This window comes from Mesorhizobium sp. ES1-6, from assembly GCF_020164775.1.
Taxonomy (GTDB): domain Bacteria; phylum Pseudomonadota; class Alphaproteobacteria; order Rhizobiales; family Rhizobiaceae; genus Mesorhizobium.
Window position 1 is genome coordinate 56,913 of the sequence record NZ_JAIUGU010000012.1, and the last position, 114,169, is coordinate 171,081.

The following is a 114,169-nucleotide window of genomic DNA, read 5'->3' on the forward strand; positions in this document are numbered from 1 at the left end:
CTAATGTTTTCGTTAATGGGCAGCCTCATTTACCCGCCGCCCCATTCACGGCAGCGGCGGGCTTCCCTAGGGATGAAGCAAGGGAGGATGCCGGGGCAATCGCGATGCTGGGCGGAGAACAGGATTCAATTCGGTGCCGCGTAACTGTGCGTGGTCTAAACATCGAAACAGAAAGCCCGCCGCGTGGCCTCGCGACGGGCCTCCGCTATGGGCGTAGCAACATCCAGTGGCATCGAAACCGCCTCATCGACGCTGCCGGTCTCCTCCTTGATCTCGGTACTGCTGAGCCCGATGACCTTTGCGTCGACAAGAAGCTTCTGAATCGCCTCGGCAACCCATCGCGATCGCAAAATTGAGCCCCACTGCCGACATCAGGCGCACAGCTGACACTGCGCCCTGCGCTGGCGAAGGTGAGATCCAGCAGCTTCATGACCGCCATCCCTCGGGACAGGGATTTGCGTCGAGTTCATGCTTGCCGCGCCTTGTTTCGGTTAGCGATAGACACAAAGTGCCGCGTGGACAAAGTGGATCCTCGGGTAGCTTTATGCGAGCAAAGCACTATGTAGCTCAGATGCCTGACAACAACCACCAAAACCCACAGCTCTCACAGACCGCTGCCGAGCAGCTGGTTCAAAGTGTCGTCGACTACGCAATATTCATGCTCGACACGGAGGGAACGATTCAGAGTTGGAACCCAGGTGCAGAGCGCATCAAAGGGTACACCGCTGGCGAGATCATCGGCGAACATTTCTCGCGTTTCTATACGGATGAGGATCGCGCCGCCGGAGTACCGGAAGCGGCGCTGAAGCAGGCGGCAACCGAGGGCAGATTTCACGCTGAAGGCTGGCGTGTGCGCAAGGATGGCAGGCGCTTCTGGGCACTGGTGGTGATCGATCCTATTTTTGACAACGGAAAACTGGTTGGCTTCGCCAAGGTCACCCGCGATATCACGCACCATCATGAGATGCAGCGAGCGGCGTTGGAGAGCGAACGGCGCTTTCGGTTGCTGGTGCAAGGGGTGACGGACTACGCCATCTACATGATTGATCCAGAAGGGAAGATCACGAACTGGAACACCGGCGCCGAGCGGATTAAAGGCTACGGTGCCGCTGAGATTCTAGGCAAGCATTTTTCGATCTTCTATACGCCTGAGGATCAAGAGGCCGCGGTGCCGCTTCGCGTCCTTGAAACGGCGCGAAAGGAGGGCCGTTACGAGGCCGAAGGATGGAGAGTCCGCAAGGACGGGGCCATGTTCTGGGCAAACGTCATCGTCGACGCGATTCATGACGATGGCGGCGAATTGATCGGCTTTGCAAAAATCACGCGCGATCTCACGGAACGACTAGAATCTCAGCGGCAGCTGGAACAGTCCCGAGAGCAGTTGTTCCAGTCGCAGAAGATGGAAGCCATTGGACAACTGACGGGCGGCCTCGCGCATGACTTCAACAACTTGTTGACTGGAATCTCCGGAAGCCTGGACCTCCTGAAAACACGTTTGGCCCAAGGGCGGACTGATGAGCTTTCCCGCTACATCACGTCCGCTCAGGGCGCAGCGAAACGGGCCGCCTCCCTTACCCATCGGCTCCTGGCCTTTGCCCGAAGGCAAACGCTTGACCCGAAGCCAACCAATGCAAATGATCTGATCACCGGCATGGAGGAAATGATCCGCCGCACGATCGGCCCGACGGTCGAAATGGAAACGGCACTTGCGATTGGCCTCTGGACCACGATCTGCGATCCCAACCAGCTCGAAAACGCGATCCTCAACCTGTGCATCAACGCCAAGGACGCAATGCCGGACGGAGGGCGGCTTACGATTGAGACGGCGAACAAGTGGGTGGACGACCAAATCGCAAAGGAGCGCGACATGCGCCCTGGGCAATACGTTCAGGTTAGCGTGAGCGACACCGGGACCGGTATGCCGCCGGATGTTGTGGCTCGTGCATTCGACCCATTCTTTACCACCAAGCCGACCGGAGAAGGCACGGGACTTGGACTTTCCATGATTTACGGTTTTGTCCGCCAGTCCAACGGCCAAGTGCGCATTTACACCGAAGTCGAGAAGGGCACCACCGTAGCGCTTTATCTCCCGCGCCATTGGCTCAGTGGCAAGACAGGCGAAGACGAAAATATTATGGCAGATGATCCTATGCCTCGGGGACTTGGCGGCACGGTGTTAGTCGTGGATGACGAGCCACTCATTCGAATGCTCATTAGCGAAGTGCTGGAAGATTCCGGTTATCGCATCATCGAAGCCGCTGATGGGGCATCCGGTCTAAAGGCTTTTCGTTCCGGGGAAAAGATCGATCTGCTGGTCACCGACGTGGGCCTGCCAGGAGGCATGAATGGGCGGCAACTTGCGGACGCCGCCCGAGAACTCCATACCGGTTTGAAGATACTCTTCATCACTGGCTACGCAGAGAATGCCGCTGTTGGAAACGGGCATCTCGCTCCAGGCATGCACGTTCTCACCAAGCCGTTCGCAATGGAAAAGCTGGCGGCCAAGGTTACCGACATGCTAAAAATCGACTAGAGGCCGTCGGCTACCTGGACCATCGTGTGCCGTATGGGGTGTCAGGCATCGTGGGCGCGATGTTGCCGATGTTCGTCCGCTGTCGCCCGCCCCGGACCGTTGGTCGATCAACCCAGTTGAGCGCGATCGGACTTGACAACGAAGTCGATCGCAGGCCCGAGCGACCAAACCGACGGGCGTCGCCGACTTCAACGCAACAGAGCGACGCAGGCGAAATGCTGGCCAAGTTCCTCGCGATCTCTTTGCTGATATGCCCGCCTCACTGCCGTCATTTGTTGACTCGGCTTCAGCCAAAGCGTAAGTCCAGCCTTATCGTCCACGTCCAGGGCGCATTGCTTGACCATAAGGCTTGAAAAATGGACGACAAATACGCCAATGCGCGCGAGCATTTTTTCGCAGCAGTTCGCACGCTGGCGGCCTCTTCCGACCCCATACAAACGAGATTAATTGATGCAAACCTAAACGTGTTGCACGTGACTCTCGATGAGTTCGACGGTGACCGGGAGCTTAAGTTCAAGTTTGCCAAGATATTGGACTTACTGGCCGCCGACCAGGACAATATGGAAGCGGTCGCCATGGAGACGACCGCTCACATGACGGACTTTGAAGCTGTGAAGGTCGCGGATCTGATCTGCGATTTTTACTACGAACTGACATAGTCCGAACGGGTTTTCCCGGGCGAAGAGATTGGTAGGATCGTGGCGGGCGACCGCCGGGGGAGCCGCGCCAGCAACTCGGTGTTCAACCGACAGCCACGGACCCGACCCTTCCGACAACTTGGATGGCCAGCGGCAGTGCGTCAGGCCTCATCCGCGCGCGGCTAGATACAGATGCAGCGGAACCCGAAATTTCGCGCTGCGGGGAGATCGAGATGCGGCTAGCACAAATGTGCATGACATCCGCGCGGCCAATGCCAAGCGCATCATGTGCGAAGTCGAATATTTGTTGGACAGGCTTGTACACCCCTGCCTGTTCGGCGGTGATCACCCTCGATGTCACTGGATGAATAGGATAGACGCAACTCTTCCATAGCCACCCTCAAGCCCTTCGCCGGCGACAGCGCTAAAAATTCACATCGACACGACCGAGAGCGTGGGGCATCGCCACGAGATGGGCCACGGTGTGTGTGGCCGCTGCACCTACGGTGTGTTCGTATTTGTCATAGACTCGGATGAGCCTGCTTGCTTCGACATCGCAGCTTGGGCGCCTCTCCAAGATAGCGTTGACTGCCTTGAGCAACCCTTCGTCCCACTGGACACTGGATAAGCGTGCTGTAGCAGTGCCATCCCGTTGGCATCCCTCATCGATCACGACAACCGAGTGGCCATGCCACGGGCGCTCGGATAGGGTTCAGAACCGCGGCACTACGAAAGTCCTCGCTGAACGCGTTTTGCGACGATCCACCTCTTTAAATGGATTTCGGATCAGCAGAGCGAGCCCTTACGTAACCGCATCACCGATCTCTGGATGTGCTCTGGCCCCTCATGTCGCCGAGAGACGCCTGTTTTGTGGAAACAAGTGTCCACGAGCCTCTTGGTCCCTCCCGATGTTTGAGCGCTTGGTCTATCGATCGAAGCTCACGCATCCAGCGCCACGATTGGGATTCGCCACGGCGGCGCTTAAATCGGCGGCCGGATACCGCGCCTCACGGGTCATGCTGCATAAGCTATTTCGTACGGCCCGCAATCGGGCTATGAACCGCCTCCCGGTACAAGCATCCCAGCCGCATGGCGAGCTGCGCGACCGATTCCAAGGCCTTCAGGCGCTTGGCGTCCGACACGTCCATCCCGCCATACTTCGCCTTCCAGTCATACAGCGTCGTCTTGGAGACCCCGTGCTTGTGGGCCAGACCGCCCGCCTTTGCACCCGCCTCGTGCTCGCGCAGACCGCGATGATCTGCTCTTCCGTAAACCGCTTTCTCTTCATCAGTCCGTCCTTCAATCAAGGCCCGGACTCTAATCTCAGATGGAGGAAATTCTCAGTGGCAGGTCAGCTCGACAACAATATGCTCGGATGCAAAGCCCGCCGCGTCGATCGCCATGCAACTGGGCGACGTCGCTCATCGATTAGCGCTCGCCGATCGAGCAGAATCGGCAAAATAGATCTCGGTGACGCGGAAGCGACCGCCGATACGTTTGCACTGGACGATGACGTCGATCGAGATCCTCAGGAGATTTCGGACATCGTCGCGGTCGAGGTCCTGTCCGCCTTCGGATTCCTTGACGAGCAGCGTGAGCTGTTCAAAGGCGAGAGCGGGCGAATCCGCGTGCACCGTTGTTATCGAGCCGGGGTGTCCGGAGTTTATGTTGCGGATGTAATAGAATGCGGTGCCGTCACGCAATTCTTGCAGCAGCACGCGGTCGGGCCGCATGCGCAGACACGATTCGAGCAAGTCTTTAGCGCCGAGCTTTGCCAGTCCCTGACCGCCTTTGGAATAGAAGAGCCGGACATGGTTCGGCTGCGGAATCGCGAGCTCTGGCGTGTCCTCGATGCTGATGAGCCGTTCGTCCTTCGGGATGTGCTGGATCAGGGCCTTGGAGAGCGTGGTCTTGCCGGAACCCGTGGCGCCGGAAATGATGATGTTCTTGCGCGCTAGAACCGCACCTTCGAGAAAGGCGCGATAGTGGCCGCTGCGATAAGTCGCCAGCAGCGGATCCTCGCCAGCCTTCTGATCGGTGCCGGCCACGACGGCTTCGAACAGGCCGCCAACCTCCATATCCGCCATCGACAGCGAAACCGATGATGGCTTGCGGATGGTGATGGAAACGGTGTTTCGTGTCGTCGCCGGCGGGATAACAATCTGAATGCGTTCGTCATCCGGGAGGGTGGCGGACAGGAGCGGGCGGGTCTCATCGATGCCCTGGTTCGAGAAGCTGGCGACCGCCCTGGCAAGGCGCATCAGCTTGTCGAATGACAGGTCCGGCAGCTCATGGCGGTGCCAGCCTCCCGTTCCTTCCGTCAGCAACTCACCCGGGTGATTGATGACGACCTCATAGAGGCTCTTGTCCTTCAGGAAGCGATCGAGCGGAAGAAGCAGTTGGCGGACGACGCCGGCATCGGAGTTTTCTGCCATCCCCTACTCTATTTCCTAACCAGATCGGACTTCGGATAGAAGTCGCCCATCACCGCCCGATCGTAGATCGTGTTGCGCGGTTCAGTCACACGCAGCCGGTAGATCGTCGAGAAATCGAGATCGCGCGCCACGAAGATAGAAACTAGCGAACCCTGATGTTTCATCAGAGTCGGCGGAATGTTGATCGACTGTTCGACGGCGATCGCGGCCGCTTCCTTGCCGGCGCTTGTCGTGCCCTGCGCCTGGACATCGCTGCGCTGCAATTCCTGACCGGCGTAGGTCGCGACGTCGCCGACCACGGACAGGAGCAGCGCGCTCCCGAAGCGCTCCCACCAATGCGTATCGACGTAACCATCAAAACCTGCACGGCCAATCGCGTCGGTTGCTGGCGACGCCAGCGTGATGATGACGCCGGTCGGGGTTTTTGCGCGATTCCACAAAACCAACAGGCGGCCTTGCCCACGGCGCAGACCGCCGCGATACTCTCCGACGACCTGGGTGCCCTTCTCCATGAGCACCACACGGCCATTGTCGGAGAGTACGTCACGGGTAATCACGCAGCTTGTAAAGCCCGGCTGGTCCGACGACAGCGCGGTTTCCAGCGCGCAGGGGATTGATGTGCCCATGGCAACGATGAAGTTGCGATTACCAAGATGGCCCGCTTTCGAACCCTCAAGGATCGTCGGCTTCAGCATGCGGTTGAAGCGCTGATCCTCGTTTTCGCCCTGCCCTCCTCCCCCAAGCAGGCCATCCACCGCAAGAAAGTTGGGGTCGGCGCTCGTTTCGGAAGCGCTCGACTGCCTGGCGCTGTTGCCGGTCCGGCCTCCACCAAACGCCATCACCGGCGCGCGTCTGGCGGCTTCGAGAAGTTTATCGGCTGCAGGCGCCTCAGCCGTCTCCAGGGCCGGCGTCGGCAGCTTGATCTCAGGTACGGGGAGCGCCACCGGTTCGGGCTCCGCCCGCGCCGGTTCGAACTCCGTCGTCTGGCGGATCACCCCCGATCCCGGCTGCTCGGCTTCGTTCTTCGGCGTCTGCCGCATCGACCAAATGGCAAAACCCATGAAGGAGACAACCGCCAAGACGACCACCCCACGTTTGAGCAACGGATTGGTGTTGACCTTGCGGGCACCTGAGGTCTGGCCGCGTTCGCCGGGGATGTTCGTTTCGGTGGTTTCTGCCATCTTGCCCTCCCCTACTGGCCAGCCGCCGGAACCTTCACCACGCGCTCCACCGACGGCGATGTGGTATTGGTGCCGGGATCCACACCGACCGGCGAATAGGCCTCGTTGAAAATGCACAGCGTGTCGGAGCCGCGCCGCAGGATGAACTTACGGCTGATCGCATGAACAAGAACGAGATCGCCCTGCACCGTCTTCGGCACTAGGCTCTCGGTTCCATCCGAATTCTCTATGTAAATTGCCGGCGTTTCCTGATTTCCGCTGAACGAGAACGTCGTGACCTTGCCGTTGTCGTAAGCCGCTTGCGGTTCGATGGCTGAACTGCCCTGCGCGGAATAGCGCCAGTTGCGCGGTCCATATTGTTCATGGATGCCAAGCACCTTGTCGGCATAACCAGCCTCTGCCGTTCGCTTGCGCGCCTCTTCCTTGAGCCGGCGCCGCTCGGCTTCATCGGCCGGATAGCGATATTTCACGTAGAAATAGGTGTTCTGCCCGGCGTCCACCGAGCCGTCGCGCACCACCAGTTCCATCTGATAGCTGCGCTTGGAGCCGTCCCGCCGCGTCGTCACCACGGAGATGTTCGTTGCCGGCTGGTTCTCGCGTGGTTTCAGAAACAGGATGTTCCCGGCCGGGGCGACTTCCCAAGCGACCGTGTTGCCGAGCGCGACATGAGCGATTTCTTCGTCGGTGGCGAACTCCACCTGGACGGACGAACGGATCGTGCCGACGATCCGGGTGATATTGTAAGGCTGATAACTGACGAAGCGCACGCGATTGTCCTGCTGTGCGCTGGCAGGAATTTCGAGTGCCGTAGCGGGTGGCATCGTCAGCACCACGACGACAGCCGCGGCGAAGAGAGTTCGTATGTTCAATTCAAAGCCTCCGGATCGGCTCGGTACTCGCTCACTACGAACCCAAGCGGGTTCACCAACCGGTCGCTGGAGGAAATCGGGGCATTGGCATAGGAATAGGTGATCGTTGCAACCCAATGCGTGGTGCGAACATCTTCACCGCGCGTGATCGTGCGCGTGTAGCGAACGGAAACGACATTGGTGTTGATGAGCGAGATCGACTTGATCCCGATGCGGGACGTCGCTGATCGGCCGTAAATGTTTTGCGGCGATTCCGGATTGCTGCCGCGATAGGCGGCCGCGAAACGTTGCTGCTCGGCGGTATTCGACATCAGCGATGCCGTGCGGAAATTCTCCTCCGCTTCCGACCAGGCGTAGCCCTCCCGCGCACGAACGTATCGCGCCGCGAAATATTTGGTGACTTCCTCATCGTAGCTTCCGGCCGCTGACGACAGGGCCGACACCACGTCGACGATGCCCGTCGAGTTATCGACGCGAACGACGAATGGCTCGACGGTCTTCAGCGGCGTCAGCGCCACCACGGCCGTCACTGACATGCAAGCGAGTACACTGGCAACCCCTGCCACGAACCAGGCAAGCCGACGGGAGCGTTCGGCCGAGGCCATCCGGTCCTGATCGAAGCGCCGCGCCTTGTCGAAATAATCCTTGAGACTGTCCGTCGTCACCATGCCCCCTACCCTGCCCGGCAGGCGGTGTGGGATCCGTCTTCATCGAACGAGGCGAAAGCCGCCGTCTCTATGGTAGGTTCAGCAGGCCGCTCGGCGAACGCGAGCGCGGCCTCACTGCCATCGGCAAGCGAGAATTGCTGCTTGTCCACCCCCGCCTTGCTCGCCTCCCAATCCCACATCGAGCGATTGAGGGGCCGTTTGGCATAACCGTCGCATTTGGGTAGTGGGTGGCTGAGTGTGGCGCAGCCGGAGACGGCAGATAGCAGGCCAATCAGTGTGACAATTCGTACTGCACTCAATCTTTAACTCTCCTCGTGGCCTTGCGTCAGGCCTTCTTCCCGGTCAGTTTGCTCCAGCCCCAGCCGATGCTGCGGACCACGCTGTTGTTGTGCCCGTCGCGCGCCGCGGTATAGCCATAGGTCAGCGAAGCGCCACCGGACGCGAGCGAAGAGGCGATGCCGGGCAGCTGATAAAAGACGTAGAGGGAAGCCAGGCCGATGGCGCCGACAGCGATCGGACGCATCAGGACGTCGCTATAGGCCTCGACGGTGGTGAACATGGTCGCGAAGCTGGTGACCAGCAGCGAGCCGACCGCGACGACGAGAACCTGCAGAATGACAAAGTTGGCGAGCTGCGAAATCCACTGCTCGGTGAACCGCCGTGTGCTCTGGAACATGGCGAGTGCGATGAAGATCGGCCCGATCGCGAGCATGATTGCAAGTGCGACGCGTGCGTAGAGCGACACCACATATCCGATCGAGGCGACGATGAACGTCACAACGATGATCACCAGGCCTGCAAAACCGGTCAGCGGATCGACCGGCCAAGCGGCCTGCGCCCAGATATCGTTGGCGGACTTCTGACCCTTGTCGAGCAGGCTGTCAAAAGTCGTAGCGCTTGGAGCGCCTCCTGCGTTGAGCGCCTCCGAGATCTCCTTGGGGAGCGTCTCGAAGAAGATATTCGCCACATAGGTCTGGTACTCGCCGGCGTTCCTGACCAGCATCAGGATGATGGCGAGCTTTATCGCGCGGAACGCGAACTCCATGATCGGCTCCTGCACCGATCCGCGAAGGATCAGAAATCCGTACAGGATCACGTAGAGCGTCAGCGCCGCCGTCAACGGCCCCGTCACCCACGCGCTTATACCACTCGTGCCGGAACTGATGAAGTTCTGCAGCGGCGTCGTGAATTGCCGATCGAGGAAGTCGAAGACGGTATACATGACGCTATCCTCCCAGCGCCTTGTTCATGCGTTCCAGCCGGGCTTTGCCCTCCGCCTCTTCAGCGTTTCGGCAATTGAGCGTCTGTCTCAGCTCTCCGGGGTTCTCACGGCATTCTCCGATATGGTCAGTGCGCAGGCTCTCGTCGGCGAGGAACCCGCTGACGGTGATGACCGTTGCCGGCGGTGGTTCGGAACACGCCGCGAGCAACGCCGTCATGACAAGGGCAGCGGCGTGCTTCATTGCGCGAGCGCCGAGTTCATGGTGTCGATGCGTTTTCGCCAGTCTTCGGCCTTTCGCTGCTCCTCGACCTGGGCCTGCGCCTGCTGCACCATTTGAAGCCCCTGCATGCGCAGGAGATCGGTCTGCAAGAAGGCGCTTTCCGCCTGGATGCGGGCCTGAAGATCAGCGATGTCCTTTGCGTCGCCGGCCGAGGATATTTGCTGCCGCAACTGATCGATCCCGTCGATCCGCTTGGTGGCGGCATCGTAAATCTGCTGGCCAAGGCTCATCTGACCGGCATTGCGGTGCTGGATGCGGGCAAGTTCCCGGGCGTAGAAGTCGTTGGCCGAGGTTTGATAGGTGGAATTGCCTTCGAGAAATTTCGAGGCGGAGTCGCCAAACACGCCCGAGCCGTTTCCGTTGAGCAGGCCTTCGATGGCAGCAAAGCCCTGCGGCAAGGCCTTTCGGATTTCCGGCTGGTTCAACAGCGAGGCGACATCGGCCATTTTGGTGAGCTTGTTCAGCGATTCATGAAGCTGTTCTGCTTGCGCGATCTGCTTATTGAGCGCGTCGAACTGCTCCTTCATGGCTTCGAGCTGGCTCGCCCATTGCAGGATCGCCGTTTTGTCGATTACCGGAATCCCTTGCGCGCCGGCGGCTCCAGCGGACACGGCAAGTATGGCGACGGCGGCCATCACGGAATTGCGCATACGCATCAGCCTGCACTCCTTTGCTGCTGGAAGAGAGGAAGCCAGGCGTCCGGATCGTCCCCGGTCTGGGCCCGGATCGTGTCGGCAAGCTCGACATTGCCGGTGCGGCCCGAAAGAACGGCAAGTTCATCGTCGAAACCGCCGAGATTGAGTTCGGCGACGATGCTGTTGTGGCCTTGCTTGACGACGAAGCGGCGGCTCTCGTTGGAGAGCTCGCGCGCGATCAGCTCATATTCGCGCTCGGTCAGCTTGAAGCCGTCGACATAGTCGGTGCGGCTGCCGCGGGAGTTCGGCATGAACACCTGCGTCGGGCACTGCTCGATGATGGTGTGCGCGATCGGCGAATTGATCGCGTCGCGCGGGCTCTGCGTGGCAAACAGCATAAGTCCGTTCTGCTTTCGGATGGTCTTGAGCTTGTTTTGGGCCAGATCGCGAAAACCCTCGTCAGCAAGCGCCTTCCAGAACTCATCGATGACGATGATGATGCGACGACCGTCGATCAGCTGCTCGACCCGGTGGAAGAGATAAGCCATCAGCGGCGTTCGGATTTCCTCATTGTCGAGAAAGTCGGTCATGTCATAGCCGACGAACTTGCGGCCCACACCAAATTCACCGAGCCCAATATCCTCGATGACGTGATCGAACACCCAGCCAAGCGGCCCTCCCCTCTCCCAGCGGCGCAGCCGAGCTGCAATGCCTTCCGGATCGGTGTTGTTGAGAAATGTGCGCAGTGCCCCGATCGTGCGCCGTTCGACTGGCAGGTCCGCGAGTCCGTCGATGGCATTGGCGATGTCGCGAACTTCCGAGACGGATAGCTCGCGGGTTTTCGAGCCCACCAGCTTCGCCACCCACTGCGCCAGGAACACCTTGTTCTCCGGCGTCAGTTCCATTCCCTTCAAAGGCGCGCAACCTGTCGGACGACCATTCTTCAGCGGCAGGTAGGTTCCGCCGGCGGCGCGCACGAATAGGTCGGCGCCACGATCCTTGTCGAAGAAGACGATTTGCGCGTCGAACTTTTCCCCCTGCGAGAGCAGGAAGTTGAGCAGGACGGTCTTGCCGGATCCGGAGGGCCCGCCGATGAATGTATTGCCGAGATCGCCATAGTGCAGATTGAAATAGAGAGGCGAACCCGATGCGGTCTTCAGCATGGCGACCGCAGGACCCCATTCATTGCCGTCGCGCTGTCCGGTCGGATAGGAATGAAATGGAGAAAAGGCGGCGAAGTTCTTCGAAGTTATGGCGCCGGACCGTACGCGATAGCGGAAGTTGCCCGGCAACTGCGCCCACCAGGCGGCCTCCAACCCGAGATCCTCGCGAGCCACGACAGCACCGCCATTGGTCAGATGCGTCCGGCTCTTCGCGAGATTGTCTGTGAGTTCCTCCACCGATCCGGCGAAGACCGTCAGTGTCAGGTGATGGTCGCCCAACACGAAGCGGTTCGATTCCAGATCGTCCAGCGCATCATCGAGTTCCTCAAGCTGCGACCCGGCCTTGTCGCCGGCGCTGACCATCTGGTTCTGCTTGCGGCCCATCACTGTTTTGGCGTCGGACTTCGACAGGAAGGAAAAGCTCTGGGTGAGGATCAGTTCGTACGGAACGGTCAGCAGGCCATCGAACATGCCCGGCCGGGTGCGGGCTGGATATTCCTTGAAGCCGAACATGCCGGCATAACGGCTCGAGCCCTCATGCCGGATTTCGACCGTCTCACGTCCGACGATCACGCGATCGGAATAGACGGCCGATGAAATCCGGCCCTCGGTCAACGGAATGGACTCGCGACGCCCTCCCACCAGCTGGTGAAGGACTTCGCTCGGTTCTGAGAAGATCAGCCCGTCGCGCTCCTGCAACGACAACACCCGTGGGCCAAACCGTTTCAAGCCGGCTGTGACGTCGACGATCGCATCATCGAGATGCTTGACCGCGGCCTCGTCGAGTTCGACCCCCCGCCGCCGCGCCTTGCGCAACTTCGACAGGAACGCCACCACGCGTTCCGCCGCATCGCGCCCTGGATGCCAGACAAGGCTGAGATAGAGGTCGTTGCGAAACAGATCCTCGCCAATCATCCTGGCTCGGTATTTTTCGTTCAGCGTCCGCGAGAAGGTATTGGTGAATTCGCCGTCTGGATATTCGTTGTCGCGGCGGCGGATGACATGTGTCCACAGCGCCAGCCGTTCATCGGCGATATTGCGATAGAGCGTGTTCAGGTCGCGATGCAGCGCGTTGAGGTCGAGTGTGTCGGCCGTCTCGAAAGATACGCCTTCGAGAGCAATGATCACGATCAGGGCACGCGAATCGAGCGCGATGATCCGTTCATCGACGTGGCGGAGATAGGGAATGAAGGTCTCTGGTTCGAGCTCACGGCTCTTGACGATCGCGGTACTAGGCAAAGCCGAGATCCCTTTCATCATAGCGCCGGACGAGCTTCATCGGGGTGAGGCTCGATCCACCCCACAGCCCGGTATTGCGCGCCCTGCCTCGGGTATCGATCCAGCCGAGAAGCACGCGGAACATGTTGTGATCGTGCTTGACGACCGCCTTGAAGATGAAATGGACAACGACGCCCACCAAGGCATAGGCGACTGAACCGGCGACGATGAAGAGAATGGTTGTGGAGATCATATTGACCCCCATAGCCTCCATCGTGACGCCGCCGATCATTGCTGGCCTCGTACACGCCAGGAACAACGTGTCTTCCTCAAGGTTGGTCTTCTCGCTCATGAGCCGCCACCGGAGATCGTGTTGACGATTTCGGTTGCACCAAAGATGATGCCGATGCCCAGCACACAGAACGCCGCCTTGCGCAGGTCTAGGTAGCCGAACATCCAGGCGATGCCGACGATGATCACGGCAATGATCGACAGCAGCCGCGCCACATTGCCGGTCAGCATATTGACGATGTTCTGCAGGACGCTTTCGATACCACCCGCCTGGGCGAAGCTCGGCTCGATCAGGGCCAGCGAAAACACAGTTGCCATTGTCGCGATTGTCGCGAGAGGCCTGATGCGCGCCAATAGGGCCATATGTTCATCACTCCTTTTGCTCGTTGGAAAAGACGAGGACGGAGGACTGCCGCCCCGGATTGAAAACGTCCCATCGCGGCACTGAGGTCTGGGATGGCTGCTGATCCCTTTTACTCGGGCTGCTGTCGGGTGCGGCGACCGTCGCCTCCCCTGCCCGCTCGCGTGCCGGTAACGCCTGCGCCTGCGCTTCCGCGATCTCGATACTTTCGAGACGGCCAGACAGTCGCGCGCGCTCGGCCAGGATGCGGCTCTCGTAGCCGACCATCTCGCCGACCGACGCGTCGCCATTGCCAAAATAGCTCCGCAGCATGATCGTCTCAGCCTGCGCGGTCGTCGCACCGCGCTGCAGGGCAACACGGTAATAGCCGTCAAGGAGTATGGCGCTGGCCTTGAGGTTGAGGCAGAAGTCGAACGCGTCGCTGACGGACAATCCGAGCCGGCCGAGATTGCCCGAATTTATGCCGCCAAGGCCAAGATCGATATTGTGCCTCTCGGCGATCAGGACCGTTGCCGTCTCAATCGCCTCGGCTCTGGTCTTCGGCTGCTTGGCGAGCGGACGATCGGAATTGATGCGGATGGCGAAGGGTTGGAAGCCGCTCTCGACGCTTACGACGGCGGCTATTGTTTCCCTGGCGATTTGCGGGGCGCATTGCTGGGCGAGATCGAGGAACGCTACCGGCATGAGCTAGAACCACACACGCTGCTGGCCTGCGCCGTCGATCGTCAGGTCGATATAGCGGGGTTGTTCGCGGACATGCGGCCGTTCCTTCACGTAGGCCTTGCAGACGCGTTTCCCGTCGGATAGATCCCAACGAGCGGATCCAAGGGTGCCAGAACGGCCGCCATTGTCATTGTTCCTGCACAGATCCGCGCTGACCGTCTGGAGTTCGGTGGAAACGCATCCCATTTCGCTGCGGCCGCGATCACTCGATCTGGTGACGAGGCGGAATCCGGCATCGCAGTAATACGGTTCGTAACGCGGCTTCGTCGCAGTGAAGCCGGCGCCGCGGCAAATCGGAAAGGATCGCCCTCGCGCCAAATGTTTCCACAACCGCTCGATTGGCGGACGACATTCACCGTACTCTGTGGCGCCGCCGGGATTCGAGAGGCATAGGAGAACCTGACATCCCCAGTCATCGCTACGCGCCATAGAGCTCGAAAAAGTGTATATTGGGACGCAGAGTAAAACGGCGGAAAGCGCCTGAATGACTGCATCTTTCATGCTACTCCCCGTTTGTCTCTTCACTAGCCCGCCAGCCCGGAGGCTTCACCACCTTGTCATACTGCACGATAACGCATAGTTAAGAAGATGCCAAGCCCATTAAACCAGCGCTGGCACAACACGGTATTTGCGACCTTGGCTACGCACGAGATCATGTCAAAGCTCCTGCCGGACGAGACGCCCAATTCGCGTCTACGCCAGCTGGGCATGATAAATCTCCTGTACACGCTGCAAAAAGCGGACACCGCCTTGACCATAAGCAATGTCACCGAAGTGACTGGAATGACTAGGAAAGCGGCTCAGGAAGTAATTGACCCGCTGGTCGTGCGCGGGCTCCTGAAGGAGTCTTGGGGACGGACGTCCATCGGCCGTGGCAAGGCCCGGCAGTATGAGATCGCGCCGGAAATTTTCGAGAAGCTTCAAGGCGTCTACGGCGCCTGATCAGGCCAATCCAGTGTGCTGAAGACACGAAAACTCTTGCGTCACATGGGAAAAAACGTCCAGTATGCTTGCGCCAAACGGCGCAAGCATACTTTGGCGCAGCGACTCCGTGAAGACTAGCCGGTGTGCGACGGGTTAGGCCTGAGGGCTTGGCTGCACAGCGTCGTGCGACGCTACGTGGGCTATCGAACGTTGGCCGCCGAGGCGCGCATCGAGGCTTTGCAATTGGCAAAGAGCGCGGCTGCGGCCATGGGACTCAAACGGCCAAGATTGCGATGATAGATAAAGGTGTTCGGCTGTTCGCCGTGACCTTGCCCCTCTGACCTAATCCGGTTTGAAGTTCGTTCTGGCCCATCGAGAGGACCAGGACATGAAACGTAGCCGCTTCTCTGAAGAGCAGATCATCGGAATTTTGAAGGAACACGAGGCCGGGGTGGAGGGCTTGGTCGTGAACCACAAGAAGCTGTTCCGGCTCTATCGGGAGGAGAAGCTCGCCGTTCGCCGCCGTGGCGGCCGCAAGCGGGCGATCGGGACCCGACGAGCGATGGTCGCTCGACTTCGTATCGGACCAGCTCACCGACGGGCGCCGCTTCCGCATCCTGGCCGTCGTCGACGACGAGAGAGTGCCTAGCACTCATCGTTGATACGTCTCTCTCGGGCATGCGGGTTGCCCACGAATTGGACCGGCTTATCACCGAGCGCGGCCGGCCGCGGATGATCGTCAGCGACAATGGCAGCGAGTTCACCTCTGCGCTATGCCAAAGGCTCCGCGCCAGCGCCCGTCGCTTCATCCACCCAGCAGGGCACAACCTACGCCGGAAACGAACTCAAAACTGGATAGAAATTGGGGCAAGGTCAGCCAAGAGCCCCTATTCGGCGGCCTAGGCGCACCGTGCGCCGACACACAAGCTGGTCTTCATTCACCCGTTGCCAACGGCAACGGGCGTCACGCCCGTAAATGGCCGACGCCGTCCTCGACAAGGTATACGGGAATGCGCGTCAAGGTAGTGTTCGCGGCCAGCCATTGCGATTGGTCGTCATTCGCTGAGTTTGCAGTCTCCACCCGGGATAGTTTCCAGCAATATGTCTCCACCCCAGGGAGATTTCACGCCTAGGTACTGGCGGCTGGTTTGCACAATCGGTTCAAGCTTTCCTGGATCGTCGATCGGCAACAGCATGATCATCGCATGCGCCGTAACCGGCACTTGAACCGATGGGACTTTGCCGGCGCACTTCAGAAACGCGTTGGCCTGAGCATCGGTATCGGTCTGCTGCTGCGGTTTGAGCTCACCTGCAATGCATGTATTCAATGCGGCGGGTTCCGGCATATTGGAGGTGGTCTGAGCTGTGCCCAGCATCGTGATCCGTTCCACTTTCGTGCCCTGCAGATCAGTCTGATCCTTGGTCAGATGCGCGGGAACGGTGAAATTCACGTGGTCAGATGTGACTGAGAGTTCGCCGGTGTCGCCACCAGTGTAGGTTAGCGTGATAGGACTTTTCCAGCCTTCGATGAAGGTGTCTTCGGTTTCACATTTTACGACGGTCGCGGCCTGGGCCGACGCCAGCGATTCCACCACCACCGTTGTGACGATGAGTGTTTTGAAACCGTGGATCATTGCACCACCAGCTCGACCCGGCGATTCTTGGCCCGGCCGTCGTCGGAATCGTTGGAGGCGATGGGTTTTGTAAGGCCTGCACCCTCATAGCTCAGACGCGAGGGATCAATGCCATATCCTCCCACCAGGGCCGCTGAGACATTGGCCGCTCGCCGGCTTGAAAGATCCAAATTGTAATCGGCTGTGCCGTGGTTGTCGGTATGCCCAATGATCTTGAGGCGCATTGAGGGGTTTGAACTCAACGCCTTGGCGATTTCGTCAAGGGCCGGTTTTGATTCCGATTTCACCACATCCTTGTCAAAATCAAAGAGTATGCCATAGACATTGACGCTGCCCTGCTGCTGCAATGTGGCCGAGAGATCCTTGGGCGACTCGACCTTGCCGCCATCCATCGGCTTTTCCTCGAGGATGCGTATGAAGGCTGTGGATCTGTCCTGATCATCGCCCACAAGCACGCTGGCATAGATGTCGCCTTCCGGCCTGCTCAGCTCCGCCAGCAAATAACGCGCATGATCGGCATAAGATGTGGAGACGACGTTGCCCGGATCCAGTTGCTCGCCCAGAACATAGGTGTCGCGCACACTGCCGGTGAGGCACTCCTGATCCGTGCAGGAAAAGGTGATCGAGAACCCTTTCGACTTGAGCGCCGCCTCGTAGTTTGTCGCAACCTCGAGCGTCGAACTGCCGGGTGCCAGATCATAACGAACTTCGCTGGACCGGCCCTGTTTTTTAAGCCATTCGACGCCCGAATGATCCTGCACTGCATTGCGGTCCAGCAATGCACCATAGTCATGCGGTGCGTCTATGAATTGCAGCTCATCAAAATCCTTGAACCGGCACCAGGCAATCGAGGCGCCCTGATAGCGCCCTAGAAGTGCTGCGTCCTTGCAGCCTTGCGCATCGTCGGCATGCGCCGGAAGGTAGAGTGAAAGGACAACCATCGTCGCCAGGATAATCCTCATCCCGTCCTCTATCATTTCACGGTATGAGTGAAGGTAACCCAAGGCTTGCAGTTGGACCGCGGCGGAAATCCGCCGTAGGCGCAGGCCTGGATCGCATAGCTGAATGTAGGCGGCTTACCTCTGGGAATATACACTTGGAAGCGCGTCTCGTTCTTGCCGAGTTCGATTTGCCCGCCGACAATGCGCTCGGACGATACATTGAAATGATCGACATTCGTATAGGTGGTGCTGAACTCTACGATATGCACGGATCCTTCATCACGGCCGCTGACGCAGAACCCCTGCTTGCAACTTGCCAGCGCCTGCGTGCTCGTCATTGCAATCGCGATACCGGCAATTGCACTCACTATGGATGCGTTGTCTGACATTTGACCCTCCACGTTTCAATTGGCAACACAGCTCTCTCCGCTCACATGGAAGCCTTGCTGGCAGGGCACGCAACGGCCATTTTCGAAATGGTCGTTGTGGGAGCATGAGAAGCAATTGCCGGTGCCCGGGTTCAGGTTCTGGCCTGCCGGGCACTGCTCCACTGGAGGGAGAGCCTGCTGCTGCGTCTTGTTCCGCCTGCCGGCAACAGGCAGGCAGTTGCCGTTGCCATCGGGCATCTCACCATCCGCGCACTGCCATTGTTCGCCACCCGGATAGATCTGCTTCTTGCGGTGATGATGCTTGTGGGAGACCCCTTCGATGAAGGGGGCTTTGCACACGGCATGTGCACACGAGGCGTGGGACAGCGGCATCGCCTGAAGACCTTCTCCGGCAAACAGGAGAAGAACAGTCGAAACCAAGAACCCTGCGAGCACTTTCATCGTGGATTCGCCTCAGCCAACGTTGAGGACGCAACTGCCATTGGGCCCGGCCTGTGGGTCAAAGCGCTTGCCGGGCCCACACCTTGGCTGCGCAGGGGGTGGCGGTGGCGGTGGCGGTGGAGCTGGCGACGGCGTGACCGGGATGATCTCGCAAAAGGCGCCGTATTTGTTCGGCTTCGTGAGCACCTTGTATCCAGGCGGGCAATCATGCACCTGCGGCTGGGTGTGGCGACCAATGCGGCACATGGCGTAGCTTGTCACCACTCTTCCATCCGGGCACGTGATCTGCCGCGGTCCCTGCGGTTGTGGTTGAGTATGCCGGCCAATGCGGCACATGGCGTAGCTCGTCACCACTCTTCCATCCGGGCATGTGATCTGCCGGGGCTGCTGCTGTTGTTCTTGCTCATCGCGCACGCAGCGGCGGCCAACGAAGTGCGTTCCCGTCGGGCAGCAATTGGGATAGGCCCCCACCGGCCTGCCGGCCGGGCAGGCGGCCGGCTGAGAGGGACGCCTCACACACAGGCCCGTATTGGGATCGAAGAATTGATTGCTGCCGCATTCCTGCGTTTGGCGCACGCGGCGGCAGCGCCCATGGCGATCAGGGGGAAGTTCAACCGGGCAGCAATTCGGATAGTTGCCAAGTGGCCGGTCGGACGGACACACTTGCGGCGGCGGAGCACGCCTGACGCAGGAGTCCCCTTGCGCCGTCGTGCCTTTCGGACAGCTTACGCATTTGCCGGTGGACCGATCGTGCACCTTGCCCTGCTTGCACAAAGCGGGAAGGACCACAGCACGCCTGCAGATACCGTTGCGAAATACTGAACCTGAAGGGCAGCAATCGGGATAAGCGCCCACCGGCCGGTCTGCCGGGCAGGCTTTTACCTGTGCCGCAGGCGCCGGCGCGGAGCCGATGGGCCTGCTTAAACCGGCCCCGCCGCCGGGCGTTCCCGTGGGACCGGCAGCGCAGCTTGCGCCATTCCATTTGGATCCCGCAGGGCAGGCGCAAAAGCCATTGCTGTTCAGCGTCATGCCGAATTTGCATTCTGCCGGCTGTGTCGTCGCGATCGGTGCAGGGGTGTCATTGGAGATGCTTGGGGTCGCGCCACCGATTCCTTGCCCGACGCATTGCAGGCCATTCCATTTGGTATTTGCGGGGCAAGCGCAAATGCCGTCGGTCATTGTCATGCCGTTCCTGCACTGCGCGGAAGGTGCCGGCTTCTCCACGGCGATTTGCGCGCAGGATTTGGCTGCCGCCTGCTGCCCCTCAATATTCGCGCAGTTGTTTACGAACCTCGCGTCCCCGAGTGAACCCGGCAACGGCTGCAGCGACAGCAGCAAGGCCACGGATGCGCCTGCACCCAGAGGGCCCGGATGGTTGCACTGCATGCCCGGCGCTGCTGAACCGATGCAGACCCATGGCGCTGCCGGCGGACCGGCGAATTTGTATTGCGTCATCGGCGCAGCGTCGGCCGCCATCAGGTCAAAGATCGAAATGCCGCCAGGGTAGGCTTGGGCGGATTTGTTGGTCACGATGATCTTGAAGTCGCATGGCTTCGCCTCGCCGCATGTTTGCGCGCCGGCAGTCTTGGCGATGACCAAATCGGCCGTCGTCGCGGGCGGGGCTGGCTTGGCCTGCACCGAAACGCAGGATTGGCCGGTCGACGCATTGGCGGTGCCGTCTGTTACATCGGCGCAATTTGAGAACGACCCCTGAGCAGCGTCGGCCGGCAGGCGCACAATCATGTCGAATGTCCTGGGGCCAAACTCGCTGCCATCTGTGGCATCCAGATCAAGCCGGACCGGACCCGGCGAGGTGCAGCTGAACGGAATCTGGGTCGGCTGAGCGGCGCAGGGCAGCGGGGGATTTATGGAGACGATTGGTGCCGAAGCAAGGCCGGTGAGCTTGTCCGAAATCGTCACCGGTGCATTGTGGTCGATGGGGCCGGGGTTGAACAACCTAATCTGGAAGTGGCAGTCCGATCCCACCACGCAGGATTGATCCCCGGTCTTGGTGACTTTCACGGAAAACGGATCGAGCTTGACGCTGGCGCAAGCTTTATCATCGCCCGCATTGGTGCCGGGATCGTTGCCCAGTCCCTTGGCGCCGGCCGGAATGGCCAGCGCGGCGCAATTGGTAAGCGTATTGTTCTTTTTCCAGGTCGCGGCACCCGGTGTCACATCGATCCTCAAGGAGTCGGCCAAGCGCCCTGCCTCCTTGATTGTGACCACCGGGTGATCGCACTTCAGCGAGGTTGAATTATTTACGCCGGTGCAAGACCAGCCCGGGCTTTGGCTTGGCACAAATTCCATGTTTTGCGGCAAGCGCTCCTGGACGACATCCGTCAAGCTGATCGGGCCGGTGAAGGGGGCGTCGCCGACATTCTTGACATGGATGTTGAAACTGCACTTGCCTTCAACCGTGCAGCTCATCGGCTTCCCGCCGCCCGCGGTCGCAACCGTCTTCTCGACCACGAGATTGGGGCGAGCGGGCAGCTTGCACTTGCCCTGATTGGCAGGATCAGGGATCACCCCCTGCATCGTCGCCGTTGCCTTGGCAGGCGCCTGGGCAGGATCGCCTCCTTCCAGCGTTGCAGTATTGTCGAGTTGGCAGGGCAGGCCCTTGGCATCCCGTGGAATGGTGACCGCCAATGGCAGGCTGATGCTGGCCTGCGCATCGATGCTGGCATCACGGTTGTTGCAACTGTTGGCCACGGGATTCAGGGGATCGGGTCCTATGCAAGTCCAAGGCGGAACAGTGGTGACCCCCGCTCCCAAGCCATCGAGGCCTGGCATAGCTTCGTTGATGGTAATCGGACCTTTGAACGGGGCGTCGCCCGCGTTCGTGATCGTGATGCTGAAGTTGCATTCAAACCGGTTCTTGTCGTCGTTGAGCTTGCAATCATCGGCTATCTTTTTAAGCGCCAGCTTGGGTCCGTTTGCCGGCGCAGGTGCAACCGCTGGATTGAGCGTGACCTCGGCGCAGGACGGTTCAGGCGCCAGGTTGCCATCGTTTGGGCCTGGCTTTGTGTCGATCGAGGCGCAGTTCTGGAACGTTTTGGCGGTGGCCTTGGCCCCCGGCGCGAAGCTCAGTTGCAACGTCAGCCCTTCAGGCGGCACCGGCCCAGGATTGGTGCAGGTGATGATGTCGCCGTTGGTGCAAACCCAGGATGGCGGAGCAGCCACGAAGGGTTTGTCGACCGGCAAATTGAGACCCGCCAGATTGTCTGGAACATCCTTGACCACGACGGGGCCAGGCTGGTTTGGTGTCTTGCTCGTGACCTGGATGTTGAACACACAGAGCCGTCCGGCCGTGCAGTCTGCCGCGCCGGCCGATTTCTGAACGGTCAGGCCGTTGCCCTGGTCTTGCGGTGGGCCATTGGCGTTGGCCGCTTCAACGGGTGGTGGGACCTGGTCAACTGGCGGAGGTACCTGTGCATCCGGCTGGGCAGCCTGCTGGTCCGGCTGCACGATGTCCACCATCGCGCATTGCTCGGGGGCCGGATCGCCAGCCGCCGCGTCCGCACCTGGATCTAAAGCTGCGCCGCCGCCAACTTCAGGCGGCAGAACGCCGCCCTTCGCCTTCACTTCGGCGAAGCAGGCTGCAACGATGGCGCGCATCGGCTCCTTGAGCTTGCCCAACTCGTCTTGGGAACCGGGCGGTTTGGCCATGCACTCCTGCTTGATCGCGGCAGCGTCAAGCACCGCAGGGATGCCGGCTTTGGCGGCGCAGTCCATTTGACTGATCATGCCGAAGGTGGCGACTTTTTCCTGGGCAAAATCGTTGCACAGGGCGTCGTTCAATTTCGCCTTGTCGTCTGCTGCCTTCTGACTGTTGGCCTTGCATTGTGCCAGAAGGTCCGAACGCGCCTGCTTTTCCGCATCGAGCGTAGGATTGGCGGCGCTGGCCTGTGCCATGCAGAAATCGATGTGTTTTTGCCGATCCAGCGTCCACCGTTGCGCAGGCCCCGTAGGCTGACAGCCTTCGTGACCCAGGTTCGTCATCGAACGAACCGCCTCGTCCGCATAGGCCTCGCAGAACTTGCTGCTCGTGCATTTGAACCACGGCATGCCGTTATTTTGGAATGCGAGCACATGGCCAGAGCCGTCAGTGGCGCGAGCCCTGATGCGGCCGCTCACCGTGCCATCGTCGTCAATCGCGCCTTGATAGTGGCCGGATGAGCCATTGCTCCAGGCAACGTCGATATCAAATGTACTTCCCGACATCTTGCCGCTGACGTTGCCGCTGACGGCACCCTTGTCTTCGATGAAGGTGGCCGACCCCGTTACATTGCCTCCTACATCCACATTCAGCGGCGCGAAGGCTACCGTCAGATGATCGCTTTGCTGGATATTGAAGCCACTTGATTTGCCGTTTGTCGGCCGCCACACCGTACAATCCTTTGAGACCGCATTGACCCCGCCAATATTGCCGCCTGGATCAGCGATCAGATGCAGCAGGCCGGCTCCGCCGGCGAAAGACTCCGGGCGGAAGCTGGCATAGCTCATCAGCGGATTTTTTCGGGAAGGTTTCGACAGCATGGCCTTCTTCTGGGGTGCCGCTGGCGCGGCTGGCGCCGCGGGTTTCACGGCGCAGTTCTTCAAGCTGGTGGTGCCGTCGGGCAGATCGAGATCGAAGGTGAGCGGCAGGGTTTTCGACTCATGGGGGCCGAGACCCTGGGCGCCGTTGCCGAGGGAGCAATTGAGGGGCGGTCCGCCCTTGGCGCAGCTGAAGGGCGCGGGTATCGGTGCGTCGGAAAGCTTCGCCCCCGGAATATCGAGCGTGTCGGTGAAGGGTATGGGACCCGGCACCGCCGCGTCGGTGGTGTTGGTCAGCGTGATCTCAAACGTGCAGGGGCCAACGAGCGGGCAGCTCGCCGGGCCTTTCTTCGAGATGACCACCGGACCGTGCTGGAAAGGTGCGTTGGGATCCAACGGAATGGACGCGCAAGCTTGTTGGGCTTGCTCGCCGCCTTGCGCGGCCTGCCCACCATTGGGAGCTGCCGGCTCCGGGAGCTTGTTGTTGTCCTCGAATGCCACCGCGGCCTTGGCCTCGCCGGCAAGCGGCCCAAAGCTGACAACAGCGTGGTTTTGTACGAACTGTGCGGCACCACCCTCGACCGTGTCGACCTTGAAACTTGCCTTCACCACGCGGCTCTCTCCAGGAGCGAGGGTCACATTCGGCTCCTGGCAATTCAGCTCCCGGCCGTTCGGCGTGCAGACCATGGCCCCAGGCTTCAGAATTGAACTGGCGTCGTTCTTGGCCTGACTCTGGCTACCCACGGCCAGCGTTTCATTGATTGTAAGTGGGCCGGTGACCGGTACGGGTCCCGAGTTGGTGACGGTCACCGCGAATTCACAAGTACCCTTGGTGGGCGAGCAGCTTTCTCCTGTCGGCGTCGACGTAACCGCGAGACCTCCGGCATTGCTGGCCACCGGCGGTGGCAGCGCCACCGCAGCCGGCTGCTGGTTCTGGCCTTGCTGGACTGGGACCTGGGGCGCAAGCGCGCCTGGCAATGCGGCGCAGTTCCTGATTTCCTTTACGTCCGGCGCGGTGTTTGGCGCGAAGACCACGCGCATCGAAAGCTTGCCGTTGGCGGGAACAGGGCCAGGATGGGTACAGGTAAACGGCGCCGCGTTGGTGCATTGCCAAGGCGCATTGGGCTCCCCCGTGAGGGTGGCTTGGGGGGCCTCAATCAGCTCGTTGATGACGATCGGTCCGGCGACTTCACCGCCATCGTTGTTGACGTCGATATTGAATGCGCAGCCGCCCTTGGGATTACACTTCGCAACGGCAGCGGATTTCGTAATTGAAAGAGTGCCTGGTGCGTTAGTTTGATCCACGGGCGGAAACGTTTGGTTGCCGCCGCTATCGACCGGGGGCATGGGCTGTCCATTGCCGCCCGGCGCCACAGGCGGGAAGGTCTGGCCCTGCTCGGGTGGCATTGCCTGACTTCCGTCGGCAACAGGCGGGAAGCCGCCCCCGGCATCGCAATTCGCGAGAACTGCAACGCCGCCAGCATGGCCACGCATGCCTTCCGCATCTTGATTTGGATCAATTGCGATGAAGCCGGCGTTCAAATCAGGATCAGGCGCCGTACCCCATTGGTCCTCTGGTCCAATCTGGAGGCCATGGATTTTCTTCTGCGGCCCCAATGCGTCGCCCGAAACCACCAGGCTCCCGGAACAGGTGCCCGTGTCCAGCGTGCCGTCGAGCCCGTAGGCGTATTGCAAGGCTGCGCCGCCGCTGGCGTCCACATGGTCCTCGTTCTCGCCAACAGGATAGGTGGCAGCTTCCAGATTCCACTTAGAAGGCGTGTTCGGGTCGTCCGGCGTCTCAAGTACATAACGCAGCACAGGGCTGGCACCCGGCTTGGCGAATGCCGAAAAATCACCGTTGCTCAAAACTTCGTTGCGGAAGGCAACGATGGCGCCCTCGCCATCAAACACGATGGAGCCCACCACATCGGAGGAGGGATCGCCTGCGCCGAATTCGATGCGCGCATCGTCATGGAAAGATCCGTCTGGCCCGAGGCCGATCGACCAGATGCTATGATCCCCGGCCGTGGCATAGAAAAGCCTGCCGCCATGAACAGCGAGAGCTTCAATGCGGCGACCCACCGGGGTCATGCCCCAGGTTTCTGGCTTGCTGGAATCGAAATCGGGAGATTCCAGCGTGATGGTTTTACCATCATCGGGGATGGCATCTTGCCCAGCCATCGGCCGGCCTTTCAGCCCGTGATCGAATTGCGCCACATCCGTGGCCGTGTTGCCGACGAATTGGTGAATGAGACCGGTGTCCAAATCAGACACATAGATCGAGCGGCTAACCGGATCGAAAGCTATGCCGCCAATCCCTTGTCCGGTATTCGTGGCGATTTCCGCGTAGAGTTTGAGGGTTCCGGTTGCGGCGTCGATCTTCCAGATGGCGCCGCCCCCACCGTCAGTTGCGGGGCCAAAGAGTCCGTCCATAAATCTGGCACCCGGCGCGCCGGTCATCAGTCGGTCGGGCTTGCCATCATTATCCCTGTCGGGTCCCACGATTTGGAGGCCGAAGGCGGAAGTTGCAGCCGCATAAAGACCAGGCGAACCGCGCAGGTCCGGTAGCAGATTGTCGAAGGCCAAACCGAAAACGTGGCCAATTTCTTTCGCCTTGAAGGTCTTCCGGGCGGGAAGTGCGATTTGCTGGTCTTTGACCGGTTGCTGAATTTGGGTTGCGTCAAGGATTTGCAACGTGACGCCGTCGGGATCAATCACGGTTTTGGTTGCCGGATCCACACCCGGTGGGAGCCCGGCAGTCTGCAGCGTTACTCCGGCAAATCCAGATGCTGCGATGTCTCCCATGTGCAGGGCATTGTCGTCTGCTCGCGTGCCACCGCCGATGCAGAGCGCAAGCGGCATGAACAGGAGCCACATGAGTGCCTTGGCGTATTGTCGCCGGATCGCGCGGAAAGCAAGACGATAGCAGCCCATCAAGCAGATCCACCCATCTTTTCGGGATATACTGCTAAGATTGCCATGACCTGTCCTCCACCGGCCGTCGCTCCAGGCGAACAACAAAAGAAGCCCACGAGCTGCTTTCATAGCAAACTGACCGCGTGCCGCGATCACCCCTAGGGGTGATGCCGCGCGATTATCTTGGACCGCTCTTGAGCGGGGAGGTCAGAGATGAAATCTTAGCGTGACGTTTTCAGCCTTTGCCGTCCTTGATGCAGCGGCAGCCTTCTCGATCGAACCGACGCCGATTGCACGCTGCCCAAACCAGCTCGGTGGCCTATTCCACCCGGGTGACGCTTGCGTCCGCGTGTGCGGGCCTGGCTTTAGACATCCCACCAATCGCGGCTGTTCCTCAACGCGATTGTAGCGGCGTTGCACACCCGCAGTCATTGACACCGTGCCCACACGAATGCAGCAAATGCGTTGCAACCTGATCGCCGCGGCCATCCACGCCTGCCGACGGTTTACGCGGGCGAATAGTTCGACGCCTTCAAGTCCGCGGCGCTCGCCAGCCAATGGTTATCACCCTGCCGGTGGGAGCTATCACCGGCTTATCGCCGCGCCGGCCCGATCGCCCGAATCCCGTGCGGAAACCAGCCGTCACACCTGATGGACCGGCGAGACTTCCCCATTGTCTATTGGCAGTCTTAGCCCCGCCGATCTATTGTCTGTTCTGGTTCTCAGGGCGGATGACCATGGACAATATAGATGTCACGTTGATTCAGCTGATCGGCGCAATCTACGATGCCGTTATCGAGCCTGAGAAATGGCACGACGCGCTGGACGGGATACGGAGGCACTTTCGCCTGCACAACGTCATGATGGCCCTGAACGACATACGGGCGCAAACGGCGTCGCTTTCTGTGCTGGTCAATATCCCGGACCATTGGGCCGCCGCGATGGCCAAGCCGGAATACAACGCGGAACTCGTCAACTTGCTGGGAGGTCCAGAGAGCGTTGGACGCATGCCGCTCGAGGAGCCAATTACCACCCTGAGCGTGACCAATCAGCAGGCGCTGGAGTCCAACAAGTATTTCATCGACCTCGCCGAGCCAGAGGGATTGATTGACAGCATCGGCATTTTTTTGACCCGAGACCGCTTCCGGATTGGCAACGTCGGCTTGGGTCGGCATCGGGACGAGGGACCCATCACCGAAGACGTACTCGTGGGGCTGCGCATCATCGCCCCGCATCTTCGGCGTGCTGCATTGATCACAGGTATCCTCGATGAGGAACGCAAGCAGCGCACGATGTTCGAGGCGGTCGTCAACGCGGTGCGATCGAGCGTGGTCATTGTCGATGGTCGCGCAAACATCATACACGCCAACGCTGCCGCTCGCGAGGCGATGGCGAATGGGAATCCCCTTGTCGATCGCATGGGCCGCCTGGACATCAAAGGCGAGATCGTGCCCGGCGGGCTCGCCGCGGCCATCCTCGCCGCCGCGGAGGGTGACGGCCCGCTCGGGCGGCGCGGCATCGCGATCCCCGGCACGCGAACGGACAGCGAGCCGTTCGTGGTGCACGTGCTTCCGTTGAACGGTCGCTGCGTGCGCTCCGGAGTTCCTGGCGAAGCAGTCGCGGCGGTGTTCGTCGCCGAGCGGGGCGATGACCCGAAATACGTTCTGGATGCTGCGGCCATGCTCTACAACCTGTCGCCGGCAGAGACGCGAATCTTCGAGCTCACGATCAATGGCCGAGATAGCCAAGAGATCGCCCGGACCCTCTCGATCTCACCGAACACGCTGAAATCCCACACGCGGCACTTGCTTGAAAAGACCGGCCAGCAGCGTCGGGTGGACCTGGTGCGCCTGGCGGCTTCCCTGAGGCCTGCCGTAAAGCACAGTTAGCTCCATGCGTCTTGCTGCTGTGCCCCCAAGCTTAACATGTGGGTCGGTCCTGATTGGGACGAAAACCCTCTCCCTAGCGAGTTGGCCAGACCCGCCGCATGGCTGTTGCCGACGGAGAGGTTCCTAACTGGTCCGCGCCAGCATCGCCTCCAAAGCGCTACGCATGCTCCCGCTGGATATGCTGAAAAATCCGCCATAGGGCTGACTGAGGTCTGCGATAACGAACATTACGCTGCTGAGTGAGATCGCGCTAAAAAGCATGAGGGTCAACGTCAGTTTCGTCCGTGGGGCGATGAGACCGTGGCACGCGAAAATGATCATGAGCCACACGATCAGAACTCCGTAGAAGGGCTGCAGCAATTCACTTCGCGCGGCCTCGATCACGCCGAGGCGAGCCGTAGAGACGCTATCATATCGGGCACGGCACATCGCAGCGATCGCCGTGTGTTGCGGATCGGCCGGCGTTAGTTCGTTTACCTCGAGACCGATCTTGTTCATCAGCTCTTCAAGTCCGGGCGAGGCACCCACAACAGGCATACGCGAAGTATCGGGGTAGGCAACACCCGTGGGCCGAGCTTCGTTCGGCCACGTGCTCGCTATGACGGCAGCGGTGTAACCTTCGACCTCGACGCGAATTCGGGCCGCGTCAGACCCGTAGTCATGCAGGCACGCATCCATCAGGTCAAGCTGAAGCGCATACTGCTGCCGGTCGAGAGCCGAATTGTCGTAGGCCTGCTTCACCGACGCGGTGAGAAGACCCAGAACGACGGCCGCAAAGGTTGCAAGCAAACCGACGGTCAACTGCATCAGCAGCGTAGCTTCGGGAGTCTGGTGCTGCGCGGGAAGCCAGCCCCGAATAAGGATGCCTAAGCCTGCTCCAACGCATAGCAGCAGAAAAACTACTATTGCTGACATGACCTCGATCACGTGCCGCCCTCCATCCACTGTCCGATCCTGCCCCCGATCATGGTAGCTTGATCTTTGCCAGCTTAACTCTAGTCCTGCCACGGAACCAAAGGTGAAACGCAGGCCGGGCTCCCTGAAGTTCTTATCGCTCAGCTATGCGGGGGCGAAGCCGTCAGGGTATGCCGGCCGGTGCCATGCTCGGTTTGCCGGCATTGGACAGCGTGCTGGTCACGGTCAGGTCTCGAGATCGAAGGCGCGGTTCCACTATACTCGACGTCAGTCTCTTGCCGCTATCGGGTGGACCACCTCTCTAGTCGGCGTTATCTCGGTGAGGTACCCTCTTCAAACTGGCTCTTGGGGCGATGTTTAATGACTACAGCACTCTTGATCATCGATGTGCAACAGGGAATCCTCGCCGGTCTGATCGATGCCGGTCGGCAAGTCGCTATCGACCGCGAATTCGAAGCCGTTGCGGCCCGGCTCGGCCGGTTGAAACTCGCGGCGGAGGCGGCCGGCGTACCCGTCATCATCGTTCAGCACGACGGCGACGCAGGGCACCGACTTGAAGTTGGGTCGCGGGGCTGGCAGCTGCGCGAAGAGGTGTCCGCCAACCCCGACACCGTTCTCATTCACAAGCGGAGCTGTGACGCCTTCCACGACACCGATTTAGCTTTCCGGCTTCGGAAGCTCGACGTTGATCGACTGGTTATCGGTGGTTGCATGACGCAATTCTGTGTTGACACCACTACGCGCCGCGCCGTCTCGGAGGGATTCGATGTGACGCTTGTGCGAGATGGCCACGCTACAGCGGATTTCGGATCCCTCTTGGCCGAGCAGATTGTCGATCACCATAATCGCCTTCTTTCGGGGTTCGACGCAGGCCTAAGGAAAGTAGACCTGCTGCCTGCCGATGAGGTCCGGTTCGAGGATGTTGCGCTGGTGTAGTTCGAGCCGTTCGGACGAGGGGCCGAAGGGGTTGAGGCAGGGCGGTTGATTGGCGTTTTGGAGGAGGATGCCGCGTTCCGACGGAACTCTGCATTTATTGCCCAGGTGACGCGATCCACGCCGCACGAAGCATTCGTCGAGCTGGCAAGGGAACTCTGCTTCTAGAGGACATACGCGTCGTCTGGTGGATATACGTTACGCCACAGCTGGCTGTGCGCTCCTGCTTGTTCTACGGTCGCCTTCGCTCCGTGTGCTGGTCCTCTACCGCAGACAGCGCGCGGCGGCGGGCAGGCCCATTGCCCGAAACATTACCTATCCTCAGTTGGTACGTTTCCGACGCTTTCCATCGCTCACCCCGCGGTTAAATAGTCCAATCGAGCGGAGTCAGCATGCCGAGATATTTTTTTCATGTCCGTAACCAGCAGGGCGATCTGAAAGAAGATCCTGAGGGGCAGGAGTTTGCCGATCTGGCCAGCGTCGAGCAAGATGCAATGGCTGCCGCGAAGGAAATCCTTGCCGAGGAACTCCTGCGCGGCAAATCGGTGCTGACCAAGGCTGCCTTCGAGATCGTCGATGAAAACAACGCTCTGGTCCTACGCTTTCCCTTTTCGGAAGCGGCGCAAAAGGTCGGCACGCAGCCTTGATAGTTAATTGATTGGCCCTTGCGGCGGAAAGGGCCTAATGTCGATTCATCGTTTGCACGTTTATACGGGCGCGAACGGCTGGGAGATTGGCAAGCTCTTGCCCTGCTTGGGGAAGAGCAATGTCTGATTCGGTCCCACGTCACTATCAGAACCAATTGTTGCAGCGCCTGAGTGCCCCGGATTTGGCGCTGATCGACCCATACCTGGAGCACGTCGCGTTGCCGCTGCGCACGCCGCTTGAAACTGCCAACTCCATTATCGAGAACGTCTATTTCATTGAGGAGGGGATCGCCTCGATCGTTGCCACAATTCCGAAGGGCGGCGACACGGAAATCGGCTTGATCGGTTCCGAAGGCATGACCGGTGTTATGCTGATACTCGGAGATGACCACTGTGTGCATGACACCTACATGCAGTTAGCGGGGAGCGGGTTCCGTGTCCCGGCCGCAGCCCTGGTGGAGGCTCTGGCCGCGAGCGCAAGCCTCAAGACTTTTCTGCTGCGCTACGTGGCGACCCTCTTTATTCAGACGGGCTTCACGGCGCTGGTCAATGCTCGCTCGAAATTGAACGAGCGCTTGGCGCGCTGGCTGCTCATGTGTCACGACCGCGCTCCTAACGACCATTTTTACATTACCCACGAATTCATGGCGGTAATGCTGGGCGTTCGTCGGCCGGGCGTTACCGTTGCTATCCAGGAATTGGAGGGTAAGGGGCTGATACGGGCAACCCGTGGTGAAATCGTCATCCGAGACCGCAATGGCTTAGTACGGGTCGCCGACGGGACCTACAGCCCGGCTGAGGATGAATACGAACGCCTCATAGGCAAGATGAACTATCGCTATAGTTCGCAGCCTGAGTGAACGCCACGATCGCCATCACAACGCCGGCGTCGTCCACAATCTCAAACGGCTGACAAGGCGGGGAAGGAATGCAGCGCGGGGTCCGCCGCCACCAGTCGTTTCGCCTTTCGAAGGCTGCCCCAGCCGACCGGCTTTCAACCGAGCCGTCTTTGCTTCACGGGCTTTGCGCTCCGCCTCGAATGACGACGCGAGATTCGCGGTCGGTCCGTTCGTGCCTTAGCTTGTCGACCTTGCGTGGAATATCGGCCCCTAAATGGTTTGCCCGCGCCCCTCGGCAGAAGCGCGGGCGGTTGAGATCCGCACCTCAACCAGCGGCGAGCCATCGAGAGCAGGCGCCACGAAGCGCCCAACCAGCAACGGTCATTTAGGTTCCAAGCCAAGCCGCCGCAGTTTCGATCGCAGTGGGCCCGCCTCACTGGCGAGAGAAGCGGGCCCGGCCGGGTCTTGGGGGACCTGACCAGCAGCACGGGAGCTGCCGCCATTCGAACCTGCCTGAGAAAAACAGGTTCCCAATCCGCAGAAAAAGCTCACAACGGACCAGGCAAGCCGTCGATCAGGGTACCTCCGCAATTGAGAGCATGTGCAGCATGATGCTGCAGGGGAACACTCCCGCCAAGTCCAAGTTCGGCTCCGCAAGGGAGACGTACATGGCCGCGACCCAAGGTTTGAACGACAACTGCCTGCCAGTAACGCTGATCGACGCCGCAGAGACATCGCGCAAGAAAGCGGAGGACGAAGTCAGAGCTCGATCCAGGTACAAAATGGCAAGGCGGGCAAGGCTTTCGAAGGCTTGTCCGGCAATGCCTCGGCTGATCCGCAGTGTCATTGCCGGTTCCGGTGCAATCGGGGTCGTGGACTTTTCCTTCCGGCGGACAGTCGCATCGACCTCAAAGATTTAAGCCCGGAGAGGACAATTGCTATTGCCGCACGAATCGCTTCTCCTTCTGGAAGGACCAATCGCAACGTAGTTTGCTGAACCCATGGTCCCTATCCTTGATGCGACCGGCGTTGCCCCGCCGCCCCCGAACCGGCGTCGGTCGCCTCACTCTTCGGGCAGGTCCAACCGTAGCTATGTTTCGAATTCGCCACGCCTGGTGGCGAGCAGAAAGTGACGGAGCACCCAGTTGCGTTAACGCAGGTTAATGCCCGGAGGGTTGACGTGTGGGAAGGTGACATTGGTGCTTCCAACCGACTCGTTGGCTGTACGTCGGATCCCGAGGGAGAAGCCAATGACCCGTGATCGGCCGGTGATTTCCGCCTTTGATTTTGATGTGATCAAAAATGCGCTCAAAGCCATAGTCGTTGAGGGCGCCGTTCCCGAATCCGAGTGGGATCAACAAGCTCGCAATCTCGTGAGAATTTTCTCCGGCACCGGGGCAGACGAGACCATGGTTCGAGTTCTGCTTGAGAGCTGCCGGACTTGCATAGACAACGCGTCCGAAAGGGAGCTTCCCGTCACGCATGATGGCGGTGCTCACTTCGGCAGGCAAAGTCGTAATTTACGGCGTTCAAGGGAGCTGCTTGCGAGAGGCCGGCATGAGAGGCGGAGCATAGAGAACGCTGTTTCTTTAGCGTTGAGCGATGAAAACGCCTCCGATTAGATCATGGGATGTATGGGAAGGACCTCAGGCTTGAGGCTGCCGCTTCGTTGATCGGATTTTGGTCCGGTTGCTTCCGACCGAAGCCCTGCATCCGGAACATTCGATTTGCGTGACGTTTCGGGCCGCGAGCCGGAACTTTATCATGTGTGACGCTGATGGGAGATGGCACTCTCCCGACGATTGCTGATGTGCAAGACGACGCTTGAATGTCCCCATTGCGGTTTCGCCTTGAAGAGAGCAGGCAGCTGGTTTCAGGTCGTCGCCTCGCATCGGTGCGAGCCGTGCCAACGCCAGTTCGGATCACCTATCCTCACAATTCAGACCCTTCGCACAAGCATGAGCAGCCGTCAGCACTTGAAGAGGCGCGGCAGCGCTCAGCCTGGATTCCCGCATGGTGCTCTTAGGCCAGGGGGCTTCAGATCACAACTTCGCCCTCCCACACTGGCATCAATCAAAGGATTATCGAACAATGCTAAATGGAACTGTCACATCCCTTGCCTTGGGGATGCGTATGGCCAGCCTTCGAGCCAGAATGCAGGCGGCCAAGATCGCCCAAGGCAAATTGATGACTTGTCGAGAAAGTCGTCGCGATCATAGGGATGGACTGGCTCGGATCGATGGTGACGAACTTATCGCGGCCTCCTTCGTCAACGATCTATCGCCGGGCAACGTCGCCGACCATGCCGACACTCAGCAGACTTTTTGACTCCCGGGCCGAAGCAGCCAAAGCCGCAGGCGACCTAGTGGCAGCGGGAATTGCCCGCGTGCGGATCGCCGTTATCGGACCTTACCGCGACGAGGTGGCTGGTTTGGGGATCGCTCCGGCTGCAATTCTTACCGCGATTTTCAGCGGGAGTGCTCTTGTGGCGTTTTTGATCAACCCTTACGGCGCGGGGCTCTCGCCGACAGCACTGGCGGCGCTCGCTTGCGCCAGCGTTGCTGGCGGGCTGATCGGATCCGTGGCAGCTGCCGCGGGGAGGCTCGTGGATGTGGATCCGGTCGAAGGGATCGTTTTGGTGACGGCCCATGTCAATGACGCCGAAATTGAGATCGCGCTGGCAGCGCTTGGCGTTCCTGCGAACTCATGCACGGCCCAAGCGGCATGACCCTGGTACCGGCTCTAGCCCGCCCCGGCGTTTGCCGGGCCGGGCGACCCCGGGCTGTGCTGCATTGGTCGACAGATGTCTAACTTCAAGAACACGCTCCGCCGGAACAATTTGCCTCCGCTTATGTTTGGGGCAAAGTTTAGCGGAGCCTAATGTGAGATTCTTGTTCATTCAGGAACCGTGCGAAACGTGGGCGGTGTTCGACGCCGCGACCGACGAGCCGGCGGAGTTTGCAGGTGAGTGCCTCACGGGTCTCACAAAGTCTGCCGCTATTTGGCTCGCCACCAGAGCAAACGAGGACGAACGAAGAAGCCGTTGCCAGGTCCAATCGAGCATCAACGCAAGTGCTACCGTCGGCGTTCTTGAGCAGCAATTGCGTGTCCAGTAATGGGGATGATGAGTGACGAGGCCATGGCTGCTGTATTGGCTTCACGCGAGGACGAAGTGCAGGTGCTCGGTGTATTCGACGCCGTGAACAAGAAAGAAGCTGCCCTTGAGCTTCGCAGTTTAGGGGAGGCAGTCCAGTTCATCGCAAATGCGTCCGTGTTGGGCTACGACGTTCGCGCCGCGATGATCTTCTTTGGGCCGCGGGAGCGCCCAAGCTTGAGGGTGCAGCACTGCGAGCAGCTTTGGGCAAAATACGGCATGCTGCTGCTTGCGCCGGACTGCATGTCTTGACCTGTTGGCCCTGGTTTCTAGCGCAGGCCGACCGACTTGCCCATTTGAACCTTCTGAGCGGACGCAAGCACCGACCAGCTAGGAATGGAGCTGTGGCGCTACGCCGTCGGCCGTCGTTTTATCGAACGCCACAGCCACACCGTGAACGATGGATGCCGCCGCCAACATTTCCTCCAATTGGCGGTCAGAGGCCCTACAGGTCGGCATGAGTGTTCGGATGGCGCGAATTGCCTGTGCAATGGACAGGAACCGAGCTTTGCCTCTGGAAATAACATAGGCCTCTGCGGCTCGTTCAACCGTGATGGAATGAAAAGCGTCGGTCACGAGAATTCCTCCCTGAACGCAGACCAAAATGATTTAGCGCCAACATTAGACAGCCTTCAAGGGCATGTCCCATTCCGAACAATCATCCGGTGGTGATGTCGAACTGAGGTTGCTCCTCCTTCCCATCTGCGCCATGCGTGAGTTGGATCATTCCGGTCGATGATCGTGATCTCGCCGCGCTTGGAATGGCGGTCAGGATTTGTTCAGTGTCGAAATAGCCTTCTCTACACCGGGCTGAACATGAGCCATGACATTGCGGAACGGAACCACGTACAGGATAGCGCCTGACTTGGCGGCAAGCCGATCTAGCAGCTTGCGGGAATCCTCGATTACCCGGCGCGTCTTTTCGGTCCCTGCACGCAGGTCCTCGACATATGCCCGCGCCCGTTGCTGGTAGAGGCGCGCACTCACGGTTCGGAAGTCGTCAGGTTCCCACGGTTCCACGGGCATCAGACCCGTTGCGGATGAGTTCGAACGTGACCTTTACCACAAAAATGGGTTTGCTCGAACCGTCATGCACATACAGTGCCACCTCGCGGAAGGTGCCGTCCGGCATCTTGTCCTTTGCTATTTCTAGGAGCGCCTTTGCCGCCTCGTCTTCAGCCGATTGCAGGCTCGGAAGGTCGGTTCCTTCAGTGTCCGGGTATGCGGTTCCGTTGTCGGTTAGATCAAAATAGTAGAGCGCCATCAGTGCCGAACAGAGCAGCGCGATCTTTGTTCCTGACCCTAAGCTGTGTCGCGGGTTCCGGTTAACGCCGGCTTTAGATCGTCAATGGCGGTCATACCTCCAGTGAACAGGGTGAGAATGCTCCTAGCCAGGGTCTCGCACTCTGGGCTTCCCGCCGGAATGCCCGATCGATTGGCCAGGATGTCCGCCAGCATAGTTAGCTGCTCGGGTTCGACGTGGCCGTCTGCCGAAATCTCGTGGGGCCTTCGCTTCAGGGGAGGCTATTTGTACGCGTTCGGACGGACATTAGCTAAGTCGCGATTGGGGCTGTCAATTATGCAATCGCCTGGACCTGATGGCCGCAGCAGGCTTACGATCATTCTACTCCATCGCGAGCCCAATCAGGCACAATATCCCAGCGCGCCGAGAACAAACCGGCCATGCTGGTCGACAGCTCTTCGCGAACAAGAAGCGGATGCGCGAATTTGAACCGGCGAAGCCGGGGTGGTCCTTTTAACGAAGAAACGGCCGCACAATCTGCGAAGAATAGGAACGGAACCGTGAGAGTCTTGACCGCCCAGGTTCAAGATTTCTCGCGAAAATCCAGCAGCTTCGCATGGCGCAGCTTTTCTTCTCCCTTCAGGAACTTCACAAGCCCGACAAGACCGGGCTTTAGCCATTCGGCCTTGTCGCTCTTTATCCCTTTCGGCACCGGCCCTCCTACCTTCCCCTTAACCCGGTCCCACAGACGCTGGCGCTTGTCGGCCTTGAACGTGACGAAGGCGCCGCCGGCATAGCGGCCCTTGTCGGCCATCAGCACCATGGCAGGTTTGCCCGCCTCGCGCTGGACGCCGATGATATCCATCTCCTTTTCGGCATAGCACTTGATCTTGCGCCAGTTCATCGTCGGGCCGCTGCGATAGACGCCGCCCTTGCGCTTCGACACCATGCCTTCAAGGCCGGCCTGGTCCACCATGTGATAGACAGCGGCGCCAGCGCCCGGCATCGCTTCGCTGAACTGGATATGGCCGGTCGGAAGCAACGCCTGCAGGATCTCACGACGATCTTCTATCGGCATATTGCGCAGATCGTGGCCGTTGAGGTGCAGCAAGTCGAACGCGACCAGATAGAGGTCGCGCGAGGGTTTGCGGCTGGTGACGGCGGATTGCAGCACGTGGACGTCTGTCAGGCCCGCCTCGTTGATCGTAATCGCCTCGCCATCGATGATGAAGCTTGCCGCCTCGATCGCCGTGGCTTCGCCGGCAAGTTGAACATAACGACCCGTCCAGTCGTAACCGTTCTTTGTAAACAGCCGAATTCCGTCTTCGTCCTTGATGAGCTGGGTGCGGTAGCCGTCGAACTTGAATTCATGGATCCACTCGTCGCCCTGAGGCGGTGTATCGACGAGCTCAGGCTCCATGGGCTTGATGAACTTCAGACGCATGCACCGAACTCACGACGGATATGCGGTTCAATCAGCTTTAGCTAAAATAGTTCCGAACCCGCAAACCGTTAGCGCGATGCAACAAAGCTCGCGGAACTACGTTGGCATCCATCGGAGTGGAGGAACAATGATGGCGGATGACAAGAGCAAGCGAGACTCTCGAGATCGAAACCGCGTCTCCGTAGAGGAAGAATAGAGATTCGTTATTTCGACGAGAAGACGGGAATCACGGCCCAACAGGTGCGCGACCTGATAAAGCAACACGGCAATGACCGCGCCACGCTGGAACGCGAGGCGAAAAACCTCAAACGCGGCTGAGACTACCGATGACGAAGTACCAAGTGGAAGAGATCGAAGGCGACGCGGTCTTGTCATCTGCCGTTGTTGTAGTCGACGATCCGATGAAAGCCGCAGAAGCCGCGGCTGGTGGTCAAAAGGTATCGCCAAGGGCTCTACAGGATCATTGGTTCCGGGTTGTCGATGAAGAGCAAGCCGCCGTTTACGAGTACAGCCTGGCCGTGCCTGACGAGCATCCAGATCCAGAATGGACGAGGCAATCTGACCTCGCCGATCCCTGGGAAGTTCCACGGTGAAAAGTCATCCCAGAGGAAGAAAAAATCGTTGGAGCCGAATACGCCGGCGAATGCGATCGAATTCCTCAACACGCCCGAAAGTTTCTCGCGCTTGGTGAGTTCGGGCTTCTTATAAGCCTTCCTAATCATTCGACCCCGCCGGATATCGCGATCACCTGGACAGCTATGTTACCCAGCCGCTCGCGCTTCTTCAGTTCTGGCTTTTCGTAGGATCCCGCCCGAGATCGTCCGCTATCGAGAAACATGCGCGGTCGGGCTCGATGCCTTCGGCCTGATATCGCCAAAGGTGTGTTCCAAGAAGGCCAACAACTGGCGCACGGCGGGCGAATCGCAGGAGTAATATATCCACTGGCTTTCCCGCCGGGTGTTCACCAGTCCGGCCCTACGCAGTTTGGCCAGATTTTGCGAGAGCGGCGCTTGAGTGTGGTTGCTCCCTACCTTCTCCAACAGCTCGTTTACCGACTGCTCCCGATCGAGCAAATGAGCCAAGACCAATAGTCTGGTCGGGTTGCCGACTGCCTCAAGGAATTCACAAGCTTCGACGCACCTGCCCTTGGATGTTTTCGAAACCATATGCGCCAATCTGGTCCATCCGGTCCCTCGCCCAAAGGTGCATGGCATGAAGCTGCCCGACATGGCGGCCCAGATATGGATTGCACGGCATATGAAAAGATACGCTCAGCCTCGGCAGCTTTTTGCCATTCTGGTCCCGGACCTGAATGAATAATTGCTGGCTGTCGAGATCCTTCGGAGATTCTTTCACCAAGTCGATCAAGCCTCCGATGCCTCACGACGTGCTCCTCGAGCCCGTCGAGTCGATGCCTACCTCATCTTTTAATGACCGCATGGCTGTCTCCGGTGTCAAAGAATATCTCGCCCTCCAGCCCCTCTCACAGCATTCTCGCGTTTTTTTGGTGTAGATAGCCGGTATCGAAATCTCCTGCTCGTACGAGACCAGACCAATCGACAGCGTGCAATCGCGAGCCCTTGGTGACGATCAACCTGGCGCCTCGTAGTTCTTGAAGCATTCGGTTCACGTGCACGGTCGATAAGCCCAACGCGTCGGCAAGTTCTGCCTGCGTGATGGGAAGCTCCGCCACATGATCCTTGATGAGCCCCATGGAGTGAAGGCGGACGATGAGCTCGCATAGAATGTGCGCCATGCGAGCATAGGCGTCGCGCCTTCCAACATTTGTGACCCACTCTCGATAGATCGCGGCGTCGATCACGGTCGAGCGCCAAAACACAGTCGCTATGGAAGGATGTTGGTCGCAAATGGCTCGCAACGCATCATGCCGCATGAGGCCCACGGTAACGCGCGTGAGGGGTGAGAACGCGCAATCCAAAATAGAGAGATGCATTCCGTGGAGGTCAGGAATGTCTCCCGGAACAAAGAACGACGTGATCTGCCGTTTGCCCTCGCCCGTGAGCTTGGTGGAGCCCACCAGACCGTCCAAAACCACGAATGAATGGGTGGGCCGATCTCCCTCGCGCACGATGTCCTGGTTGGCCTGATAGTCCCGTTTCTGAAATTGGATGCTCTCTAAAACGGTGATATCCGACTGAGTGAGATCAGAGATGTTCTGGAGCTTACGGGTTAGAACATTCGGAGAAGGAACATGTGCCAAATTTTGTGACCGGGTTGCTTTTAAACGCCGAACTCGGACCAGGCTCTAATGTTCCCGGCGTTAGCGAGCGCGCCTGCTACAACGCGCGAGACGTCTGCTAACTCATTGGCATCCGGTCTACCTCGGCCAACGGATTTCGCCACTAGGCCGATGGCTGAATCTCAGATTGCGGACGCTCCAAAGAGAGGCGGAAGGTGCTTAGTCATGCTGAACCCGGCTCGATCGGATAACCTGATCGTTCGTAGAACTCGGCTACGCCAGCATTGGATTCGACCACTTGCAAATTCACCTTCTTACAGCCAAGTGCTGCTAGACGACTTTCAGCCTCTGTAAGAAGCTTCTGCCCGACCCCTTGTCTTTGCGGGTTTCAACATAGCGATCCGCGAAATCCAACCTCGATGACCCCCGTACCCTGCCATCACTGAGCCGATGCCTCCCAACGGGTGTCGGCCGTTCCACGCAATGTCTCCGTTGCGCAGAGGCGGAGGGAACGAATTCTTCCGTGTTACGTTGAAGCGGGTTGAACTTAAAAGGGGTGGGGATGAGCGAACTGTCGCTGGAAGACGTTATCGCGTTCGATAAGATCGACAATTCCGAGACCGGCCGGGACTTTGATTACAGGGATTTCTTTGAGAACGGTGCTGTTGCGCTTCATCTCGTGAGCGCAGAGGGCGTCATTCTGCACGCCAACAAAGCTGAACTCGATTTGGTTGGCTATCCGGCAGAGGATTATGTGGGGCGCCACATTGGCGAATTCCATCCTGACCGGGACGTGATCGAGGATGTTTTGGATCGCCTGACCCGTGGGGAAAAGATCACGAGGTATCCGGCGCGATTGAGGGCCTTCGACGGGTCGATCAAGCACGTAGAGATCACATCGAGTGGCCATTTCGTCGACGGAAAGCTGATCAACACGAGATGCTTCACCGTCGATTTAACCGACCTGGAGCGAACTCGTAGCGAGTTGCGGCGCAAGGACAGTACCTACCATCAGATTCTGGATGCGCTTCCGGTCGCCATTTACACCACTGACCCGCATGGCACGATCACCTATTACAACCGCGCTGCTGCGGCGCTCGCAGGCCGGGACCCTGAGGTCGGCAAGGACAAATGGTGTGTCACATTCAAGCTGTTCACGCCCGACGGCAAGGAACTGCCGCATGACGAATGCCCGATGGCGATTGCGCTCAAGGAGAACCGGCCAGTTTACGACCAGCAGGCCATAGCTCAACGTCCGGACGGGTCCTTCTTCCCATTTCAGCCTTATCCAACTCCTATACGAGACGAGACGGGCGATCTGGTTGGTGCGGTCAATATGCTGCTTGACCTAACCGATGCCCAACGGGCCGAGGAGGTCCGCCATCATTTGTCAGCCATTGTGGAATCCTCGTTCGATGCCATCGTCAGCAAGGATCTGAACACGAATATCACGAGTTGGAATCACGGCGCCGAACGTCTGTTCGGCTACACTGCCGAGGAGGCCATCGGGCGGTCTGTCACGATGCTCATCCCGGCTCAGCATCAGGACGAGGAACCGCGCATCCTTGAACGCATCCGCCGCGGTGAGCGAGTTGAGAGCTTCGAAACAGAGCGGCAGCGAAAGGATGGCAGCCTCGTTCCAGTCTCGCTGACGATATCACCTGTGCGCAATGCCGTCGGCCAGATCATCGGCGCCTCCAAGATCGCCCGAGACATCTCGATGGCTAAGGAGAGCGAACATCGCATCCGCATGCTCATGCGCGAGGTCAACCATCGGGTTAAAAACCAGTATTCCGTTATTCTCTCTATGATCAGAGAAACAAACAAGCGCGCCGACAACCCCGCAGCGTTCGAGCGGCAGGTTCGTGAGCGGATCATGGCTCTCTCACGCTCGCACGATCTGCTCGTTATGGGCGACTGGAGGGGCGTCACCGTTTTGGAACTCCTGCTATCGCAGGTCAAGCCATTCGGCGACGAGGGCCGAATTTCCTTATCCGGCCCGGCCGTTATCCTCAGTCCCAATGCGGTCCAATATCTTGGCATCGCTTTTCACGAACTCGCCACCAATTCAGCCAAATACGGCGCGCTTTTGGGAGATCAGGGGGCGATTTCGGTCAGATGGAACGTTTCGGGTTCGGGAACTCAGGGGGTCTTTCAGCTTACCTGGGCTGAAAAAGATGGTCCAAAAGTTCAGACCATCGGACAGGGTGGATTTGGAACAGTGGTGCTGAAGCGGGTTGCTCCCGAGGCGCTCGGAGGCAAAGGCAACCTCGACTACGGCGAACATGGCATCGTTTGGAGTTTGGAAGCGCCGGTGGCCTGGGTAGAGGCCACAGTAGCCAGTGAGGCCTAAAGCACGACGACTCAGAGTTGCGGGACGCCAAGTTCTCGTCAGCCTCGCGCAGAACCGTGTACCGAGGAGCGAGCAGTGGCCACACGCGGCCGCCTGCCTTATTCCGCCACGCATGCTGACATCGCCGCGACGTCCGAAGTGTTTCGCTCCTCTCTGCTAAATCGCGCGTGCGACCTTCACCGGCCTTGGAGGATGCTGTCCGGGGTCGCTTCAGGTGGACCGGAATCGTTCCCGCCTGCGACTATCGAGCACGCGTTTCAGGTCGCGCTGCTGGACAAGCGACATCGCCGTGGCCGCTAGGTCAGCCATCTCAGATGGTTTCGGGACCCAGCTTCCTTTGGCGAAAATCTGATGCTCGGGATTGTCGTCGAATTCGTTGTTGCCTGAATGAACGATGAAAGGGATCGAGCGGTCCGCAAGAGTATGCGCAACGCTGTGGCAAACACCGTCCCTTAGCTTCAGGTCGATCACCGCCACATCGGGGTTTTGATCTCCAAGGTAGCGTTCGGCCTCTGCGCACGAGGTGACATGCACGACTTCAAACCCAGCTTCGGCCAAGTGGTGCTCGACGTCCAGAGCAATGAGAACTTCGTCTTCCAAAAGGAGCGCGATCATATCAGCCATGGCGTCTCACCCTATCAGGCGGAAGCTCTGACATCGCTTACCTGCGCCTCCTGCCTTATGCTGGTGACCGTAAAGGTTTGTACCATCCCGTCACCCTAAGCGAGTCAGTTCGATGCGATCAAGTACCCGCGAGGGCGAATATTGATCAGCCAGAGCGCCAAAACGACGATCCCTTCCCCGATCTCTTCCCTATCGGAAGGTCGTCATTCTCGGCGATGTCGCTGAGGAGGCTAACGACCATCGTCGCCTCCTCCGAGGTACAGGAATAGAAACGCCGTTTGCCTTGGGTGCGGGATCGCACAATTCCAAGTTTGGCCATGCCGCTCAAATGCTGTAAAAGCGCGCTCTGCCCACCCGCCAGAGAGAGTAACTCCGACACCGATTTCTCCTTATCCATCAGATGAATCAGGATCAGCAGCCGCTTCCTGAAGCCTAGGGCTGCGAATAGCTGCGAGGCAACGGACAACTGCGTTCGCGAGGGCTTTTCCTCAGAGGGGCGGCTGCGATGGGCTAGTTACGCAGGCCTCAAGTGGTGTTTCGCCACTCGAGACGTGGGCTGAAATACGTCGTCTTCGAGTATCTTCCCCTTAGAACCCCCTCGAACTCGACTGTGCGCTAACTCTTCATCTCGGATCCACGCACCAGTTCCTTTTCCAAAAGCGAAGGCCCCGACGCTCGGCGGTCGGGGCCTGAAACTTTCAAAACCAGTCGGATCTTCGCTATGCCGCCTCGGCGGCAACGTTGACGGCCGACTCGGCGAGCTGCGTAAGGGCTTCGTCGGTGTCCTTCTCCTCGCCGAGGGTAAGCTCGAGAAGCTCTACTGCTTCATCCATGCCGAGTTCGCTGGCCCAGGTGCGCATCGTGCCATAGCGGGAGATCTCATAATGCTCGACTGCCTGAGCTGCGGCCAGCAGACCGGCATCGAGAGCCGGAGAGCCTTTATACTCGTCCATGATTTCGGAGCCTTCCTCCGTGATGCCCATGATGGCCGCGCACGTCTTGCCCTGTGGTTTCTTGCCGAGCGCGCTGAATATCTTCTCCAGGCGTGCGACATGCTCCTGGGTCTGGCCGCGGTGCTTTTCGAACGCTGCCTTGAGATCGGGGCTTTGTGCCGCCTTCGCCATCTTGGGAAGTGTCGCCAGAATCTTTTTCTCGGCAAAATAAATGTCTTTCAATGTATCGATGAAGAGCTCGTTCAGGCCTTTGGTCGAGGCCTTTTTTGTCGTCGCCATGATTGTCTCCCTTCTTGAGCGCCTCACAAACGGGGCGGACGAGAAACAAAGTTGCGGCGATGCAGTTCCATCAAGATTGGGCCAGCATGCCAAATGGGCTTGCGGCTGGTATGTGCAGATGCGAAATTCGCGGATCGCCGAATTTCGACAAGGAGGTTTGGCAAATCGAGGTCGCAATGATGTCCCGAGCAGCCATGCACAATGTCCAAATATCGGGCGCTGGCCCTCCAACAATCGTCTTCGCGCATGGCTTCGGATGCGATCAAAACATGTGGCGCTTTGTTGCGCCCGCGTTCGAGGACCGGTTTCGCGTCGTCACCTTTGATCATATAGGAGCAGGCGGCTCGGATCTCACTGCCTATGATCCGAAGCGATATTCGACCCTGGATGGCTATGCAGATGATGTCGTCGCGCTCTGCCGCGAGCTTAGTATGACTGGCGGCATTTTCGTTGGGCATTCGGTAAGCGCCATGATCGGCATTCTCGCCGCAAGGAAAGCGCCCGAGCTTTTCGGCAAGCTTGTGCTTGTGGGGCCGTCGCCCTGCTACATCAATACGGATGATTACGTCGGCGGCTTTACGGAAGCTCAAATCTCGGAACTGCTGGAATTCCTTGACAGCAATCACATGGGCTGGTCGACCGCGATGGCACCAATCATCATGGGCAATCCCGATCGGCCTGAACTCGCCAAAGAGCTTACGAACAGCTTTTGCAGGACCGATCCGGACATCGCCAAGAGGTTTGCCCGAGCCACCTTTCTATCCGACAATCGCGCTGACCTCGACGGCTTCTCGGTTCCTTCACTAATCCTGCAGTGCTCGGATGATGTGATCGCGCCGCAGGTGGTTGGCCAATACGTGCACCATCGCTTGGAAAACAGCCGGATCGTCAATCTCAGCGCAACCGGGCATTGCCCCAATCTGAGTGCGCCGGCCGAAACGATCGCCGCTATCAACAGCTTTGTTTGAGTGGCATATCGTGGCCTCAGGCGAAGATGCGCGGGCGCTGGAATGGGCCGAACTCAAAGACCTCTTTGAGACGGCTCCGTGCGGCTATATCTCGGCCTCTCGCGACGGCGTGATCCAGCGGGTGAACCAGACCTTCTGTGAATGGCTCGGGATCCAGGGGCACCACCTTGTCGGCAAACGTCTGCCCGATCTGCTGCCGATCGCAGGGAAGATCTACTACGAGACGCATTTTGCTCCTTTGCTGCGCATGCAAGGCGAGTTCAGGGAAGTCGCGCTCGACTTCCTGAAAGCTGATGGCAGCCGGCTGCCCGCGCTTGTCAATGCACAGGAGCGGCGAGACGCTGAGGGCGTGCCGCAATTCGTCAGATTGACCATCTTCGACGCAACGGATCGCCGGCGCTACGAGCAGGAACTCTTGAGCGCCAGGGCTTCGGCAGAGCAGGCAAACGAAGCGCTTCGGCGGCTGAATGCCGAGCAAGAGCGGATCATTGCCGATGAGGTCGCGCAGCGCATGGCGGTCGAGGAGACGCTGCGGCAGTCTCAAAAAATGGAAGCGGTGGGGCAACTGACGGGTGGCATCGCGCACGACTTCAACAACATGCTTGCCGTTATCATCGCCGGCCTCAATCTCATTCAGCGCCGGATCTCACCGGGCAATGACGATATCGGGAAGTTGATCGAAGCGTCCATGGACGGCGCTACCAAGGCAGCCGCGTTGACGCAGCGGTTGCTTGCCTTTTCGCGGCAGCAGCCGCTTGATCCGGAGCCGGTCAATTCGAATGGCATGGTGGCGGAGATGTCCGAGCTTTTGCGAAGCACCCTGGGCGAGACCATCCACATGGAGACAGTGCTGGCGAGTGGGCTTTGGAAAACCGTTGCTGACCGTAATCAGCTGGAAAACGCTATCGTCAATCTGTCTGTCAATGCGCGCGACGCAATGGCAGGTGGCGGCCGGCTCACCATTGAAACTGGAAATGCTGGGATCGACGACGCCTATGCGGTCGAGCATGGCATTGCGCCTGGTCAATATGTGATGATAGCCGTGACCGACACCGGGACAGGCATGACCCCGGAGGTGATCGCGAAGGCGTTCGACCCCTTCTACACAACAAAGGGCGTCGGCAAGGGAACGGGGCTGGGCCTCAGCCAGGTGTTCGGCTTCGTGAAGCAGTCAAGTGGCCATGTGAAGATCTATTCCGAGATCGGCCATGGCACGACGGTGAGGATCTATCTGCCTCGCTATTACGGGACCGGAGAGGCGTCGGCGCGAAAGCTGTCCGGTGACACTCCGGCTGGCGCTGCGCACGAAGTCATCCTCGTCGTGGAAGACGATTACAATGTGCGCGAACTCACGGGTCAGATGCTGCGCGATCTCGGCTATGGTGTCTTGTCGGCGGATGGCGGACAATCGGGCCTGCGCATGCTCCATGAGCACCCCGAAGTGAAGCTGCTTCTAACCGACGTTGTCATGCCCGATATGAACGGCCGACAGCTGGTCGAAGAGGCGCTTCAGCTGCGAACCGACCTCAAGGTGATCTACACCACAGGATATACTCGCAACGCCATCGTGCATAACGGTGTGCTGGACCCAGATGTCCAGCTCCTTCAAAAGCCTGCGACGTTGAAGGCATTGTCTCAGAAGGTTCGCCAGGTGCTCGACAAGTAATCCGGAGAAGAGGTTTCAAGCCCATTTACCCGACGTGCCGAATGGGCGTCGGCTTGAGGGGTTTAGGGTGGCCGCCATCAGCGCCACAGGAAAGATTTAAACAGAAGGACGTCGTGCGGCAACCATTGTCGAGCTAAAGGGCAGCGTATACCGCAGGCGCCAAGGTTGTGAGGTCGCATACGAGCTGTTTCAGAGCAGACTCATCGTACGCGGGTCACGCTCGCCCTCGAAAAACCGGTCTAGCGCCTGGTGGAAGATTGGGCCATCAACGCCGGCGGTTTCGCCAAACAGCGTCATCGATGACCGGAACTTCAAATCGTCTGGAGAGCCGAAGATCTCGTATGCCGAGCGTCCGCTGACATCGAGAGCCGCGGCTGTCGCATGACGCAGGCGTTCGCCAAGAACGGCATCGGCCAGATACGCCCGCGCCTCGTCCTGGCACGAGATCCCATAGTGCTGCGCGGTCGGCGAGTGTCCAAGTCCGCGCAATTGCGGGAAAACGAACCACATCCAGTGGGAGCGCTTGCGCCCAGAGCGCAGCTCGGCCATGGCGGTATCGAAGATCGGCTCCTGTGCGGCACGAAATCGGGCGAGGTCGAATGGATCGTCAACGGCCATGCTTACGCCGCCGCCAGTTCAATCCAGGCCGGGGCGTGATCGCTCGCCTTTTCCCAACCGCGGACGTACCGGTCGACTCCGGCCTCGTGCAGTCGGCCGACGATGGACGGTGACAATAGCAGGTGGTCAATACGCAGGCCGGCGTCTCGCCCCCAGGCGTTCCGGAAATAGTCCCAAAACGTGTAAATGCGTTCGTCGGGGTGAAGTTTACGGAGCGCGTCGGTCCAGCCCTGTTCGGACAGGGAGTGGAATGCCGCCCTGACCTCCGGGCGAAAGAGCGCGTCGTCGCGCCAGCGTTCCGGTTTGTAGACGTCCAAATCCGTCGGCATGACGTTGTAGTCACCAGCAAGTACGATGGGCGTCTTGAGTGCGAGCAACTCTGCAGAGTAGCTTCGTAGGCGTTCGAACCAGCGCAGCTTGTAGTCAAATTTCGGGCCAGGCGCCGGATTGCCGTTCGGCAGATAGAGGCAGCCGACAAGCACACCCTCGATGGCGGCTTCGATGTAGCGACTGTGCGCGTCATCGAGATCGCCCGGCAGCCCCCGGCGGGTTTCGATGGGTTCGCGACCGCGGGCCAGGATCGCCACCCCGTTCCAGCTTTTCTGCCCCTGCCAAATCGCGCCATACCCGGCTTTCTCGATCGCGTCGTGCGGAAACCGCTCATCGGGCGATTTCAATTCCTGAAGGCAAACGACATCCGGCTCCGCCTGATGCAGCCAGCGAAGCAGGACCGGCAAGCGCCCGTTGACGCCGTTCACATTGAAGGTAGCGATCTTCATGGCGCGAGCTCCGCGCTTCCTAGCATTCTATCGGACCGCTTTGCGGATGCGGGCAGTCAGGATTTGTTCAGTTTCGAAATAACCTTCCCAGGCATCGGGCTGCTGCGCCCGCACAGCGGCGCCAAAAACGTCGAAGGCGTTGGCCGCTTTGAAGGTAGGTAACTCGTCCCAGGTGACGGGAACGGCGCAGGGCGCTCCCGCGCGTGCTCTCGTTGACCAGGGGCAGATCGCCGTCGCGCCTTGGCCGTTGCGCAGATAGTCGATGAACATCCGGCCCTTGCGCTTCGCCTTGCTCATGTTGGCTACGAAGCGGGATGGATCTGTTCGGGCCAGCAGCTCAGCGAAATCCTGGCAGAAGCCCTTGACGGCTTCCCAGTTTGCCTTCGCAACGAGTGGAACGACGACGTGAACGCCCTTGCCGCCGGACAGCAAGGGCCACGATTGTAACCCAAGCGCTTCGAGAACGCCTCTTATGTCAAGCGCCGCCTGTTTCACATCACCAAAGTCCAGGCCCTCGTCAGGGTCGATATCGAAGATCATCCGGTGGGGCAGGCTTGGTCGTTGGCGCAAACTGCCCCAGACATGAAACTCGAGCACATTCATCTGCACGCCACCAACCAGCCCCGCCAGATCGTCGACCCAAAGGAAGCGACTTTCCTTGCCGGAGATTTTCTCCAATTGACCATCATGGATGGCTTTGGGCATGCCCGGCAGCTTGTGCTTTTGAAAGAAGGTTTGCTCCAGGTCACCATCGGTGTCGCGCACCAGTGAAAGGGGCCGATCTTGGATATGTGGCAGTATCTTTTCGGCCACCGCAGCGTAATACGCGACGAGCATGGCTTTGGTCACCTTGGTGCCAGGGTACATGACCTTTTCGGGGTGGGTCAGGTTGACGCCAACGGCCACGGCAATCTCTTTACCCATATTGGGATCGAGATACGCGGTGCCGACGGTCGCCGCCGTGGCAAGCACTTCCATCACCACCTGGTCGGCCCGCTTGTCTTCACGCATGGCTTGGATGCCGAAGGCTGCCGTCGGGCGTCACTTCGGAGAACATAACTTCGGCAATTAGGTCCGGCTTCACCCAACTCGCTCGACGCGCGATGTCGCGCGGCACCGACGCAAAAGCTGGTCTGTCCACCGGCCGCTTCTCTAACTGCGCAAGGACGGATTTGCGCATCGCCTCTGAGAATCCGGTGCCGACGCGGCCGCGGTAGACCAGCTTTCCATTCTCATAGGTGCCGAGGATCAGCGAGGCCAGCCCGCGCCCTCTGTCGCTAGGGCGATACCCGCCGACCACGAACTCCTGTCTCTTGGTGCATTTGATCTTCAGCCAGCTTGCCGTGCGATCGCCAACATAAGGGCTGTCCGCGCGCTTGGCTATGACACCCTCGTGCCCCCCGGCGCACATGGCCTCGAAGATCTGGTCTCCATGGTCGGGGATGTGACTGGAAAACTGCAGCCTGTCATCGGGATCCCGTTCGGCCAGGAGCACCTCTAGCCGGTGCTTGCGATCAACGAGGGGTTCGTTCGTGAGGTCCTCGCCGTTGAATTCGAGCAGGTCGAAGGCGTAGAATTTGAGCGGCAGCCCGGCGGCGATGCCGGTCTTAAGGAGGGAGAAGTTGGTACGGCCCTCGCTGTCGATGGCAACGATCTCGCCGTCGATCAGCGCCGATCCCTTGGTGAGTGTTCGTAGCGGGGGAAGAATAACCCGGAACTGGCGGGTCCAGTCATGGCCGTTACGCGTGTAGACCACGGCATCCGGGCCCGAGATAGCGACTTGCGCGCGGTAGCCGTCAAACTTCATTTCGAAGAGCCAGTTGCCGCCGACCGGAATCTCGTCTGTCAGCGTACAAAGCTGGAAGGGACGAAATGTGGGTAGCGGACGTTTCGGGATAGATTCTGAGTCCCTGCGCGGTGCACGCTTTGTTCTGGGAAAGGCCTCTAGGGCTGACATGAGGAGCTCGAATACATGGTCGGATTCAATACGCTGCGAAAGGATCGGTTCCAGCTCGCGTGGAAGAATTGAAACCAGAAGAACTCGGACCGCGTTAGAGTTGCTCAACGCAATTCATGAGGATGATATGGCTACTAACCAGACGACGCGTGGGCGGAACCAGGACCGCGCCAAAGTCGCGGGCGGGCAGGATCATGAAGTGAAGTACGAGTCGGGTAAGACTGGCGCTAGCAAAGCCGAGGTCAGATCGACCGTGCGGTCTGTCGGCAACAGCCGCAAGGCGGTCGAGGACAAGTTAGGCAAAAAATAGCTTGCCCGCGCGGCCCGATCACCCATCGATTGTCTCGCTTCACAAAAGGACGACAAGGGTTGTCGCAGCGATGGCTCGCAATATTGCATTGGTGCTGGCTGGCTTCCATTGGACGTTAGCGGTGGCGCCCACGGCAGGGGCGCTGCAGACGCCCGTGATCGCGAGTGGTAGCGCCCGTCAGCAGGACGACTGATTCGGCTCAACTCCGCTATGGCGATTGCCTTTGACCTTATTGTCGCGAAGCTGGGGCGAACCTGTTAAGCCTGACAGATGCATACCCCACACGCTAAGCAGGAAGGCGGCCCTTTCTTTGTCGCCATCGGCGCATCGGGATCAGATGGCCTCAGCGACATCAAAGACCTCCTTAGCGGACTACCCAAGGGGCTAAAGGCCATCGTCCTCGTGGTCTTGCACCGGCCCAGCGACAAGGTGAGTCACCTGAGCGATATTTTGGGTAAGCGGTCAAAAATGCCTGTGGTGATCGCCGATGAAGATGACGTATTTCGTGTCGGGTGTTGCTACATCGGCCAACCTGACGCGCATCTCTCGTTAGCGGCCAGAAGCAATGTGGCCCTCGTTGAGGGTTCTGGACACATTCATCGCGGGCAGACAGTCGACATCCTCTTCAATTCTGTCGCCGTCCACGCAAAGACGCGCGCCATCGGTATCGTGCTGTCTGGCTCGCTGAGTGACGGATCGCGGGGACTAGCCGCTATATCCCACGCCGGGGGTGCTACAATGGTGCTTACCGAAGCCGGCAAGATCAAAGCTGGGATGCCTATGAACGCCGCGCTGTATGATGGGCCGCTCGACTTCGCCGGTTCAGCTGATCAGATCGCCGATGAGGTTATTCGAAGAGTGCAGCGTGTTCAGCCCCAGCCTTCACTCGTTTAGATCGGAGACGAGGAAGAAGTTCTCCAGTGACGCAATTCGGATTGCCATCTCAATCAGTTCGGTAGCGGTCTCTGATAGGTCAGGACTCTGTTGACTAAAACGCTCAAGAAGCGTTGACAGCGATGACCAGCGAGTGGCCGTCACCTAGGTGGATCATTCTGCGCGCAAAAGCTCACGTGCCGTTCCAGATGCATGTCCGCCCACGCCCCAGAGAGCGCGTTCGATCCTGCCGCCGCGATCCGTAGGAATCCGGAGTTGTGTGGTCGCGCGTGAATGCCCTGCTAATCATTCCTACGGGAACGGCGGGTTGAACCATTTGATGGAGAGGGCGGCTTCCTTTGGGTCGCGAGTTCGTTCGCAACTTCGGCCCTGTCAAGTTTCGTTAACAGAACCATGAAAGCATGAGGAAGTGTCGGCTCGACACGCAAGCCAGGAGAGCTCGGAGCTGTGCTTGAAACTCTTTGGAGCGAATGAGCCGCAACCATGCTATGCGCTGTGTCGTATAAGCAGACATGGAGACGTCCTGGCTTTCCTAACATCCAACCTATTTTGCCCAGAACGGTTCCAGAGGCTGTCGGAATCTTCGACGGCCCAAGAAGGAATGATGCGGTTTCACGAGAGCTACGCTTAGACGCGAGTGTCTGGAAGCGCGGGCGTGTAGGCAAATGTGCCGGCGCGATCTCAACGCTCGCACAAAAACCAGATCGCCCCGCTCATCTGGGACGATGAAGATAGAGGACCGCAGTCCCCGTCGGGCAACCTTTCTCTCGTAATCTCAGCAAGAGCTTTCGTTGCCTCGTGCCCGATGGCAAGACCTTCGCAAGTCGATCCCATCGTCATCAGAGATGATCGTGCCGTTCGCCCCTAGATCGAAATAGTAGATCGCCATGCCCTCGAATAAGGTTTCGTGGCGGTTGTTCCACGGCCTGGTACCTTCTTAGGGATCGATGGGCATCCATGTCAGTGAAGCGATCCTCCTGAGAAACGCGAACCTAGGAGGACCGCACGCCAGGCTTCCTTACCTTGCCGTCGAGTTTGAGGCAGGGTGCCCAGCCGGCAGCCCTGGGCCCCGCTCCTTTGCAAGGCGCTCACGCAGTGCCCGGGCCGCCACATCGTTCAAGCTCAAGATGACGCCCAATGTATTCGCCGACTATGCGAGGCGTGTCGGCATTGTACCGGGGCGGCGGAATCGATGATCGAGGCAAGGTGCAGACCGCACATGGCAAAGCCAATCGGTTGGTTACACTGAGAAATGGCGCTTCACATCCGCTCGCCCATTGGGGCATCTTCACCGCGACTATCTCGGTCCCCGCCGGGGGTGTAAACGCCATCCTGGCTTCGGAAGTCAGAGCCCGCCACCCTGCCCTTGCACCAATTTCGTAGTTCTGGCGTCCGGCGCGAGAATGAAAAATCATTTTCATCGCCACCGTGAAGGGGTTCGTGGAGTTCGAATCCAGCGCCCCTGAACAACCGCTCCATGCAGTGGTCACGGCTGTTTTCGCCGCGGCGCGATCCGACCTCCTGCGCGGGCGCCTGCGCAGGGCCAGACTCTATTCTATCATCGCGCTATCGGGTGCTGGCGCAGCGCTGCGCTGCCTGTAACAGGCGCAGACCAGTCGGTCCCGGCGCGCGCGCCGGCATATTCTTGGTTCCTAATGGAACAAAGAGCGCCACGTCAGATTTGAAAAGGTGGGCTGGCTTTGGAGCCTCGGATGGCTGGCCACCGCCAGGGCCGGCCGGCCTGGGCCCGCGTGGCGCGGGCCACGTGACGGACAGGATTACACCAATGAAACGTCTGCCTCTTATTCTGCTCACCTTAGGCGCCATTATGATCCCCACTTCCCTGCTGGGTGCTGAACAATGGGAGGCCTTTGGGATCAAGCGTCTCGGATTCGTGTTTGACGTTCCCCCGGGGTTTGTGCTTGCCCAGCGCTCCGATCAAGGAGCAGCCTTTGAGGGCAAAAACAAAGCATTTCTTGCCGTCTGGGGGGCGCAGCTCGGCAAGGCCAGCTTTCGCACCGAGATCCAACATCGCATTGCGGTGAACGAGGGGGAGGGCTGGAACGTGACCTACAAGCGAGTGACGCCACAATGGGCCAGCTATTCAGGACTGAAGGACGGTCAGATCCTCTATGTCCGGGCCATCAAGATCTGTGGGGACAGAGCAGCCTTGTTTACCGTCAACTATGCTCGCAACGAGAAGGTCCCATATGATCCGCTTATCGTTCGCATGGTCAAATCACTGAAGGTCCAGGGCTGCTAAGGCCGCCGGGATGGCGCCAGCCGAATTGGCTGCTGGAGATAGGCCGCCCTTTTCGGTGTCGGACCGTGCAGATCACGGCGAACCTCTTGGGCGTATCAACCCGCGCAGCACCGACCCCTACTCTAGGCCGGTACTGACGCTCAACCGGAGGGCAAGCGTTGTGCGGCATGCTAGCGATGACGATCATCTTAGGCTTGGGGATGGCAGTTCTGTGACGCGCCCGGCTGTGTTAGGCAGAGGCGCGCGCTGACACGACCCCGAGAAGCTCTTGAAGCTCCCCCTTCGGCAGTGGCTTGGACAGCAGAAAACCTTGCAGCTGGTCACACCCGAGCTTGCGCAGGTAATCGCATTGGCTTTCAGTCTCGACCCCTTCGGCAGTGGTGCTAAGTCCAGTCGCACGGGCCAGGGTGATAATCGCCTGGACGATGGCCTCGTCACCATTGGAGCGCCCGAAGCCATGCACGAAGCTGCGGTCGATCTTGATCCTGTCCACTTCCAGCGTCTGCAGTCTTCCCAAAGAGGAGAATCCGGTGCCGAAATCGTCGAGTGCAAAGCGCACCCCGATGCCGCGCAAAGCCTCGATGTTGTTTCGGCATTCGCTCTGGCGCTTCGACAGAGTGCTTTCGGTAACTTCGATTTCGAGCCGCCGCGGATCCATGTGCGTCTCCAGCAAGATACTGGTCACTCGCATGGCGAAACTGGAATTGTTCAGCTGCAAGGCCGACACGTTAACCGCAAGGGTCTCGATGGGCCAATCCACCACGTCAAGGCACGCCTGCCTGAGAACCAGTTCGCCAAGCTTTTCAATCAGCCCTGCTTCCTCAGCCAACGGGATGAACAAATCCGGTGCAACCCAGCCCCGCTCCGGATCAGACCAGCGGGCCAGCGCTTCGACGCCTGTCATCCTGTTTGTGTCGGCGGCATATAGCGGCTGATAGTGGACCTGGATCTGGCCGATCGCATCCGACGCGTTGCGCAGGTCCTGTTCTAGGCCTTTGCGCATGGCCAGCGTCAGATCCATCTCGTTCCCAAAGAAGGCGTAGCTGCTGCGGCCCCCGGATTTGGCATGATAGAGCGCCACGTCGGCTTTCCGCACCAATTCGACCGTGTCCAACCCGTCCTTCGGTGCAATCGCGGCGCCGACACTCACACCGACAAAGACTTGCACGCCGGCGACGTCGAACGGACGGCGGGCAGACTCGATCAAATGCTCGCAGAGCGCCTTGACGTCATTTTCGCCGCCAACCGAACGTCGGATGATGACGAATTCATCGCCACCGAGACGCGCCACCGTGTCCGCTTCAGTCGTCAGCCGTCTTAGGCGGTCCGCGAACTCCCTGAGCAGCTCGTCACCCGCCGGATGGCCAAAGCTGTCATTAACTTGCTTGAAGCGGTCAAGGTCGAGGTAAAGAATAGCGAGCTGCTCGCCCGTTGTCGGCAAGCGCGCCAATGCATCTGCCAGACGTTCGTTGAACTGACCGCGATTGGGCAGCGCCGTAAGCAGATCGTTATGAGCGAGGTGATAGATCCGATCCTCCGTCTCGATCAGCTTCAAAGTCCGCCTCCGAAAGCCGATCAGGGCCAGGATGACGCCCCCCAGCACCAGACCGAACAAGGCGACCAGAATCGGTATCAGCTGAAAGAGGACAAATGCGCCGGGCCGGTATGGCTGCCAGACGAAGAAGCCGATAGGTCCCGATCGGTTGACAACAGGATAGGAGGCCTCTCCGGAACCAAGCTTATTGCCCCAGGAGAACCGAGCGCCATCGAGCAGGTAGTCTTGGCGCAACGCGGTAAGGAAACTGCCGTCGAGATAGCGAACCGCCACATGCAGGAATTCCTGACCCGGGACCTGCGTGATATGGCCACTGTCGGACACCACGGGCTTGATGCTGACGACCGCCGGATGGCCGGCAACAACGGCCATGTCTGACGCGCCTATGGTGAGCACCTGTTGCGTGACACCTTCGGTGTCCCCTCGTTTCAACCTTGCTCTCAAAGTCTGCACGAGCGGCGCGGCGGTCGCGTGAATCGCGCGGTAGCTGCCGGGGTCAGCGGTCGACCCATCGGTGAACGCGTAGACAGGGGCATCATCGGCATCGAGAATATAGGCCTGGTCATGGCCGAAATAGGTATGCATCCAGCTGCCGAGATTGCTGTCGAGCCATTTCGCATCGCCGCTGCGCAGCGCGTTGACCGCGTCGTCCCAAACCGTGACGCTCTCCTGATCGTGCGCAACTGCGCTCGCCAGCTTCGACATGATCAGTGCAACCAGGCTCTTCTGCCGCTCCGCGGCAACGCGGTCAGTCTGGATCGTTGACCATAGCAATAAACCTGTCGTGGCGCATGCAATGAGCAGTGTCAGCGCAATGACCGGCAAAGCCGTCCTCACCAGGAAGAGACGACGGGTCGGTTCGGCAAAATGTCGCAGCAGTTTCATGAGATCGCTATTAGACGGTGAAGACTTCTGGACCGTTAAAAAGGTCTCCGCTTCAGGGACCGGTGCGTGCCCTTGGGCAGCCTCGTCTTCGGCATCGCTGCATCGCGCGGAGCCCGCGCCCAGGCCGGCGACGGATAGGGGTAAAAGTCAGCGAGTTCCGGAGGCTGCGGCGGCGCCCAATCGGTGGCATCTGCCACGTCAACGGATTTTCACACCAACCGGTTCGCTTCGCCTTCCCACGATTTGACTCCCGACTCCAAGAGTTCGCGTGCGTATGAGTAAGACCGAAGACCGGCTGTCATTCATCGAGTTCCAATCGCCAAGGTTGGTCGACAAAGCTCCTGACGGCGGCAGCTGGAAAGCCCAAGGCCACATGGGTTAGGCCGGACATTCTGGCCGAGGTGCAGTTCAGCGGCGTCACCTACCGCGGCATCTTGCGCGAAGCAGTATTCAAGGGCCTTCGTGAAGATCTCGTCACGATCCCAGCAAAGCCGCCCATCGAAGCGGCGGAACAGGGCGGACGGACACGCAGCGCCCCGTGAAAACGTTCTTCAGTTGCTGCCGGACGCGGTCTCGCCTTCGAGAGGTGAGCTCAGGAGCTACTGGGAACAGGTCGCCCAGCAAGCGCTGGTCCATCTCCGCCACAGACCACTGAAGCTGGTCCGGCACGCGCATCGGGCCGGTTTCTATCACAAGGGCCCTTGGCCGATATTCCGAGCGCCGTGCATCAGTTGCGCGTCCAGAAGCGCGACGGGAGTGAGAGTGTCCGCGTGTGGGTGCACGATCTCGCTGGTTTGCTCGGGCTGGTCGAGATGGATGCGGTCGAGCTCCATCCTTGGAACGCCACCATTGATGACATCGAGCGGGCCGACCGGGTCGTGCTGGACCTCGATCCTGGCGAGGGCGTCGAGTGGGAGCAGGTGATCGAAGCGGCGCTGGCGCTTCGCGACATGCTGGAGGCTTCGGGTCTGAAGAGATGGCCCAAGGCACCGGCGGCAAGGGCATCCACTTGATGGCCCCTCTTGGGACAAAAATGGGCCACGACAGCGCCCGGCAACTCGCCAAGTCGCTTGCCCGGAGCCTCGCTGACGCTCATCCCGACCGCTACGTCTTGTCTGCTGCGCCGTCGGCGGGAACGGGACGAATCTTCATCGATTACCTTCGCAACGGGAGAGGCAACACAGCCGTGGACGCGTTCTCTCCACGAGCCCGCCCTGGATTTCCGATAGCCACCCCGTGACATGGGGGCCAGGTTGAGCGGGGGTGCGGCCAGACCCCTTCACCATGGATCACCCATTCAAGCCAGCCATCAGGAAAAGCAGCCTGATTTCCAGGTGAGGCCAATGCGGTAGTGAGTGCTGTCCGATCTCTGCCGCCATTGCCACCTCGACAAGCCCGCTCACGCATCGGGGGGCTACAGCACTGGCCGCAGCCGTTTTCTAAAACCAGACGTTATGCCTATCAAAGGGAGAGCACGGCGTCGCAACGCGCGCCAGGGACCGGTGGCCCCGCCCCGGCTGAAACCGAGCCGCCCCGTTAAGAAACGCAGTCGACTCCACGAGCAGCGTGCCATGTCGCTAAAGGTGCTCGCACTGCTGCGCTCTCAAGCTCGGAACTACCGCGCTTCCCTCGCAGAGCGAACGTCGTAGCCCGATACCGGCGGGTGCGGAGCACCAAACTCGTGGCAGACACGCGGCCTGGGACAGTGGCAGAACTCTTCGAGGGCTACGCCGCATCCTCGAGGGCATCTGGAAAAGCAGCTCGACGGGGCGATCGAACGCTGCCCAAGACGCTCGACGTGTTCGCTGATGTGTCAGCGGCGACGTGGGATATCGGGGCTCGTCGCTTCCAAACCAAGACGCTTTCTCACGGTGCGATCGACCGTACAACAGCCTCATGGGCCGCGCCTCATCGACTTCCACCCGACCTGGAGGGGCTCGCGTCCCGTGGCATCATAGCCTCAGGCGGATGAAAACACGACCCGGAGTTGCCAAGCCACCGTTGAAAAGTTCGGCTGGCACTTGGTTCCAACCCGGGCGATGCTGAGCTCAAACTGTGGGTCGTCCGCCCGATGGTCACCGCTCCGGTGAACCTCGGATTCGCCGGACCTCTCCTCCAAGGTCTTGGAAACGATAATCGTCGAACCAGCAGAGCGAGCCACCGCCAACCGCCTTGAGGGGTTCAGCGCTGTCGCCCTCTTGCTGCTCAAACCGAGTGCGGCGGCGGGCGGTCCGGGTGATAGATCGAGCTTGCCAGCTCGTCTAGGCGGCTGAGGCCCTTGCTTGGCTGACCTGAAACAACCATGTCCTGATCTCTCGCGGCTTTCAAAAAAGCTTCGAACGCGATGTATTGCCGGCAAGTTCCTGCCTGGGCGTCATCAAGCAATCGCAATGCCTGTCGATAGGAATGCATTTCCTTGTTCTTCCACGCCTCATTCATTGCCGCTCTGGCTTCGGCCACCGACGAGATGGCCTTCGTGTGGGAGTTCACAAATTTAATCTGCACAGGTAAGAAAGCAGCCAAGATCAACCCTCATTTCAATGGTCAAGTTTTTGTCAACTCCACAGATTGGGATTGGTTGCAGTCGCTTGGAACTATGTTGGAGGACGGCTCGGCGCGAAAAATGGTCTCGAAGGCGTGACAAGACTCGCCTTAGCGGCGACTTCGGTCGATAAAGCGAGGAGAGAAGAAAACCTACCAAGCGCGGGAGTTGACCAAACGAGCGTTTGTCGTCAGTGACAGCCGGTCTAGCGCTTCAATAATCCCGCCGCCGCTCACCTACTCCTTGGCCCAATGTCCAGCTCCGCTGGCCGGCTGGTGGGCTCGTTGCATTATGAGCATCTTCTGAAATGAGTCGCTTTCGCTTGTGCAGCATAGTGACCCGAAATGCGCCTGATCATCCCGAGAGCGGGAACATCCACGGCTAACCCGTATTAGTCCAGCCATGACCCAGGCCGTTCCCTCCGAAGCGATTCCCCGACAGCATTCGCTAGCCGCCGCACGATTGAAGGCGGCTCTCTCCAAGACGGTCCGACGATGGAACGCCTATGCCATCAACAGCCGTGCGACCAGGATCAGGCTAACTTCATAAACGTAGCATCCATTCTCGTCGCGAACCCGCACCACGAACTCATTGCGATCTAACGCGAGGGGGTGTTCCACCGCGATTGAAGGCAGAACGCGCTTCGCTTCCGCGCGCATTTCGAGCTGGCTCATGTCGATACCCAGATCGTCGCGGACGATCTGACTGTCTTCAATAGTGTCGAAAAAGTAGCGTGACATAACGTTCGGGAACCAGCCCGTCAGTGTTTTGTTCCTCGATCTCGGCCCGGCTTGCGTAAGTGGAACCTAATGTTCCCGTGTCGCTTGTGTGGGGATGAGCACGCGTGGCGTCAATTTCCTCGACAAGTGGCTAAGCAGCAACGTGTCTGGCCTGGCCAGTTCAGACGTGATTTCGGTGGCGGAGGCTATCCAGAAGCTTTTCACCGACGCTAAAGCGACTGGCATCACCAGCACCGAGATCGAGGAAGAGACCGGCAGTGTCTATGAAACCGTGCTCGATGCTATCGTCCATCACGACGCTGGCCTTCTGGAATGAGCGCTTACAGGTCCTGGGTGTGTCGACCTCCGAGCGCGGCAGCAGCAGAAGATGAGGTAACGACGGCGCAGCAAAGGAACACATCCGAATGGTAGGTTCCCAAAGATGGCTTGCTAGTTAGGGGCGGATAACACGCGGCGGCCCGACAGCGACGGCGAGGTGCGCGCCGCGGAACATTCGCCTCATAGGGTCCGGTAGTCCGACACTCTCCGCCGGCGGTGCTTCATTCTGATCAGTCAACTGGGTCGGCCCGCGGAGCCTTTTCTGGCGGGGAACATTACCGGACCGAGAACGTTAACCATTTGGTGGTCGATTCCTTCGGATGTAGCCACTCCTCACATGAAGGTCCGTCGCGATTGGCCACGCGGCGGGCTTTTAATGCTTTTGCCTTGGCGATCAGGTCCTGAATAACTGATACCAAAGCGTTAGTCCGCAGTTCCACCTGCGACGCCTCCAGGGTGAACCAAGCAGCAGAGGTCGCCGGTTCTGGCCCCGCCCAACCGCTATCAATTCAACAAGGGGCAAGGTCTCTTCGGGGCGAGCGGCTGATGCAGCCATGTCTCGCGCAGGGTTGTTCGCTCAAAAGTGCGATCACCCTTCGCTGGCCACGCTGCATTTGCGGCAGGCGCGTTCCTGGAGACGGTCAAGGTGTTGCTAATCTACAGCACCCCGACTGCATCTCAAGCGGCGTCGCGCAGAAGCGCTTCCATCAGCGACCCGTTCGCGCAAAATGATAGCGAAAAATGCGAGACGGCCAAGATGCACAAGCGGCAAGATACAAGAACCATGGAGATGTGCTGTCTTCTAGCCGTGCCGGTATCACTGCTCCTCACTGTGGTCTTCGCTGGAATGGTGCTTGGCTGAGATCTCGCCTTCCAAGTGACCTAGGTCGGCTTCCGCTATGCGGCTTCCTCACAGAGCCTTTGAACCTCACCAGCTTGACGCCAGGGGCATCGACGGTGACGGCCCACCCAGCCTCACAGTCACGCGGTTTTCGTGGAGGCGGGTGACGACCTCAGGGAATGGTGTCTCGAGCGCATCCGTGACGAATTGCTGGAGTCTTTGGCCTACGCTGCCGCCAGCACCTCAACGCCGTCGGGACAAAGTTTACGGTTCGGAAAAGCCCCCTCGCCCATGCCGAGCGGCTTGGACAGGCGCACAAGGTTGGAATGACCTACTATTTGCCCCCGACTGGAGAGCTATTTCAATCGCAGGAGCATCGAAGCTGCGGTGGCGGAGGCTTGCGGTACCCAGGCTGCCCTTGCCGTCAAGGCCGCAGCCAAGAAAGCCCAGGCCGTGGTGATCGCGGGGCGGCTCGTCAAAGGTCTGGCTGGCTCCCTGCTGCAATCCGTATATCCGTAGTTCGCCGCTGAGGCGACCTTTTTCTGGCGCGGGGAGCGAGGTGTTCCCCCTCTCTCCCCAACACTGCGAAATCACGGTTTCCCGATGCTTCGCTGACGCTGCAGCACGGCGCTGTCGCGCCCTTCGGGTGATTGATCCCCGCCGAGATTTCAACTTGCCCCACTCCCGCGGGCCGGCACGCAGCGGAGGCTGAACGCCCACGCCAGGAACATTTCGAGCGGCTTGTGTTTCGCCTTCGGATTAACCTGGGCGGGGACAGCGATGCAATTCTGCAGTCGCCTCAGAAATCGGTGATGGCGTAGACCTTACCAGGGTATGGCGCTCCGGACTTATCGTCGACGGCGGTGACATACATAGTCTTCCCGTCGGCGGAAAATGCCAGGTTGGGCGCCGCCGCGGAAGGCACGTCGATCGCCTTCACAAGTTTCTTGGTGGCTGGATCAACGACGAGAATCCGCCCGGCGCTTTACTCGCCAATGTACAAATTTCCATCCGGTCCGAGCTTAACCCCATCGGGATAGGCTGATGGTGGCTCGCCGAGTTCATACAGCCGCAAGAACAGCTTGCGTTCGGTTAGTGTGGCGTCGTCAGCGACATTGAATTGGATCAGCCGGTTCGCTTCGGATTCGTTGACATAGAGCAACTTCCCGTCCTTCGACAGCGTCAGGCCGTTGGCGTAGTGAATATCCTTGGCGACGACCTTCACTTTGCCATCCGCACTCACATGCACGATCTTGCCGACGATCGGCTCCGGTTCCCATGGGCCTGACAAACTGAGGTACGCGCCGCCTTTGCCGTCGAGGGCGATATCGTTGGGGCCGAGTAGCTTGTTACCCTCATCGTCATGGTCAACAACGACTTTGGTCTTTCCGGCCTTATCAGTCAGAACGATGGTGCCGTCATCTATCCGGCGATGATAAAGCCCTCGCCAAACCGCTGCACGGCATTGCTACCCGAACCATCCTTGCTCCAGATGGTGGTTCGTGTCTTGCCATCCCACATGTCGACTTCACTTGCGCCGTACTGGGCGTAATAAAGAATCCCTTTTTCTACAAACGGCCCTTCGGGAAACTTGGCATTGCCGTCGATAACGGTGATGTTGGCGGCTTGCACAGAAGTGCTGAGCATCGCAAACGCCAAAGCTAATACCAGCTTCATGTTGGGCTCCTTCCCATGGTCTCAGGCCGGCATCGTGGCAGATCGCGTTCGTTCGATAGCGCGTCAAAAACGTCAAACACTTTATAAATTGCGCTCATCCATGCGCGCGCGCTGCGGCTCCGCGCGGATGCCCGCAAGTACTGCTCCCCTTCAGCAACGAATTATGCAGATCCTAGCTCCCATCGAACAATCTGCTAAATGCAGGCTGACGTGCTGTGGGCAAGTTACGGACCTCGTCGGGTCATCATCGCCTGCCAATGTGTTGGCGAGCCGGAGTGATGCCCGTTTCGTCGGCATCAAGCGCATGGCTCATGGATTGCAAACGACAGTTGCCTGTCCGAGCAAGGCGGAAAGCGGAAACCAGACACGCGGCTTCGTGGTCATTGAAACGGAAGAAGCACCCCTGGATTGGACAGGAGAGTTCCAGCCTTTTCCGTATGTGGCTTGAGTTGATGAGCCTCCTCCAGGGATGGGCCAAAGCTGGACGCCATAGCCGGCCAACAAGCCGATGGCCCGTCCGATGGGAGGGAGGTGGCCATGCGCGGCGAACTCATCGAGCAGATTGAGCACCGGCGTTGTCGAAGGTAAAATGCGGCCAGTCGGCCTGTTCCCAATTCCATGCCATGGGCTATAGAGCGCCTTTCTATAACTCATAATGGCGAAAAAAGTACTATAGCAACTCATCTATACCTCAGCCAGTACCCAATAGGTGGCCGTGAAAGATGGCCACACAAGAGGCGAACTATGAGGCTTGAGTTGGAGAAAGGCGCTTCGCCCGAAGAGAAGGACGCGGCGCATCGCGGCCGCCGATCGCGTGTTGGCCTGAGCTTCCGGCGACGGCGAACGATACCTTTAGCAGGGTAGCGCCTTGGCCCCAATGGATTAGCTGAAACTAATTCTAACTGCCTGCGTTCTTGCCTTTCCGACAGTTTGGCAGGTGGCGTTTGGTAGGGTTCAGAAAGTTTCAGTGCCGGGGATGTCTCGGCGCTGGCAAGGTATTCGATTGCAGTAAATGGTTGTCCACTAGACTAACGGGACTTGTTGCCCACACGGAGTCCTCCGAGCGGGCTGCAAGGGGTCAACGATCAGATGCCCAGAATGTCGCGGCAGCGGCTTGAAAGGCCTCGATCTCAAACGTCAATCAGATCAGTAGGACTGCGGCCGATCTCATCGATGATGTCGGGCCTGTGAAGAGATAAGGTGTCATCTAAAAAGACGGACAAACTGCTCCGCAGGCAAGTCGAACGCTGCTTTTTGCTCTACAATCCGCTCAATCGGCCAGTCCCACCAACGGATTTCTCTCATGGCTGCGATCGTGTCCTCCGAGAACCGATATCTGATTATCCGCGCCGGGTTGCCGCCCACAATCGCGTAGGGTGGCACATCCTTCGTGACGACGCTGCCCGCAGCGACTACAGCTCCGTCGCCAATGGTGACGCCCGACATGACGATTGCCCGAGTCGCGATCCAAACGTCGTTACCGACAATTATCGGGCCTTTTGTACGAAGATATCCCATCGTTGACTTGGTTTGTAGCAGTTGGTCTTGAAGGCCGAAGTTGGATGCTGTCTCGGTCGGGTGATTAGCTTGGCAAATAAAGAGGACCCCTGTCGCGAGGGCGCAGAACGACCCGATAGTCACAGGTGAATCGTTGGAGACGAAGAGGAAACAGCCGCTGTGAACTCCATGCGGATAGCGGCCGACCCGCACGCAAGATGGAAGTATATCTTTAGGCTGAAGTAATTTTCTTCTTCTTAGCCATTGTGTTACTTTAGACATTTTGTCACCCTCAAGAAAACCCTTCTGATGCTGTCAATATGCCGAAATTCCAGCATATTCATCGTCAAAACTGGGAGGGGCCGAAGATATTACATTATTCCACTTTTCACGTGGATTGTATGAAAATTGCGAAAGGGATATGTGGCGAGTAATGCCGCGTTGGGGGGAAGAGTCAATGAGGTGCCTTGTAATCAATCTGGACCGGTCACCCGCCCGGTTTTCTCAAGTAACGGCTGAATTTGGGCGTATCGGCATTACATTCGAGCGAGTTCCTGCCGTCGACGGGCTAGTGCAGCAATTCATCGAGGACATCTCTCCGGACCTGTCCCTTGTGGAGATCGGCTGTGTTCTAAGCCACAGAGCCTGCTGGCAACTCGTCGCGGATGGAGATGACCCTTATGTTGGGGTCTTCGAGGATGACATCGTATTCTCGGAGACAGCCGGTCGGCTGCTTGCGCACGAAAACTGGATCCCAGCCGATGCAGACATTATCAAGCTGGAAACTTTCTTTAGCAAGACGGTCGTGTCGTTAAGGCGAGCAGCTCCCATCATGCCAGGTCACGAGTTGCATCGGTTGCATTGGCTTCATTGCGGCTCTGCCGGTTACATTGTTTCCCGACAGGCTGCGATTGACTTGCTTGAAGCGACGAAGAGCAACAACCGCGCGGTGGACATCGTGTTGTTTGATACCACTTCGCCGCCGTCCTCAAACAGAACAATCTATCAACTTTCGCCCGCTTTGTGTGCTCAAGCTCGTCATTTCCCAGACAAGGCAGCAGAATTCCCGAGCGAGATGGAGGCAAATAGATCGGCCAAACATAGCGAGCGGGCTAAACGGAAACGGAAAGGCCCTTGGACCAAGATTGCCGTGGAGGTCAGGCGAGTGTGGCGCCAGGTGTTCGATCTCTTCCGATTGAGGAGGGGTGCGAATATAGCATTTGTCTATCGCGGAAAGCGCTTCCGCCGCCCTGCGAGGCAGGCCTCGTTGCAGGCACCACAATGGCCATGAGTCTCATGACCGGCAAACATGGAGAGGACAAACGCGTAACGGCGATAATCCATCTGTTCACCGGGTTAAAAGACCCGGAATTACGAGGCAAGAGACTTCAAAAGAGGATAAGCGGAGGGCCTGAGTTCACCGCGCCGGCTCAGGCGACCGGCAGGTCCGCCGCGCGCTGAAGGCCGTTCCTTCCAAAGCTCTCCTTCACTGTCAGCATGACCTGCAGGAGAAGGTTCCCGCTACGCGCATTGCTTGAACTCGACAACCTCGACCCCGAGCCGGAACGCCTGCCCATCCGCATATGAGCGCGCGTACTCTTCAACTTCGAAGGGAAATGTGATCGCGTTACCATAGGCGGTTACACGCACTGTCCATTTCTTCTCCCGGATGATTTCAACGGCATGCTGCTCGTGCGGAGCCATGCTCTCCTCCCAGAACCTACGTCGAGGCAGCATTTATAGCGTCGCAAAACTCGTTTGAATGCAAATAATCCGACACGTGACGTGCCGAAATTTCGGAGCCGCGCCGGATCGACTATGCTGTTGTAACCTTGAGCTGTTCGAGATGCTCAAGAGCAAGCTTGTGCAGCGTCTCGGCCGTCTCTTCCGGGGTCCATCCCTGGGCATTGGAAGTAGCAACAAGGGCTGCGAAGGCCGTCTCCAGAGCGACCTCGCAATTGACAGATCGGTCGGGGCTGGTCTCGGCCAAAATGGGTGGGGCAACTTCTGGGGTTTTTGCCATGCAGAGCAATCCGCGCGGCTTGAAAAGGTTCCAGCCGCGACGGCATTGGCGTGGCGGGTCAACGCTGGCTCCCTCGTTTCAGGTGTGACGCCGTTCTTAACGGCGCGGTAACCTTGACACACAAGCGAGCAAACTGTGAATGAACGAAGCGGATCGGCGGCGGTTTTGCTCCGGCTGCAACAGGGGACCATGTCTTGCTCGCGACCGCCTTCGCCTTGCTGATTTCATTCTCAGTCAGCGTTGCCCTGCTTTCGTGGGCGGCGCCTACAACGGCACAATCCATATCCACCGACCTCGGACGGTCGATTGGCGGCTGGCAACTGCGTCCAACACGCTCCCACGCAAAAACCGACCACCAGATGTGATGCTCCACGCGTCGAGAGGCGCCCGAGCGGGATCGCTGCCGCTGTGTAATACTGTATCTGCAACTATAAAGCGATTGGGGCGTTGATGCTCGCACAACGAGCGGAGGAGCGCGTCATGTGGTTCTTTACGGCCGTATTTCTGGGGTTCGTCCTGGCTCTCTCGCTCGGTTGGGTGATCGGCGGTATCCCTCGGTAAGCTCCCGGCGCCATCGCAACAGACAAACTCGGAAAATATCGGACGGAGTCGCAGGAAGGCACCCCCTTGAGCGCCTTCAGCAGATGAAATGATCAACCAGGGGCGGGGCTTCGCGCCACGAAGCAGGTTGGCACACAATTGCTGCCCAAGTCGCGCGCAAATGACCCGCACCTCTCGGGGAGGCGCGGGCCGACCAGAGATTGGGTCTTTGGTCAGCGACAGGCCTGTGCACCCTGCCGCCAAATGGCTCAATCTTCGGCGATCGACAAAGTTCCGCTATGAGAAAAAGGCCAGCCGCCGGAGAGCTCACTTGCCGTCAAACCAGAGGAATAGACGAATCGAGCGCTGCCACGGCCCGTCGCTCCACCTTGGAATCCACCAAGACAGAACCGTTAGAAAGCTCTGATGTTCCGCACGTGTTGGGGCACCACACTTCGTCGCGACTGACTGTGCAAGCCGCCGATGAGAACGATGCCGCAGGTGGACAAGCCGATGTTAACCGCTTGGGAGCGAAGCTTGGCGCCTACCCGTCGATGTCGCTTGGCCATGCGCGCGAGGTCTTCAAACGTGACTTTGCGGATGTGATCCAGGACACCTGGGCGGCGAGACCGCTCAGGCGCTGAGAAGCATGGCGATGGCCCGAGGCTGCGGCAAATCCAAGAAGGTCTCGATGCGTTAGGGCTGAAAAGCGATGCTATCGTGCCGGCGTCAGATTCAGCAGAGCCGACCTTGACCCGGGGCTAAGTTCACATCCGTAAAATATCCGCGGCGTCGCATGGTGCTGTCTAGGCATGACTCGCGCCGGGTGAACAACCGGTTCGGGGAAGGCTGCAGAGTGCCGAAGCCGCCCGTCAGGCTCTTGCCGATCGCGCCCCATTTGATGTCATAGGGAAGCCCGGGGTGGTCATCGGCGCGAACAGCGAGCCGGTTATACTGACTGGACCCCACCCCATAGATGCAGCGCGCTCTCGCCCTAACCACTGATTTCGTTTATCTATTTCTACTACAGAGTAGCATGTCTGTAGCATAGACCAGTGACAAAACTAGTGACCGATTTAGGGGCTGACAGTGGAAAGCTCACTTTGGAGGTGATCGATTTTGAGACCTTTGCGGACAGTCAGCTTCTCGGCGATTGAATGGCGCCATTGAGCGCGGGGCATGGTAGCCTCGACCTCTCCCTTTCCAAGGGAGTGCTCTACCACTGAGCTACCGCAGCAAACGGGCATCTGAATAGCGGCAGAGTCTTGAATTGCAAGGCGTTCCGCCGTGCCGCGACAGTTTGTTTCGGTGGCGGCCTCTGAAACCAGATTGGCACCATACGCCCACTGAACAGCCCCCAGCCTACACCGTTCCGGCCTGAGCTACGCCATTGTTGTAGCCGACATTTGCCTGTTTGGACGCGGATCGCAAATGGCCCCGTACAAGCGATTTCGGTACCCCCACCCTTCATCGTTACCCGCGAACGCCTTCTCGCGCGTCCTTGCCCCCTGCCCGCCTGAGCTGACGCGGTTAAGAGGTTTGACCCGGTTCCCCAAGGACCAGCCCTCCGCTCACGCATTGCCGGGCGGCGCCGTCACTATCCGCCAGGTGGATGGCTCCCTGCGTCCCGCGTCGCTCATTTTGCACCTCACTGCCCCGAGGCCGGAGTAGCCGCAAATCCAACTGCATAAAGTTCAATCGTCTCGTATGCGACCATCCATCACCCAGATGTGATCCCAATCAGGCGAAACGTGCACAGGGGCCGGGCACGGGTACTACGACCTCATTTCCGGCATCCACGAAATGCTTGCGCCCATGAGAGGTTGCTTCGCAATCGCAATGAGAGGTTGCTGCTGCACCCCCAATAAGGCCCGGTGGGGCTGCGGCGCCGCCGAAGCTGACCTCCAGAGCCCGATCTTCCAGAACCAGCTGTAGTTTAGAGAGCGTACCTGTCAGCCTGGCGTTGCCCCGATTCATACCATACGGCGGTTCGCAGGCTGTGAGCAACCGTGAGCCGCTGGCTCTAGCCAGCAGGTTTTTTTGTGCCTGCAACATCACCTGGCGGCGGAGGTTCTGCGTACAGTGTTCGGTCCCGTAAGGATTAGCCACTCCTTTCGGAAGGCCTTCGCAGTAGGCCACGGGCGGCTTTCTGTTGATGTTTCACCACGGCCCAGGGAAGCGGTGGGCGCCCACGGTCGCGAGACTTTTCCCCGGTGGATGGCGAGTTGTCATTTGAGGATGAAGTAGAGCGGAATGATAATAGAAAAAGCAGCGACGCCTGTAAGAAATAAGTCCGTGATCATGCCGTCGCGGTGCGCGATAAACCCGACGCGTCGGTATCTACGCAAACCCGCCCCCAATAATTTGCCCGAACTGGAGCATCGCGTAATCCGAAGACGGGCGCAAGCCGGCGGAATACGGTTGGGAAGAGAAACGCTGGCTCGGCATCTACGAAGGAGAGTTGTCGGAGGACGCCGGCGCAACGCCGGTTTTTGGCCCTCAGTTGTCAGCCCTGCGCCTGGGGCTTGAGATAGACTGCTAGGCAACAACTACAGATCCCCAATCCAAGGATCGGGTAGTTCAATGCCAAGACAGCAGCGAGCCCAAACAAGCAGAGCGTAATTATGGCTCGCAGCCGCATGATCCGCCGCACTTCTGGTGACACCTCGTCGTCTGGCAACGGATCAATGAGTTGGCGGATCAACAGCAAATATGTCAAGTTTACCAGGAAAAACACGGCCGCATAGAATGCGACAGGCTGCGGTGCCAACTCGCTTACGGCCATCCATGCCGTGGCCAGGGGCAGTAGCGAGACTGAAAACAGGTGCGCGAAATTGTACCACATCAACGACGCTGTGCTCTCTTTGGCGTGGCGCAAAAGATGGTGGTGGTTCGCCCAAACGATGGCTATGAAGAGATAGCTTACACCGTAGCTAAGCCAGGTTTCCCATGACGTCAGAAGGGCCTTGAACGTCGGCACTTCCGGCGGGCGCAGTTCCAAAACTAGAACTGTGATCAGTACGGCGAACACCCCATCGGAAAATGCGTTCAGCCTTTCCAGTCCTGGTGACGGTAGCACGGTGTTTCCCCGTTCATTTCTGCGCTAATGCTAGCGCATTCCTTGCGCTGCTCAACCGGCCCGCCAGCTTTACCGGCCTCGCCACGCGCCGATGCCGCAAATGGGGCGGCGGGGCTCTATGAACTTGCCTGCTGCCGAAAAGGTGGCGGGCTTTTTTGTCGTGTGGTAAAGGGCCGGCTGAAGTGGAGCGGGCATGCGCATCTTTATCTTCGCGGCAGTGATCTTGGTGTTTATGGCGGCCGGCTTTTGGCTCACCGCCGAGCTCGTGATTCTATCAGCTTAATGGGCCTGATCCGCTGTCCACTTGTTTGCAAGGGCGGACCCTAGCACTATGTCCAAGCGAAGCGGCCTAGCGGCTGGAGATTGATGAGGAGGTGGACAGCCTCTACCGCACCATCCTCGATGCTATCGTGCACTTCGATGCCGGTCTGTCAGAGTAGTCGCTACGCGACTTTTGCCTGCATCATGCTTCTGAATTTATGAGCCTGCTGGTGGAGATACAAAGGGTCGAAGGCGGCGAATTTTATAAGAGCCCTCAGGTTCTCCACGGTCACCGTGTGGCCGTTTGTGATGATGAGCTCTCGGCTCCTTAATCCCTGAAGCGTCCGGTTCATGTGGACCAGCGACATCCCCATCGTGTCGGCAAGTTCCTGCTGTGTGAGCGGCAAGTCGAAGCTGTTGTCTCGCGCAAGGCCAACGGCTTCGGTGCGTATCAACATCTCGCAGATCAAATGGCCGACCCGTTGCTGTGCCGGTCGTGATCCTACCGTGACAAGCCATTCGCGCAGTACTGCTTCGTCGACTAGAGTGCCCCACCAAAGCGCTCGGGCCAACGTCCTGTTTTGGTCCATAAGATTGCGGATCGTCGCGAGCGGAATCAACGCGACCTTGCACGACGACAATGCGCCGATGGAATGGTCCATCTCCTCCAGCAATGCGACATTCACGTCGCAGAGATCTCCGGGTATGAGAAAGGCCATGATGTTGCGGCCGCCGTCCGGCAGAAGCTTGTAGCGGCCTGCCCAGCCGTCGACCAGCAGGTGAACATAGTCAGGCTTGTCTCCTTGCCCGATGATATCGCTGCCCGCGCCGAACTCCGCGGTCCTCGCAACGCTCTTAACAAGCAGGTTCTTGTCTTCGTCGGAGAGTTTTTCGAAATGCTCCAGCTTCCGGATCAGGGCCGTACAGCAGCCGTCAGTGGTCATCGAAACCTCCCGTTTCGGAAAGCGGGGAGTTAAGCAGGGGCAACAGGTGTACGCCAGTGAAGATTGGCTATCCGTCCCTGCAAGGCGTACACTGTCTGGTCGCCCGTGTCGGCAATCGGGCGCTTGGAAGTCGTCATCATGCTTTCGCCCAATCGGGAGACAGGAGCATCAGCACTTTCAGAGCACACCTGACTAATATCGTTGGCTACTATGAACACGCCCTATCCATTGAAGACAGGGTCGTAGAGCGCGAGCGGGCGAAGGGCCGACCCGTTGGGCAAGACGAACGCCTGCTTGAAAGCATGCGGGAGAGCCTGAAGGCCGCCCTTGAAGCGCTCCGACGCGTCGAAAAAAGCTAGCGTGTTCCCGAACTATTTGGCGTGAGGAGAATCGCGCTACTTCTCCATTTGCCACCCACGACGCCGCGCCAACTAAGTTCGGGCTATCGAAATCGCAGCGGTCGGCGTCATATCTGCTGCACCCGAATTGAAGGTCGTTCGGGCTCCCGGATCCTTTGACCAATGAAAGGGCCGTCGGATTGAGACGCGATCCATCAGCCCTTTCTGGCGATGACGGATAGCAAGAGGAGGACACCTCACAACGACATCAACAACGATAGGCGAAATCGGATCGGGCCACGATCATGTTCAAATTGCGGAACCATTCACAAGTTCAGGGGTTCCGCACTGGACGAAGGGACGACCTCACCATGAATTTCGGTGAGTACTCGGGCGGGACAGTCGCTGCCGCTATCAAGCATCAGATAGGCTCAAGGGCTATGAATCGCTATGCAGAGAGCCTGCCGTGCTTCCGGGTTGATCATAACCTACCGGATATCATCAAGGAGTTGCTGGAGCGATTAGAACACGCCGAAGAGTCCGCGCCTGACGAAGAACCACCGCCAGCGCATCTCACCAGTTCAACCCATCTCGATCAAGGCCGACTGTTGCTGCGCTAGAACCCCAGCCGCCGCTACTCCCCGACCCCTGAGCGCCGCCACCTACCTCTTGGTGCGGACCAGCCTATCCGCAACATCTTGGCATGTGGCCACTGTCGTGCAGTCGGTATGGCGACAATCGCTGCGTCAGAAAGGCGATCCACTATTCACCCACACACCGTGCAGCGTGCGTCCTGATTTGCGCATTTTGAACAATCCGAGGCTCGACCAGCTTGGGCAGTAGCAGGACTTACAAGCTCGGCCGGGACTAACATTCAACGGCGGCTTAACCATCTCGTTGGCTTGCCCGACATTCATGATCTGCATCAACACTTCGTCAAGCAGCCCATGCGCCAATATGGGTTAGGCGAAGGGGGTTGGCATGCTTGCGTCCAAATTTTTGCGGTCGAGGAACGGCAATTTCAGCCTTCTGTTCGGGATAGCCCTCCCGGCCATTCTTGCGTCAGTCGGGTTTGCGGTCGATGTATCCTCGCTGATGCGGGCAAAGGTCAATCTGCAGAATTCCTTGGACGGATCAATATTGGCGTCCTCGCACCTGTCGGACAGCGAGGCAGATCGCCAGACCGCGCTCCAACGCTACTTCCAAGCCAACATCGCAAATCACACCGAGCTCTTGAACCCCAAGGTGACCTTCGCCGTCGACAAGGGGCTCAACTATGTAAAGACCAAAGCCTCGGCCTCGGCCGACGTCAAGCTCTACTTCGCTTTCATGTTCGGCGACAGCAAACACGTCGAAGTCGACGCCGGTGCAATGGAGGCCACCAACAATCTTGAAGTGGTCCTGGTGTTGGATAACACCGGCTCCATGGCTGGCGCCAAGATCAAGGCTCTGCGGGACGCCACGAAAGCACTGCTCGATGATCTGGGCGACGCGAAGTCCCCGAATCGCAAGGTAACCGCCGCGCTCGTCCCCTTCGTGACTGCAGTCAATGTCAATGGTGATGAGTTCGACCCCTCGTGGATCGATATGGATGGTCGGTCTCCCAACAACGGCGTCAATTTTCCGCTTCTGCCGGACGGCAAGCGCGCCAACCACATGGATCTCTTCAAGGACCTTGCAGAGGGGACCGGATGGAATGGCACTGGCTGGAAGGGCTGCGTGGAGGCACGCCCCGGAATCAACAGCACTTCCGATGCAAAACCTGACGGCTACAAGCCCGAGACCTTGTTCGTGCCGTATTTCGCGCCGGATGACCCGGGAGACGCGACGGACCCATCGGCCAGTTATGGCAACGATACGCGGGTCTACAACAATTCCTACCTGTCCGATGAGGTCGCGGACGGCACCGACGACAAGGGAAAAGACAAGAAGGTCGCCAAATACAAGAACCCAAAGGCCAAGAAGATAAATGACAAAAAAGGACCCCTGACGGTAGGCCCTAACCGCGCTTGCCCCACCCCTGTCGTGCCGTTGACCGGAGACCTCGACAAATTGCGCACGGCGGCTGCCCAGATGCAGGAATGGAACGGTTCGGGCACCAACGTCTCGGAGGGTCTCTCCTGGGGTATGCGCGTGCTTTCACCAGATCCGCCCTACACGGACGGTGCCGCATGGAAGGCGCCAAATACCAGCAAGATCGTCGTGCTGCTTACCGACGGCGAGAATGTCGTCTTCGGTGCCAGCAACGAGCCGGAGAAGTCGGACTATACATCCTACGGCTACCTCGGTTCAGGACGCTTTGGAACGACCAATCAGACGGATGCGGCGCGTGAAGTGGATCGCTGGACGCTCGATGTTTGCCAGAAACTGAAGGCCCAGCAGGTGCAGATCTATACGATCACCCTTCAATCAGACACGGCCGCTAACCGCACCCTGTACGGGAAATGCGCGACCAATCCGACTGACTACTATGCCGTCAACGACCCCAGCAAGCTGCCCAACGTATTCAAGGAAATCGCTGGAAGGTTCACTGAACTGCAACTGGTCGACTGACGTTGCGCGCCGTGGTGCAACGCTACTGCCGATTGAGAGATCGCGATTGCCCGCGGGCGCACGGTTTCTCCGCGGCGCGACTTTCTTGGATTTAGTTTCGTGGCCTTCCCCGTTGCAGACACCGTTGCGAGGGGGTCGCTGGCTGCTGAGTAGGGTACGGCTTTGGTGTTCAGCAACCGTTTGTTGACCATTCCATCGAATGGCTGGCGAACCAACCGCTTGCGCACAATGGATTTACGATCTGGACCTATGTTGCTCCATCTACTGGGCCACAGGCGAGGAAAGATGGCCAAGCCGATCATGGATCTCTCCACCTTTGGCTGGGGTCGCGTCATCGCACTGAGCACGATTGGCACGCTGTGCTGCATCGTCGTGGCGTTCGCGATTGACAGCTATTCACTGGCAACAGGGACTTGGCGGTGGGGCGAGAGTCCCCTGAACAATGTGATCATCCCGCTTGTGCTTGCCCCACCTTTTTTCGGATACCTTCTTGGCAAACAGCGTGAACTTGCCATCGCTCATCGTGAGCTAATGATCGTCGCCTCGACTGACGCGCTTACCTCATGTCTGAACCGGCGGGCGTTCATGGCGATCGTGGACGGCTTCCTGGACCGAGTGGCCAATCGAAAGATCGAACGGCTGGGCGCGCTCCTCGTCATCGATGTTGACCATTTCAAGCTGGTCAACGACAGGTTCGGGCATGACGGAGGTGATGAGGCCCTGAAGCTCATCGTGCAAATCATCAAAGGGAGCGTGCGTGAATTCGATGTCATCGGCCGTATCGGCGGTGAAGAGTTCAGCGTCTTGCTTCCTGGTGTTGGCCCGGACACAGTTGGCAAGGTCGCTGAGCGTATCCGGGCCGCGGTATACGATTCCGAACTTAAGCTGGAAGGAGAGAGCTTGCCGCCTGTCCGTCAGCGTTGGTGGCGTGGTGTTTGAGCGGGAAGCCTCATCAGCGAACTCTACCGCTTTGCGGACCAGCGATTGTACGCGGCCAAGCGCAATGGCCGCAATCGAGTAGAGATCATTAATGCCTCATCGCCTGAGGGACAGGCCCGCGTTCATTGACTCCCGGTCAATGTCTGAGCCCAAGGCGGGTATCTTGCGACTCGGTGATGGTCCGCAGCGCCCACACCCGTTACTACGAGTTAGGATTGGCCGAGGAGACACGCTGATTAAGACCCGCTGCTGTTTAACGTGTTGCCGATCTTGGTGAACTTGGCGTTGACCGAATTTCCAAGCGCGCCTGCACCGGTAATGATGGCAAGCGCGATCAACGCGGCGATGAGACCATATTCAATTGCGGTCGCACCGGACTCGTCTCGGACGAACTTGTGAATGAGCTTCTGCATGTCTCAATTCCTAATTTCTCCTCATGAGCATAGGCATCCGGCGTTGCCACTCTGTTAATGTTGGAGCCGTTCTGACCCTGCAGCGCTTCGCGCCTTTTCATCTGGATCAATTTTAAGGGCCGCTTTAAGCTTTTCGAAGCCTTGTTCAGAAGTAAACCATCCTATCTCGCCCCCAAGAAGCTCACCGGGTAGTTGCAATTACACAGCCAACTTGCGGCTGGTGCAAAGCAACAGGAGAGTGTCATGAATTCTTTCGTCAAAACCTTCGCCAAAACTCTGGCTAGCAGCGCATTCATTATCGCCTTGTCGCTTCCGGCAACGGCTGCCGGAGGGATCGGCGTCGGTGCTGGTGCCTCCGTCGGCGGAAGCGGCGGCGTCAATGCCGGAGCCGGTGCCTCTATCGGCGGATCGGGCGGCATCGGCGCCGGGGCTGGCGCATCGATTGGCGGTGCGGGCGGCGTGAACGCCGGTGCTGGGGCCAATGTAGGCGGTTCGAATGGCGTCAGCGCCGGGCTCGGCGCTTCGGTCGGCGGCAGCAATGGCGTCAATGCAGGAGCCGGGGCTAACATCGGTGGTTCAGGCGGCGTCGACGCCGGGCTCGGTGCCAATGTTGGTGGAACGGGCGGCATTAACGCGGGGCTTGGCGTCAATGTCGGCCGCACAAGCGGCGTTGGTGTCGGCGTGGGTATTGGCAACGGAACGGTTCCCAGCAGTCCTGCGAACCCGAGCACCCTCTCGAGCCGAAGCATTCCAGGTGCAGTGGCTCAGATGTCGAATTCGCAGGTGATGCGCATGAAGAAGCGCTGCGCCGACGTCCTCAGCAGCGAAGGGGCTTATGATAGCGACCTGCGCCAGCTCTGCTTGCTGATAGCACGCCGCTGAGGCTGAAGGGGACTGCGGAACCAGCCGCGAGGCTTTGGCCGCACTCTCCCGCCTCCGGCCGGTCGGGAAGCCCGTCTTAAAGGCGGGCTTCTGCACTGTTGTTTGATGGCTAAAGCAAATCGGGTTCTTTGTTGGAGACACGCCCTTGGTCTCGTACGTCCGGCAACCCCTTGCGGAAATCGATGCTGATCTAGCCCATCGCAGCCGCCCCTCTGAGGAAAAGCCCTCGCGAACGCAGTTGTCCGTTGCCTCGCAGCTATTCGCAGCCCTAGGCTTCAGGAAGCGGCTGCTGATCCTGATTCATCTGATGGATACCTTGCGAAGCTAATTGAGATCGGCTTGATAGAGATCCGCAGGGTCGGCTGCTGCCACCCCAGGCCCTGCGAACTGAAAGGCCGGTCGGCTCCCTGATCGGCCTTATTTTTGAGCAGCAAAAAGGGCCGGCGGATTGAGACGCTCTCCACCAGCCCTTGGTGACGGCGGGTAGCGAGAGGGAGGGACTCCTCGCGCCACCATCGACGCCATTAGCAACAATAGGGCGCAATTCGGTCCTTGCCACAATGTCGGTTTAATTTTGGAACGATTCGCCAGCCCAGCGGTTCCCGGGTCGGGGCACATCGGGACAATGTGATCATGAACGTTCGCAACAGTACGAGTCGGCAGGTGTCGGTTGCTGCCATTGTAAAGCGTCAGATTGGCTCCAAAGCTGTGAAGCGCTATACCGCAACCCTGCCGATATTCCACGTTGACGAAACTATCCCGAATAGGTTCAAAGAACTCCTTGAGCGGCTGGAACACGCAGAAGCCAGCCTCCACGAGGAACCTCCCCGATGGCACTCAGATGGTTTAGCCCTGCAGTCCCTGTGACAACGGGTGAGCAAGGTTCGACTTACCACTGCTCCAACGTCGAGGGCGCCGCTGCGGAATTACTGAAATGGAGCAAACGCGGCCCTCACTGGGACAAAGCAGTCCGCGCCTGCATGGCCTGCCTAGCTGATCAAGCGACACCACAAGAGGCCCGGCGGCTGTTCCGTCTCGCAGCCAAGGAAGCGGGCGTCCTGCTCGAAACCTAAAGCTTCGCTACTTCCAAAGAGCTTTGGTCAACATGATCACCGCAAACATTCCCCACCCTACGATACTCAGGTACCTAAAGAATAAACCCATGATACGAGTTTTTAGGTACATAGGTAGTGGGAACCGAATGCTCGTCGCGTCCAACTCATCCGCCGACATGCGAAAGCGGGTTTTCATCGATGCTCCAAAATGAGAACTCGAATAATCCCACAGCGACCAAAAATGCACAATTCGCTCGTGGGCCGGCGCTATGTCGCCTATCAACAGTGGCTTACCTGTTTTAACTTCCAGCAACTCCTGGTCGTTATCAATCTGATATACCGCATGCAGATCCGCCACCATCACGCTGACATTGGTTAGCTTCTTTTTGCTGACGTTTCGCAAGCGGAGCGATGTATGAGATTTGATGCTCGCGTAGCTCAAAAGCGCGCTGCGTTCAGCAGTGTGGTCCTCTTCATAGGAAAGAGTGTTTCTCAGATAGTCGGCGACAATTTTTGAGACCAGTTGGCTCGATTTGGCGGGTGAAATTCTAACTTCCGCGCGCAACCTCAAACGAGAATCAAAGAAGTACTTTTTAATCAGCGGCGCAATTGCAATTGTCGTCAGCAAACCAAGAACGGCGAACACGATCTGGACGCTGCTCATTTGTGCTGGCCTTTGATTTTTGGCCAATCTGACTCACGAATTATCTTCATCGAATCAATCACTACGCTGCTCCAATGCGGTGGCAAGAAACTTGGCGGATCCTTCATGCCGATATACGGCCACAGGCATTGAAGCGACAAACGTTTAGATAACAGGCTGTGAAGCTCTAACGGTCTCGGCCCTACGAGCCGTATTCCTCGAATACATTCAGCAACAGCATTTCTAGGTGACCCGCCACCATATTCGGTCCGACCTTCAAGCTGTTCGGATGGCCGCAACCGTTTCGCAGCTTCAAGGCCTTGAGCAGCTCATCTTTTCGATTTTTCCGATGACATTAATGGATGCAAGCCTGTTGAGAAAATCCGCTTCTTTCATGCGAGTCAGGCCATCTTCATTGACCGCCGGTTTCCACTTCGAATCGACTCTCTGGGCCTCAGCGTTAAACGCTGCGAGGTGTTTGGCTATCACTTCGCGGTAAAGGATGTCGACAGCGGCTATCCACGACATGACGATAGCAGACCGATACAACTGTGCTTCATGGCACTTGATCGCTTCTTCCGCAAATGCCCGCGTATTGGGGTTGGAGATTTTGTCGAGATGCGCTCGAAGGTCAGTCGCCACCTGGACAGCCGCTGGGCTTAGGCTTGTCACGCCCAAGTTCCTCAGATGGCTCTTTCCCGAGTCCGTGATTTACCAACCAAGCGGAACACGGATAGCCAGTCCGTTGCTGCGGCCCAAGATATTTGACACGTTCCAGACTTGTGGGATTTTGAATCCAGCCTCGGATGCTCGGGCGCGGATGCCCGTCAGGTCTGTTGGCTGGTCAAACGTAGCGAGGACCAAAAGCAGCTTATCCAGTCGGTCAAGCTTGCGATGCAGCCACTCTTTCAGACCGTTTGGATCAAGCAAGTGCGGCTTCCAACTTCCCGTTAAGTTAAGGAATATTGATCGTTTCCAATTTGATTGAATTTTGTCCCGACGATCATCTTCAATGTCTTAGTCAAATTGCCTGCCATATTGGGCGCTATAAAACTTCGTGGCGCCTTTCATCGTGACCAAAAGCTCGGCGCGAGAAAACGTCTCTTTTTCTGCCATAAGCTGTAGATCGGCTGCCGCTGCTACCTTTTGGTTCCTTGGCCACGGGCCGAGGGATTTCCAATGAACCCAAGGTCTCCGTAGAAGTGAAGGTGAACGTCGCGCTCTGCCTTTTTGGTATCGCGGCTATCCTCTCAATCTTCTTCTAATAGGGAGCGTCACCGGAGCAATCCGGGGGCGCTTTCTCGTTTTGGAACCGTGATTGGATGGCCCGGCTTCAAACCATGCCCTGGTGGAGCGTAATCCCCCGTCGGGCGCCAGGGTGCCAGAAATGATGAAGCCCGACGCATGCGGAGGACACAGCAGGCGCCGGGCTTGGTGTTGCGAGAGATGGTGCGATCTTCGCACATAAAACAACCCACAGAGCCGTAATCAGTTCCGATCTGAGCTTGCGGCTGAGAGCGCGCGGGACGGGTTGCCCGCTGTTACGATGCTGCGAACGGCGTCAAGCCGCTCTCTGTGCGGTTCGCGTCCGTCCCATTATGCAGGACCGGTGGTCCCGTTGCGATCGTCGTCAATGATCTCAGCGTCTGTCGATGATGGATTGTCAATTTGTGCCTGAGGTGAAGGATAGGTACCGCTCTGACCACCACCCCGGTCCATATCCAATCCACCGCCCACGTGGTCCACGACATGACTGCTGCGCTCTTGGATATAGCGGCTGAGGTCTAGCGTGACGTCGCGGAGAACCTTCTCCAGACCGATTGCCTTGAGCAAGTTAGCTAGGACCTGCGCTTGGTGGGCATAGCCCAGTGCCGCCGCTCAGCGGATCGACAGCTTTCAGCAAGCTCGTGCTCTCAAGCCCAATCCACGAATGGCCAAGGGCATATACACGGTCTGAATGGAAACGGGATTGCGTTGCAAAAGAACTCCGCTATAAGCCGATCATTCGACTGGACCCGGTGAAAATCCGGGTGGCTCTTCCGGCCGCCGATCCGCCGGACCACGCAACTGAAACGATAGTCAATCAGCCGCCGGGCAGGCGACAGATCATACGTTTCTGCGGGACTTCCTCATCATGGTCTTTTCTGACACCGTCCGCCGTGACTGGTTTTCCAACATCCGCGCCGACTTGCTGTCAGGCATCGTGGTTGCGCTTGCGCTGATACCCGAAGCGATAGGGTTTTCCGTCATCGCAGGCGTGGATCCGAAGATCGGACTGTACGCTTCGGTCGTCATCGCGTCGGTTATCGCCTTCGTAGGTGGACGACCAGCCATGATATCCGCCGCGACTGCCGCCACTGCTGTTCTCATGGGCCCACTCGTCCGAGACCATGGTGTGCAATACCTATTCGCAGCCACCATTTTGATGGGGGTGGTGCAGATCATTGCCGGTCTGCTTAGACTCGGACGCGTGATGCGCTTCGTGTCGCAATCCGTCATGACCGGTTTCGTAAACGCCCTGGCGATCCTCATCTTTCTAGCGCAAATGCCACAGCTGACGCATGTGACGATGACCACCTATGCGTTGATCGTTTTTGGTCTGGCGATCATCTATCTCTTCCCGCGGCTGACAAGAGCCGTGCCATCGCCGCTTGTGGCCATCGTCGTGCTGACTGGCGTCAGCCTGGTCTTCAAGCTGGACGTGCGAACGGTTGCTGATCTCGGCCAGTTGCCGACAACCTTGCCGACCTTCGGTGTCCCACAGGTGCCGCTGACGATTGATACCCTTCGCATCCTGCTGCCAATCGCGCTGACCTTGGCTGCGGTTGGACTGCTGGAATCATTGCTTACAGCTCAGATCGTCGATGACATGACTGACACTGCCAGCGACAAAAGTCGGGAGTGTGCAGGTCAAGGCGTTGCGAATATTGCCTCCGCTCTGTTCGGCGGAATGGGGGGGTGCGCGATGATCGGTCAGTCGGTCATTAATGTCTCGTCTGGCGGACGCGGCCGATTGTCCACGTTCGTGGCCGGTGCATTTCTCCTTGTGCTGCTCGTCCTCCTCCAAGACATACTCGCTGTCGTGCCTGTCGCTGCGTTGACGGCAGTAATGATAATGGTTTCGATCAACACCTTCTCGTGGGCTTCGGTCGGCAGGCTGCGCACAAATCCTTGGCCGTCGTCCATCGTCATGCTGGCAACGGTTGTTGCCGTTGTGACCACGGGCGACCTTTCGATTGGCGTACTGATCGGGGTCCTGCTTTCTGGCGTGTTTTTCGCGGGCAAGGTTTCTCGGCTCAGCCGGGTAACCTCAATGCTCTCAATGGACGGTCGCGTGAGAACTTACGTCGTCGAGGGCCAGATATTTTTTGCCTCGGCAGGGACATTTGCCGACTCGATGAATGTCCTGGAGCCGGTCGAAAAGATCGTGATCGATGTTAGTGCCGCTCATTTCTGGGATATCTCGGCGGTCAGTGCCCTTGACCGCGTTGTACTGAAAGCGCGCCGGCGCGGACATAAGGTTGAAGTCGTTGGCTTGAACGCCGCAAGTGCAACCTTGGTTGAGCGTTATGGACAGGATCAAGCAGTCGGTGAGGTTGGAGTGCCAGCAGCTGGTGGCCAATAGGAAGACCCTGGCGTCGGCAATCGGCGTAAGAAACGTCTCCCGACGGATCGACCGGGAATGTCTGTTGCATGCAGCAATAGGCGCAAAGCAGCCATGTCTGTTGCATGCAGCAATAGGCGCAAAGCAGCCATGTCTTCTTTGGGGCCGGAAGCGAAGATCGGCTTCGTGGATTTCTGAAAAATACGCCGACGTTCTTCGGCCGAAGGTTGGCGTGTTGGTTCTCCGAGCTTCAAGCGCGGGTCACAATCTCGCTGAGCGTTTTGTGCATGCTGTTCAGCAACGGTCAGGTCCTCATCGGAAGTGTCGAACCACCTCTGAAGTCCCGCTCTCCAAGGCGTTGGAGTTGCCAGTGGCCTTGCGCCGTCAGAACTTCACGCCGAGATTCACCCTGGCGCCGTTGTCGCTGGATCCGCCGCCGAACTGGCCCGAATAGGACAGGCCGAGCGTCGCATTGGCCGCCATCTTCAGGTCGAAGCCGGCTTCAATCACAGCGGCATCCCTGGCGATCGGCACACCGGCAATGGTGAAGGTATCGCTGCCGGCAAAGGCGAGGGTGGACAGCGGTTTGGTGTCGCCGAAGGCGTGCTGCCAGCCGAGCATGCCGCGCGCTGTCGCATTGATGGTCCCAAGCGCAAAATTCGTCGAACCGCGCAGGCCGAGCGTGGTGAAGGTCGCATCGGTGGTCGAACTGCTGCTGGTCAGCGCCGCCGCACCGCCCTCTTCCATGAAGCCGTCCGTGTGAACGCGGACATAGGCAAGATTGGCGAAGGGCTCGAACTTGAACTGGCTGGCGTCGGTCTTGTAGGCGAATTCGCCGAAGATCTGCGCGGTGCCGGCGTCGTAGTCGGCCGAGAGTTGATCGGCAAGACCGTTGAAGCCGACCGAGCGTTTTGTCGACAGGCTGCTCCAGCTATAGGCCGCGCCGGTGCGGAAGGCGATGGCGCCCCAGTTGGTGCCGCCATAGAGACCGAGATGGTAGTTGTCGGCGTCCCCGGAGGAATTGCGATCGTCGGCATCGAAATTGGAATGGCTGTAGCCGCCGAGCAGACCGACACGCCAGCCGCCCACCAGCGTGTCGGTGCCCGCCAGTAGGCCCCCCGTCGAACGATCGAAAGCGGCGGCGTTGCCGTCGGAAACGGTCGTGCCCCAGGAGCCGAACCCCTGGCCCCACACCGCAAAACGGTCGGTGTCGGCGGCCACCATTTCGGGTCCGCCTTCGCCATAAGCCATGACAGGCAATGTTGCCGCGGTCGTATCGCCGAAAGCGGTGCGGATACGGCTGGTGGCTGCATCTCGAACGAAGCGGCTGTCCTCGACCAGCATGCCGTTGGCCGAAGCGTGAATCTCGCCGGAAAGCTGGTCAAAGGCGGCGCGGGCTTCCGCGTCGGTGGCAAGTCCGGCGACGGCGTTGAATAGGGTCCCGCTGGTCAGGCTGTCTAGCCCTTCGCCCGTAGCGATCTGGTTGCGCGTCTGACCGGCATCGGCAAAGTCGCGCACCTTGATCACATTGAGGTAGGCGTTGTTGGCATCATAGGTGTCGGTCACGGACAAAAAGGCGGTGCTTGTAATGCCGGTGACCGAGGCGAACTCCGTCCCGCCAAGGCCGCTATCGGCGGTCAGCACTCTGAATTGGCCGACGCCGACGCCGTTTGCGCTGACAGCCAGCGTCGCACCGCTCAGATCAGCTGTGCCTGTCGTGAGAAACCGGTCAGCCTGGCCTGCGCCGCTGATGTCGACGGCCAGCACCGAGCCAGCCTCGAAGATCGCATCGCCGTCATTTTGCCTGGTGAAATCGCCGGCAATGCCGTTGGCCATCATCAAGCGGCCCTTATTGGTGAATTTGACCAATCCGTCGAGGACGGTCGCCGTCGTTGTCGTGCCGCCGATGGCGGCGGCGATGATATCGACCCCGGCAGCATTGATCATCTCGGCGCCGCCGAAGACATTGCCGGCGCCAGCGGTGTTCCACGTCGCATTGTTGTTAAACATGACGCCGCCGCCGTCGAAATTGATCTTCCCGGTGATGCCGCCATTGTTGGTCAGCGTTACCGGGCCGCCCGTGGTGGTGACCGCCACATCGCTCGACAGTTGCGAAGCGTTGCGCACCACGCCGCTGGTGGTGATGTCGATTGCCTGGCCGGAGAGCGATTCCACCCTGATCGCGGCCACGCTGCCTTCTACGGTGCCTGACGTCTTGACGCTGGTCGTGCGTGTTCCGTCGGTTCCGCCATTGTAGGCATAGACGCCATAGCGGCCGCCACTGACCGCCCTCGCATCGACTGTCAGATCGGTGGAGGCAAGGCCGCCTGCGACGGAGGCAAGCGAGCCATCCGTGGAACTGAACGTGGCGATGCCCCCGTTGACGGCCAGTATGCCTATGTCGGCCCCCAGCACATCGCCCTTGGTGGTAATCTTTGTTGCGCCACTGCCCTTGTTCTCTGCGTAGACGCCGAAATTGCCGCCGTCCACGGCCATGGCATCGAGCGTCAGGTCGCCCGTGGTGGTGGTACTCGTGAGTGCTTGAATACCCGCAAAACCGAACGTCTTCACAGGACCGCTGGTGGTGATGTTTGTCGCGCCAGTGCCGAGATTGGAAGCTGAGATGCCGATGTAAGCCCCTGTCACGGCGTCGGCGTTCAGCGTCACATCCTTACCTGTCGCACGATTGCCGATGGCGATGCCGGTGGCCAGGCGCCCGGTGACCGGTCCCGTTGCCGTGACGCTGGTGTCGCCGCTGCCCTGATTGTCGGCAACGATGCCGATGATCTCAGCCGTCACGCCTGCCACGTTCACGGTCAGGTCGTTCGCGGTGGTGCCATTTACGACATGGACGCCGTAGCTGCCGGCTCCGGTGCCTGTCACCACACCTGTCGCGGTGACGCTGGTGTCCCCAGTGCCGTCGTTTTCGGCATAGATGCCGACCTTGCCGCCGGTGACCGCGCCTTGAGCCTGTACTGTCAGATCTTTGCCTGCATTGAGGGGCGGACCGGCAACAAATGTCACCGAGCCGTTCAGGATCGTGTTGGGTACATCAAGCTGTGGCCCACCATTGATTGCATAGATGCCGTATCCGTCCGCGCCGGTGGCCGTGATATCGCCGGTCGCGGTCACGCTGAGATCCGCCGTCAGGCCTTGATTGATGGTGTAGATGCCGCTGGTGCCGCCCGTCACCTTTCCGGTGGAGATCGTGGAGCCGCCGCCTTGCGAATAGACCACGACGCCATAGCCATCGGAGCCCGTCGCTGTGATGTCACCGGTTGCGTTGATATCTGTCGCGCCATCGCCGGTGTTGATCGCAGCAAGGCCGATCAGGGCGCCGGTCAGGCGCCCGTTTGTGTCGATGGTGACCGCGCCGCCGGGGTTCGGCCCGAGGCTGAAATAAGGCGGGGTGAACTGCGGAACTGGAACCAGCGAAACGACGCCCAGGCCGACGCCCGTCGTCGACGTCAATGCCGAGGGATTGGCATCGGTGTAGCTGACCACGCCACTTCCCAATATGCCCAATGCGAAGGGATCGCTGGTATTGACGCTGAAAGTTGGGTCGGTTGTGACCGACGGACTGGCCGGCAAAGCGAGAAGGCCAGGCGCGTCGCTAATGTCGAGCGGGAAGGTGATCGTGTCGGGAACGATCTGGCCAGTCGTGTTGGCGCCGGAGCAGACATAATTGGACGGCGCCGCATCCGTGCAGTCGGCAAACGAATTTTCGCCACAGCCGAGAAGCGTTGCGCCGGCCATCGCCGTGCTCACAAGCAAACGATTGCGATAGCGGCTGATACTGCTGCTGAATTTCATGTCCTGCCCCCGCTCATTTCGACAATCGTGTCGGCAGGAGCCGAAGCGACCGTCGGTAATCTCAGCGTCCATGGCTGATCGAATGCGGTCGGCTTTCCTATCGTCATATGACGACGGTAGTCGGTTTGTGGCCTGATGGCGGCTTGCAGGGACCGGACTGTTACATTAGGGAGACACATTTGTTTTTGCTTAATTAACGAGGCGTACCAGTGACGGCAGTCTGCAACGTTGTGAGCCCAAGGTGCATCGCCCCGAATGGAAGCCATGTTGCCCTTGACTGCATGTCCGGCAGCGCGTCCAACCGGCTGCGCCAAAGTTTTGTTGCTTTCCTGGCTGGAGGGCATCTGGGAATGGGCGAACACAAAGCTCGATTCAGAGCCGATGCTACCCACAGCCTGCTGTGCCCTTGGGTACGCTCCAGTATACCCCAAGGTCGAATTACCGATGCGGCGGAGACTCTGGACAAGGCCCTTGTCCGAACAATCGGCATATGACAATAGTTCTTCGGCTATTGGCACGCAGCTAGAACAGACTGTTACCGTGAGGGCACATATTTATCCATTCTAATATTGATGCTGCAGGCTTGGGTGTGACTATCGACTTGTTTAGCGATGACGCAACTTGCACGTGAGCTTTCGTGTGCAAGGTTTCATCGGTCCGCATACAGTAATGGATTGATCATGGCATTCACGACCATCGAAACGGTCTCCGCCGTTGTCGGCCAAATCTATGAAGCTGCCTACGATCAGGAACGGGTTCGATGCGGTCGCCGGGCTGCGCTAACTTTCAAGAAGTCAAGAAGCTGCATCGTGCGGCTAGACCAACAGGCTTGCGGCGCGATGGCGGCTGTTCATGATCCTGAGATGTGTTCTTCCGAGGCAACCGCCGCGCCCATGCGCGACCCCATCAGCGCGGTCGCGGTCGCGCAGCCGGTAGCCAAGATCTATGATCGCTCACGCCTAAGGAGAGACGGAGCCGGGTTCCGGCGCCGTGAGTTCTGGCAAGAATGGTACAGGCCGCGCGACATGGTGAATGGAAGACATCATGGCTGACGTCACCATCGAAACGGTTTCCGCTGTCGTAGGCCAGATCTATGAGGCCGCCTACGATCAGGAACGCTGGTTCGACGCGATAACCGGCATGCGCGACCTGTTCGGCGGTTCGCGCTCCTGCATTGTGCGCGTCAGTCCGGAAACGCTCGACGCGGTCGCATCCGACCTGGATCCCGAATTCCAGTCGCAAAATGGCATCGAAGCCATGCTTCGCGATCCCCTGGCTGCGGCGTCAGCCGCCTTGTCGCTCGGCACGGTCAATCGTTGGCCGCCCGCACCCGATGAGACAGCGTTCCGCCGACGCGAACTCTGGCAAGACTGGATGAGGCCGCGCGACATGTATCAAGGGCTGGTCTGTAACCTCCTCGCCTCCAACGGTGCGCATTGGCTTCTCGATATCCATCGCGGCTCAAGGCACGAAGCGTTCGACAATACCGAGATCGACCTGTTGCAGAAGATCGTGCCGCATATGCTGCGCGCCGGGCAGATCAGCCGGAGTCTGGAGAACACGTCGGCCTTGGCATCGGCGTTCTCGCACCTGCCCTTCGGCGTGTTTCTGGTGAACGGCCACCGGCAAATCGCGCAGATGAACGAAGCCGCAGAGGCGATACTGGCGCGGCCCGACAGCTCCCTGAGGCTGCATGGCGGCATGATCGTCGCCTCAAATCCTAGGGATGCGCAGGAGCTTCAGCGGCTGGTCGCGGATGCCTGCTCGTTGCGGGATGGTGCCATTCCAGGAACCGGAGGAACGCTGATTGTTCCGTCGGATCACAAGCGCTCCGAGATGTCGCGGCTGGTGCTGTCGGTCGCGCCATTTGTCGATGCCCGCGCCTATGGCCTGGCGTCGGAGCGTTGCGCGGTGATCATGGTCTCAGAGGTCGCCCGCCGCATTGCCGATGGCTTCGAGAAGCATGTCCGCGGTCTGTTCGATCTAACTTCGGCCGAGGCCCGACTTGCCGCCGCATTGGCGTCGGGGCGGACGCTGAAAGAAGCCGCTGCAAGCTCGAAGATCACCGTCAAGACTTGTCGGACCTATCTCGAACGGATTTTTTCCAAGACCCGCACCCGTCAGCAGAGTGAACTGGTCGCACTGCTCAAGAGCACGGAACCGCTTAGCGGGCGCGGCCGGTAGCAACCGATTTTCACGGCGGGCACTCTCACGATGTGGGACATGGTTTCTTGCTGGTTGAAGGTTGGTCAAACCGGCCGACCGAGCGCTAACCACCCTGATTGTTAGCCACGTCGTTGCCGTGGTGGCGAAGACAGTTTTCCTGGTTGGCGCCGGTCCGGCCATTTTCCCAACAGCGCCGGTGCATCGTTCCCAATCGCCGAAGTGCCTTTTATTGGGATGAGCGACGGCTCTTCAGCCTTTTTCCTACTTCCTGTTTTCAGCGCTTCGATTTCTTCATCGCGCCTGGTGATGCGGCTTTCCAAGTTCGCGATGCGCTCGGTAAAAAAGTATCGACCGGCGACAAATCCTCCGCTTCCGAACAACAGAAGGTAGCGAACGCTACGGGGTTGCCGATGACCAATGCTGCATTCGTTTGGAAGAACGCGATCAGGTCGTGCATTTTGGACATCCTCTTGGCTCCTGTGGGATTTCCGGTCCCTCTTCGGCCATAGCCTCGCCGCCGCCCGGCCGTTTTGGCGCCTTGGCAGTAAGGCTCTCCTGCTCATACGCTCCCACGAATAAGGAACATCTTCCTGCCTCGTCAAGGCTCCTTTGTTCTTATTTTGTTCGCGGCCAGCATGGCGACAGGAGACCTGCGCTTTCAGCTTCGATATCGATGAGCTTCGTAGGCGCTGCCATGTCAGGCTTGAGCCGCACAGTCTCCGCCGAAAGGGCCCGGACAAATGGACAGCGATTGCTATGTAGGGGCTTGGCGCCTTCCGAGCGGAAGTTGAACACCGGCCGCCTTTTTGATCCGAATGGCAGGAACGCATACCATGCGATGCCCAGCGGGCGCATGATGGAGCCGGGTCGTCGACGCGGATCTCGTCTGCCGGCAGCGGACCCCGGTGCCGTCGCGAGCCTGCGGGGTTGTACGGCAACCAGAGCGAATATCAGGTACGACCGCTACGCCGACTTTCGGCCCCGGGATTTAGTTCCGCCCTTGATGCCTTCCTTGGCAAGGCTCTTGCGAAGCACCGAAGCCAAGTCGATGACGTTCTCTTTCGGCGCCGGCGCCGGCTTAGGCGGTGCTTTGCCTTTGCGCTTGGCGTCGATCATGGCGATCAACGCATCCTCATATGTGTCTTCAAACTGCGACGGGTCGAACTTGGTGACTTTCTTGTCGATCAACAGGCCGGCGATCTCAAGAAGGTCCGCGTCGTATTTGGGGCTTTCCAAGCCATTAAACACCTCCTTCTCCGAGGTCATCTCGTTGTGCGTGCGCAGTTCGGTCAGCAGCATTCCCTTCTCGAAGGGTTGGATCAACACCTCGCGGCCCCGCTGGTAAAGCACCACGCAAGAGCGCGCGGCCACGCGCTTGTTCGCCATCGCGTCACGAAGAACGCAAGAGGCTTCCAGCGAGGCGCCGTCCGCCGGGATCAGATAATAGGGCTTTTCCAGATACCGGGTGTCGACGTCCTCAATTGCGACAAATGAATCCACCTCGAGCGTGTGGGCCGATGTCAGCTTGAGTTTCTTGATCTCATCGGGCTCGACCCTGATGAAATGGTTCTTGTCGACCTCATAGCCCTTGACCTGATCCTCGCTCTCGACGACGTCGCCGGTCTCTTCGTCGAGATACGCGCTTTTGACGGGCAACCCGTCCTGACGGTTCAAAATCTTGAAATGGATTTTGGAGGCCTCGCTGGTTGCACCCACAATCTTCACGCCGCACGAAACCGACCCCACCTTCAGGAAACCTTTCCAAACCGCCCGAGGTGCCACCATAACCTTGCTCCGTGCCTGTTGTGAGTAAGAACACACGAAGTCGACACCCGTTCCGTCGCAGCACCAGGACCATGCTCCGCTCCTCTATCGTGCCGTCGCGCCGGTTTTGCGAGATTGGTGACTTTCACCAGGAAATGCTAGCTGGTAGCCAGCTTATCCATGGAACGGCGTTAAACCGCCTTGCCGGTAATTTGACTCAGTTCGAGCCAGAGCGTAAAGCCCGACCTCTCGCCCACGTCCAGGGCGCATCAACTGACCATAAGGTTTGCGAAAATGGACGACAAATACGCCAATGCGCGCGAGCATTTTTTCGCAGCAGTTCGCACCCTGGCCGCATCATCCGACCCCATCCAGACACGATTGATAAATGCAAACCTGAACGTTTTGCATGTCACGCTCGATGAATTCGACGGTGACCGGGAGCTCAAATTCAAATTTGCCAAGATTTTGGACCTTCTGGCTGCCGACCAGGACAACATGGAAACGGTCGCCATCGAGACGACCGCCCACATGACGGACTTTGAAGCTGTAAAGGTCGCGGACCTGATCTGTGATTTTTACTATGAGCTGACGTAGGCTCCGGTACAGCTTTCCAGGGCCGTCAACGGTCCGACAACCTTAGTTTGCTCAGCACGTCGCCTATGAAACAGAGCAGCCACCGGCTCCCACATTATTGGCTTTGCCCAGCATGGGATTACGCGGCCAAACACGTCTTACGCTCGCGCCCAACACCTCGACCGGTCAGCCGCGGTGGCCGAAATGGCTCCTGCTTTGTGCCGTGGGCGCCGCGCCGAACGCCGATGACGGCGTCCCGCAGTCCCCAGGCTCTGCCGCATCAGCCGCAAGTTGCTCGCGCAGCGCGACTATTCGTGCGAGCGGCGATGACGGTGCAGGCAAACGGGCTTGTCGCCTCCCGGCGCGCATTCCGAAAGTAACTTGGTCAGCATCCCGGGCTTCTCATCGCGGATCTCGGCGTCGTTTCGGCGCGCGACCGCGGCGCGCACAAGCTTGGCGCCGATATAGCGGAATGGTTCTGGCGGCATGCTCTTGCGCCGATCGAGCCCCACCAGCCCACTGCCGCTCCAGCGATCCTTCCGCTCCAGCACAAGGCTGGCCAGGATGCGGCCGCCGATCGGGGTCTGGGCAATGCCGGTCCCGTTATATCCCATGCCGAAGACGATGTTGGGATGACCCTTCAACCGATCGAAGACCGGAACATGCTCCGGCACACAGTCGATCGGGCCTGCCCAATCATAGTCGATCGGCACCCCTTGCAGTTCGGGGTAGACGCGGCCCAGTTCGCGGATGTTTTCCCGTCCGTGTTCTGGGCTGCGGTTGAAGCTCTGGCCGAAATTGCCGGCATAGGCGATGTTGCCGCTGCCGCGGCCGAAGACCACCCGTCCCTTCGCGGTGCGCTGGTAGTAGAGGACCTGGCGCTGCGAGTCGCAGATGGAGGCTCCGTCGCGCCAGCCGATCCGGTCGAGCAGGTGAGGGATTTCCGCGGTCGCGACCACCTGGCTTGCGACCACGTAAAGATGCCGTCGAAGTTCGGGCAGCGCCGACAACCACGCATTCGCCGCCAGCACGACCGTCTCGGCACGCACTTCGCCCTGCGCAGTCCGGACCAGGCAGGTCCTTTCGGGCACGATTTCGGTGACGGGACTGCGCTCATGGACGACCACGCCGCGAGCGATCGCCAGTTCGCGCAGCCCGGTGGCCAGCTTGGCTGGATGGACCGTCCCGGCATTCGGCTCGACAACGCCGGTATAGGATGCGGAAGACCCGGTCCGCTGCTTGATCTCCTCGCCGGTCAGCTGCCGGAAGCGACTGGCCCCGGCCGCCTCGGTCATCGCGACAGCGCGGTTCCAGGCTCCCTCCTGGGCGGAGGAACTGGCCGTCCAAAGCCAGCCGTCGAGACGAAGATCCATATCGATCGTCCCGTCGCGCTGAAGTTTCCCCAACTCTGCGATGGCATCGACGCTATCGGCGCAAAGCGCCCGCCCCTCCTCCTCGCCGACTACGGCGCTGATCTGATCGAGTTCGGCGAACCAGGAATGCACCTGTCCGCCATTGCGCCCGGATGCGCCGGAGCCGCAGTGATCCGCCTCAAGCACCATGACGCGGGTCTCGGGAGCCAGATCGCGGATCCGCAACGCCGTCCACAGCCCAGTATAGCCGCCACCGACGATCACCACGTCGGCCCGCTCGCCGCCGACCAAGGGTTGCGTCGCCGGGGCAGCGGCGATGTCCTGCAGCCAGAATGACCGATCGGCTGGCGCCGCGACTGCCGGCTGTCTCATCCGTAAAGTGGCCATGTCAGACCCTCGTCTCGCGATTGATCACGTCGGCATATTTCAGCGGCAGCCAGTCTGGGATCGGACGCGGCGCCTGCGGAAAGCCACCCAGATGCGTGCAGGTCCTGCTGGCCTCGAAAGAGGCTTTTCGCATGGCTCCGTCGGCGTCGAGACCCGCGAAACAGAACGCGGTGATGAAGGTGGCGATGAAGCTGTCGCCAGCCCCACAGGTGTCGACGACGGCGGTCGGCGAGGCCTCGGCGTGGCGAATGCCTTGGCTGTCGCAGAAGTAGGCGCCCCGGCTGCCGCAGGTAAGCACGACCTGGCGCGCACCAGCCGACCGCAGCGCGGCGATGACGGGCTCGGACGGCACGCTCGGTTCGTCTGGACCGGAGGCGAAGACGAGAGGCACGCCTTGCAGCGGCAAGGCCAGATGCGCGGTCGAGACGTCGACACTGAACGGCACATGCTCGCGAACCAGGCGGCGCACGAGATCCTTGTTGGCATTGGTGCCCAGATGCACCCAGTCGGCTTTCGATATGACCCGCCAGTTGTGCGGCGCGGGCATGTAGTTCTCGCCGACGCCGAAGGATTCGAACAGGAAAGTACGGTCGCCCGACTGGTCGCGCAGCAAGGTCACCGCCGTGTCGCCGGAGATCATCTCGACATCTTTGCGGGACAGCCCGGCGGTCTCGATCTCGCGGAGCGTTATCTCGCCTTCAGGATCATCGCCAACGGCGCCGAAATAGCGTGCGCTCCAGCCATTGCGGCGCCATTGAACGGCAACGTTGAGGGCGTTCCCGCCCACGGTCAGGAGGTCCTTGTTGAGATAGACGTCGAGGCAGTTGTCCCCGACGGCGACCAGATTGGGCGGTGCTCCTCCGGTCATGCTGCTGTCGGCGCCCGCGTCACGTGGGGCTCGATGGCCTTGAGATTGCGTGTCCACGCCGCGACCGGGTCCAGAGCATAGGAGCCATTTCCGAACGGCTCGAAGGTCAGTTTCCCCCGATAGCCCGACGCAGCGAGGTCGTCGAGATACTGGCCGATCGGAAGCTTGCCGTCGCCCCAGACAAGATGCCCCGCCGGCAGCCCGTCGACGATCTGGACATGTGCCAGGCGCGGCCCGAACAGCCTGACATAGTCGGCCACGGTATCGCCGGCAGTGGCCATGCCGACCGTGTCCAGGACCACATCCATGGTGTCGGCGCCGATCTGGTCGAGCATTTCGCGCAGGCCCGCCGCATTGGTGACGACGTTGGTTTCGACGCGTTGCAGCGGCTCGAGCAGGCAGCGCACGCCGAGCGAGGACGCATAGGCGGCGATCTCCGCAAGCGACTGGGCCGACCGTGCCCACGCCTCTTGCGGCGGGTCGTGTTCATATCCACGCCCGGACGTCAGGAACAAATATCGAGCGCCGAGTTCGGCGCATATGTCCGCCGCGCGGCAGAACCGCTTGACGCTGTCGCGGCGGTATGCGCCGTCGCCCGACGCGATGTTGATCGGATAGATCACCTGCTCGGGCGTGAAGCACCAGACCGTCAGGCCGTTCTGCGCAAGTATCTCGCGAACCGATCGAACATGCGCGTCGGTCGCATGGAACAGGTCGAGATGCGGCGCGATGCCCCAAAGCTCGATCTTCTTGAAGCCGAAGCCGCGAAGGATCTCTGCAACGCGATCGAACGCGTAATGCTGGAAGGCGAAGTTGGCCCCAATCAGCTGGTCGACCTTGAAAAGCGGCATTGATGTCCTTCCGGGTGATTTATTTGCCGATGCCTTCGGAGAGGCCGCGGATGAAGTACCGCTGTGCGGCGAAGAAAAGCAGGACGATCGGCAGGGCCGAGATCGTCATCGCCGCGAAGACGACGCCGTAATTGGTGCCGTTCTTGGACATCAGCGAGGTGAGGCCGACGGGCAGCGTCTGCACCGCCGATCCGTTAGTGAAGACCATCGCGAACAAATACTCGTTCCAGGCGAATAGAACGTGGAGGATGATGCAGGAGATGATGATCGGCTGGCACAGCGGCAGGGTGATACGCCAGAAGATCTGCCCCTCGCTGGCGCCGTCGATGCGGGCCGCCTCGTCGAGATCCTTCGGCAGCCCAAGCATGTAGGCGCGGATCAGGAAGGTGCTGAACGGAATCCGGAACGCCGTGTAGAGGATGATCAGCGCCCAGTAGGTGTTGTAGAGGCCGATCGCCTGCAGCATCCGCACCAGCGGAATCAGCGCCACGGTCGGACTGAGCATGAGGCCGCCAAGGACCAGGCCGACGACAAGCGGCTTGCCGGGCATTGGCGTTCGCGTCAGCCCGTAGGCGGTCCAGGCGCTGATCAGCACCGTGCAGATCGCTGAAGCGACGGTCACCAGCAGGCTCGAGACCAGATAGTCGCGGACGCCCCGGTTCCAGGCCTGCACATAATTGCCCCAGGTCCACCGCGACGGCAGCGCGAACGGGTCGCCGAAGATCTGCCCATTGTCCTTGAAGCCGTTGAGCGCCATCCAGACCAGCGGATAAAGCACGACGATGCCGAGACAGATCAGGAACGAGTACAGAAAGGCTTTCGCAAGAGCGCTCCCGAAGGTCGGGCGCGCGGTCCGCCCGCTGGCCGCCATCACCGTCACAGCTCGACCCTCCGGCGCCTGGTGTACCAAAGCTGGGCCGCTCCGGTGATCATGGTCACGGCGAAGATCACGGCGGCGATCGCGGCGCCGTAGCCGAAATTGTTTTGAATGAAGCCCTGCTGGTAAAGCCATGTGCCAAGCACCTGGCTGCGATTATTGGGCCCGCCGGCGGTCATGACCATGACCTCGTTGAACACCTGGAACGCGCCGGTGATGGTGACGATGATCATCAGGCCGGTCATCTCGCGGGTCAGCGGCAGCGTCACGCTCCACAGCCTGCGTAGCGGCCCGGCTCCGTCCATGACGGCGGCATCATAGAGATCGCGCGGAATTTTCTGAATGGCGATCGCAAACAGGAGCGTCGAGTAACCGAAGCCCTGCCATTGGCTCATCGCGATGATCGCGTAGATCGCCGTATGCTCGCTGCCGAGCCAGGGTTGGATGAGCTGTTCCAGACCAATGCGCCTGAGGCCGGCATTCAAGAGCCCGATATCCGGCTGGTAGATGAAATAGAACAGGAGACCGGTTACGGTGATCGAGATCGCGGAAGGGATGAAATAAATCGCACGCCAGAAGCGCCTTTGCCGCTCGCTGCCCAGCCCCTCGATCAGCGCCGCCAGGACGAAGGCACCACCAACTTGAAAGATGATCGAGATCAGGGCGTAGAGCGTGTTGTTCCACAGCGCCACCCAGACGACCGGGTCATGCAGCAGCCGCTCATAATTGGCGAGGCCGATATTCGTGGTCTCGCCGGTAAAGATATCCTCGTCGGTGGTGCTGACGATAAAGTTGTCGACGATCGGGTAATAGACGAACCAACCGACCAGGATCACGGCGCCGGCGACCCAGCGGAGCGAGCTCCAGTGGCGGAACGGCCGGCCGGCTTTCGCCGCCGGCTCGCCCGCGGCGTTGCTCAAGGGAGCGCCTTCCATTCTGGCCAGACCGGGATTCGCCATCGGCCTATTTCGACGACGCGGCGGCCTGCTTGACCTGCTCCATCACCTGCTCAGGCGTCATGGAGCCGCCGGTGAGCGCCTGGAGGCTGGAAAGCCACGCGGAGGCCACGCGCGGCGGGTTCACCGTGTCCAGCCATGGCATCAGGTAGGAAGCGGAGGCGATCTCCTTGAGGCCGGCCACCACCGAAGGGTTCATGTTGGCTTCCGAAGCCCCGCCGATGGTCGCGCTGGGCTGCCCATAGGGTGGGGCCGAGAGCACCTGGCCATTCTGCCTGGACGTAACGAATTTCATGAAGTCGATCGCCAGCGGGATGTTTTTGGAGGCAGAGCTGATCATGTAGCCTTCCGGCGCGCCTTCGATCGCTTTCACGTCGCCTTTTGCGCCATTCGGCGCAGGCAGCGTGAAGAAGCCCAGATCGGACACTTTCAAAGCGGAATCCGCCGACGCGCTCTGATCGAACTCGATGATCTCCTGGTAGTACATGGCCGATTTCGTGTTGCTGAAGGTCTGGATGGCCGACGAATATGAGGTGCCGTTCACCGAGGCGCCGCCATCCGTGCAACTGTCGATGATCTGCTTGTATTGGGTGAGCGCGGCGACATAGCCCGGGTCGCTATACTCCGCCGTGCCCGGGTCGAAATCCTTCTCGAGTACCGCCTGCGGGACGTCGTAGGCGAGCAGCTGCCCCACATAGTGGATTGCCGGCCAGGCTTCCTTGTTGCCGAAAGAGATCGGCGTCATGCCCGATTTCCGGATCGTCTCGCAGGAGGACAGGAGCTCCTCGAAGGTCTTGGGCGCGCTCAGGCCGAGCTTGGAGAAAGCCTGCTTGTTGTAGCCCATGAATTTTGCGTCGAGATAGAGCGGAATGCCGTAGTATTCGCCGTTGTACATGAAGGCCTGAACGGCCGCCGGTGTCAGTGTCTTGCCCCACTCGGTATCGGGGCCGATGACCGGGGTCAGGTCGACGGCGCGATGGCCGCGCACGAAGTTTCCGCCCCAGCTGCCGGTCCAGGAAAAGTAGATGTCCGGGAGCGAGTTCGACGCGACAAGCGTTTTGGTCTTGTCCTTGACGCTGTCGTCGCTTTCCTGGATGAGTTCGACTTTCACGCCGGGATGAAGCTTCTCATAATCCTGGGCGACGCCGACGAAGTAGGGCGCCAGCTGCTGCGCGCCGAACTTCGTCAGGACCGACAGCGTTCCCTGGTAATCGACCTTTGCGTTCGAATCGGCCTGGACCGCCTCGGCGCCGACACCTGGTCCCACTGTCAGGCCCAGTGCCGATGCCGCGGCCAGCGCGGCGATTGCCGCCTGTGTTGAATATTTCATGATCAGTTCCCTTCTTCGTTTTTGTGAGGTGAGGTGATCAGTATTCGACGCGCTTGTAGTAGCGGCGCGTCGTCAGCGGGTGATTGCGCAACACTTCCAAATGCGCGCTTACGCGTTCCAGCAACGTCGCAAGCACGATCGGCGAGATGAGCTTGCGAACAGCAGGCGAGATACCGGGCAGTTCAACCGACGCGGCATCGAGAACGTGCACCTTGTCGGTGTAACGCTTGATGAAATTTTCGACGCGATCACCCAGCGGACGGCTGGCATCTTCCCCCTTGAAGAGGAATACGCTCACACCCGGTTCGACCAGCTCCAGCGTGCCGTGGAAGAAGTCGGCGGCATGGACCGGTCTGGTCCTGATCCACTGCATCTCTTCCAGAATGCACATGCCGTAATAATAGGCTTGCGGCCAGACGGAGCCGGCGCCGGTGAAGATGTGATAGGTTTCGTTCTTGATCGTGTCGGCGAGTTTTGCCGCGCTGTCTTCGTAGGCCGCCTTTGCCCCAGCCAGCAGGTCAGGCAGTCTTTTGAGCTCGGCCACCGTGGCGTCGAAGTCCTCGTACTCGCCGCGCTCGGCCAGCAGTGCCAGCACAATCAGCAGCGACTGCAGATAGAAGGATTCCGAAGAGGTGTCGTCCTCCGCGAAGTTCGTGAAGGTGAAATCGGCTTCCCTGGCAAGTGGCGTGTCGGAATGGCCGGTGAGCGAGAGCGTGCGCACGCCTTTCTGCTTCAGGAAGGAAAGCAGCTGCACGCTTTCCCTGGTCGTGCCCGACAGCGAGGGAATGACCACGAGCGACTTCCGGTCCAGCCCGGCCGGCGGATCAAGCACGACCTGCGCCGGATATTCTCCCCGCACCGGAAAGTTCGTACGGCGCTCGGCCAGCTCGATCGCCGGAAGGGTCAGAAGCTGCACGCCGCCGGTCCCCATGAAATAGAGCCGCTCGACGCCCTCGCCGAGCAGCCGGTGCATGAGCGCCCTCGCCTCCTCGGCGAAGGAGACGGCTCCGCTCTGGATCTTGATGAAGCGGTCTTTGTCAAAGTTGAGCATGCAGGTCTTCCTCGTATTTTCGCTCCGGCAGGGCGTCCGTTCGTTGCAGGTGCGCCGCCGGTAGGTCGCCACGGCCATCATCGATCCGGCTGATTGTGAGATCGATCTCACATATTTAACGCACGCATTGCAGAGGTTGGCAAGTCCCCTCGTCGGACGACTTCGCGGAAGAGCCTACTGGATCGGGCGATCAGCGCCGGTGCAGCCGCGAGACCGAGCCGCGAACAATGAGACGCGTCGGGAAGCGCGTGTGGCGCGGGGCCAGCTTCTTGCCCGCCAGACGTTCGAGCAGCATTTTGGCGGCGAGCGGCCCTATTTCGGATGTGGGCTGCGCAATGACGGTAATCTGGGGATCGGTGAAGGTGGCGAGGTTGAAATCGTCGAACCCCACCAGCGAAACATCCTGCGGGATCGACAGTCCCATCGAGCGCAGGCCGAGCAACGCGCCTTGGGTCATCAGGCTGTCCACTGTGAACAAGGCGGTCGGGCGATCACCGCGGCTGAACAGCCGGATGGTGGCTTCGATGGCGTGTTCCACGGTTGATCGCGACACACTGACCAGCGAGGCGTCCAAGGCAATGCCGTGCGATTCAAGCGAATTCTGGTACCCGGCAAACCGCTCCTGCGCGGTGAAGATGCGCGATTCGTCCCGCAACAAGCCGATACGCTCGTGACCGTTGGCGACCAGATAGTCCACCGCCTCGCGCGCGCCGCCTTCGTTATCGACGATGACGCTGTCGCAGTGCACCTCCTTGACGACACGATCGATCAGCACGACCGGCGTGCCCTCACGTGCGAGCTGAACGATATGCTGGCTGTCCGTCGCGGAGGTCGGTGCGAGAATGAAGCCGCGAATGCTGAGCGAGCGCAGGCTCTCGAGCAGATCCTTTTCCTGTTCGACGTTCTCTTCGCTGCTGGCGATCAGAAGATTGTGGCGATGTCTGCGCAGTTCCGCCTCGATATCATGGGCGATGCGCGCGAAGAACGGGTTCTGGATGTCCCCGGGGATGAAGCCGACGATCGGCAGTTGTCCGCTGCGCAAGGCCTGCGCGACGAGATTGGCCCGATATCCCAGTTTCTCGGCCGCTTCCAGCACACGCAACGCCGTCCCGTCGCCAACATAGCCATAGCTGTTGAGCGCCCGCGCTGCCGTGGCGCGCGAAACGTTGGCCGCGGCGGCAACGTCCTTCAGGGTGATGCCTTTCTGCGCCACGATCGTTGTGCTCCCAAGACCTGGGCATTGGCGCAGGCCGCCCTTCGACAGGGCTTTGAGCAGCTCTTGTGCCGCATATTGGTGCCTTGCTGCAACAGGTGCCGAACTCCGGCCGGCTACCGACCTTCGGAGCTCGCGGGCACGGACGGTGGCAAGGCTGCGGAGCGCTTCCTCACGCAAACCGGGCTGGCCGGAAATCGGCCAGCAACGGGTGTTCATTTCCGGTGGCGATCTCGCCTGCAAGCAGTTCGCCGGCGATCAGCCCGAGCGTCGCGCCACTGTGGCTGAAGGCGACGTAATATCCCTCAACGTCGTTCAGCCGGCCGAGCACAGGCTCGCCATCCCCCGGGATCGGCTTGGGGCCGACGCCGTAGCTCTCCAACTCCAGCTTCGGATTGCCCTCAAGCACCTTCGAGGCCTCTTCGAGGAGCCCCTGGAGGGTCGAAGCCTTGACGCCATAAGTGCCGTCGGAATTGACGATTACCTCTTCTTCGGACCATGCGGAATCGAGTGCGAGAGCTCCGTCCGGCGTCGGGCGAACGGCAACGCGCGGCGTATTGAGGACCGCCCGAAGTGGCAGAGCCGCGGGCTTGGTTCTGACCAGCAAGGCGATCGGCGTTCCGTCGGGGATGTGCTGGCCGGTTTGCGCCACCGTACGCGGCACCTCGCTGCCCGTGGCCAAAAGCACCGCATCGGCGGCAAACGTGGCGCCAGTCTCCGTCGCGACCCCAGTGGCGCGCCCCGCCGAGAGTGTCACCGTTGCGCGCCCGGCGTCGGTGACGAGCTGACCGCCCCGTTCCACGAATTCCGCAACTAGCAGTTTGATCAACGTCGGCAGATCGACCCAGCCCTCACCCGGGTTGAAGATCGCGCCCTGGGGCGTGACGGCGTTTATCGCGACGCCAGGCGTGGCTGAAGGGATGTCGCTTGGGCGCAAATGCCGTGCGTCATATCCGAGGCTCTTTTCATAGGCAAAAGCTCCCATGATTTCATTCGAGCCGTCGTCCGCATCCCAGGTCAATCCACCGTCGAAACGCAGCCAGGCAGCATCTGGGTATTTTGCCGACAAGGTCCGGTACCGGTCGATGCCGATCATACGCAGCCGATGATACTCAGCGGAGCGCATGCGTGCGGAGTTGAGCCAGGCGAGCGAGCGGCCGGACGCTCCACTGGCCAACGGCCCGTTATTGACGAGGATGGTTTGGATGCCGAGCCGCGACAGATGAAGCGCGGAGGAGACGCCGAAAATACCGCCGCCGACAACGACGACTTTCGAGACCAGGTGTGTAGGCATGGAAGGTTCTTTCGCTGTGGAGAATGAATCGTGGGAGCGGACCGGGTCGTCCTGGCTTCTTCGAATTCAGAGCACTTCGGCCAGGAAGTGCTTTAGACGCGTGCTCTTGGGGGTGTCGAAAATCGCTGCCGGTGGGCCGGCCTCAATGACGCGGCCTTCGTCCATGAAAATGACTTGGTCCGCGACCTTGCGGGCAAAGCCCATTTCATGGGTCACGACGACCATCGTCATGCCGCGCTGACCGAGGTCCGCCATCAGGTTGAGGACGCCTTTGACCAGTTCGGGATCAAGCGCGCTGGTCACTTCATCAAACAAAATGACCTCCGGATTCATTGCAAGCGCGCGGGCGATTGCCACACGCTGCTGCTGACCGCCGGAAAGACTGCCGGGGCGATGATGTTTACGCGCGGCAAGGCCGACATCTGCAAGACGTGCCTCGGCGATGCGTTCGGCTTCCTGCGCCGGAATGCCCCTGACCTTGGTCAGTGATAGTGTGACGTTTTCAAGGGCGGTGTGATCCGGGAATAAATTGAACTGCTGAAACACCATGCCGACGCGCCGCCGTAGCTTCTCGGGTTTCATAGCCAAGATGCTCGCCCCATCGAGCAACACCTCGCCGCCCTTGGGTTCGACCAGACGATTAATGCAACGCAAAAGGGTCGACTTGCCTGACCCCGAGGGACCGATGATGCAGGTGACTGTACCCGGCCTGACCGTCAGGCTTACGCTCTTGAGAACGTCGAGCTCCCCATAGGCCATATCCAGGTTGCTGACGACGAGGCTGCCGCCCTTGAACAGGGGACGCACCGAACCTGCCTCTGAAGTTCGACCGCTGACGGCGCCTTGCAGTTCGCTCACCTCGGCCAGGCCACTTGTGGCCGCGCCAGCTTTTTGCTTTCCAGTCCGCAGCCGGTTGTCGATGTGATTGACCACATGGGTCAACGGCACGGTTATGACCAGATAGAAGACGCCCGCCAGCAGCAACGGTGACAGATTTCCGGTGACCACCGCCTGGTCCTGACCGACACGGAAAATCTCGCGCTCCGATGCGAGCAGGCCGAGGAAATAGACGAGGCTCGAATCTTTGACATTGCCTATGAACTGGTTGACCAGGGCCGGCAGGACGCGCCTGATGCCTTGAGGGACCACGATCAGGCGCATGGCTTGGCCGTAGCTCATGCTGAGCGCCCTGCAGGCTTCCATCTGGCCGCGCTCGACGCTCTGGATGCCGGACCGGAAGATCTCGCCGATATAAGCGCCAGCGATCAGGCTGAGCGCAAGAATGCCTAGCGGATACGGCGAAGGGCCGAAGATTTCGCGGCCGATGCGAGCAAAGCCCTGGCCGATCAGCAGGATCGTGACGATAGCCGGAAGACCCCGGAAGACATCCGTATAGATCCGGGCCGGAATGCGCAGCCAACGCGATTGCGAAATGCCCATGATCGCCAGGACCATGCCCATTGCGATGCCGAGCACCGTTGAAGCAGCCGCAAGGATCAGGGTGTTTTTCAACCCGATGGTAATCATGCTCGGCAGCACGTCAGCCATGGCCTGCCAGTCGAGAAAACTGCGACGCAGGTTCTCAAGCCAGTTCATGCGATCCCCTTCTCATTGCGCTGAGCATCCGAACTCATAGACGTGCGGCCCGCGAGGTTCCAGCCGTCGGTGGGAATCGGCGGCCGGAGCGGTCACTTCTTGGGGAGATACTGATCGGGCATCGGTGAACCAGGGAACCACTTTTCATAAAGTGTCTTCCACGTGCCGTCCTGCATGGCTGCGTGCAGGGCCGTGTTGAGCGCGTTGCGTAGCTTGTCGTTGCCTTTGCGAATGACGAAGCCTGCCGGCGCGTCGAACGAAGGTATATTGACCGCAATCTTTAGGTCCGGGTAGCGCTGGCCATAGTCCTTGGCCGCTTCGTAATCGAGAAAATGAGCGTCGACCGTGCCGTTGTTGAGCGCCGAGACGGCCGAGTTGTTGTCGGGAAATTTGACCAGATCGGTGCCGATGAAATTCTTCGCGGCATAAATTTCCTGCAGTGTGCCCTGCACGACGCCGAGACGCTTGCCCTTGAGCCCGTCAGCCGATGTGATCGTCTTGTCGGCGGTCAGCACCGACAGATAACCGGCGAGATAGCCATCCGAAAAATCGACCGTCTTCTTGCGCGCTTCCGTCGTGCCGATCGCGGCCACCGCGACGTCGAAGCGGCCATTGGCAACCGATGGCATCAAAGCCGAGAACTCCTGGCCGGTGAAGATCACCCGATCCGGCTTGAAGCCAAGGCGGCTCGCCACGTTCTGGAACAGTTCCACGTCAAAACCCGTGAAAGTGCCATCGGCCTGGGTAAAGGCGTAAGGCTTCGCATCGCCCATCGTGCCGACGCTGACGACCTTGGCGTCGATCAGACCATAGGGATTGTCTTCCGCCGCGGTGGCCTGCGAAACAGAAGCTGCTGCGACACACGCGATTGCGAGAGCCACTGCGCCCCGCCGAGCCGGCCACATCAGCCATTTGATCATTTCGAACTTGTTCACGTCTCTCTCTCCACTCTGAAGGTCTGTTTTTCTTGGCATTCACTTGAGACCGCTTTCAGCCGCCTCGTATTCCGGCGCCGGGCAGAATCCTCGCGTTCAGCCCTATCGCAAAAGAGACCGGTTTCTGCGATAAGAGACCGGTCTCTTTACTAAAACTACCGCCCGATTGACCTGCCGTCAACATTTCTTGTAGTCGTTCTAGAGATGACGAAAGTCCCATCCAGTGCCCGCCCCAAAACGGTCGCCGACGTTGCCCGAGCAGCGAACGTCTCCAAGGCGACGGCCGCCCGCGTGTTGGGCGGCTATGGCGTCGTCAGCGACGCCATCCGGGCGAGCGTCACAGCAGCCGCCAAGGCTCTCGATTATCGGCCTAACGAGCTCGCCCGCAGCATGACGACCGGCAGGTCGGGGATCATAGGGGTGGTCGTCGGCGATATCGAAAATCCGTTCTTCAGTCTCGCCGTACGCGGCATCAGCGATGCGGCCAAAGCTTCCGGCTTCAATGTCATTCTGGCGAACTCCGGCGAGAAGATCGAAGCGGAAAAGGCGGCTGTAAGGCTGCTGATCGGCAAGCGGGTCGACGGGCTGATCGTAACGCCCTCTGAGTCACGCGACATAACCCATCTGCGCGATATCCATCGCTCCGGTCGGCCGCTTGCCCTGCTTGACCGAGCCCTGCCCGACCTCGATGTTGACACTGTCACGGTTGACGATCGCGAGGCCGCCATACGGGCAACCCAGGTGCTAATAGGCGCCGGCCATCGAAACATCGCCTATGTCACGGCAGTGGAAGCCAATGGTCACGAATATGTCGATCTCCGGCAAATCTACACATCCTCGGTCCGTGAGCGCATCGACGGCTTCCTTAGTGCGTGCAGAGACGCCGGAGTAGACCGACCTGAGCGCCATGTCCGGCTCGGCGCGACAAGCTCCGAGGCGACACGCAGGCTCGCGGACGAAATGCTTTCCCATCCCGGGCGACCGACCGCGATCCTTGCCTCTGACAGTGTGATTGCGCTGGAAATCCTGCGGACTATTCGTCAACGCGGCATGAGGATTCCCGACGACGTTTCGCTGATCACCTTTCACGATGCGGACTGGACCGGTGTCACAACTCCGCCGATCACCGTCATCGATCAGCCGGTCTATGCACTTGGCCATAGCGTAGCGGAATTGCTCATTCGCCGCCTGAAAGGCCAGATCCAACCGCCGGAAAGGCTGGTCCTGCCGACCGCGATCATCACGAGAGGCTCGGTAGGTCCCCCACATCCGTGAGTCCACGACAGTTGCCTCTAGCGGTTACGTTTCATGCGGTGGTCGCCGTGTCCTTGGTTCGAATTCGAGGCGAAGATGTGTTGCGCTATCACTCTTACCGCACGTTCTCTTGCCATGTTGCGGAGCGGCCCCGCCCGGGGGTCGTGGTTCCAAGAGATGACGAGAAAAGCCGCACCTTACCCAGGTCACCTGGCGGACATCCAACCAGAAGCGACTTGGGAAAGTGTGGTCGCAGCGCACAGCGAGCGGTCATGTCCGCCCACCTTAGTCCCGAGAGGCTGTTGTCGACACGAGGACTGCGAGCGGGGGCAGTACAACGCGCCATTGCCTTGACGCCACAACGGGCACCGCTCTTGGCTAGCCATTCGTGCATACAGCATTGAAAGAACTCGTCTGATGACGCCGGCGTGGCGTCCTGCCGTCTGGACGCCCTTGAAGCGAGACTGCCTGCTTCCGCCACTGCGGAACCAAGGCGAGCGTTCATCATTCCTTGCTGGAAGGGATGACATTCAGCACACAGGAAATATTGTCATGAAAGCTTTGATCCTGGGAACCCTGGCGCTTTGCCTTGCGGCCCCGACCATCTCTTCGGCCGCCGAGGCTGACGTGGTGATCTCCACCCATAACCGGCATCACCATAGCGCCGTCGTGTACAATGATGAGGGAGGTCGTTTTCATCACCGACATCACGGCCAAATGGCGTCCTATGACAATGGAGATCGTGCGTGGCGACGCCGCCACCACCGCCCTGACACCGTTATCGTGAGGAGCTCCGACCACCGGCGCCACCATGGCGCCACCGTCGTGTACAATGATGAGGGAGGTCGCCTTCATCACCGACATCACGGCCAAATGGCGTTCTATGACAACGGCGATCATGCCTGGCGTCACCGCCACGGCCACCGCGACACCGTCACGGTGACGAGTTCCGTCCACCGTCATCACCAAAACCGTCCCGTGATCATTCAGCAGGACAGCGGCGACAACGACTAACCGCCTGCGGACCCCGGCTCCGTGCCGTCAAGGAAGGAGCCGGGTCAATCATGCTGATGCAGGCCAACCATACCACTGGAACGGCGTTCAAGGGGGTGCCAGAGGTGGCAGTTCTAGTCCTTATCAACGATGGAGCTGGTGGGGTCGCCGCCCTCGATGACATTGCCGCGACGGTGCATAGCGGTTTGCTGAAACGCGGATTCGAAGCAGAGGTTAAACTGGTGGCGGGCGACCAGATCAGCGAAGCCGCCTCGCGATTTGTCCGCCAAAAGGCAGGGTCGGGTGAAAACATTCTGGTCGTAGGCGGCGGGGATGGCACCCTCAGCTCTGCCGCGGGCGTTCTCGCCGGGACTGAGGTGGCCATGGGTGTTCTTCCGCTTGGCACCCTCAATCACTTTGCAAAGGACCTCGGCGTACCACTGGAACTTGACGCGGCGATGGATGTAATCGCGGCGAGACGTCCGGCGCTTGTCGACGTCGCGGAGGTGAACGGCCGTATTTTTTTGAACAACTCGTCCATCGGGCTCTATCCATTCTTTGTCGCGGAGCGTTCCGCAGAACAGCGGCGACGAGGAGTGGGGAAACTAGCGGCAATCGGTCCCGCTCTTGTGCGGACATTCAAGGCGGTATCTTGGCAGTCTGTGCGTATCAGCGCCGACACGGGTGGGGACCAGGTGCTGACACCGTGCGTGTTCGTCGGCAACAATTTCTACGACGCCGGCGATTTCGGCCGCCGCAAAAACCTGTCGGCACGAGAACTGTGCGTTTATGTCATCAGGCAGCGAACGTGGTTCGGGCTGGCATTGCTCCCGTTCAAGATCGCGCTTGGGATAGTCGATACCCGCTCCGACTTGGAAATGCTTCGGGCATCGAAGATCAAGATCACCTCTACCAAAAGAGAGACCCTTGTTTCGGTGGACGGAGAGGCCACGACGATGAAGGTGCCGCTGCACTTTCAAATTCGACCGGCGGCACTAAAGGTCCTTGCCGTCCGGCAGCCGGATACGAAGTAACAGAAGGCGGAGGTTTTCTTGCAAACGCTTGTGCACCTGTCGGACCTCCATTTCGGCACGGCGGACACGTGCATAGTAGATGCCATTGGCGCCGAGGTCCGGGCATGCAAACCAGATTTGGTGGTTATATCGGGTGATCTGACCCAACGAGCTCGCCGGGCAGAATTCCGGCAAGCACGAGAATTCCTCGATGCGCTTCCGACCCCACAAATCGTTGTGCCCGGCAATCACGACGTGCCGCTCTTCAACGTCTTGGCGCGAACGCTCACGCCTCTTGCTCGCTACAAGCACTATATCCAGGCAGACACGGACCCGTTTTTCGCCAATGACGAACTCGCAGTCGTCGGCATCAACACTGCGCGGTCCTTTACAATCAAGGACGGCAGGATCAATGCCGGCCAGCTTGCGGCCATGACTGCCCGATTTGCGGGCCTGGCTGACGAAATCACCAGGATAGTCGTCACCCATCACCCGTTCGAAGGGCGCACATTCGGCCACGAAGGCGGAGTCGTCGGACGAGCCCAAATGGCGATGGAGGCGTTCTCGCAAAGCCGCATCGACGTTATCTTGTCGGGCCATCATCACCTCCAGCAAGCCAATCTCAGCACCGTGCGTTATGCGAAAGGGCCCTATGCAGCATTGCTCATACAGGCAGGCACGGCGGTCTCGACGCGCCGTCGCGATGCGGCGAACTCGTTCAACGTAATTCGCGTTGAACGTCCCCGGATTCACCTTGAATGTCGTGCTTGGCAGGAGCAGGCAAAACAGTTCTACACTTCGGCGATTTATTCGTTCCGTTCGGGCCCAAAGGGATGGGCGCTGGACGAAGCGTCACCAGGGCCGCGCCTGAAACCTGACAGACGATAAGACCCGTCACGATGGTTGATGGCGAGCGCCTCCCATCGGCAAACTTGGCCAGTGAAGAATTTCACGCTTTGGACTGCCTCGACATCGCACTAACCCAATGCTCCCGATTGCAGGCACGGATCGGTTTATCGTTGCGGCGTGAGAACGCGATCTCACGGCGCCTCAGCAGCAGCGTTCGGGGACGGAATGATATTGACGAGACTTGGGCGCCCCCTAGCTACAATGGATGGAGATCAACCCGCTTTCTTCGTCGAACGGCTTCCTGCGGGGCTTTCGCAGTGATGCTATGTGGTTGATCGCATCATTGCTTGTGGCCGGCGGCCTTGTCCTCGGGTTCAGCCTCCTGGCAGAAGAAGTTATCGAGGGCGACACGACCGGGTTCGACCGGACCATACTCATGGCGTTTCGAAGCGCCGACGATCCAACAAACCTCATTGGCCCGCCGTGGCTGGAGGAAATGGGCCGCGACGTCACGGCCCTCGGCAGCGTTGCCTTCCTGGGGTTTGTATCCCTGGCGGCCATAGGTTACCTGCTGATCACTCGTAAGCGCAGATACGCTTGGCTGGTCAGCGCCGCCGTGGCTGGTGGAGAGGTCCTGAGCACCGTTCTGAAGGTCGCCTTCGACCGCCAGAGGCCCGACATTTTGCACACCACGAGGGTCTTCACCGCCGGCTTTCCGAGCGGCCACGCGATGTTGTCGGCCGTCACTTTTCTCACGCTGGGAGCTTTGCTTGCCAAGGCAAGTCCTGATCGACGGGTGAAGGGATATTTCGTTGGCCTCGCGGTGTTCCTGACCATCGTGGTCGGCATCAGTCGGATCTATCTCGGCGTTCACTACCCCACTGATGTGCTTGCAGGATGGTGCGTCGGATCAGCTTGGGCGATCCTTTGCTGGTCGGCGGTCCATTGTATCGAACAGCGGCGCGGGTCCTGATCCGCCCCAGCCGGGCTGTGGGACGCCCTTGCATTCGTGCAAGATCAAGCCGAGCCTACCACTCCGCGACAACGAGAGGGCTATCCCGCGGCCGGCCATTTGCGAGATTGCGCGAAGGCTTCCAAAGCCTTGGCATCCATCGGACGGCCAAGCGCGTAGCCCTGCAGCAGGTCGCAGCCGAGCTCGTTCAAGATGCGCGCATGCTCCATCGTCTCGACGCCCTCGGCCACCACTTCGATGCCGAGCGATTTGCCAATCTCGATGATGGATGACACCAAACGCCGTTGCGGCAGCGAGCCGGTGATGGGTGTGATCAGCTGGCGATCGATCTTCAGTCGGCGCGGCTGAAGCTTGAGCAGACTGACGATCGAGGCGTAGCCGGTGCCGAAATCGTCGATCTCAATGTCTATGCCGAGGTCCTTGATGTGCTCGATGTTCCACGCGACGAGGTCGTCATTCTCATCGAGGAAGATGGATTCCACAAGTTCGAAGGATACCGTCCCTGCGCGGATGTTGAGCTTGCGAAGACCATTGATCAGGTCCTTGTCCTCGAGCCGGCGTGCCGAGACGTTGACCGAAACGCGCGGAATGTTGAGGTGCTGAAGCTGCCAGCACTCAAAGTCGGCCAGCGCCCTTTTGAGGACCGTTCGGTCGATCAGGGCGACGACGTTCAGTTCCTCCGCGACCCTCAGGAAGACGGCGGGCGTCAGGATACCGCGCGTCGGGTGCTGCCAGCGGGCCAAGGCCTCCACGCCGACAATTTCCAACGTGCCGGCGTCAAACTGCGGCTGGTAGAAGACGATGAATTCGTTGCGCTCGAGGCCGGCCAGGATCTCGTCGGCGGTCCGCTTGGTCTCGACGATTTCGCTTTGCAGCTCCTCGTTGAAGAACTCGTAGCGGTTTCGGCCCCGGCTCTTCGCCCGGTAGAGGGCGAGATCGGCGTTGACCAGCAGTTGCCTTGCGTCGAGCCCCTCGCCCGAAGTCGCCGCAATGCCGATGCTGACGCCGAACCGGCACTGGTGGCCACGAAAATTGACGGGTTGCCGCATCTCTTCGATGATGCCGTCGGCTAGCGCGGCGAGGTCGTGATCGTCGCGCCCGCCGCAAATGACCACGAACTCGTCGCCGCCAATGCGCGCGACGAAGTCGGCGGCTCCGGCATTTGCCTCGATGACCTTCGAGGCATGCATCAGCATGGCGTCGCCGGCCGCGTGCCCGAGGGTATCGTTGATCTGCTTGAAGCGGTCGAGATCCAAATGCAGGAGCGCGGTTCGTTCTCCCCGACGCGCGCTCGTCGCCAGCATCTCGTCGAGATAGCGGCGGTTCGGCAGCCCGGTGAGCGAATCGTGCAGCGCCACATGTTCGATGCGCCCCTTGGCCATTTCAAGCTCAGCGTTCCTCAGTTCGGACAGCTGTCTTTCTCGTACGAGGTTTTCGTTGAGCACGACGTCGCTTGTGACGTCCCATTCGGCGCCTATCATCCTGGGCGTGTCGTTGCGGCCCTGGAAATAGGTCGCACGCGTGCGCACATGCCGGATCTCACCATTCGGGTGGACAATCCGGTACTGGGAGGAATAGGGGCCCTTTACCGCCGCCGCGGCATCGAAATCCTGCTGCGCCCTTTCGATGTCGTGCGGATGAATCGCTGAGGCCCAGTCATCATAGCCGCGTGGCTTCCGGTCAGCCGGCCTGCCGTAGATTTCGTTGACGCGGTCGTCCCACACCAGCTCGTTGGTGGCGATGTTGTGCTCCCAGACACCGATTCCCGACGCATCGAGCGCGAGTTCCAGGCGACCGGACAATCGCCTGAGCTCGGCGAAGTTTTTCTGCCTTTCGCCGAATAGCCGCCCCGCAACAAGAATGGGCAGCACCACAAGCGCGCCCGCCAATGCCATTATGGCCCGCAAGGCCCAGGCATTATTCGCTGACGCGCCCCAGCCACCCCTGGGAATGGCGGCGATCTGCCAGGAACCGGAGGGCAGATGTACCTCTGCGGCGACCGGGTCGGCACGCGTGACCCGCTCGCTACCGAAGAAGCGACCACCAGTCCCACCCAGGCCGTCTTAACCGGTCAGGGCGATCTCGATGTCGAGATCGGCGTCAAAAACGCCGCTTGCCTTGTAGAGGCGCTCAACGTCAACGACGACCGAGACGATGCCCCAGAAGCGCCCACCACCCCCCGCAGTTTTCACGAAGACCGGAAAGCGGCCGATGAAGCCTTGGCCGCCCTGCGCCAGGTCGACTGGACCAGCCAGGACCGGCACCCGCAGGTCGCGCGCCCTGAGCGCGGCGGTGCGTTGGGCATCGTTCTTGCGGTAATCGAGGCCGATGGCCTTCTCGTTGCCAGGCATTGGATACATCAGCGAGATAACGAGGTCCGGCGCGCCGGCGATGTTGCGCAACTGAGATTCCTGCTCGAACAGGTTGCTGGCCAGGGCCGCAAACCTCTGTTGCCCCATATCGGGCTCGGTCACGATGGCCGACACCAGGCCGCGCGTAAGCTGGAGATTGCCGTTGATGTTGCCTTCCAGCTTGGCCCTTATGATGTTTACCTTGGCCAAGACGTCGGCGCGCGCCAATTGGTCTGAAACGATCCTGTTTTCCCGGTCCGCCAAGACGGCGCAGATCACAAGCACCACAAAGGCGATTGCCGCCGGCAGGTTCGCTGAAGACAAAACGGACTGTCTCAACCGGCTGAGACTGGGTGCGGTGTTGGCCAATTGACCCAATACCTTTCTCGGGCAATACCCCTCGGCCGAGCCTAGTCGAAAGTACTTAAATTTGGTTTTCCGTCACGCCCGGTAATTTCAGCATCAGGCGGCGCGCTCAAGAGGGCGCGAAGCATTAGCGTCGTCGACATCGGCACTCTTGGAGCTGCGCTCCGCGACGAGCACTAACCGCCCGAACAAGCCAGACGAGACGCTTCCTGGGGTGCATTGATGGCTGGCAATCTTCTGGGGCGGCCGGCAGCTTGGGAGAGGGTCGTCGGCGCCCGACGCTCTCACTTTCGGTATCGCGCCATGATTGCGCTCAGCCAGCTGAACAGGCTGATTTCTTGCGGTTGCCGATCTACTTCCTGAATGGCCGTGCGCAGCGTGAGCTCCACCAGATCATCTGCAGCCTCGACGGATTGCGCTCGATAGGAGCGAGCGATAAATCTGAGTGCTGCTATCAGGCGTGGATCCGTTACGTCGCAACATTCATCTGCCGCAGTATGGGCAATTTGTCGGATACTGATTTGCTCTCTAAGCATAACTTCCATCCCCGTTCTGGACGAAAGCACCTGAGTCGACTTCCACATCCACGCCGGATTGATCGAACGAGGTATACGAAACTATGCCGGGCATCTGACCGCGCAAGATCAAATGATACGTGAAAGAGAGTTGGTATCAATCCGACAATCGAAATGGCCTCAGCCATTCACCCGCTGGCTCGTTCTCTGGTGTCGCAATATGCGACCGATCCGCAAATTCTGCCGGCCTGATTGAATGGTAATCACTTGGATTTGCTGGCTGCTTTTGCGTTTTGTCCGCTTGGAGCGGATGTCTTGGCATCTTTTGAATGCGCCGCCACTGCCGGACCAGCGCCGGTCGCCTTCCGCATGTCGCCGCTCGTTTTGGTTGAAGATGACTTGCTGCCAAACAGCCCTGCGAAGAACTTGCCAAGGGAACCCATGCCGCATCCTCCCACTACCCGGGACAACCCCAGAGGGATCTGAACTCCGATTACGGCTGAGGGTTCCATCGGTGGGTTAGCCAGATGTGGCCTGGGGAAGCCGGCTGGACACCGGGGTCGCTTTCCTCGACTCCTATGCGTTGATTGAACCTTCATCAGCGGTTTGCTGGGCTCTACCGCGAGCTAGTGCGTCGGTCCGTTTACGGCAGCCGAGCCATGGTGGGCTGAGTATGAATCAGCGCGTTGGCGACCGATCGTCCGTAGCTGCGTTGCCCGACCAAACACCGCGCGAGCCAGTGTGGAGGCATGGCGCAGACGAGATCGTCATCTTCGACGTCATCAGACGTCAGGTAGGCTGAGGTCTACAACCTGTCGCTTCTAACGTCGGTCCTGGTCTCCTGCGCCGTGGAAAAAGGATTGGAGTTCCTGCATGTCGACGCTTTCGTCGCCATCAGCGTCGACAGCGTTGAAGATTCGCCCGATGAAATCCTGAACCTCTGTCCGCGACAGCGTGCCATCACCGTCGGTGTCCATGATGGCGAACATGATTCTCATTTTGGCACCCTGCATCATGTCGGCGCCCGCCCTGCGGCCATGCCTCATAGGTGCCACATAACGATCGCCCGTTTCGTCGTCCTGAAGCCTCGGGCCGCTATGTCGCCAATCCCCGTCGCGGTCTCGATCCTTTGCTGTTCTCTCCTGCAGCATCTCATCCATCATCTCGCGCATCATTTGACGCATGGCTTGCTGGTTCTCTCCAGCTTCGCCCGCGGTCCGATCCTGGGCTGGTGGCGGAGGTTTGGGAGCATCCCCCGATTGAGCAAAGACCGACGAGGCGAGCATGGTGAACGCGGCGGCAAAAACCGCAGTTCTGACAAGTCGTGTCATTGGGTTCTCCTTTGTGATGCCACGCCGAGCAGCCCGGCGTACCGACCCAACCAGCAGCTCGGTTCATGGTTCCTGGGCGTGGACGCAAAAGCGGGCAACCTACGAGCGTGCGAGAAAAGTCCTGGCTGTCTTTGTCGCTTGGCCGCTGCGCAAATCTGGCGGGAAGTGACAAGATCGGCCTGCGTTCCCTTTGCCGAACGGCTCGAACATCGAAAGATGCGAAGATCCCGATCCCACGCCTGAATCCGGCTGGATGGATCCAACCAAGTCGGCGGTAACGGCATCGTCTCTGGCCGCGATCGCTCCCTCGGTGCCAGCCAAGCGTAACGTGCGGAGCGGGCAAGAAAGATGAAGCTACGGTCCAGCAGCCTGACGGCTGAGATGGGCGTGAAGCAGTCGGATGTTGCGATTGTTAGCCTTGTAGTACACGTCAAAGATGGATCCGAGGATGGGCACACTTCCCAACACGGTATCAAACAGCACGTTGGCCAGCATCCGAGCAACCAACAGCTTTCCAGCGCCGCACTTGCGGGCTCGCAGGACAATATAGGCCGAGACCAGGCCGGTTGCTGTATCGCCCAGCACGGGCACCAGGCCCACCAGCGCATCCAGTCCGAACCGAATGGCTGTTCCCGGGATGCGCCAGCGCGAATCAAGCAGCACTGACAAGAATTCCAGGTCGGCAATTTCCTTCGCGGTCTGGCGATCCACAACAGGCTTTTGGCTTGTCCCTACCTTTCCAGCTGGCCTTGCTTGCTCCAACCGACCTACTCGGCCTCGCACTGACCCTTTCCAGTCCTCGTCCATCATCGGGATTAGCTTCGTTGCGGCCCGGAGGGCACGTCGTCGAGCAGGTTGGGCTGGTCTGAGGAATTTGTTTGCTGGTCTGCCGGAAGGGTGCCGTCTGGGGTCATCTGGTTAACTGCATCGGGCAGATCCCTGGTTATCCTTGCAACCAGCTCCTCGCGCGAGAGGCCGGTCTGGCGGGAAAGAGCCTCCAACGTCTGCGCGTCAATGGCTGTTTCCACCTCGTGCGGCTCGATTGGCTGGTTCGGCCCGGTGCCAACCCAGGAGTCGACCTTCGAGCCGGCGCCCGCATTTCTGAAGCGGTCGAGAATATCGCCCAGCGCGGTGCCGGATACGCCCTTCGACACCTGATCCAGTATCCCACCATGGGGATTGTTGGGATCGCTCTGTGCCGCTCCGCGGATCACCTCTGCGATCTTGTCGCGGTTTCGATATGCCAGGACGCCCAGCATAGCGATCGCAAGTCTTCCTAGATTGGCCACTCATTCCTCCTATGGCTGCGAATAGGGAGAAGGTCTCGGCCTGGCAAAAGTTCCGCGATTGGCCGCCAATACCAAGGAGCACTTTGGCAACCGCAGGCATTTCTATCGCGCCGCGCGTGAGACGGAGGGTTCGGGGCGGTGGAAGATAGACCTGGGCCTGGTGCTCAAAGTCTCAGCTTTGCCCTCAGTGCATCTATGCGCTTGGAGGCCTCCGCCTTGCTCAGGTTGTCCGCAAAGCTTTCGTCATCCTGTGCCTGCTCACACAGGGTTTTGAGATAAGACGCTTGGGACGGGGTCATTGGGTCGTCGCCACTCACCCATTCGTCGGGATCTTTCTCGACGTTTGCATCGGTTTTTGCGCGCGAGTCTTCCATTGCAATCTCCTGCCGTAGCAGTGAAGAATGCGCTTGATCTCCTTTTGTTCCCCTTGCCCTTTGACGCGTCCGGGTACTGCGGTCGCCTGGTGTATGCCACTTTGCGAATATCATTGATCGTGGTTGCGCTCGCCCAATAGAGATCCGGCTGATCCCGCTACGCGCCAAGACGCCTGAAATTGGACTGTTTCGTACATCCATCTCGCAGGAACGCAGCACCATCCCGGTCGATTTTGGCACCCACCCTTGCTTGAACGGCTCGGGTGTGGTCCAGGCTTCGAACAAGACGCGCGGCGGTCCGTCGAAGGTTCGTGTGACAACCAGCTCACGCTCGGACATCCGTTCAACCGTCGTACGGTTCCTCCAAGCGCCTGGTCCGCATCGCGTGACAATGGGGCCAATCAGACCTTGAATCAGGAGCGCCGGAGAAGCAGGCGCAGCGGCGTCCGTGCTTGCGATTTCCGGCGGTCTCCTATTTCACAGCCGAGCTTAATCCACGCCGCACAAGGTCAAATCGAGGTTGGCGTCCACGCACTGCGAGGCCGCTAATCTGATGTGATGCAGGTTGAAAAGATCAGCAATCCGTTTCGCCAAGGCCGATGAACGACAGCCTGGCCTGAGCGCACGGGCTCGACTATCAAAACACTTTGCGTTTCCCACGCTGGCCAAGACAAGGTCGGTAGACCGGGATGGCACCAACGATTGCCTTTGATTCTTGCAACCACAGGAGCAGCAAACGACATGAAAGAACAGGGAGCGATCATCAGTGCCTTGGGCGTCGCTGCAAGTTTCGATGCCGCGGAGGAGGCGCGCCGCCGCATCGAATTTTTAAGCGGCTACCTGCGTGCAGCCGGCCTCGGCACGTATGTGCTGGGCATCAGCGGCGGGGTGGATTCGCTCGCGGCGGCACTGCTGGCCCAACGAGCCGTAAGCGAACTGCGGAGCGCAGGATACGATGCCAAATTCCTTGCTGTCCGGCTGCCGTATGGCACACAGGCCGACGAGAAGGATGCTCAGCTGGCACTCGACACCGTTGGCGCGGACGAAGTCCACAGGCTCGACATCAAACCGGCGGCCGACGCAATGCTGGATTCGATCAGGTCAGCTGGCGTGCAACTCGGCGATGCTCATCGGGAGGATTTCTTATTGGGCAACATAAAGGCCCGTCAGCGCATGATCGCCCAATTCGCGCTCGCCGCTGCCCGCCGAGGACTGGTCATTGGTACGGATCATGCGGCTGAGGCAATGATGGGCTTCTTCACCAAGTTCGGCGACGGCGCCGCTGACCTGCTTCCTCTTTCCGGGTTAAACAAACGCCGGGTGCGCGCGCTGGCGTCGCATCTGGGTGCTCCATCTGATCTGGTCAACAAAGTGCCCACCGCAGATTTGGAGAACCTCGTCCCGCTTCGTCCTGATGAAGATGCATACGGAGTGACATATGATCAGATCGACGATTTCCTCGAAGGTAAGAAAATCGACGAAGTGGCGAGAAAGCGTATCCTTGATGCCTATCTCAGCACCGCTCACAAGCGCTCGCTTCCGGCGACACCCAATCT

The 114,169-nt window shown here is 59.5% G+C and carries 104 protein-coding genes, 5 pseudogenes and 1 other annotated feature (1 of these 110 running past the window's edge); of the genes and pseudogenes, 38 read left to right on the forward strand and 71 right to left on the reverse strand.

What is annotated here, in order from left to right; all coding sequences use genetic code 11:
* The first annotated feature begins 571 nt into the window (after positions 1–571).
* Both LB564_RS24775 and LB564_RS24780 read left to right on the forward strand, forming a co-directional pair.
* Positions 572–2,533 carry a PAS domain-containing sensor histidine kinase gene (locus LB564_RS24775; RefSeq protein ID WP_224541726.1) on the forward strand — a complete coding sequence of 654 codons (1,962 nt, stop codon included), beginning with the start codon at positions 572–574 and terminating at the stop codon, positions 2,531–2,533.
* A 356-nt stretch (positions 2,534–2,889) separates the two neighbouring features.
* Positions 2,890–3,192, forward strand: coding sequence for a hypothetical protein (locus tag LB564_RS24780; RefSeq protein ID WP_140707774.1), 303 nt, complete (start codon positions 2,890–2,892; stop codon positions 3,190–3,192).
* A gap of 1,088 nt (positions 3,193–4,280) precedes the next feature.
* On the opposite strand, the pseudogene LB564_RS24785 reads toward LB564_RS24780, so the two are convergent.
* The 14 genes and pseudogenes from LB564_RS24785 to LB564_RS24850 form a co-directional block, all read right to left on the reverse strand.
* Positions 4,281–4,459 (reverse strand): annotated as a pseudogene (locus LB564_RS24785) (transposase); the annotation flags it as partial.
* A 133-nt stretch (positions 4,460–4,592) separates the two neighbouring features.
* Positions 4,593–5,606, reverse strand: coding sequence for a P-type DNA transfer ATPase VirB11 (gene virB11 / locus LB564_RS24790; RefSeq protein ID WP_140707776.1), 1,014 nt, complete (start codon positions 5,604–5,606; stop codon positions 4,593–4,595).
* An 8-nt stretch (positions 5,607–5,614) separates the two neighbouring features.
* Positions 5,615–6,787 carry a type IV secretion system protein VirB10 gene (gene virB10 / locus LB564_RS24795; protein WP_140707778.1) on the reverse strand — a complete coding sequence of 391 codons (1,173 nt, stop codon included), beginning with the start codon at positions 6,785–6,787 and terminating at the stop codon, positions 5,615–5,617.
* 11 nt (positions 6,788–6,798) lie between these two features.
* Entirely contained in the window at positions 6,799–7,620 is an 822-nt protein-coding gene (gene virB9, locus LB564_RS24800) for a P-type conjugative transfer protein VirB9 (RefSeq protein ID WP_224541728.1), read from the reverse strand.
* Positions 7,621–7,652: 32 nt separating this feature from the next.
* Positions 7,653–8,324: a virB8 family protein gene (locus LB564_RS24805; protein ID WP_224541730.1), complete on the reverse strand. Its 672-nt coding sequence runs from the start codon at positions 8,322–8,324 to the stop codon at positions 7,653–7,655.
* Positions 8,325–8,329: 5 nt separating this feature from the next.
* Positions 8,330–8,623, reverse strand: a complete 294-nt coding sequence (locus LB564_RS24810) for a type IV secretion system protein VirB7 (protein WP_224541732.1) — start codon at positions 8,621–8,623, stop codon at positions 8,330–8,332.
* A gap of 26 nt (positions 8,624–8,649) precedes the next feature.
* Entirely contained in the window at positions 8,650–9,546 is an 897-nt protein-coding gene (locus LB564_RS24815; RefSeq protein WP_140707782.1) for a type IV secretion system protein, read from the reverse strand.
* 4 nt (positions 9,547–9,550) lie between these two features.
* The gene (locus LB564_RS24820; RefSeq protein WP_140707784.1) at positions 9,551–9,787 is read right to left on the reverse strand and encodes an EexN family lipoprotein; all 237 of its coding nucleotides are present in this window, start codon (positions 9,785–9,787) and stop codon (positions 9,551–9,553) included.
* On the reverse strand, positions 9,784–10,482 hold the full coding sequence (virB5, locus tag LB564_RS24825; RefSeq protein WP_140707786.1) for a P-type DNA transfer protein VirB5: 699 nt from the start codon (positions 10,480–10,482) through the stop codon (positions 9,784–9,786). Before virB5 ends, LB564_RS24820 begins: the two co-directional genes overlap by 4 nt.
* A complete protein-coding gene (locus tag LB564_RS24830; protein ID WP_224541734.1) occupies positions 10,482–12,881 on the reverse strand; it encodes a VirB4 family type IV secretion/conjugal transfer ATPase in 2,400 nt (799 codons plus the stop codon). The genes virB5 and LB564_RS24830 overlap by 1 nt, the downstream gene beginning before the upstream one ends.
* Complete coding sequence (locus tag LB564_RS24835; RefSeq protein ID WP_224541736.1) at positions 12,856–13,194, reverse strand: type IV secretion system protein VirB3; 339 nt, start codon at positions 13,192–13,194, stop codon at positions 12,856–12,858. Before LB564_RS24835 ends, LB564_RS24830 begins: the two co-directional genes overlap by 26 nt.
* Complete coding sequence (locus LB564_RS24840) at positions 13,191–13,496, reverse strand: TrbC/VirB2 family protein (protein ID WP_140707792.1); 306 nt, start codon at positions 13,494–13,496, stop codon at positions 13,191–13,193. The genes LB564_RS24835 and LB564_RS24840 overlap by 4 nt, the downstream gene beginning before the upstream one ends.
* A 7-nt stretch (positions 13,497–13,503) precedes the next feature.
* Entirely contained in the window at positions 13,504–14,178 is a 675-nt protein-coding gene (locus tag LB564_RS24845; protein ID WP_140707794.1) for a lytic transglycosylase domain-containing protein, read from the reverse strand.
* 3 nt (positions 14,179–14,181) lie between these two features.
* Positions 14,182–14,718 (reverse strand): hypothetical protein, encoded by a 537-nt coding sequence (locus LB564_RS24850; RefSeq protein WP_140707796.1) that lies wholly within the window; start codon positions 14,716–14,718, stop codon positions 14,182–14,184.
* Positions 14,719–14,871: 153 nt separating this feature from the next.
* Here LB564_RS24850 and LB564_RS24855 point away from each other — a divergent pair, with 153 nt between their 5' ends.
* Together LB564_RS24855 and LB564_RS24860 are read left to right on the forward strand one after the other, a co-directional pair.
* Positions 14,872–15,159 carry a MarR family transcriptional regulator gene (locus tag LB564_RS24855; protein ID WP_318012849.1) on the forward strand — a complete coding sequence of 96 codons (288 nt, stop codon included), beginning with the start codon at positions 14,872–14,874 and terminating at the stop codon, positions 15,157–15,159.
* 373 nt (positions 15,160–15,532) lie between these two features.
* Positions 15,533–15,909: pseudogene (locus LB564_RS24860) on the forward strand (DDE-type integrase/transposase/recombinase); the annotation flags it as partial.
* 287 nt (positions 15,910–16,196) lie between these two features.
* Here the strand turns inward: LB564_RS24860 and LB564_RS24865 are convergent.
* Genes LB564_RS24865 through LB564_RS24885 form a run of 5 tightly spaced genes read right to left on the reverse strand, consistent with a single transcriptional unit; the run spans position 16,197 to position 26,016 of the window.
* Positions 16,197–16,775: a hypothetical protein gene (locus LB564_RS24865; protein ID WP_140707800.1), complete on the reverse strand. Its 579-nt coding sequence runs from the start codon at positions 16,773–16,775 to the stop codon at positions 16,197–16,199.
* Positions 16,772–17,737, reverse strand: coding sequence for an OmpA family protein (locus LB564_RS24870; protein WP_224541738.1), 966 nt, complete (start codon positions 17,735–17,737; stop codon positions 16,772–16,774). Before LB564_RS24870 ends, LB564_RS24865 begins: the two co-directional genes overlap by 4 nt.
* Positions 17,738–17,748: 11 nt before the next feature.
* The gene (locus tag LB564_RS24875; protein WP_140707804.1) at positions 17,749–18,105 is read right to left on the reverse strand and encodes a hypothetical protein; all 357 of its coding nucleotides are present in this window, start codon (positions 18,103–18,105) and stop codon (positions 17,749–17,751) included.
* Between the two features lie 15 nt (positions 18,106–18,120).
* The gene (locus tag LB564_RS24880; RefSeq protein WP_224541739.1) at positions 18,121–18,546 is read right to left on the reverse strand and encodes a hypothetical protein; all 426 of its coding nucleotides are present in this window, start codon (positions 18,544–18,546) and stop codon (positions 18,121–18,123) included.
* A gap of 12 nt (positions 18,547–18,558) precedes the next feature.
* Positions 18,559–26,016 carry a YncE family protein gene (locus LB564_RS24885; RefSeq protein WP_224541741.1) on the reverse strand — a complete coding sequence of 2,486 codons (7,458 nt, stop codon included), beginning with the start codon at positions 26,014–26,016 and terminating at the stop codon, positions 18,559–18,561.
* Positions 26,017–26,735: 719 nt separating this feature from the next.
* On the opposite strand from LB564_RS24885, the gene LB564_RS24890 reads away from it, so the two are divergent.
* Positions 26,736–27,887 (forward strand): helix-turn-helix transcriptional regulator, encoded by a 1,152-nt coding sequence (locus tag LB564_RS24890; RefSeq protein ID WP_224541743.1) that lies wholly within the window; start codon positions 26,736–26,738, stop codon positions 27,885–27,887.
* Between the two features lie 123 nt (positions 27,888–28,010).
* Here the strand turns inward: LB564_RS24890 and LB564_RS24895 are convergent, their stop codons facing one another.
* Complete coding sequence (locus LB564_RS24895; protein ID WP_140707812.1) at positions 28,011–28,814, reverse strand: DUF4239 domain-containing protein; 804 nt, start codon at positions 28,812–28,814, stop codon at positions 28,011–28,013.
* A gap of 348 nt (positions 28,815–29,162) precedes the next feature.
* Between LB564_RS24895 and LB564_RS24900 the strand changes: the two genes are divergently transcribed.
* The 3 genes from LB564_RS24900 to LB564_RS24910 all read left to right on the forward strand — a co-directional run bounded on the left by LB564_RS24900 (position 29,163) and on the right by LB564_RS24910 (position 31,242).
* A complete protein-coding gene (locus LB564_RS24900) occupies positions 29,163–29,738 on the forward strand; it encodes a cysteine hydrolase family protein (RefSeq protein WP_140707814.1) in 576 nt (191 codons plus the stop codon).
* A gap of 389 nt (positions 29,739–30,127) precedes the next feature.
* Positions 30,128–30,382, forward strand: coding sequence for a DUF6894 family protein (locus LB564_RS24905; protein ID WP_140707816.1), 255 nt, complete (start codon positions 30,128–30,130; stop codon positions 30,380–30,382).
* Between the two features lie 119 nt (positions 30,383–30,501).
* On the forward strand, positions 30,502–31,242 hold the full coding sequence (locus LB564_RS24910; protein ID WP_140707818.1) for a Crp/Fnr family transcriptional regulator: 741 nt from the start codon (positions 30,502–30,504) through the stop codon (positions 31,240–31,242).
* 553 nt (positions 31,243–31,795) lie between these two features.
* On the opposite strand, the gene LB564_RS24915 is transcribed toward LB564_RS24910, so the two are convergent.
* Positions 31,796–32,068 (reverse strand): hypothetical protein, encoded by a 273-nt coding sequence (locus LB564_RS24915; RefSeq protein ID WP_140707820.1) that lies wholly within the window; start codon positions 32,066–32,068, stop codon positions 31,796–31,798.
* A 403-nt stretch (positions 32,069–32,471) separates the two neighbouring features.
* Here LB564_RS24915 and LB564_RS24920 point away from each other — a divergent pair, with 403 nt between their 5' ends.
* The 4 genes from LB564_RS24920 to LB564_RS24935 all read left to right on the forward strand — a co-directional run bounded on the left by LB564_RS24920 (position 32,472) and on the right by LB564_RS24935 (position 34,627).
* Positions 32,472–32,843, forward strand: coding sequence for a hypothetical protein (locus LB564_RS24920; protein WP_140707822.1), 372 nt, complete (start codon positions 32,472–32,474; stop codon positions 32,841–32,843).
* 511 nt (positions 32,844–33,354) lie between these two features.
* Entirely contained in the window at positions 33,355–33,549 is a 195-nt protein-coding gene (locus LB564_RS24925) for a hypothetical protein (RefSeq protein ID WP_224541745.1), read from the forward strand.
* Positions 33,524–33,949: a hypothetical protein gene (locus tag LB564_RS24930; protein WP_140707824.1), complete on the forward strand. Its 426-nt coding sequence runs from the start codon at positions 33,524–33,526 to the stop codon at positions 33,947–33,949. The genes LB564_RS24925 and LB564_RS24930 overlap by 26 nt, the downstream gene beginning before the upstream one ends.
* A gap of 396 nt (positions 33,950–34,345) precedes the next feature.
* Positions 34,346–34,627 (forward strand): hypothetical protein, encoded by a 282-nt coding sequence (locus LB564_RS24935; protein ID WP_224541747.1) that lies wholly within the window; start codon positions 34,346–34,348, stop codon positions 34,625–34,627.
* Positions 34,628–34,705: 78 nt separating this feature from the next.
* On the opposite strand, the gene LB564_RS24940 is transcribed toward LB564_RS24935, so the two are convergent.
* The 4 genes from LB564_RS24940 to LB564_RS24955 all read right to left on the reverse strand — a co-directional run bounded on the left by LB564_RS24940 (position 34,706) and on the right by LB564_RS24955 (position 37,062).
* Positions 34,706–34,951: a hypothetical protein gene (locus LB564_RS24940; protein ID WP_140707828.1), complete on the reverse strand. Its 246-nt coding sequence runs from the start codon at positions 34,949–34,951 to the stop codon at positions 34,706–34,708.
* 192 nt (positions 34,952–35,143) lie between these two features.
* Positions 35,144–35,362, reverse strand: a complete 219-nt coding sequence (locus tag LB564_RS24945; protein ID WP_140707830.1) for a hypothetical protein — start codon at positions 35,360–35,362, stop codon at positions 35,144–35,146.
* 13 nt (positions 35,363–35,375) lie between these two features.
* Positions 35,376–35,639 carry a DUF6894 family protein gene (locus LB564_RS24950; protein WP_140707832.1) on the reverse strand — a complete coding sequence of 88 codons (264 nt, stop codon included), beginning with the start codon at positions 35,637–35,639 and terminating at the stop codon, positions 35,376–35,378.
* A 562-nt stretch (positions 35,640–36,201) separates the two neighbouring features.
* Entirely contained in the window at positions 36,202–37,062 is an 861-nt protein-coding gene (locus LB564_RS24955; protein ID WP_140707834.1) for an ATP-dependent DNA ligase, read from the reverse strand.
* A gap of 326 nt (positions 37,063–37,388) precedes the next feature.
* Here LB564_RS24955 and LB564_RS24965 point away from each other — a divergent pair, with 326 nt between their 5' ends.
* Complete coding sequence (locus LB564_RS24965; protein ID WP_140707836.1) at positions 37,389–37,655, forward strand: hypothetical protein; 267 nt, start codon at positions 37,389–37,391, stop codon at positions 37,653–37,655.
* Between the two features lie 231 nt (positions 37,656–37,886).
* Here the strand turns inward: LB564_RS24965 and LB564_RS24970 are convergent, their stop codons facing one another.
* The 4 genes and pseudogenes from LB564_RS24970 to LB564_RS31765 form a co-directional block, all read right to left on the reverse strand.
* Positions 37,887–38,291 (reverse strand): metalloregulator ArsR/SmtB family transcription factor, encoded by a 405-nt coding sequence (locus LB564_RS24970; RefSeq protein WP_318012850.1) that lies wholly within the window; start codon positions 38,289–38,291, stop codon positions 37,887–37,889.
* Entirely contained in the window at positions 38,185–38,430 is a 246-nt protein-coding gene (locus LB564_RS24975) for a hypothetical protein (RefSeq protein ID WP_181173759.1), read from the reverse strand. Before LB564_RS24975 ends, LB564_RS24970 begins: the two co-directional genes overlap by 107 nt.
* 115 nt (positions 38,431–38,545) lie before the next feature.
* The gene (locus LB564_RS24980) at positions 38,546–39,283 is read right to left on the reverse strand and encodes a Crp/Fnr family transcriptional regulator (RefSeq protein WP_140707838.1); all 738 of its coding nucleotides are present in this window, start codon (positions 39,281–39,283) and stop codon (positions 38,546–38,548) included.
* 202 nt (positions 39,284–39,485) lie between these two features.
* Positions 39,486–39,584, reverse strand: a pseudogene (locus LB564_RS31765) (GNAT family N-acetyltransferase); the annotation flags it as partial.
* Between the two features lie 240 nt (positions 39,585–39,824).
* Between LB564_RS31765 and LB564_RS24990 the strand changes: the two are divergent.
* Entirely contained in the window at positions 39,825–41,615 is a 1,791-nt protein-coding gene (locus LB564_RS24990; protein ID WP_140707840.1) for a PAS domain S-box protein, read from the forward strand.
* A 210-nt stretch (positions 41,616–41,825) separates the two neighbouring features.
* On the opposite strand, the gene LB564_RS24995 is transcribed toward LB564_RS24990, so the two are convergent.
* Together LB564_RS24995 and LB564_RS25000 are read right to left on the reverse strand one after the other, a co-directional pair.
* On the reverse strand, positions 41,826–42,239 hold the full coding sequence (locus tag LB564_RS24995; RefSeq protein WP_140707842.1) for a VpsR-related response regulator: 414 nt from the start codon (positions 42,237–42,239) through the stop codon (positions 41,826–41,828).
* 719 nt (positions 42,240–42,958) lie between these two features.
* Positions 42,959–43,471 (reverse strand): ferritin-like domain-containing protein, encoded by a 513-nt coding sequence (locus tag LB564_RS25000; protein WP_140707844.1) that lies wholly within the window; start codon positions 43,469–43,471, stop codon positions 42,959–42,961.
* A gap of 176 nt (positions 43,472–43,647) precedes the next feature.
* Between LB564_RS25000 and LB564_RS25005 the strand changes: the two genes are divergently transcribed.
* Both LB564_RS25005 and LB564_RS25010 read left to right on the forward strand, forming a co-directional pair.
* Complete coding sequence (locus LB564_RS25005) at positions 43,648–44,439, forward strand: alpha/beta fold hydrolase (protein ID WP_411910170.1); 792 nt, start codon at positions 43,648–43,650, stop codon at positions 44,437–44,439.
* 10 nt (positions 44,440–44,449) lie between these two features.
* A complete protein-coding gene (locus LB564_RS25010) occupies positions 44,450–46,105 on the forward strand; it encodes a PAS domain-containing sensor histidine kinase (RefSeq protein WP_224541749.1) in 1,656 nt (551 codons plus the stop codon).
* Positions 46,106–46,294: 189 nt separating this feature from the next.
* On the opposite strand, the gene LB564_RS25015 is transcribed toward LB564_RS25010, so the two are convergent.
* From LB564_RS25015 to ligD (LB564_RS25030), 4 genes are read right to left on the reverse strand one after another with little or no spacing between them, the layout of a single operon-like run.
* The gene (locus LB564_RS25015) at positions 46,295–46,723 is read right to left on the reverse strand and encodes a DUF1810 domain-containing protein (protein ID WP_224541751.1); all 429 of its coding nucleotides are present in this window, start codon (positions 46,721–46,723) and stop codon (positions 46,295–46,297) included.
* Positions 46,724–46,725: 2 nt separating this feature from the next.
* The gene (xth, locus tag LB564_RS25020; protein ID WP_140709554.1) at positions 46,726–47,502 is read right to left on the reverse strand and encodes an exodeoxyribonuclease III; all 777 of its coding nucleotides are present in this window, start codon (positions 47,500–47,502) and stop codon (positions 46,726–46,728) included.
* A 27-nt stretch (positions 47,503–47,529) separates the two neighbouring features.
* Complete coding sequence (ligD, locus tag LB564_RS25025) at positions 47,530–48,513, reverse strand: non-homologous end-joining DNA ligase (protein ID WP_224541753.1); 984 nt, start codon at positions 48,511–48,513, stop codon at positions 47,530–47,532.
* Positions 48,506–49,567: a non-homologous end-joining DNA ligase gene (gene ligD / locus LB564_RS25030; RefSeq protein WP_224541754.1), complete on the reverse strand. Its 1,062-nt coding sequence runs from the start codon at positions 49,565–49,567 to the stop codon at positions 48,506–48,508. Before ligD (LB564_RS25030) ends, ligD (LB564_RS25025) begins: the two co-directional genes overlap by 8 nt.
* 19 nt (positions 49,568–49,586) lie before the next feature.
* Here ligD (LB564_RS25030) and LB564_RS25035 point away from each other — a divergent pair, with 19 nt between their 5' ends.
* The 3 genes from LB564_RS25035 (at position 49,587) to LB564_RS25045 (ending at position 52,926) form a co-directional block, all read left to right on the forward strand.
* The gene (locus tag LB564_RS25035) at positions 49,587–49,769 is read left to right on the forward strand and encodes a DUF3606 domain-containing protein (protein ID WP_140709556.1); all 183 of its coding nucleotides are present in this window, start codon (positions 49,587–49,589) and stop codon (positions 49,767–49,769) included.
* A gap of 270 nt (positions 49,770–50,039) precedes the next feature.
* Entirely contained in the window at positions 50,040–50,663 is a 624-nt protein-coding gene (locus LB564_RS25040) for a chemotaxis protein CheB (RefSeq protein WP_140709558.1), read from the forward strand.
* A gap of 1,786 nt (positions 50,664–52,449) precedes the next feature.
* Complete coding sequence (locus tag LB564_RS25045; RefSeq protein WP_224541756.1) at positions 52,450–52,926, forward strand: hypothetical protein; 477 nt, start codon at positions 52,450–52,452, stop codon at positions 52,924–52,926.
* Positions 52,927–53,155: 229 nt separating this feature from the next.
* Here the strand turns inward: LB564_RS25045 and LB564_RS25050 are convergent, their stop codons facing one another.
* A complete protein-coding gene (locus LB564_RS25050; RefSeq protein ID WP_140709561.1) occupies positions 53,156–55,366 on the reverse strand; it encodes a putative bifunctional diguanylate cyclase/phosphodiesterase in 2,211 nt (736 codons plus the stop codon).
* Positions 55,367–55,767: 401 nt separating this feature from the next.
* Between LB564_RS25050 and LB564_RS25055 the strand changes: the two genes are divergently transcribed.
* Entirely contained in the window at positions 55,768–55,908 is a 141-nt protein-coding gene (locus LB564_RS25055; protein ID WP_246677626.1) for a hypothetical protein, read from the forward strand.
* Between the two features lie 180 nt (positions 55,909–56,088).
* Positions 56,089–56,606 (forward strand): annotated as a pseudogene (locus LB564_RS31770) (hypothetical protein).
* A 965-nt stretch (positions 56,607–57,571) separates the two neighbouring features.
* Here the strand turns inward: LB564_RS31770 and LB564_RS25065 are convergent.
* Positions 57,572–57,889, reverse strand: a complete 318-nt coding sequence (locus LB564_RS25065) for a DUF982 domain-containing protein (protein ID WP_181173835.1) — start codon at positions 57,887–57,889, stop codon at positions 57,572–57,574.
* Positions 57,890–58,411: 522 nt separating this feature from the next.
* The gene (locus tag LB564_RS25070) at positions 58,412–58,648 is read right to left on the reverse strand and encodes a DUF6894 family protein (RefSeq protein ID WP_224541760.1); all 237 of its coding nucleotides are present in this window, start codon (positions 58,646–58,648) and stop codon (positions 58,412–58,414) included.
* A 94-nt stretch (positions 58,649–58,742) separates the two neighbouring features.
* On the opposite strand from LB564_RS25070, the gene LB564_RS25075 reads away from it, so the two are divergent.
* Positions 58,743–58,964, forward strand: a complete 222-nt coding sequence (locus LB564_RS25075; protein WP_140709567.1) for a DUF768 domain-containing protein — start codon at positions 58,743–58,745, stop codon at positions 58,962–58,964.
* Positions 58,965–60,792: 1,828 nt separating this feature from the next.
* Here LB564_RS25075 and LB564_RS25080 read toward each other — a convergent pair.
* The 4 genes from LB564_RS25080 to LB564_RS31670 form a co-directional block, all read right to left on the reverse strand.
* Complete coding sequence (locus tag LB564_RS25080) at positions 60,793–61,233, reverse strand: SMP-30/gluconolactonase/LRE family protein (RefSeq protein ID WP_224541837.1); 441 nt, start codon at positions 61,231–61,233, stop codon at positions 60,793–60,795.
* On the reverse strand, positions 61,230–61,484 hold the full coding sequence (locus LB564_RS25085) for a hypothetical protein (protein WP_224541761.1): 255 nt from the start codon (positions 61,482–61,484) through the stop codon (positions 61,230–61,232). The genes LB564_RS25080 and LB564_RS25085 overlap by 4 nt, the downstream gene beginning before the upstream one ends.
* Before the next feature lie 309 nt (positions 61,485–61,793).
* On the reverse strand, positions 61,794–62,168 hold the full coding sequence (locus LB564_RS31775; RefSeq protein WP_140709571.1) for a TraM recognition domain-containing protein: 375 nt from the start codon (positions 62,166–62,168) through the stop codon (positions 61,794–61,796).
* 519 nt (positions 62,169–62,687) lie between these two features.
* Entirely contained in the window at positions 62,688–63,263 is a 576-nt protein-coding gene (locus tag LB564_RS31670) for a CatB-related O-acetyltransferase (protein WP_140709573.1), read from the reverse strand.
* Positions 63,264–63,438: 175 nt separating this feature from the next.
* Here LB564_RS31670 and LB564_RS25100 point away from each other — a divergent pair, with 175 nt between their 5' ends.
* On the forward strand, positions 63,439–64,272 hold the full coding sequence (locus tag LB564_RS25100; protein ID WP_140709575.1) for a glycosyltransferase family 25 protein: 834 nt from the start codon (positions 63,439–63,441) through the stop codon (positions 64,270–64,272).
* A 230-nt stretch (positions 64,273–64,502) separates the two neighbouring features.
* Here the strand turns inward: LB564_RS25100 and LB564_RS25105 are convergent, their stop codons facing one another.
* From LB564_RS25105 to LB564_RS25120, 4 genes are all read right to left on the reverse strand, one after another.
* Positions 64,503–64,685 carry a hypothetical protein gene (locus tag LB564_RS25105; protein WP_140709577.1) on the reverse strand — a complete coding sequence of 61 codons (183 nt, stop codon included), beginning with the start codon at positions 64,683–64,685 and terminating at the stop codon, positions 64,503–64,505.
* Positions 64,686–64,797: 112 nt separating this feature from the next.
* The gene (locus LB564_RS25110) at positions 64,798–65,004 is read right to left on the reverse strand and encodes a hypothetical protein (RefSeq protein WP_224541763.1); all 207 of its coding nucleotides are present in this window, start codon (positions 65,002–65,004) and stop codon (positions 64,798–64,800) included.
* Positions 65,005–68,050: 3,046 nt separating this feature from the next.
* Positions 68,051–68,623, reverse strand: a complete 573-nt coding sequence (locus tag LB564_RS25115) for a TMEM175 family protein (protein ID WP_140709584.1) — start codon at positions 68,621–68,623, stop codon at positions 68,051–68,053.
* 443 nt (positions 68,624–69,066) lie between these two features.
* The gene (locus LB564_RS25120) at positions 69,067–69,828 is read right to left on the reverse strand and encodes a Crp/Fnr family transcriptional regulator (RefSeq protein WP_140709586.1); all 762 of its coding nucleotides are present in this window, start codon (positions 69,826–69,828) and stop codon (positions 69,067–69,069) included.
* Between the two features lie 709 nt (positions 69,829–70,537).
* On the opposite strand from LB564_RS25120, the gene LB564_RS25125 reads away from it, so the two are divergent.
* The 3 genes from LB564_RS25125 (at position 70,538) to LB564_RS25135 (ending at position 73,658) form a co-directional block, all read left to right on the forward strand.
* Positions 70,538–70,786: a hypothetical protein gene (locus LB564_RS25125; protein WP_140709588.1), complete on the forward strand. Its 249-nt coding sequence runs from the start codon at positions 70,538–70,540 to the stop codon at positions 70,784–70,786.
* Between the two features lie 361 nt (positions 70,787–71,147).
* Positions 71,148–72,719: a pilus assembly protein gene (locus tag LB564_RS25130; protein WP_224541765.1), complete on the forward strand. Its 1,572-nt coding sequence runs from the start codon at positions 71,148–71,150 to the stop codon at positions 72,717–72,719.
* Positions 72,720–73,004: 285 nt separating this feature from the next.
* On the forward strand, positions 73,005–73,658 hold the full coding sequence (locus LB564_RS25135; protein ID WP_181173837.1) for a GGDEF domain-containing protein: 654 nt from the start codon (positions 73,005–73,007) through the stop codon (positions 73,656–73,658).
* A 236-nt stretch (positions 73,659–73,894) separates the two neighbouring features.
* Here the strand turns inward: LB564_RS25135 and LB564_RS25140 are convergent, their stop codons facing one another.
* On the reverse strand, positions 73,895–74,071 hold the full coding sequence (locus tag LB564_RS25140) for a Flp family type IVb pilin (RefSeq protein ID WP_140709594.1): 177 nt from the start codon (positions 74,069–74,071) through the stop codon (positions 73,895–73,897).
* A gap of 243 nt (positions 74,072–74,314) precedes the next feature.
* On the opposite strand from LB564_RS25140, the gene LB564_RS25145 reads away from it, so the two are divergent.
* From LB564_RS25145 to LB564_RS25155, 3 genes are all read left to right on the forward strand, one after another.
* Positions 74,315–74,953: a hypothetical protein gene (locus tag LB564_RS25145; protein WP_224541847.1), complete on the forward strand. Its 639-nt coding sequence runs from the start codon at positions 74,315–74,317 to the stop codon at positions 74,951–74,953.
* Positions 74,954–75,586: 633 nt separating this feature from the next.
* Positions 75,587–75,820, forward strand: coding sequence for a hypothetical protein (locus tag LB564_RS25150; protein WP_224541767.1), 234 nt, complete (start codon positions 75,587–75,589; stop codon positions 75,818–75,820).
* Entirely contained in the window at positions 75,784–76,026 is a 243-nt protein-coding gene (locus LB564_RS25155) for a DUF982 domain-containing protein (protein WP_224541769.1), read from the forward strand. The genes LB564_RS25150 and LB564_RS25155 overlap by 37 nt, the downstream gene beginning before the upstream one ends.
* A gap of 7 nt (positions 76,027–76,033) precedes the next feature.
* Here LB564_RS25155 and LB564_RS25160 read toward each other — a convergent pair whose 3' ends face one another.
* Together LB564_RS25160 and LB564_RS25165 are read right to left on the reverse strand one after the other, a co-directional pair.
* Positions 76,034–76,672 (reverse strand): hypothetical protein, encoded by a 639-nt coding sequence (locus LB564_RS25160; RefSeq protein ID WP_224541771.1) that lies wholly within the window; start codon positions 76,670–76,672, stop codon positions 76,034–76,036.
* Positions 76,673–76,963: 291 nt separating this feature from the next.
* A complete protein-coding gene (locus tag LB564_RS25165; protein WP_224541772.1) occupies positions 76,964–77,293 on the reverse strand; it encodes a hypothetical protein in 330 nt (109 codons plus the stop codon).
* A 1,366-nt stretch (positions 77,294–78,659) separates the two neighbouring features.
* Positions 78,660–78,715, forward strand: a sequence feature (sul1 is cis-regulatory element that is thought to sense ions involved in sulfur or methionine metabolism; They are found in Alphaproteobacteria).
* Positions 78,716–78,785: 70 nt separating this feature from the next.
* Between LB564_RS25165 and LB564_RS25170 the strand changes: the two genes are divergently transcribed.
* Entirely contained in the window at positions 78,786–80,276 is a 1,491-nt protein-coding gene (locus tag LB564_RS25170) for a SulP family inorganic anion transporter (protein WP_224541774.1), read from the forward strand.
* Between the two features lie 363 nt (positions 80,277–80,639).
* Here LB564_RS25170 and LB564_RS25175 read toward each other — a convergent pair whose 3' ends face one another.
* A complete protein-coding gene (locus LB564_RS25175; RefSeq protein ID WP_224541776.1) occupies positions 80,640–84,068 on the reverse strand; it encodes an autotransporter domain-containing protein in 3,429 nt (1,142 codons plus the stop codon).
* A 680-nt stretch (positions 84,069–84,748) separates the two neighbouring features.
* Between LB564_RS25175 and LB564_RS25180 the strand changes: the two genes are divergently transcribed.
* Together LB564_RS25180 and LB564_RS25185 are read left to right on the forward strand one after the other, a co-directional pair.
* Complete coding sequence (locus LB564_RS25180) at positions 84,749–85,120, forward strand: hypothetical protein (RefSeq protein WP_224541777.1); 372 nt, start codon at positions 84,749–84,751, stop codon at positions 85,118–85,120.
* The gene (locus tag LB564_RS25185) at positions 85,113–86,252 is read left to right on the forward strand and encodes a helix-turn-helix transcriptional regulator (RefSeq protein WP_224541779.1); all 1,140 of its coding nucleotides are present in this window, start codon (positions 85,113–85,115) and stop codon (positions 86,250–86,252) included. The genes LB564_RS25180 and LB564_RS25185 overlap by 8 nt, the downstream gene beginning before the upstream one ends.
* Positions 86,253–86,508: 256 nt before the next feature.
* Here LB564_RS25185 and LB564_RS25190 read toward each other — a convergent pair whose 3' ends face one another.
* Positions 86,509–86,691, reverse strand: a complete 183-nt coding sequence (locus tag LB564_RS25190; protein WP_224541781.1) for a hypothetical protein — start codon at positions 86,689–86,691, stop codon at positions 86,509–86,511.
* A gap of 506 nt (positions 86,692–87,197) precedes the next feature.
* Positions 87,198–88,019: a Ku protein gene (locus LB564_RS25195; protein WP_224541784.1), complete on the reverse strand. Its 822-nt coding sequence runs from the start codon at positions 88,017–88,019 to the stop codon at positions 87,198–87,200.
* A 273-nt stretch (positions 88,020–88,292) separates the two neighbouring features.
* Between LB564_RS25195 and LB564_RS25200 the strand changes: the two genes are divergently transcribed.
* On the forward strand, positions 88,293–88,595 hold the full coding sequence (locus LB564_RS25200; RefSeq protein ID WP_140709608.1) for a hypothetical protein: 303 nt from the start codon (positions 88,293–88,295) through the stop codon (positions 88,593–88,595).
* Between the two features lie 287 nt (positions 88,596–88,882).
* On the opposite strand, the gene LB564_RS25205 is transcribed toward LB564_RS25200, so the two are convergent.
* The 11 genes from LB564_RS25205 to LB564_RS25260 form a co-directional block, all read right to left on the reverse strand.
* The gene (locus LB564_RS25205) at positions 88,883–90,238 is read right to left on the reverse strand and encodes an NAD(P)/FAD-dependent oxidoreductase (RefSeq protein WP_224541787.1); all 1,356 of its coding nucleotides are present in this window, start codon (positions 90,236–90,238) and stop codon (positions 88,883–88,885) included.
* 97 nt (positions 90,239–90,335) lie between these two features.
* Entirely contained in the window at positions 90,336–91,202 is an 867-nt protein-coding gene (locus LB564_RS25210) for a PfkB family carbohydrate kinase (RefSeq protein WP_140709612.1), read from the reverse strand.
* Positions 91,199–92,053: a sugar phosphate isomerase/epimerase family protein gene (locus LB564_RS25215; RefSeq protein WP_140709614.1), complete on the reverse strand. Its 855-nt coding sequence runs from the start codon at positions 92,051–92,053 to the stop codon at positions 91,199–91,201. Before LB564_RS25215 ends, LB564_RS25210 begins: the two co-directional genes overlap by 4 nt.
* A gap of 19 nt (positions 92,054–92,072) precedes the next feature.
* Complete coding sequence (locus LB564_RS25220; protein WP_140709711.1) at positions 92,073–92,924, reverse strand: carbohydrate ABC transporter permease; 852 nt, start codon at positions 92,922–92,924, stop codon at positions 92,073–92,075.
* 5 nt (positions 92,925–92,929) lie between these two features.
* On the reverse strand, positions 92,930–93,850 hold the full coding sequence (locus LB564_RS25225) for a carbohydrate ABC transporter permease (RefSeq protein WP_224541788.1): 921 nt from the start codon (positions 93,848–93,850) through the stop codon (positions 92,930–92,932).
* A 43-nt stretch (positions 93,851–93,893) separates the two neighbouring features.
* Entirely contained in the window at positions 93,894–95,216 is a 1,323-nt protein-coding gene (locus tag LB564_RS25230; protein WP_224541790.1) for an ABC transporter substrate-binding protein, read from the reverse strand.
* A 37-nt stretch (positions 95,217–95,253) separates the two neighbouring features.
* Complete coding sequence (locus LB564_RS25235) at positions 95,254–96,267, reverse strand: SIS domain-containing protein (RefSeq protein ID WP_140709618.1); 1,014 nt, start codon at positions 96,265–96,267, stop codon at positions 95,254–95,256.
* A 190-nt stretch (positions 96,268–96,457) separates the two neighbouring features.
* On the reverse strand, positions 96,458–97,480 hold the full coding sequence (locus LB564_RS25240) for a LacI family DNA-binding transcriptional regulator (protein WP_140709620.1): 1,023 nt from the start codon (positions 97,478–97,480) through the stop codon (positions 96,458–96,460).
* Positions 97,481–97,652: 172 nt separating this feature from the next.
* Complete coding sequence (locus tag LB564_RS25245) at positions 97,653–98,774, reverse strand: NAD(P)/FAD-dependent oxidoreductase (RefSeq protein WP_140709622.1); 1,122 nt, start codon at positions 98,772–98,774, stop codon at positions 97,653–97,655.
* Positions 98,775–98,840: 66 nt separating this feature from the next.
* Entirely contained in the window at positions 98,841–100,370 is a 1,530-nt protein-coding gene (locus tag LB564_RS31675; RefSeq protein ID WP_318012851.1) for an amino acid ABC transporter permease/ATP-binding protein, read from the reverse strand.
* 92 nt (positions 100,371–100,462) lie between these two features.
* Complete coding sequence (locus LB564_RS25260; RefSeq protein ID WP_411910168.1) at positions 100,463–101,290, reverse strand: ABC transporter substrate-binding protein; 828 nt, start codon at positions 101,288–101,290, stop codon at positions 100,463–100,465.
* 219 nt (positions 101,291–101,509) lie between these two features.
* Here LB564_RS25260 and LB564_RS25265 point away from each other — a divergent pair, with 219 nt between their 5' ends.
* Positions 101,510–102,580, forward strand: coding sequence for a LacI family DNA-binding transcriptional regulator (locus LB564_RS25265; RefSeq protein ID WP_140709626.1), 1,071 nt, complete (start codon positions 101,510–101,512; stop codon positions 102,578–102,580).
* Between the two features lie 483 nt (positions 102,581–103,063).
* Here the strand turns inward: LB564_RS25265 and LB564_RS25270 are convergent, their stop codons facing one another.
* Positions 103,064–103,525 (reverse strand): hypothetical protein, encoded by a 462-nt coding sequence (locus LB564_RS25270; RefSeq protein ID WP_181173839.1) that lies wholly within the window; start codon positions 103,523–103,525, stop codon positions 103,064–103,066.
* Positions 103,526–103,623: 98 nt separating this feature from the next.
* Here LB564_RS25270 and LB564_RS25275 point away from each other — a divergent pair, with 98 nt between their 5' ends.
* The 3 genes from LB564_RS25275 (at position 103,624) to LB564_RS25285 (ending at position 106,387) form a co-directional block, all read left to right on the forward strand.
* The gene (locus LB564_RS25275; protein WP_224541793.1) at positions 103,624–104,586 is read left to right on the forward strand and encodes a diacylglycerol/lipid kinase family protein; all 963 of its coding nucleotides are present in this window, start codon (positions 103,624–103,626) and stop codon (positions 104,584–104,586) included.
* A gap of 18 nt (positions 104,587–104,604) precedes the next feature.
* A complete protein-coding gene (locus LB564_RS25280; protein ID WP_140709628.1) occupies positions 104,605–105,453 on the forward strand; it encodes a metallophosphoesterase family protein in 849 nt (282 codons plus the stop codon).
* 226 nt (positions 105,454–105,679) lie between these two features.
* Positions 105,680–106,387 (forward strand): phosphatase PAP2 family protein, encoded by a 708-nt coding sequence (locus tag LB564_RS25285; RefSeq protein WP_224541795.1) that lies wholly within the window; start codon positions 105,680–105,682, stop codon positions 106,385–106,387.
* A gap of 80 nt (positions 106,388–106,467) precedes the next feature.
* On the opposite strand, the pseudogene LB564_RS25290 reads toward LB564_RS25285, so the two are convergent.
* The 7 genes and pseudogenes from LB564_RS25290 to LB564_RS25320 form a co-directional block, all read right to left on the reverse strand.
* Positions 106,468–109,077, reverse strand: a pseudogene (locus tag LB564_RS25290) (EAL domain-containing protein).
* A gap of 311 nt (positions 109,078–109,388) precedes the next feature.
* On the reverse strand, positions 109,389–109,649 hold the full coding sequence (locus LB564_RS25295; protein WP_140709634.1) for a hypothetical protein: 261 nt from the start codon (positions 109,647–109,649) through the stop codon (positions 109,389–109,391).
* A gap of 233 nt (positions 109,650–109,882) precedes the next feature.
* A complete protein-coding gene (locus tag LB564_RS25300; RefSeq protein ID WP_140709636.1) occupies positions 109,883–110,062 on the reverse strand; it encodes a hypothetical protein in 180 nt (59 codons plus the stop codon).
* A gap of 378 nt (positions 110,063–110,440) precedes the next feature.
* The gene (locus tag LB564_RS25305) at positions 110,441–110,950 is read right to left on the reverse strand and encodes an EF-hand domain-containing protein (RefSeq protein ID WP_140709719.1); all 510 of its coding nucleotides are present in this window, start codon (positions 110,948–110,950) and stop codon (positions 110,441–110,443) included.
* 354 nt (positions 110,951–111,304) lie between these two features.
* On the reverse strand, positions 111,305–111,661 hold the full coding sequence (locus LB564_RS25310) for a DUF4112 domain-containing protein (protein ID WP_224541797.1): 357 nt from the start codon (positions 111,659–111,661) through the stop codon (positions 111,305–111,307).
* Positions 111,662–111,765: 104 nt separating this feature from the next.
* On the reverse strand, positions 111,766–112,239 hold the full coding sequence (locus LB564_RS25315; RefSeq protein ID WP_224541799.1) for a YidB family protein: 474 nt from the start codon (positions 112,237–112,239) through the stop codon (positions 111,766–111,768).
* A 164-nt stretch (positions 112,240–112,403) separates the two neighbouring features.
* Positions 112,404–112,613, reverse strand: coding sequence for a DUF3072 domain-containing protein (locus tag LB564_RS25320; RefSeq protein ID WP_140709721.1), 210 nt, complete (start codon positions 112,611–112,613; stop codon positions 112,404–112,406).
* A gap of 741 nt (positions 112,614–113,354) precedes the next feature.
* Here LB564_RS25320 and nadE point away from each other — a divergent pair.
* Positions 113,355–114,169: the 5' portion of an ammonia-dependent NAD(+) synthetase gene (nadE, locus tag LB564_RS25330; RefSeq protein WP_224541801.1), read on the forward strand. It continues 13 nt past the right edge of the window; 815 of the gene's 828 nt are visible here — the first part of the coding sequence; it begins with the start codon at positions 113,355–113,357; the stop codon falls past the right edge of the window.

Excerpts from the sequence above, each read along its gene's own strand:
- LB564_RS24775 (WP_224541726.1), top strand. The coding sequence starts at position 572 with ATGCCTGACAACAACCACCAAAACCCACAGCTCTCACAGACCGCTGCC.
- LB564_RS24780 (WP_140707774.1), top strand. The coding sequence starts at position 2,890 with ATGGACGACAAATACGCCAATGCGCGCGAGCATTTTTTCGCAGCAGTT.
- virB11 (WP_140707776.1), bottom strand. The coding sequence starts at position 5,606 with ATGGCAGAAAACTCCGATGCCGGCGTCGTCCGCCAACTGCTTCTTCCG.
- virB10 (WP_140707778.1), bottom strand. The coding sequence starts at position 6,787 with ATGGCAGAAACCACCGAAACGAACATCCCCGGCGAACGCGGCCAGACC.
- LB564_RS24805 (WP_224541730.1), bottom strand. The coding sequence starts at position 8,324 with ATGGTGACGACGGACAGTCTCAAGGATTATTTCGACAAGGCGCGGCGC.
- LB564_RS24815 (WP_140707782.1), bottom strand. The coding sequence starts at position 9,546 with ATGTATACCGTCTTCGACTTCCTCGATCGGCAATTCACGACGCCGCTG.
- LB564_RS24820 (WP_140707784.1), bottom strand. The coding sequence starts at position 9,787 with ATGAAGCACGCCGCTGCCCTTGTCATGACGGCGTTGCTCGCGGCGTGT.
- virB5 (WP_140707786.1), bottom strand. The coding sequence starts at position 10,482 with ATGCGTATGCGCAATTCCGTGATGGCCGCCGTCGCCATACTTGCCGTG.
- LB564_RS24830 (WP_224541734.1), bottom strand. The coding sequence starts at position 12,881 with ATGAAAGGGATCTCGGCTTTGCCTAGTACCGCGATCGTCAAGAGCCGT.
- LB564_RS24835 (WP_224541736.1), bottom strand. The coding sequence starts at position 13,194 with ATGAGCGAGAAGACCAACCTTGAGGAAGACACGTTGTTCCTGGCGTGT.
- LB564_RS24840 (WP_140707792.1), bottom strand. The coding sequence starts at position 13,496 with ATGGCCCTATTGGCGCGCATCAGGCCTCTCGCGACAATCGCGACAATG.
- LB564_RS24845 (WP_140707794.1), bottom strand. The coding sequence starts at position 14,178 with ATGCCGGTAGCGTTCCTCGATCTCGCCCAGCAATGCGCCCCGCAAATC.
- LB564_RS24850 (WP_140707796.1), bottom strand. The coding sequence starts at position 14,718 with ATGAAAGATGCAGTCATTCAGGCGCTTTCCGCCGTTTTACTCTGCGTC.
- LB564_RS24855 (WP_318012849.1), top strand. The coding sequence starts at position 14,872 with ATGTCAAAGCTCCTGCCGGACGAGACGCCCAATTCGCGTCTACGCCAG.
- LB564_RS24865 (WP_140707800.1), bottom strand. The coding sequence starts at position 16,775 with ATGATCCACGGTTTCAAAACACTCATCGTCACAACGGTGGTGGTGGAA.
- LB564_RS24870 (WP_224541738.1), bottom strand. The coding sequence starts at position 17,737 with ATGAGGATTATCCTGGCGACGATGGTTGTCCTTTCACTCTACCTTCCG.
- LB564_RS24875 (WP_140707804.1), bottom strand. The coding sequence starts at position 18,105 with ATGTCAGACAACGCATCCATAGTGAGTGCAATTGCCGGTATCGCGATT.
- LB564_RS24880 (WP_224541739.1), bottom strand. The coding sequence starts at position 18,546 with ATGAAAGTGCTCGCAGGGTTCTTGGTTTCGACTGTTCTTCTCCTGTTT.
- LB564_RS24885 (WP_224541741.1), bottom strand. The coding sequence starts at position 26,016 with ATGGGCTGCTATCGTCTTGCTTTCCGCGCGATCCGGCGACAATACGCC.
- LB564_RS24890 (WP_224541743.1), top strand. The coding sequence starts at position 26,736 with ATGGACAATATAGATGTCACGTTGATTCAGCTGATCGGCGCAATCTAC.
- LB564_RS24900 (WP_140707814.1), top strand. The coding sequence starts at position 29,163 with ATGACTACAGCACTCTTGATCATCGATGTGCAACAGGGAATCCTCGCC.
- LB564_RS24905 (WP_140707816.1), top strand. The coding sequence starts at position 30,128 with ATGCCGAGATATTTTTTTCATGTCCGTAACCAGCAGGGCGATCTGAAA.
- LB564_RS24910 (WP_140707818.1), top strand. The coding sequence starts at position 30,502 with ATGTCTGATTCGGTCCCACGTCACTATCAGAACCAATTGTTGCAGCGC.
- LB564_RS24915 (WP_140707820.1), bottom strand. The coding sequence starts at position 32,068 with ATGACACTGCGGATCAGCCGAGGCATTGCCGGACAAGCCTTCGAAAGC.
- LB564_RS24920 (WP_140707822.1), top strand. The coding sequence starts at position 32,472 with ATGACCCGTGATCGGCCGGTGATTTCCGCCTTTGATTTTGATGTGATC.
- LB564_RS24925 (WP_224541745.1), top strand. The coding sequence starts at position 33,355 with ATGGCCAGCCTTCGAGCCAGAATGCAGGCGGCCAAGATCGCCCAAGGC.
- LB564_RS24930 (WP_140707824.1), top strand. The coding sequence starts at position 33,524 with ATGCCGACACTCAGCAGACTTTTTGACTCCCGGGCCGAAGCAGCCAAA.
- LB564_RS24935 (WP_224541747.1), top strand. The coding sequence starts at position 34,346 with ATGAGTGACGAGGCCATGGCTGCTGTATTGGCTTCACGCGAGGACGAA.
- LB564_RS24950 (WP_140707832.1), bottom strand. The coding sequence starts at position 35,639 with ATGGCGCTCTACTATTTTGATCTAACCGACAACGGAACCGCATACCCG.
- LB564_RS24955 (WP_140707834.1), bottom strand. The coding sequence starts at position 37,062 with ATGCGTCTGAAGTTCATCAAGCCCATGGAGCCTGAGCTCGTCGATACA.
- LB564_RS24965 (WP_140707836.1), top strand. The coding sequence starts at position 37,389 with ATGACGAAGTACCAAGTGGAAGAGATCGAAGGCGACGCGGTCTTGTCA.
- LB564_RS24970 (WP_318012850.1), bottom strand. The coding sequence starts at position 38,291 with ATGTCGGGCAGCTTCATGCCATGCACCTTTGGGCGAGGGACCGGATGG.
- LB564_RS24990 (WP_140707840.1), top strand. The coding sequence starts at position 39,825 with ATGAGCGAACTGTCGCTGGAAGACGTTATCGCGTTCGATAAGATCGAC.
- LB564_RS24995 (WP_140707842.1), bottom strand. The coding sequence starts at position 42,239 with ATGGCTGATATGATCGCGCTCCTTTTGGAAGACGAAGTTCTCATTGCT.
- LB564_RS25000 (WP_140707844.1), bottom strand. The coding sequence starts at position 43,471 with ATGGCGACGACAAAAAAGGCCTCGACCAAAGGCCTGAACGAGCTCTTC.
- LB564_RS25005 (WP_411910170.1), top strand. The coding sequence starts at position 43,648 with ATGATGTCCCGAGCAGCCATGCACAATGTCCAAATATCGGGCGCTGGC.
- LB564_RS25015 (WP_224541751.1), bottom strand. The coding sequence starts at position 46,723 with ATGGCCGTTGACGATCCATTCGACCTCGCCCGATTTCGTGCCGCACAG.
- xth (WP_140709554.1), bottom strand. The coding sequence starts at position 47,502 with ATGAAGATCGCTACCTTCAATGTGAACGGCGTCAACGGGCGCTTGCCG.
- ligD (WP_224541753.1), bottom strand. The coding sequence starts at position 48,513 with ATGCGTGAAGACAAGCGGGCCGACCAGGTGGTGATGGAAGTGCTTGCC.
- LB564_RS25035 (WP_140709556.1), top strand. The coding sequence starts at position 49,587 with ATGGCTACTAACCAGACGACGCGTGGGCGGAACCAGGACCGCGCCAAA.
- LB564_RS25040 (WP_140709558.1), top strand. The coding sequence starts at position 50,040 with ATGCATACCCCACACGCTAAGCAGGAAGGCGGCCCTTTCTTTGTCGCC.
- LB564_RS25045 (WP_224541756.1), top strand. The coding sequence starts at position 52,450 with ATGAAACGTCTGCCTCTTATTCTGCTCACCTTAGGCGCCATTATGATC.
- LB564_RS25050 (WP_140709561.1), bottom strand. The coding sequence starts at position 55,366 with ATGAAACTGCTGCGACATTTTGCCGAACCGACCCGTCGTCTCTTCCTG.
- LB564_RS25070 (WP_224541760.1), bottom strand. The coding sequence starts at position 58,648 with ATGTCACGCTACTTTTTCGACACTATTGAAGACAGTCAGATCGTCCGC.
- LB564_RS25075 (WP_140709567.1), top strand. The coding sequence starts at position 58,743 with ATGAGCACGCGTGGCGTCAATTTCCTCGACAAGTGGCTAAGCAGCAAC.
- LB564_RS25085 (WP_224541761.1), bottom strand. The coding sequence starts at position 61,484 with ATGAAGCTGGTATTAGCTTTGGCGTTTGCGATGCTCAGCACTTCTGTG.
- LB564_RS31775 (WP_140709571.1), bottom strand. The coding sequence starts at position 62,168 with ATGAGTTGCTATAGTACTTTTTTCGCCATTATGAGTTATAGAAAGGCG.
- LB564_RS31670 (WP_140709573.1), bottom strand. The coding sequence starts at position 63,263 with ATGTCTAAAGTAACACAATGGCTAAGAAGAAGAAAATTACTTCAGCCT.
- LB564_RS25100 (WP_140709575.1), top strand. The coding sequence starts at position 63,439 with ATGAGGTGCCTTGTAATCAATCTGGACCGGTCACCCGCCCGGTTTTCT.
- LB564_RS25105 (WP_140709577.1), bottom strand. The coding sequence starts at position 64,685 with ATGGCTCCGCACGAGCAGCATGCCGTTGAAATCATCCGGGAGAAGAAA.
- LB564_RS25110 (WP_224541763.1), bottom strand. The coding sequence starts at position 65,004 with ATGGCAAAAACCCCAGAAGTTGCCCCACCCATTTTGGCCGAGACCAGC.
- LB564_RS25120 (WP_140709586.1), bottom strand. The coding sequence starts at position 69,828 with ATGACCACTGACGGCTGCTGTACGGCCCTGATCCGGAAGCTGGAGCAT.
- LB564_RS25125 (WP_140709588.1), top strand. The coding sequence starts at position 70,538 with ATGAATTTCGGTGAGTACTCGGGCGGGACAGTCGCTGCCGCTATCAAG.
- LB564_RS25130 (WP_224541765.1), top strand. The coding sequence starts at position 71,148 with ATGCTTGCGTCCAAATTTTTGCGGTCGAGGAACGGCAATTTCAGCCTT.
- LB564_RS25135 (WP_181173837.1), top strand. The coding sequence starts at position 73,005 with ATGGCCAAGCCGATCATGGATCTCTCCACCTTTGGCTGGGGTCGCGTC.
- LB564_RS25140 (WP_140709594.1), bottom strand. The coding sequence starts at position 74,071 with ATGCAGAAGCTCATTCACAAGTTCGTCCGAGACGAGTCCGGTGCGACC.
- LB564_RS25145 (WP_224541847.1), top strand. The coding sequence starts at position 74,315 with ATGAATTCTTTCGTCAAAACCTTCGCCAAAACTCTGGCTAGCAGCGCA.
- LB564_RS25150 (WP_224541767.1), top strand. The coding sequence starts at position 75,587 with ATGAACGTTCGCAACAGTACGAGTCGGCAGGTGTCGGTTGCTGCCATT.
- LB564_RS25155 (WP_224541769.1), top strand. The coding sequence starts at position 75,784 with ATGGCACTCAGATGGTTTAGCCCTGCAGTCCCTGTGACAACGGGTGAG.
- LB564_RS25160 (WP_224541771.1), bottom strand. The coding sequence starts at position 76,672 with ATGAGCAGCGTCCAGATCGTGTTCGCCGTTCTTGGTTTGCTGACGACA.
- LB564_RS25170 (WP_224541774.1), top strand. The coding sequence starts at position 78,786 with ATGGTCTTTTCTGACACCGTCCGCCGTGACTGGTTTTCCAACATCCGC.
- LB564_RS25175 (WP_224541776.1), bottom strand. The coding sequence starts at position 84,068 with ATGAAATTCAGCAGCAGTATCAGCCGCTATCGCAATCGTTTGCTTGTG.
- LB564_RS25180 (WP_224541777.1), top strand. The coding sequence starts at position 84,749 with ATGGCATTCACGACCATCGAAACGGTCTCCGCCGTTGTCGGCCAAATC.
- LB564_RS25185 (WP_224541779.1), top strand. The coding sequence starts at position 85,113 with ATGGCTGACGTCACCATCGAAACGGTTTCCGCTGTCGTAGGCCAGATC.
- LB564_RS25190 (WP_224541781.1), bottom strand. The coding sequence starts at position 86,691 with ATGCACGACCTGATCGCGTTCTTCCAAACGAATGCAGCATTGGTCATC.
- LB564_RS25195 (WP_224541784.1), bottom strand. The coding sequence starts at position 88,019 with ATGGTGGCACCTCGGGCGGTTTGGAAAGGTTTCCTGAAGGTGGGGTCG.
- LB564_RS25200 (WP_140709608.1), top strand. The coding sequence starts at position 88,293 with ATGGACGACAAATACGCCAATGCGCGCGAGCATTTTTTCGCAGCAGTT.
- LB564_RS25210 (WP_140709612.1), bottom strand. The coding sequence starts at position 91,202 with ATGACCGGAGGAGCACCGCCCAATCTGGTCGCCGTCGGGGACAACTGC.
- LB564_RS25215 (WP_140709614.1), bottom strand. The coding sequence starts at position 92,053 with ATGCCGCTTTTCAAGGTCGACCAGCTGATTGGGGCCAACTTCGCCTTC.
- LB564_RS25220 (WP_140709711.1), bottom strand. The coding sequence starts at position 92,924 with ATGGCGGCCAGCGGGCGGACCGCGCGCCCGACCTTCGGGAGCGCTCTT.
- LB564_RS25230 (WP_224541790.1), bottom strand. The coding sequence starts at position 95,216 with ATGAAATATTCAACACAGGCGGCAATCGCCGCGCTGGCCGCGGCATCG.
- LB564_RS25235 (WP_140709618.1), bottom strand. The coding sequence starts at position 96,267 with ATGCTCAACTTTGACAAAGACCGCTTCATCAAGATCCAGAGCGGAGCC.
- LB564_RS25245 (WP_140709622.1), bottom strand. The coding sequence starts at position 98,774 with ATGCCTACACACCTGGTCTCGAAAGTCGTCGTTGTCGGCGGCGGTATT.
- LB564_RS31675 (WP_318012851.1), bottom strand. The coding sequence starts at position 100,370 with ATGAACTGGCTTGAGAACCTGCGTCGCAGTTTTCTCGACTGGCAGGCC.
- LB564_RS25260 (WP_411910168.1), bottom strand. The coding sequence starts at position 101,290 with ATGATCAAATGGCTGATGTGGCCGGCTCGGCGGGGCGCAGTGGCTCTC.
- LB564_RS25265 (WP_140709626.1), top strand. The coding sequence starts at position 101,510 with ATGACGAAAGTCCCATCCAGTGCCCGCCCCAAAACGGTCGCCGACGTT.
- LB564_RS25275 (WP_224541793.1), top strand. The coding sequence starts at position 103,624 with ATGCTGATGCAGGCCAACCATACCACTGGAACGGCGTTCAAGGGGGTG.
- LB564_RS25285 (WP_224541795.1), top strand. The coding sequence starts at position 105,680 with ATGGAGATCAACCCGCTTTCTTCGTCGAACGGCTTCCTGCGGGGCTTT.
- LB564_RS25295 (WP_140709634.1), bottom strand. The coding sequence starts at position 109,649 with ATGGAAGTTATGCTTAGAGAGCAAATCAGTATCCGACAAATTGCCCAT.
- LB564_RS25300 (WP_140709636.1), bottom strand. The coding sequence starts at position 110,062 with ATGGGTTCCCTTGGCAAGTTCTTCGCAGGGCTGTTTGGCAGCAAGTCA.
- LB564_RS25305 (WP_140709719.1), bottom strand. The coding sequence starts at position 110,950 with ATGACACGACTTGTCAGAACTGCGGTTTTTGCCGCCGCGTTCACCATG.
- LB564_RS25320 (WP_140709721.1), bottom strand. The coding sequence starts at position 112,613 with ATGGAAGACTCGCGCGCAAAAACCGATGCAAACGTCGAGAAAGATCCC.